Genomic DNA, 113,318 nt, shown 5'->3' with positions numbered 1-113,318 from the left:
TGGCGCACACCATCAAGGGGTACGGCCTCGGCCCGGCGTTCGAGGGCCGCAACGCCACGCACCAGATGAAGAAGCTCACGCTCGACGACCTGAAGCTGTTCCGTGATTCGCAGCGCATCCCGATCAGCGACGAGGAGCTCGAGCGCGACCCGAAGCTGCCGCCGTACTACCACCCGGGTGCGGCTTCGCCCGAGATCGAGTACATGATCGGCCGCCGCAAGGCACTCGGCGGGTTCCTGCCCGAGCGCAGGCCGAAGACCGCCAAGGCACTGGTGCTGCCCGGCGACAAGGTGTACGAGGGCGTCCGCAAGGGATCGGGCAAGCAGGAGGTCGCCACCACGATGGCGTTCGTCCGGCTGGTCCGCGAGCTGGCGAAGGACTCGGAAATCGGCAAGCGGATCGTGCCGATCATCCCGGACGAAGCCCGTACGTTCGGCCTCGACTCGATGTTCCCCACCGCCAAGATCTACAACCCGCACGGCCAGACGTACACCTCGGTCGACGCGAGCCTGATGCTGGCGTACAAGGAATCCGAGAAGGGCCAGCTGCTGCACGAGGGCATCAACGAGGCGGGGTCCACCGCGTCGTTCACGTCCGTCGGCACGTCGTACGCGACGCACGGCGAGCCGATGATCCCGATCTACATCTTCTATTCGATGTTCGGATTCCAGCGCACCGGCGACGGCCTGTACGCGGCGGCGGACCAGATGGCCCGCGGTTTCGTGCTCGGCGCCACCGCCGGGCGCACGACGCTCACCGGTGAGGGCCTGCAGCACGCAGACGGGCATTCGCTGCTGCTGGCGGCCACGAACCCGGCCGTGGTGGCGTACGACCCGGCGTACTCGTTCGAGATCGCGCACATCGTGCGGGACGGCCTGCGTCGCATGTACGGCGAAACCGGCCCGGACGGCAACGGCGAGAACGTCTTCTACTACGTGACGATCTACAACGAGCCGTACCAGCAACCGGCCGAGCCGGCGAACCTCGACGTGGACGGCCTGCTCAAGGGCCTCTACCGGTACGCCGACGCGCCCGCGGGCGACGGTCCGGAGGTGCAGATCCTGGTGTCCGGCGTCACAATGCCGGACGCGCTCAAGGCACAGCGGCTGCTGGCCGAGGAATGGGGAGTGCGGGCCGCGGTGTGGTCGGCGACGTCGTGGGGCGAACTGCGCCGCGAGGCCGTCGAGATCGACCACGAAAACCTGCTGCACCCGGATGCGACGCCGCGGATTCCGTATGTCACGCAACGACTTGCGGACGTTTCCGGGCCGGTCGTGGCGGTGTCGGACTGGATGCGCGCGGTGCCGGACATGATCCGCCCATGGGTACCCACCGACATGCTCACGCTCGGCACCGACGGATTCGGTTTCTCCGACACCCGCCCGGCCGCACGTCGCAAGTTCCTGGTGGACGCCGAGTCGATCACCGTCGGCGCGTTGTCGGCGCTGGCCAAGCGCGGCGAGGTCGACCAGTCGAAGGCGGGCGAGGCAGCACGCCGGTACAGGATCGACGATGTGACGGCTGCGGGGCCGCAGACGTCCGACTCGGGTAACGCCTGACCGTTTCGGTTCGTTCCGGTTTGGGTTCGGTTCGTTCCGGTTTGGGTTCGTTCCGATTCGGTTCGCCTCGTTTCGGTTCGGTTCGTCTCGGTTCGGTTCGTCTCGGTTCGGTTCGTCTCGGTTCGGTTCGTCTCGGTTCGGTTCGTCTCGGTTCGTCTCGGTTCAGTTCGGTTCGGTTCGTGAGTGGCTGCGCCGGGTTTTCGCCCGGGCAGCCACTCCCCGGTCTCGCGGAGACGCGCCGCCCGAGCCGTGCGTCAGCGCTGCCTACCGCGCCCGGCAGGCGTACTGACGCGCGGAATTCCACCCGAACGTGTTGCTCGGAGTGTCCGATGTGGACTCCAGTCGGGACATCCTCGGGTACGGTCGGCGCTGCCGTTCGCCTTTGCGCCCACCGGTTTCACACGGATGATGCACGTGCGACGCAATCACGATGCGGGTCAGGATTCGATGGATCGCACACGGAAGTGTGAGTGGACACGGGAATCCTGCCCGGGGCGACACCATGGCGGCCCTGGCCCGTGGCGCGCGCAGTACGGCTTCTGTCCGACGTCCCCTGTCGCACGAGCCGCCTTGCAACACAGGGCTTCCATCCGACGGCCACCGCCCCCTGTCACACCAGCCACCGAGCGGCGCTGAGCTCCCATCCGGCGGCCACTACCCCTTGCCACGCCAGCCACCAAGCGGCACTGAGCTCCCATCCGGCGGCCACTACCCCTTGCCACGCCAGCCACCAAGCGGCACTGAGCTCCCATCCGGCGGCCACTGCTGCTTTGGCGCATCTTTCGGCAAGCAGGGCGGCGGTTTCCGTTTGCCAGTCAGCTATTCGCCGCAACTCCATTACTGGACCTGACGATAATCGGCTGTGTACATGGCCTTCTCATGGCCACCCCGCTTCTCGTCGCCACTCCGATTCACAAACCGCGACAGCGACCGACCGCAGCGCCGACCCCTGCCGCAGCACCCTCCTTCTCCGAGCCATTTCCCACTACAGCAACGTTTTTGGCTTCACAACCCCGTTCTGCCCACAGCAGAACCGCTCTGCTCAGAGCAGATCGACCTGTCTTCACGCCGCGAACCGCGCTACAGTCGAAGACACGCCCGCTAAGCCTGCCCCGTTTCGAATCGAACAATTTTCCCGTCGCGCACTGTGAACGTCCATCGAGTCCGCATCGCACCCCACGTCGAGTTGGAGTAGTTCGCCACGATCGTGCGGCCGCCGTCCCCGGCTGTCTCGACCTCCAGGTGTCCCTGGCTGGAGAAGATCTCCCGCTCGGTCCAGTCGTCGAGGTCGCGGTCGGTGCCGTCGTCGGACATGCTCGCGTCCGGCGTCAACGCAGCCCGGAACGCGGTACGGTCCCCTGCGTTGAGCGCGTCCACGAACGCGCGCACCGCCGGGTCGGTGATCTGGTCGGTCATAGGCTCATCACAGCATCGGTGTGCGGGTCGCGCATCCCAGCATCGGTGTGCGGGTCGCGCATCCCAGCATCGGTGTGGGAGTCGCGCATCTCAGGACCGGTGTGGGAGTCGCGCATCTCAGGACCGGTGCACGGATCTCGTGGCTTCCACCGGCGTGCGGCGAGTCTCGCCGGTGTCCCGACGATGGCGTGCAGCATGCTTCGCCGATGCCCCGGCGACGGCGACGGCGGGCAGCAAGTCTCGCCAGTACCCCGGCGACGGCGCGCGGCGAGTCCCGCCATTACCTAGCAGCGGTGTGCGGTGGATCCAGCGAGTCCGCCGCGGAGCCAGGCAGCGCGCGTGGGGCTGGGCGCTAACCCGGCACGGCGAGCCATCGCCGAGCGGACGTATCCCGTGACGGCCATCACGTCTCCTCTCTCGGGAGCACCACGAGGGGAAGAACGATGTCCATCACGTTGAACCGCCGCGCGCTGGCGATGCTGCGCGCGATCGCCGCGGGGCGGGCTGAGCTCACGCGGAGTTGTGAACCGGACCTGAGGGTCGACGGCCTGCCGTGCTGTGATCAGTCCGCCGCGCACGAGTTGGTGCGTGCCGGGCTGATCCGTGCGGCGGCACCGCGCGGCGCCATCGGGCAGTGGGCTCGAGCCGAGCTGACCCCCGACGGTCACCTCGCCCTCGGCGTGTGAAATCTGCTTGCGGCGCATGCCATTTGCGAAGAGCCCGGCTCAACCGGTAACGGCTGTGACCCTATCCTCGGCAGCCGCCGCGCGGGCGGAGCGGTTCCAGGTGACCCAGCCGTGGATCACCAGTGCCGCGAAGACGACGTAGATCGCGGCCGAAAAATACAGTCCGGAACTGATCTGCAGCGGCACGCCGATCGCGTCGACCATCAGCCACACGCCCCAGAACTCCACCAGCCCGACCCCTTGCGCCGCGAACGCGACGAGCGTGCCGATGAAGATCGCAGCGTCCGGCCAGGGCGCCCACGATGCATCGAGGGCTTGGAGCACCAGCGCCATCGCGACCGTGCCGACCGCGAACGCCCCCAGCATCACCGCCCTCTCGGTCCACCGGCCCTTGCGCACGACGACGCCGTACACCGGGTCAGTCCGGCGGCTCCAGGCCCACCAGCCGTAAAGCGAGATGAGGAGGATGGCGATCTGCCGCCCGGCCAAGCCACCGAGGTGGGCGGACACGTAGACGGAGAAGAGCAACACGGTGGCGCCGACCTGCACGGGCCACGTCCAGAGCGTCCGCCGCTGCGCAAGGAACACGACAGCCAACGCGAACACCTGCCCGGCCAGCTCCGCGATCGAGATCCACTGGCCGAACACCGTCACGCCGTGGTGCAGGAGAAACTCCACGTCGGCACCCCTTCCGATCTACGCCTCCCAACATGCAACAGGACGCCGCAATTCCCCGGCCACTGTGAGACGCGAGACAGTCCCGAACGGTGGACCCCCGGGCACGAAACAGCGGAGGTCGGTTGACACCGAGCCTCCGCTGAAGGGACGCGCTCACTCACCCGGACACGCTTGCCTGATCACCGTCCCCACACCACACGCGCCCGGTATCCCCGAACGCGCGATCCGTATTCCGATCCCCGGCCGCGAGCGCCCGACTGCCCAGAGAGGCCGTGCCCAATCTCCCGGCCGCCGACCGGCAGCGAACGCGAGACCACCACCGGCAGACCATCCTCCGATTTCCCGGCCGTCAACCTGCCAGGAGCGCCCCAGCCCGCCGCCCCGCGGCGCGCACCCGAACGCCCCGGGGCATCAACCCGAACCGCGAGCGCACCAACCCGCCGATCCGCCACCCACCCACCGAACTCCAGCCGCCCCGGGCCACCACCCGCGAGCACGCCAGAATGCCGGTTACCGCCCCGCCTGTTGGCCAGTGGGGGCGGTAACCGGCAATCCGCTGCGGGTCAGCGGTCCACGCGGCCGAAGCCTGCCGGTGGGGTCGGAGTTTCGCCGGGGCGTCCCGTGTCCGCCGGCATCTGGCGGGTTTGCTCGGTCTGCGGGAGGTTTCCGGACTGGGCCTGCGGGTACGCCTGCGTCTGCGTGCCTGCCTGGGGGTGCTGGCCGCTTACCTGGCGCTGCGAGCCGTCACCGGAGTTCGCGCCCCCGGTGCCGACCTGCCCCTGCAGGTTCGCCAGCCACCCGCCCCAGCGTTCCTGAGCCGGTTTGATCAGGCCGCCGCCGAAGCCGACCACGATGACGCCTCCGATGGTCGCCAGTACCGCGACCAGTACCGGGCCGGTGACCGACGTTGCGATGTTCACCTGGCCCAGCGCCGCGATGATGCCGAACGCCATGATCAGCCAGTACGCGATCGTGCCCAGCAGGCGACCCGCCGAGCGGCCCGTCATCGCCGATGTGACGACGTCCCGCACCACCTTCGCGATCGCTGCGGCCACCACGATCAGCACCAGCGCCACCACGATCCTCGGCAGGAACGCGATGATGTCGTTCAGCAGCTGGCTCACCGGGTTCGCCGGACCGAACACCCCGAACGCCAGCTGCAGCGCAATCAGCAGAATGAAGTAGTAGACGAGTTTCACGAGCACGGTGGTGGCGTCGAGATTCGCGCCCTTCACCATTCCGGTCAGCCCGGTCTTCTCCACCATCCGTGCGAAACCGAGCTTTCCGAGAACGAGACCGAGCCCTTTGGACACGGCTTTCGCGATCAGCCAGCCGATCAAGAGGATGATCAGAAAACCCACGAGTTTCGGGACGAACGTGGCCACAAGATTCCAGGCCTGTCCGAGTCCGTCCTTGAGTTGTTCACCCACGCTGGCTCCCTTCGCCGCGGTTCGACGTGGATTCCGGCAGCGTCCTGTCGCACCGGGTCGCAGGACAGGTACCCAGCGCACACGAGTGCCGTGCACCACGATCGAGTGAGACGACTGGCGCGGGAAGATCAACCACGGCCATACTTGACCTACCGGTGGGGACCGGGGAGACGAGGCCGCTCGGCGCAGCGAAAACCGCAAGCGCCGAGCGGCCTCGAACATTTTCCGGCGATTGTTCCGGCGTCTGGCCGCAGGGCATTTGTGAATGGTGGTCGCGTTTTCCTATCCGGGTGTCGGCGTTCATCTCGTGGTCATGTTTGCGCGTATTGGGTGGCGCGCCGGATTCGTGGCTCCGGATGGGGCGTTGCGCTGGGGTTTTCCGGCTGAACCGGTGGGCGTGCCGGGTATTCGAGACGGCGATTCCGCGCCGGGTTCGGACGATGAGCGGGGAATGGCGCGGGCCGAGTTGCGGGGAAGGTGCCGGGAGTTGCCGGGCGATGACCGGGGATTCGTGAGGGGGCCGCGGTTTCGTGAGGGTGCCGGAGCGGCGGTCGCGAGGGTGGGCGGGAATCGGGAAATGCGGCGGTGAGGTTGGGGACCGTCCGGGCTGGGGTGGGGTTCACGTAACTCACCCGATACCGCTAACCCACGTGGGTGAGTGGGTCGGCTGGCTGAGCCTGGGGTGCGGCGGATGCGCCCACCGAGAGTAGAGGCCGGGAGGAACGCGAGCCGAAGCGTTCTGGGGGGCGTCGGCGGCACGCCAGGCTGGGGTGCGCGATCGGGCACCCCTGGTGCGGGCCGGTGCGGGTTGGATTGCCGGGGTCGGGTTGACGCAACTGGGGCAGGACATACGGCAATCAGGCAAAGGCTGGCGCGCCCATGGCCGGGCACGCGCAACATAAGCGGCGCGGGCAGGGCGGCGCAGACCGCGCAGCGCGCCGCCGCGGTGTGGCCCGATGAGGGCGGCGCCGCGGCGGCGGGATCAACTGCGTCGGGTGGGCAGGGGTGGCAAACGGAACCCCTGCACCGCCCGTCGGCCACCCCGAGACCTCAAGAAGCCCAAGACCTCACGGCATCATGACCTCAAGGACCCCAAGCCTCCAGACCCCATGGCATCAAGACTCAAGAAACCCAAGACCCCAAGCCTCAAGACCTCACGGCATCAAGACCCCGAGACCTCAAGACCTCACGGCATCAAGACCTCATGGCCTCATGGCCTCATGGCCTCATGGCCTCATGGCCTCATGGCCTCATGGCCTCACGGCCTCACGGCCTCACGGCCTCACGGCCTCACGGCCTCACGGCCCCAAACGCCAGACAGCCAGCTCAAGCAGCGCTCAACGCATCCCGAAGCTTCACCTTCGCCCCGGTGCGCATCACGGCATTCCGGTAGATCCTTGCCGCCAGCCAGATCAACGCCGGGATCAGTGCGACCACCAAGCCGACCGACAGGATCGCCTCCCAGATCGGTACTCCGCCCATTGCCAGGCGCATCGGCATCAGCGTGGGGGCGAACATCGGGATCACCGACAGCACCTCGGCAAACGAGTTGCCCGGGTCGGTCGGCAGGACCGAAATCCCTACCACATAACCGAGAATCACCAGCATCAGCGCGGGCATGGTCGCGCCGCCGACGTCCTCCTGGCGGGACACCAACGCGCCCAGTGCGGCGAACACGATCGAGTACATGAAGAACCCCAGCAGGTACCACACCACCAGCCACACGACCGTGCCGACCGCCGCTGACACCGAGATCGTCAGTACCCCGAAGCCCAGGCCCGAGGCCAGCCCGACCGCGCCGATCAGGACCATCTGGATCAACCCGACCGTTCCGATGCCGAGGACCTTTCCGGCCATCAGCTGCCACGGTTTGATCGTCGACAGCAGAAGCTCGACGACCCTCGACGTCTTCTCCTCGACCACGCCTTGCGCCACGCTCTGGCCGTTGATCATCAGCGACAGATAGATCAAAATCCCCGCGACGATGCCCAGTACCAGCTGCTGGCCGTTGTAGTCGTACGGCTTCTCGAGCGGCGGCAGCTCGTCGATCGACGACTGGGCGATCGTCTGGTGCACCTTCGCCGGATCGCCGCCCAGTGAGGTGATCTGCTGGTCCAGCGCGAGCTGGCTTTCGAGCACGGTGAGCGCGTTCTTCAGCTTCGGGTCCAGCGTCTTCTTGACCTGGACGTGGACCCGCTGGGCGTCTTGCACCAGGAGCGCGTCGATCGAGCCGTCCTGGAGTTTTGCTTGTCCCGCTTGCTGATCCGGGACCTGCTGGGTCGCGACGTTCTGGCCGATCGACTTCGCCGTCACCGACAGCGGCTCGGCCAGCTGGGCGGCGGACGGGACATAACCGACCGTCGAGTCTGCGCCGCCTCCGCCGCCGCCGATCACCTTGAACACCAGCGTCAACGCGACCACGAGCAGCAGCATCACCAGCGTCGTGATCCGGTACGCCTTGGACTTGACCCGGATGCTGATCTCCCGCGACGCCACCAGGCCGACCGCGGACAACGGGCTCATCCGGACATCGTTCCCGCTCACGCCGCCTCCTGGTGGTCACTCACGACAGAACGGAACAACTCGGTCAGCGAAGGCAGTTTCCGGGCGAACTCGCGGACCGGGCCGGTCGCCAGTGCCGCGCGTAGTACCGCCTGGTCGTCAGAACCGTCAGCGAGTTCCAGCTCGGTCACCGTCCCCTTGCGGCCGAGAACCGTGACGCCGGGCAGCCCCGAAGCCCAGCCTTCCGGGGCGTCCGGTGCGTCCACGAGCAACCGCGTGACCGCGCCGGAACGCAGCTCTGCCACCGTTCCCGACGCTTCCATCCGTCCACTCCGGACGATCCCGATCCGGTCGCACAGGCGCTCCACCAGATCCAGCTGATGACTGGAGAACACCACCGGCACGCCCTCGGCCGCCTTTTCCTTGAGGACGTCGCTCATCACGTCGACGGCCACCGGGTCCAGCCCGGAGAACGGCTCGTCCAGCACCAGGATCCGCGGCTCGTGCACGAGGGCGGCGGCCAGCTGCACACGCTGCTGGTTGCCGAGACTGAGCTTCTGCACCTCGTCGTCGCGCCGTGACGCCACGCCGAGCCGCTCGGTCCACCGGTCGCTCGACGCCTTCGCCTCGGCGGCCGGCATGCCGTGCAGCCGCGCGAGGTACGTGAGCTGTTCGCCAACCTTCATCTTCGGGTAAAGGCCGCGCTCCTCGGGCATGTACCCGATGTGCCTGCGCGTTTCGTGCGTGATCGGCTCGCCGGCGTAGCGCACCTGGCCCGCGTCGGCGCTCAGGACGCCGAGCGCGATCCGCATGGTGGTGGTCTTCCCCGCGCCGTTGCTGCCGACGAAACCGAACAGCTCGCCGGGCCGTACGTCGAACGTCATCTGCTCCAGCGCCACCACGGTGCCGTAGCGTTTGGAGACCCCGTCGATCTCCAGACCGGGCTCTGCCATCGCCCGTCCCCCTTCTGGCTCCTGCGAGGGGTGATCCCCTGCCACCCCAGACCCCGGATCCTAGGCACTCCGGGGCCCCGGCGCCCACCTCCGGAGGTTGCCGGTCGTCCGCCGAAAGTTGCAGGCGGGCACTGGACGTAGGATCGGTTCCGACATGGCCGACACGACCGGGGGACGCCGGGTGCCCAAGCACCACGGGCTGTCCGCGAAAACCCTGCGCAGCCTGGAGCACGCCTCCGGGCGGCTCGCGAGCGCGAGCGTCGCGGCGATGGAACAGCGCCTCGTGTGGTTCGCGCGGCTGCCTGCCGACCAGCGCGCCAGCGTCCTGCTCATCACCCAGACGGGGGCCAGCGGGTTCGTCGCGTGGCTGCGCGACTCGAAAGAGGCACTGAAGCTCACCACCGAAGCATTCCGCGATGCACCGACCGAACTGTCGCGCTGGATCAGCCTGCGCCAGGCGGTCGCGATGGTGCGGCTCGCGATCGAGGTCTTCGAGGAGCAGCTACCCGAATTCTCCGCCACCGAAGCCGAACGTGCCGCCTTGATCGAGGGAATCCTGCGCTACGGCAGGGAAATCGCCTTCGCCACGGCCAATTCCTACGCTGCCGCAGCGGAAGCCCGCGGCGCGTGGGACGCCCGGCTCGAAGCACTCGTGGTGGACGGGATCGTCCGTGGCGACACCGAGGAGTCCGTGCTGTCGCGCGCGGCCGCGCTCGGCTGGGACCCGGCTGCCGCAGCGACCGTCGTGGTCGGAAACCCACCATCGGATGACCCTCCGACGGTGGTTTTCGACGTCCGCGCCCGAGCCGCACGGGTCGGCCGTCCGGTGCTGCTGTCGGTACAGGGTTCGCGGCTCGTGATCGTGATCGGCGGCGACACCGACGGCGGGCCGAAGGAACGCGAAATCCTCACCAGGATGTCGTCGGTGTTCGCCGACGGACCCGTCGTCGCAGGGCCGACCGTGCCCACGCTCGCCGAGGCCCACCACAGCGCGGCCGAGGCCTTGTCGGGGCTGCGGGCCGTCGTCGGCTGGCCGGGTGCGCCGCGGCCGGTCCGGTCGGACGACCTGCTCCCCGAACGCGCGCTGTCCGGCGACCCGGGTGCGGAACGGCAGCTCGTCGACCAGATCGCGCGGCCGCTGGAGGAGGCCGGCGTGGCACTGCAGCGGACCGTCGAGACCTATCTGGACACCGGCGGGGTGCTGGAACGCTGTGCGCAGGCGTTGTTCGTGCACCCCAACACCGTCCGCTACCGGCTGCGCAAGGCGTCCGAGCTCACCGGGCGCAACCCGACCGACGCGCGCGACGCCCTCGTGCTGCGGGTCGCGCTCACCGTCGGCAGGCTCGCCCGCGCCCGCGGCCTCTGGTGAAACGCACCCCAATGTGGCATTGGGTGCGTCAGATGCAGCGAATGTGGCATTGGGTGCGTCGCATGCACCCAATGCCACATTGGGGCGATGCCCGGGGTCGCGGCGGGTGACGGACTTCACGGCAAGCGCTGGTTGAATCCCACAAGGCGGATGGGTTAAGGGCCGGGTTCTTCCGCGGGTCTTTGGAGGTTTCCTCCAATAACGCCGCATGGACTTGGTGACCGCCCGCATCTCAGCACCGGGCCCGTCCCGTGGTCTCATAGACACTGTGACAGTTGCAGTCCTCTCGCCCGGCCAGGGTTCCCAGGCCCCCGGCATGCTCACCCCGTGGCTCGAGCTCGACGGCGCCCGCGCGCGCGTCGAGGAGTGGTCCGCCCGCGCCGGGCTCGACCTGCTCCGGCTCGGCACGGAGGCCGAAGCCGAGGAGATCCAGGACACCGCCGTCGCACAGCCGCTCATCGTCGCGCTGTCCCTGCTGTCCTTCGAGCACCTGCCGGTGCCCGCCGACGCGCCGGTCGCCGGGCACTCCGTGGGCGAGCTGGCCGCGGCCGCGATCGCCGGGGTGCTCTCCCCCGCCGACGCCGTGGCGCTGGCCGCCGTCCGCGGTGCCGAGATGGCCAAGGCGTGCGCGCTCGAGCCGACGTCGATGGCCGCCGTGATGCTCGGTGACCCCGACGAGGTCACCGCCTGGCTCGAAAGCCGCGGCCTCGCCGCCGCGAACCGCAACGGCGCCGGGCAGATCGTCGCCTCCGGCTCCGCCGCCGCGATCGAGCAGATCGTCGCCGAACCCCTGGCGGGCACGAAGATCCGTGCGCTCAAGGTGGCCGGCGCCTTCCACACGCACTACATGGCACCCGCGGAAGACGCACTGCGGGAGCACGCCGCCGGCCTCACCCCGGCCGACCCGGTGCGCCCGCTGCTGTCCAATGCCGACGGTCAGGTCGTCACCGGCGGCGCGGAGTACCTGCGGCGGCTCGTCGCCCAGGTCACCCGCCCGGTCCGCTGGGACCTCACCATGGACGGGCTCGCCGCCCTCGGCGTGGACGCCACTGTCGAACTCGCGCCCGCGGGCACCCTGACCGGACTGGTCAAGCGGCAGCTCAAGGGCGTCGTCACCACTACCACCGCGCTCAAGTCGCCTGCCGAGCTGGCGGCGCTGCGCGAGGAGGACGCCCAGTGACCGCCGCCCGCCCCAGCCTGCGCCAGACCACCGGCGCGGCCGCCACCCGCATCCTCGGCTTCGGCAGCCACCAGCCGGACAAGGTCGTCACGAACGACGACCTGTCCCAGGTCATGGACACCAACGACCAGTGGATCCGCGACCGCGTCGGCATCGTCGAGCGCCGGTTCGGCGAGAAGGACGAGCTGCTGGTCGACTTCGCGGTCGCGGCAGGCACCGCGGCGCTGGCCGACGCGGGCGTGGCACCGGCCGACGTCGACACCCTGATCCTGCCCAACTGCACGATGCCGTCGCAGATCCCGAACGCGGCGGCCCAGGTCGCCGCGCGGATCGGCATCCCGAGCCCCGGCGCCTTCGACCTCAACGCCGCGTGCGCCGGATTCTGCTACGGCCTCGGCGTCGCCTCCGACCTGATCCGCGCGGGCTCGGCGAAGCAGGTCCTCGTGATCGGCGCCGAGAAGCTCACCGACGCGATCGACCACACCGACCGCGCGAACGCGATCATCTTCGCCGACGGTGCGGGCGCGGCAGTGGTCGGCGCGGCGGACGAGCCGGGCATCGGGCCGGTGGTGTGGGGCAGCGCGGGCGACCTCGTCGACCTGATCTACATGCGCGACCACAAATACATCTATCAGGAGGGCCAGTCGGTTTTCCGCTGGGCGACCACGCAGATCGCACCGATCGCGTTGCGGGCGCTCGAAGCGGCCGGGCTGCAGCCGTCCGATGTGGACGTCCTGGTGCCGCACCAGGCGAACCTCCGGATCGTCGAATCGATCGCCAGGAAACTGCGTGCCAGCGGGGCACGTGAGGACCTGGTGGTCGCCGACGACATCAAGTACTCGGGCAACACCTCGTCGGCCTCGATACCGATGGCGCTGGACCACATGCGCAAGTCCGGCACCGCGAAAAGCGGAGACGTGGTGCTGGCGGTCGGTTTCGGAGCCGGTCTTTCCTATGCCGCGCAGGCGTTCGTCCTGCCCTGAGTGAATACTTCTCCCGCGGGCACCGGGCCCGCGAGGGGAACCCGACAGAAGAACCGAGAAGGGAACAACACCGATGGCTGACAACGCTGAGATCCTCGCCGGCCTCGCCGAGATCGTCGAAGAGGTGGCCGGGGTGGCTCAGGACGACGTCACCGCCGAGAAGTCGTTCGTGGACGACCTCGACATCGACTCGCTGTCGATGGTCGAGATCGCCGTGCAGGCCGAGGACAAGTTCGGCGTCAAGATCCCGGACGACGAGCTGGCCAACCTGAAGACCGTGGGCGACGCGGTGAACTACGTGTCCGCCAACTCGAAGTAAGCCCGCTTCGAACCCGGACCGGGGCAGGCCCCCGGTCCGGAGCGACCTTGGGGAGACTCCCATGAGCAACATCGACGTCGTGATCACCGGCATGGGGGCGACCACGCCGCTGGGCGGTGACGTCGCGTCCACCTGGGACGGTCTGCTGTCCGGCCGCAGCGGCATCCGCACCATCGCCGCGGACTGGCCCGCGGAGCTGGGGCTGCCGGTGCGGATCGCGGCGCAGCTCGCCGTCGAGCCCACCGACATCCTGCCGCGGGTGCAGGCCCGGCGGCTCGACCGGTGCGAGCAGGTGGCGCTGATCGCCGCCCGCCAGGCATGGGCCGACGCCGGGTTCACCGAGCCGACCGACGAGCATTCCGACGTCGAGCCGGAACGTCTCGGCGTCTCCATCGGCACCGGGATCGGCGGTCCGGTCACGCTGCTGAGCCAGAACGACCTGTTGCACCAGCAGGGTCTTCGCAAGGTGTCGCCGCTGACCGTCCCGATGCTGATGCCGAACGGTCCCGCCGCGCACGTGGGCATCGACCTCAAGGCACGGGCCGGGGTGCATTCGCCTGCTTCGGCGTGCGCGTCCGGCGCCGAGGGCATCGCGAACGGGTTCGAGATGATCCGGTCCGGACGGGCCGACGTGGTGGTCGCGGGTGGCGCCGAGGCGTGCATCCACCCGATCACCGTCGCCGGGTTCGCCCAGGCCCGTACGGTGTCCACGCGCAACGACGACCCGGCCGCCGCGTCCCGTCCGTTCGACGTGAACCGCGACGGCTTCGTGCTCGGGGAGGGCTCCGGCGTCGTCGTGCTGGAGCGGGCGGACCGGGCGAAGGCCCGCGGCGCGCGGATCTACGCGACGCTGTCCGGGTACGGCATCACGTCCGACGCGTACCACATCACCGGCAACCACCCCGAGGGCATCGGGCAGATCGCGGCGATGCGGGCCGCGATGACGATGGCGGGGTTGTCGCCGTCGGACATCGGGCACGTGAACGCGCACGCGACGTCCACTGTGGTCGGTGACATCGGCGAGGCGGCCGCAATCCGGTCGGCGATCGGGGAACACCCGGTGGTCACCGCGCCGAAGGGCGCACTGGGGCACCTCGTGGGCGGGGCAGGCGCGGTGGAAGGCATCGCGACGATCCTGGCGATCTACGAAGGGGTCGTGCCCGCCACGCGGAACCTCACCGACCAGGACCCGAAGGTGCAGCTCGACGTGGTGTCCGGGGAGAACCGCAAGGTCGAGCTCGCCGCGGCGATCAGCAACTCGTTCGGCTTCGGCGGCCACAACACCGCGCTGCTGTTCACGCCGGCGGTCTGATCCGCTTCAAGTCCGTGAAGGGAACCATGACGGAATCTGATTCCGTGATGGTTCCCTTCACGGCTTTCAGCACTTGGCGCGCAGTGCGGACGCACCGTCGGTGACGTCGATCCGGTACTGGCCCTGTTCGAACTTCAGCGGCAGCATCAGGTTCCAGCGGATGCACGGCTGCTTGAAGTCCGGCGGGGCCTCGTCCAGGGACTGGGTGCTGATGAACCGCACGAGCACCCGCAGCGTGCTCTGGGCGCCGGGCTCGATGCGGTACACCGTGATGGTGCCGTCCTTGGTGGACTGGAAGTCGTGGCGCCAGCGGCTTTCCGGCATCTTGCTGCGCCGCTCTTCGCTGACCGTCGTCGTCCAGGCGCGGTAGTCCTTGCTGTTCACCGCGTCGAAGTAGCTCTGCAGCACCTCACGGACGGTGTTGCCGTCGGGGTGGCCCGCGGCGTCCGCCGTGACCTCGACGCGGCCCGGGCCGGGCAGTTCACGAGGTACGCCGTCGTTCGTGGTGGACGGCGCCACGGTGCCGCCTCCGGGGTCCGGCTGGTCGGGGCGGCGGTAGAGCTCCCGCGCGAGCAGACCCCCGGCGACGGTGACGGACAGCACCACCACGAGCACGGGGATCAGCCACCGCTGGCGAGACGGCGGGGCCGGTTGAACGCTCACCCGGGTGAGGGTACCGGCCCGGCTCAGCCGACCTGGTGCAGCCAGGTGACCGGGGCGCCGTCGCCCGCGTGCCGGTACGGCTCGAGTGCCTCGTCCCACGCGGCCGCGAGCAGCTCGTCGAGCTTGTGCGCGAGCGTCTCCCCCCCGCGGGTCATGCTCACGAGCGCGCGCAGCTGGTCCTCGCCCACCACGATGTCGCCGTTCGCGCTGGTGCGGCCATGCCACAGGCCGAGGCCGGGGGCATAACAGAACCGCTCGCCGTCGACGCCCGCGCTGGGTTCCTCGGTGATCTCGAAGCGCACCATCGGCCACGCCTTGAGCGCCGAGGCCAGCTTTCCGCCGGTTCCCGCGGGCGCGCTCCAGCCGCATTCGGCGCGGAGCTGGCCCGGACTGGCCGGCTGGGCCGTCCACTTCAGCTCGACACGGGCACCGAGGGTGCCCGAAATAGCCCACTCGACGTGCGGACACACCGCAGACGGCGACGAGTGGACGTACACCACACCTCGGGTGCTGCCACGGGTGCTCACTGCTGACCTCCGCTTGTTCGACGAGGGACGTCTTCCCCTACGACCTCTCCGAACCTGCGCAGGCTGCCCGGCCTCCACGGCAGTCCCGACCTGTGTAGCACATTCTGCACCCCAACCGTGCTGTTTGGCCACATGAACACCACAAGTCGCACCGGAACGCCCGTTGTGGTGAGGCACGCCGACGCGCAGGCACGGAGCACGGTCACGGCGGTCCGGCACGCTAGCGTGGGGCACCGGAAACGGTGAGGATTGAGGAGATTTCGGTGCGACTGGTCCGCCTCGGGCAGCAGCCCTCGCGCGTCGCGGAGGACGTGCGGGCCGCGCTCGCCTCCCTCGGCCGGGGGAGCACCGTGATCGGCGGCGTCGCGCTGGTCGGCGCCCGCCCCACCGGCGACCGCCCGGTGGAAGCAGTGGTCGTGCTGCCGACGGGCGTGCTGATCGTGATCGGCGTCGACCTGCCCGACCCGGCCCTGCACCTGGAAGCGCCCCTGAGCGGCCCGTGGAAGGCCGACGGGTGGCCGCTCGTCCACGGCGACGAGGCAGTCAACCCGGCGACCGAGGCACTCGACCTGTCCCAGGAATGCGAACGCCGCGTGGCGGAACTGGGCGGCGGCCCGGTGGGGACGATCGTGGCGGTAGGGCCGTACGTCGAGACGGTGGACCAGCCACCGGGAGACCTTGCCGGTCCGGTCCGGGTCCTGCACCCGACCCCGACCACGATGCTCGCGGCCACGGTCTCCCTGGCGACCGCGCGGCACCCCCGGTCGGTGGACCAGGCCCGGGCCCTCATCGCGGCGCTGGCTCCGGAGGCACCGGCGCTGTCGGAGGAGGTGCTGCGGGGAGAGGGGTTCGTCCGGTTCGCGGATGACACGCCTGTTCCCGGCGGGGCGGGCTTCGGGGGTTCCGCCGCCTCGACCGGCGCTGCCAACGGCCGCACGACCGGCCAAGCCGCTGAGACCACCACTTCGCCGCCGCCCGCCGCACCTTCGGGTACTCGCAGCACGGGCACTGTCGTCACTCCTGCCGCCCCTCCGGGCGCTCCTGTTCCCCTGCCCGGGTCCGCGGACACCGCGCAATCGCAAGCCGCTACTCCCGCCTCCGCTGCTACTCCCCTGCCCGCGTCCGCGGACACCGCGCAATCGCAAGCCGCTACTCCCGAAACCAGCACCCCGGCCTCCCCCGGCACCGCGCCTTCCCCCCGGTCCCCGGAGGAGGTCTTTTCCCCACCTCCCTCACCACCCAAGCCGCAGATCATCTCGGTGCGCCCTCCCCGCCCGGAGGTCCCCACCTCCGACGACGCCCTTTCCGAAGCCCCCACCGAGTCCACCGAGTTCCCTGCGGATTCCCCCACCGAGAAGATGCCCTCCCCCGCCCGGCCGCCGGCAGCTACCGGGCCCGAACAGCCACGCCCCCCGGCAGCCGCGCCGACCCAGCCACGTCCGCAGACCGTGGCCGTCGCAGTCCCACCCCCCGCAGAACCCGGCAAACCCCCGTCCCGGACGGTCAAATGGGTCCCGCTCGGGGCAATCGTCCTGCTGGTCGTCCTGGTGGTAGCGGCAATCGTCGTGGCGACCAGCGGCAGCGGGAACAGCGACACCGCAACACCACCGCCCGCCAGCACCCCATCGGCCGCACCGGTCACCAGCGCGACCTCCACCGCACCCCCAGCCCCCAGCCTCACCTTCGAACCCCGGGCGAGCAGCGCCGATCAGCGATGCGCCTCGCATGCATTCGGGGACGTCCAGGCGAGCCTCCAGCAGACCAGCTGCTCCGGAGTCCGCCGCGCGAGCTACACCGCGCTCGTCGACGGGCGGGCCGCTGCGGTGACCGTCGCGGTCGTCGAGTTTCCCGACGCGGCACAGGCAGGTCACCTCAAGGAAATCGCGGACACCCCAGGCGGCGGCGGGATCCTCGACGTCGCCACCGAGACCGGCAAGTGGCCCGCCGCCGCGCCCAAGTTCGACGGCGCCGCGTACGCCAGCAAAGCCGACGGCAACGGGGTGCGGCTCGTGCAGGCGGTGTGGCAGTCCGGACCGTCCACTCCGGACGATCCCGGCCTTGCCCGCGCGGCCAAGGGTGCTCTCGATCTCGAACTGCCCGCCTGATTCCAGGTCAGTTCGGCCAGCCGTTCTCCAGGATGTCGAACGCGGCATCGAGGACCCCGTACGGATCCTCGGCGCCGTCGGCCAGCACGGCGGCTTCGAGGGCGAAATGCGCGATCGCGGCACACTTCGGGTCGTTCTCCGGCGCGCCGGCCGCGGAAGCGATCGCACGGCTCAGCGTGTGTTCGTGGCCCATCCACATCTTGTGCCAGTAGTCGTGCAGCGCCGGGGTGCCGCGGACCAGCGTCCGGAACTCGGCGATCTCCGTCCCGGACCGGAACTTCGCCTGCTCCCGTGCGTACTCGCGCAGCGCGGCCAGCACCGAGGTGCCCGCCGGACGGTCGCGGACGGCGGCGACGAGCGCTTCCTCCACGTCCGGCTCGCGGTCGAAGACGAGCGCTTCCTTGGTGGGAAAGTGCTTCATCAGGGTGGTGGTGGAGACGTCGGCCGCGTCTGCGATTTCGCGTACGGTCACCTGGTCGTAGCCGCGGTCGAGGAACATGCGCAGGGCGGCGTCGGCCAGGGCCTGGCGGGTGGCCGCTTTCTTGCGTTCCCGCCGGCCCGGCACTGGGGCACCGGTCATGGTCCCGACGCTAACACCCGAAGGTGGTACGACCAACCAAGTGGCACCGTCCCACCGAACGCCGTCAGAGGCCGTACTCCTCCAGCAGCCGCAGCCACACCTCGCTGATCGTCGGGAACGCCGGGACCGCGTGCCACAGCCGGTCGAGCGGCACCTCGCCGACCACCGCGATCGTGGCCGAATGCAGCAGTTCCGCGACGTCCTGGCCGACGAACGTCACCCCGAGCACCACCCCGCGCTCGGTGTCGACGACCATCCGCGCCTTGCCGGTGTACCCGTCGGCGTGCAGTGACGAACCGGCGACCGCGATGTCGATGTCCACCACGCGGTCCGCGGATCCGGCGCGTGCCTCGGTGAGCCCGACCGACGTCACCTCCGGATCGGTGAACACCACCTGCGGTACGGCGTGATGGTCGGCGGTGGCGCTGTAGTGGCTCCACGGCCCGGTCGGGATCTCCTCGCCGCGGGCCCGGGCGGCGACCGCGTCCCCGGCGACGCGCGCACCGTATTTCCCCTGGTGGGTCAGCAAAGCACGACCGGTGACGTCACCCGCCGCGTACAGCCAGCCACCCTCGACGGCAGGCGCCCGGCCGCTTTCGTCCACCTCGAGCGGACGGTCGGTGGGCAGGCCGAGCACGTCGAGCCCGACGTCGCCGGTCGCCGGGGCGCGCCCGGTGGCCACCAGCAGCTCGTCGACCACGACCTCCTCGCCACCGGCCAGCTTCAGCGCGGTCCCACCGTCCACAACGGACACTTCACGCAGCCCGGACGAGACGTGCGCCCGCACCCCTGCCTCGCGCAGCCCGTCGAGCACCAGGTCGCCGACGAAGCCCGGCAGCTTGGGCAGCGGGCGCTCGCCGCTGATCACGAAGTCCACCTGTGCCCCGAGCCGCGCCCACGCCTGCGCCATCTCGACGCCGACCACCCCGCCGCCGAGCACGCCGAGCCGCCCCGGCACCTCGGACGCCGACGTCGCCTCCCGCGACCCCCACGGCCGGATCGTGTCCAGCCCGGGAATCGGCGGCGTCCGCGGCACGCTGCCGGTGCACACGATCACCGCGTGGGCCGCGGTGAACACGCGGCCGTCGTCAAGCGTGACCTCGCGCTCACCGGTGATCCGGCCATGACCACGCACGGGTTCGATCCCCGCACCGCGCGCCCATTCGACCTGGCCGGTGTCGTCGCCCCGGCCGGTGAACCAGTCGCGGCGGGCGAGCACTTCGGCCGCGTCGAGCTTGTCGCCGATCGGCACGCCGGGCATCCGCTGGGCCGCGGCGAGCAGGTTTCCGGGGCGTAGCAAGGCCTTGCTCGGGATGCACGCCCAATAGGAACATTCCCCGCCGAACAGTTCGTGTTCGACCAGCGCCACCTTCAGGCCACCCTGGGCCGCCCGCTGGGCCGCCACCTCGCCGACGGGTCCCGCCCCGATCACCACGACGTCGAAAGTCAGTCCTGCCATGGACACAGCGCACACCACCGCGCAGCTTCGCGCAAGCCAGCCGCTATTGTCGTAGGCGAGCTGCGAAGACCTCGGCGGCACCGGGATTTCCCGGGTCGTCGCCGTGCCGGTTGCACGCACGACCACGATCGAGCACGGGAGGCTCCATGACCAGGAACACCGCTGCCCCCGTCCTGGACGACCTGACCGGCGGCCGCGCGGCGGAAACCGTCGCGTTCGCCCTGGACGGCGTCCAGTACGACATCGACCTCACCAGCCGGAGCGCCACCGCACTCCGGCGCTTGCTCGAACGGTACGCGTCGGCGGGCCGCCGGGTGGGCGGGCGGAAACAGCGCCCCCGCCTCATCGCCGGGGCCGCAGGGAAATCCGTTGCGGCCAAGGGCGGCGGAGCGGCGAAGAGCGGGAAATCCGCTGCCGGTAAGGCAACGGGGAAGAAGACTGCTGGCACCGGCCGGGTGGCGAAGGTGGCCGGATCGGCGCGCGGGGGCAAGTCGGCGGGCACGAGCGCGGCGGTGAAGACCTCGGTGGCGGGCTCGGTGCCGGGTTCGGCGGCGAAGAGTTCGGCGGGAAAGAGCGCTACGGCCGGGCGCTCGGCGTCGAAGAGCGGGTCCAAAGGCTCGGCAGCCAAGAGCTCCGCGGCCAAGGACTCCGCAGACAAGGGCTCGGCAGCCAAGAGCGGGCCGGTCAAGAGCACCGCGGCCAAGAGCCGGGCGACCAAGGCGGCAGCTAAAACGGCGTCGGCGAAGACCGCGACGGCCAAGGTCGCCGGAACAACCCGCGCGGCGAAGTCGACGGTGAAGTCTGCCCGTAAGGGCACCGCGACCACCGCCACCGCCGCAATCGCAGACCGGGCGACCGGCAAGACCGCCCCGGCCAAGCCAGCGGCAGCCAAGACCCCCGCGACAGCAGCGAAAACCACTCCGGCGGCCACCGGCAAACCCGCGCCCACCAAAGCCAACCCGGCAGCCAATGGCAAACCCGCGCCCACCAAAACCAGCCCGGCAGCCACCGGCAAAGCCGCTCCGGCAACGACTGCCAATACCGGCCCAGCGGCCACCGGCAAAGGCGCTCCGGCCCAGTCCGCGGCCTCGTCGCCGACCGGTACCGCTGCGGCACCGGCGAAACCGCGCCGCGCGGCGGCCAGCAATGTGCCGCAGGTGCTGTTCTCGTCCTCGGAAAACTGAGTCCGGCGCGAGTTCGGCAGCCGGGGCCGACGCCGGGCCTGGCTGCTGAACTCGGCGGCGGAGTAACCGAGCCGGGAACCGGCGCGGGCACCTCAGTCCCGGATCCAGCCGGGTAACTGAGCCTGGAATCCGGCGCTCGCCAGGGGAACCGTCAATCCCGCTGTCGGCCTTCCGCGTGCCACTCCGGGTAGTCGTACCGGCTCCGCAGCAATGTCCGCTGGCGGGCCAGTTCGCCCGGGGTCGGGGGGCGGGGCGTCAGCGGGCCGAGCAGCGTCGCCGCCGCCGTGCGGACCGTGTTCTCCACCTCGTCCGGCGCCGGATGGACCCCGTGGTCGGCCAGGGACGCGACCTTGCTTCGGTGCGAGTCCAGCGGTTTCGGGTCCGGCGGCGGGCCGGTGAGGTAGGCGCCGACGCGGGCGGCGTCGGTGTCTACCAGCAGGGTCGAATGCGCCAGCAGGACATCCTTGGTGCGAAACACCGCGAAGCCACACAGTTTCGCGTCGCCCACGAAGATTCCGCGGTCGCCAATGCGGGCGGGTAGGCCGAGTTTCTCCACCGCCGCGGACATCACCTGGCCGAGCAGCTCGAGCGGACGGTCTGCGCGTCCTGGGACGACGAGGGTCACGTTGAGGTTGCCCGGGTCGTGGAACACCGTGCCGCCGCCGCTGGCTCGTCGCAGCACCGGGACGCCGTCGCGCGCGCATTCCGCGGCCCGTACCTCGCGCGCGATCTTCTGGCCCCGGCCGACCACCACGCACACCGGATTCCGCCACAGCCACACCAGCGGCTCCTGCGGTCCCTCGCGCAGCAGGGCCTCGTCGAAGGCGAGGTTCGCGGCCGGATCGGTGAATTCCGCGCGCACGTCCGAGCCAGTCATCACCGTCGAGTTCCTCCACGCTCCGGAAAGTCCACCCAGGATCGTAGAACAAGCTCACGAACCGAGGAGATCCCAGCGGTTGCCTGCGATGTCCCGGAACACGACTACCTGCCCGTACGGCTCGGTCCGCGGCTCGCCGAGGAACTCGACCCCGGCGGCCCGCATCCGCTCGTAGCTCGCCGCGAAATCGTCGACCCGCAGGAAGAACCCGACGCGACCCGCGTGCTGGTCGCCGACCGCGCCGGCCTGCCGGTCGCCGTCGGCGCGCGCGAGGAGGAGGCCGGTCTCCCCGCCCGGTGGGCGGACGACCACCCAGCGTTTGGGACGGCCGTCGTTGGTCCGCGAGGGCGAGTCCTCAGCGAGCTCGAACCCCAGTGCCTCGGTGAAGAAGGCGATGGCCTCGTCGTAGTCGTCGACGATGATCGCCGTCAGCTGCAGAAACGCCATGCCCCCTACGCTACGGGCGCCAGTGCGGCACGCCGAGCAGGATCATCCGCAGCCGTTTCTCCGCGGCGGCCAGCGTGCGCTTGTCGGCGGCGGTGTCGCCGGGCCGGGTGTCGAGCAGTTCGGCGACCGTACCGAGCATCGCGGTGACGATGAGGTCGGCGAGCAGGTGCAGGTCCTCGGTGGGCCAGGTGCGCAACGGGTCGAAGCGGGCCAGGTCGAGGGCCAGGTCGCTGGAGAACATCCGCAGCTCTACCGCGATCGCGCGCGACACTGTGCCGGGACCGGCGTAGCGCTCGCGCGTGACGAACCGGAAGTGGTCCTCGTGCGCGCGGACGTGCCGATGCAGCGTGTGCACCGAAGCCCGGATCATGCCGCCGTACCCGTTCTGCTCGGTACGCGCGCCGCGGAGCATGCCGCGCAACGTACGCGTGGTCTCCTCGACCAGCGCCACGCCCAGCTCCTCCATCGAGGAGAAATGCCGGTAAAACGCCGTCGGCACGATTCCGGCGCCCTTGGCGACTTCACGCAGCGACAGGCTCGCGAAACTACGGTCGGCGAGCAGGTCCAGCGCCGCGTCGAGCAACGCCTGACGCGTGCGCTGCTTGCGTTCCTGCCGGCTCACCGGACCGGCCGGCTCCTCGGCTGCGGACACGTCGAGCAGCGTACTGGCGCTCGTCGCATGGCCCACGTCACATCACCTCGCTCCCGCGTTGACAGCCACCCCTGGCTTACCCCCACACTAGTCAGTGTACGACTGTGCACTCAAACTTCTGGAGGGGTGATGACCGCATTGCTGCCGCGCCGCGTGCGCGGGCTCGTCTCGCTCGCCGAGGCGCTGCTCACCCCGCACGGCGCGGACCGGTACCTCGAACTCGTCGACCCGATGCTGGTGCGGCGGGAAATCCGCGGCCGCGTCACCGCGATGCGGCACCAGACGCCGGGCACCGTCACGTTCACCGTGCAGCCGAGTCGCGCCTGGACGGGATTCCGCGCCGGGCAATACGTGCGGCTGCAGGTGGAAATCGACGGTGTGCGCCGGACCCGCTGCTACTCGCCGTGCGCGGCACAAAGCAGCGCCGACCTGGAGTTCACCGTGAGGGCCGACGGGCTCGTGTCCCGGCATCTTCAGGACGTCACGGCGGGCACGGTGGTCGGGCTTTCCCCGGCCGACGGTGAATTCACCCTGCCGTCGCCGCGCCCGGACCGGATCGTCCTGGTGAGCGGCGGCAGCGGGATCACGCCCGTGCTCGCGATGGTCCGCACGCTCGTGGCCGAACGACATCCGGGCGAGATCGTGTTCCTGCACTACTCGAACACTCCCGCGGACACGCTGTACCGCACCGAACTCGCCGACCTGGCAGCCCGGCATCCCGGGCTCCGGGTGGTCCGCGCACACACCCGTTCCCGCGATGGCGATCTGCACGGCCGGTTCTCCCGCGAGCATCTCGAGCAGGCCGCGCCGTGGTTCCGCGAGGCCGAAACGTTCCTGTGCGGCCCGCCACCACTCATGGCCGCCGCGCGGGAACTGTTCGGCCATGAAGGGTTGAGTGCACACCTGCACACCGAAGAATTCACCGCGCCGCCGTTGCCGTCCGACACCGCGGCGGCCGAGGGCCGGGTGCGGTTCGCCCGCAGCGGCCGGGAGTGCGCCAACACCGGCAAGCCGCTGCTGGAACAGGCCGAGGACGCGGGACTGTCTCCCGAACACGGCTGCCGGATGGGGATCTGCTTCTCCTGCACGCAGGTCAAGACCGCCGGCCGCGTCCGCAACGCGCGCACCGGCGAGATCTCCGGCGAGGAGAACGAGGAGATCCAGCTCTGCATCAGCGTCCCTGCCGGGGACGTGGAAATCGACGTCTGACCTTCGGAGGAAACGATCATGACCGGTCTTCAGGACCGCCTGACCCCCGCGCAGGTCGAGGAATTCGGCCGCGAGCTCGACGCGCTGCGCCAGCGGATCGTCGACGACCTCGGCGAGGACGACCTCGCGTATGTCCGCACGATCATCAAGACCCAGCGTGCACTGGAGGTGACCGGCCGCGGCCTGCTGTTCGCCGGGTTCCTGCCGCCCGCGTGGCTGGCCGGTGTCGCGGCGCTGTCGGCCGCGAAAATCCTCGACAACATGGAGATCGGCCACAACGTGATGCACGGCCAGTACGACTGGACCCGCATCCCGGAGCTCAGCTCGCAGCGGTTCGAATGGGACACCGTGGCGCCCGCGGAGAACTGGCGGCATTCGCACAACTACATCCACCACACGTACACCAACATCGTCGACAAGGATCGCGACGTCGGCTACGGAATCCTGCGGATGGACGAGGCGCAGAAGTGGCATCCGTACTACCTCGGCAATCCGGTGTACGCGACGCTCCTCGCGCTGCTGTTCCAATGGGGCGTGATGCTGCACGACCTGGAGATCGACCGGGTGGTGAAGGGTGAGCGGACGTGGGCGGAGAACGTGCCGGTGCTGCGCCGGATCGTGCGGAAGGCGGCGCGTCAGGTCGGTAAGGACTACGTGCTGTTTCCGCTGCTCACCGGGCCGCTCGCGCCGTTGACGCTGCTGGGCAACGCGAGCGCGAACCTGGTCCGCAACCTGTGGGCGTTCGCGATCATCTTCTGCGGACATTTCCCGGCGGACGTCGAGAGTTTCACCGAGGAAGAAACCGCGGACGAGTCGCGCGGGCAGTGGTACCTGCGCCAGATCCTCGGCTCGGCGAACATCACCGGCGGACCGCTGTTCCACGTTCTTTCCGGGAACCTGTCGCACCAGATCGAGCACCATCTGTTCCCGGACCTGCCGGCGCGCCGCTACCCGCAGATCGCGGCGGAGGTGCGGGAAATCTGCGAGCGGTACGGGCTGCCGTACCACACCGGGCCGCTGCACCGGCAGCTGTTGTCGGTGGCGAGGAAGATCGTCCGGCTGGCGCTTCCGAGGCCCGCTACGGTGGAGGCGGAACGGCAACTGCGAGCGGCTTGAGGGAATCCCATGGTCGGCCCATTCGAAAGTGGCAAGGACACCGTGCAGGAGCTGACGGAGTCCGCGGCTGCTCATATCGGCAATATCGCTACGATTATCACTGGCGCGGTTCGTGATATCGCTCGTGAGACCGGGGAGTGGTTCACGGATGTGATCGAAATGCGTGAGGCGGCTCGGCGGGCTCGGGAGGATTCCCCGGACGCTGACGTGTAGCGCTGGGAAGGTGCCCTGGCTCGGAGCGTTGCGGGGGCACCCCGAAGCTGGATTGTGACGACGGTCTGAGGGGGCTTGTCAAGGCGGGAAAGATGCCTTGACAAGCCCCCTCAGACCGTGTTTTGGCTTCGGATCGGGGTGCAGGGCGGGGGCTGGGTGCCCGGTGCCGGTGGGTGCGTCGGCTGCGGTGGGGTGGTGGGGGAAGTCCGTGAAGGGAACCATCACGGAATCTGATTCCCTCATGGTTCCCTTCACGGACTTGGGGGGTTTCCCCCGGGGTGGGCGGGGGGGCTGCCCGGTGGCCGCGGCTGCGGTGGCGCGGCAGACTCGTGGGGGTGAGATTGAGTCCGGCTGGTGGCGCCTTTCCGCGGCGGCTCTGGCCTCCGTCCACTCGCCAAGGGGTCGGTGAGGGGGCCTGGATCCTGGTTACCGGGGTTCTCGCGCCGGTGGTCGTGCTGCTGCTCATTGCCGGGACGGTTGCCGGGCTGGTGCTTGCGCCGGTGCTCGTCGGGTTTCCGGTCCTGATCGGGGTGTTGCGCGGCGCTCGCGCGGTCGGCGGGATGCATCGGCGGCTGGCCGGGGTGCTGCTCGGGTTGCAGATACCGCGGCCGGAACCCGTCACGGTCAAGGGTGGGCTCGGGAGCTGGTTCGTGGCGCGGCTCGGTGATCGCGCGGCTTGGCGGTCGGTTGCGTATCTGCTGGTGCGGCTGCCGGTCGGGCTGCTCGGGCTGGTGACGTGCGGCGCGCTTGCGGTCTACGGTGCTGCCGCCGTCACTTATCCCGTCACCTGGATCATCCAGCCTGCTCGTGAGCTACCGATGTTCGCCATCCAGAGTGAGACCTGGCTGGGTACGGTCGTGTGGTGCGCGACCGGTGCCGTCGTGCTCGTTGCGCTGCCTGGGTTCGTGCATGCGTTCGCCGGGGTGGATCGGCTGTTGCTGCGCGCGCTGGTCGTCGATCCGGGATTGCGCGAGCGCGTGCGGTACCTCGAAGAAACCCGGGCGACCGCGCTCGACGACGCTGCCGAACGGCTTCGCCGCATCGAGCGCGACCTGCACGACGGTGCGCAGGCCCAGCTTGTCGCGATGGCGATGAAACTCGGCCTGGCGAAAGAAGAACTCGGCACCGAGACCGTCGACCTCGACCAGGTTCGCCTGCTCGTCGACGCTGCGCACGGCAATGCCAAACAGGCGCTCCTCGAACTCCGCGACCTCGCCCGCGGCATCCACCCGGCCGCGCTCGGCAACGGGCTCGGCCTCGCACTGTCCACATTGGCCAGTTCCACCCGGGCGGACGTCGACGTGCAGCTGAGCCGCCGTCCGCCCCCGGCGCTGGAGACGATCCTGTACTTCGCCGCCGCCGAACTCATGACCAACGCGTCCAAACACGGCACCGGGCAATGCGAGGTCCGCATCGACGACCACCACAACAAGCTCCGGCTCACCGTCGCCGACCGCGGCCCGGGTGGCGCCGTGCTCGTTCCCGGCGGCGGGCTCGCCGGGATCGTGGAACGGCTGCGTCCGGTGGACGGCGAGCTGATCGTGTCGAGTCCGGCCGGTGGTCCTACAGTCGTCACGGCTGTGCTGCCGCTGCCGGATTGAGGGGGAACCGTGCGGATCGTGATCGCGGAGGACACCGCCATTCTGCGCCATGGCCTGGCCGAACTGCTGAACCTGCGCGGACACGAGGTGGTCGCGGCAGTGAAGAACGCGGGCGATCTTCGCACTGCAGTGCGGGAACACCGGCCTGAAGTGTCCATTGTGGACATCCGGATGCCGCCGACGCACACCGACGAAGGCCTGCGTGCGGCCATCGACCTGCGGGCCGAGCTGCCCGGCTGCGCGATTCTCGTGTTCTCCCAATACATCGAGACCACCTTCGCGAAACAGCTGCTCGCCGGCGAAGCAGGCGCCGTCGGGTACCTGCTGAAGGACCGCGTCGCCGAGGTGTCGGACTTCCTCACCGCGCTGGAACGCGTCGCCGCCGGCGAGACGGTGCTCGACCCGGAGGTCGTCCGGCAGCTGTTCGCGACGACCGGGCAGGCCGGTCCGCTCGCTGAGCTGACGCCACGGGAACGCGAGGTGCTCGACCTGATGGCGCAAGGCCGGTCGAACTCCGCGATCGCGGCCGAGACGTACCTGTCCGCAGGCTCCGTGGAGAAGTACGTGACGAGCATCTTCGGCAAGCTCGGCCTGCCGCCGTCGGAGGGGCACAACCGGCGCGTGCTCGCCGTCCTCCGGTACCTCGATTCGTGACACCTACGCTGACCCCATGTACTCCACCGAGATCGAGGTGCACACCGGCAGCACGGCGGTCGTCCACGACCTCACCCACGAGGCCGAGGCGTTCCTGCGGGCTGCCGATGCCACCGACGGCCTCCTGCACGTGTGGGTCCCGCATGCCACGGCCGGGCTCGCGATCCTCGAAACCGGCGCCGGCAGCGACGACGACCTCCTCGCCGTGCTCGACGACCTGCTCCCCCGCGACGACCGCTGGCGCCATCGGCACGGCAGCCACGGGCACGGCCGCGACCACGTCCTTCCTGCGCTGGTGCCGCCGTATGCGACCGTCCCGGTGCTCGGCGGGGTGCTGCTGCTCGGCACCTGGCAGTCGGTTTGCCTGGTGGACACCAACGTCGACAACCCGGTCCGCAAAGTCCGGTTCAGCTACCTCACCGGCTGATCCCGCCGTAGCATCGCGGACGTGACGGCCACACGCACGCACCGGCTGGTGCTCTGGGACATCGACCACACGCTCGTCGACTACACCGGGATCGGCAGCAGCTGGTACGCCGCCGCGCTCGCCTCGGCCACCGGCACGCAGCTGCACACCCACCCGGACTTCGGCGGGCGCACCGAGCGCGCAATCACCACCGATGTCCTTGCGCTGCACGGAATCAAGCCCGACGAAGAGACGATCCAGCGGCTGTGGCAGGAGCTGATCGCGCTCGCCGAACGCGCCGGGACCAGGCTGCGGGACGAGGGCCGGGCCCTCGACGGAGCCGCGGCCGCACTCGCCGACTTCGCCGGGCACGACGGTGTCGTCCAGACCCTCGTCACCGGAAACCTGCCGGAGATCTCGCTGCACAAGCTCGCCGCGTTCGGTCTCGAAGAGCACCTTGACCTGGAGATCGGCGGCTACGGATCGCTGTCGGCGCATCGGCCCGATCTCGTCCCGCACGCCGTCGACGCCGCTGCCGCGAAACACGGCACGTCGTTCCCTGCCGAGGCGGTGGTGGTCATCGGCGATACCCCGAACGACGTGGAGGCCGCGCTGGACCACGGGGCCGTCGCGGTGGCCGTCGCCACGGGCCGGTACTCTGCCGGACAGCTCGCCGACGCGGGCGCGCACACGGTGCTGCCGGATCTGGCCGACTTGGCCGCGGTCCGCACGGCGGTACTGGGCGGGTAGCCAGGTTCACCCGTTCGGGTCCCGGGCTCGTCGGCACGACGTTTGCGCAGGTCAGCGCTTCGACATCAGCCTTGAGACCAGGGTCGGGTCCGTCTGGGGTAGCAGTCCCTTAGGGGTGAAGTCGGTCCGTCGGCCGATGTCCTCCTGAGATTTCCCCGCCAGACTCTCAGCATGACGATTGCAACGCCGGCGAAGACCGCCGACGGTGCAGGCACGGGGGGAAACGGGCGGGCGGCCGGCTGGTCGCTCGGGCGGTTCGCCGTGCTGTGGCACCGGCTACCGTTCACGACCACTGTCTTCCTCGCGATCATGGTCGTGGGGGTCGCGACCGGTTCGCTCTGGCACGCCGCCGAACACCAGGCCACGTTCCACCAGTTCGCCTACGGGCTCCCGTCGATGGAGAACGGCCGCTGGTGGACGCTGCTCACCGGCCCGTTCTACGCGTTGCGGCCGTGGTTCTACCTGCCGATGGCGGGCGGTTTCGCGCTGCTGGCCGGGTTCGCCGAATGGCAGCTCGGCACCCGTCGCGCGATGGTGGTGACGATCGGCGGGCAGCTGGTGCCGACGATCGTCGCGACCCAGTTCCTCCAGCTGTGCCGGAATTCCGGCTGGGCATGGGCGGACCGCATTGCCGGGACGCTCGACGTCGGTTTCTCCGGCGGCGCACTCGCCGCAATCGCTGTCGCCAGCGCGACACTGCGTACACCGTGGCGGCTGCGCGTACGCGCGCTCCTGGTGGTGTACGCGGGTGTCGCCATCGTGTACGTCGGCACGCTCGCCGATCTCGTGCACTTCTTCGCTCTCGCGCTCGCATTGCCGCTGGGTCGCTGGCTCGCCGGACCTGCGGCGCGGAACGCGAACCGGCCGTCGCTGCGCGAATGGCGGCTGCTCGGATGTGCCGGGCTGGTGCTGCTCGTGGTCGCCGAAATGGTGATGTCGCTGATCCCGGGTGATGGGCCGTTCGGCTCGTCCAAGGAGATTTCCCTGTCCGGCGTCGAACTCATCCCGCTTTGCGTGGTGGCGGTGCCGTTGCTCAACGGATTGCGCCGTGGGTCCCGCTTCGCGTGGCGGTGCGCGATCGCGCTGTGCGTGTTCGCGGCGTCGCAGATGGCCATCCTGGCCGGGCTTTTCGCGATCACGCGGCTGTTCCACGCGGACTACGACCTCAGCGGGCCGCCGCTGTTCATCGTGGACAATCTCTTGTGGATGGTCGAGCTGGTGCTGCTGATCTGCGCCCGCCGCGCGTTCCGCGTACCGTCGCGACGCCGTCGCCGCAAGCTTTTCCGCGGTGGCCCTGACCCGGCGTTCGCCCGGCTTCTCCTTGGCCGCAACGGCGGCAGCACGATCTCGTGGATGACGACCTGGCCGCACAACACCTACTTCATCGCGTCCGACGGCGCGTCGTACCTCGCGTACCAGCGGCACGCCGGGGTGGCGGTCGCGCTCGGCGATCCGGTGGCGCCGGACGGGTCCGGGGCCCGCACGCTGCGGGAGTTCGCGACGATGTGCGAGAACAACGGGCTCGTGCCGTGCGTGTTCTCGGCGACGTCGGCGACCACCCGGCAGACCGGGGAGATGGGCTGGCAGCAGGTCCAGGTCGCCGAGGACACGTTGGTGGACCTGGAAAATCTCGAGTTCCGCGGCAAGGCGTGGCAGGACGTGCGGACCGCGCTGAACCGGGCGAAGAAGGACGGCATCGAGTTCCGCCTGGTACGGCTCGCCGAGCAGCCGCAGGCGATCCGCGAGCAGGTGCGAGCGCTGTCGCAGGAATGGATCGGCGACAAGGGCCTGCCGGAGATGGGCTTCACGCTCGGCGGCGTGGACCAGGCGATGGACCCGGCGACGCGGGTCGGGCTCGCCGTCGACGCCGACGGCACGGTGCACGGCGTCACGTCCTGGCTGCCGGTGCACACCGGCGCGGGCGAGGTCGGCGGATGGACGCTCGACGTGATGCGCCGTAGTGCACACGGATTCCGTCCGGTGATGGAGTTCCTGATCGCGTCGGCGTGCCTCGCGTTCCGCGAGGAGGGTGCGAAGTTCGTGTCCCTTTCCGGGGCGCCGCTGGTGCGCAGCAGCAACAGCGGGCCGCGGCAGATGGTCGACCGGATGCTGGACGCGCTGGGGTCGATGATGGAGCCGTACTACGGATTCCGTTCCCTGCACGCGTTCAAGGCGAAGTTCCAGCCGCGGCACGAACCGCTGTACCTCACTTACCGCGACGAGGCCGACCTGCCGCGGATCGGCATCGCGCTCGGGCGCGCGTACCTGCCCAATGCCGGGTTGAAGGACTTCGCGAAGCTCGCGTTGCGCCGTCAGCGCGTGGTGGGCGGCGGCGTGGAGGTGGAACGGTCGGCGGCCGGGACCCCGCGGTAGCTGTGCAGGATCCGCACCAGGTCGTCGCGGTTGTCTTGAGCGGAGTAAACAGTGAGCACGACCGCGTTCGTGCCGGACGCCAGTGCGATTGCGCCGACCAGCGCTTTCGGCGGCCGGCACGGATCGCTCCCGGTCGGCGTCACCTCGGCGACCATGAGCTTGGCCGGCGCGCGTTTGCCGTCCAGCTGGACCTCGGCGTCCTCGACCGGACCGGGTGTCACCTGTGCGGGCCGCGCGTTCTTGCCGGTGTACGCGGCGAGACCGACGTCCGCGACGGCCTTCCGCGCGGCTTGGGTTGCGTCGCCGGTCTTCTCGGACATGACTCCGGCGCCGCCGATGGCTGCGCTGCGGTCGTCGGGGCAGCTGCCCTTGCCGAGGAATGCGCTGGTGGCAAGGGTGACGCCGGGTTCCCAGCCGTGCACCACGGTGGGCGCCGGACGCCACGACGGCGGCACGTCGTAGGCGTACGACCCGTCTCGGCTCGCCACGGACTGCCAGCCGTCGACCACCGCGGGCACGACCACCCGCGGCTCGGGCTGGTAGGTACGCGGGGTGCTGGGTTTCGGGGTGTCGTCGGGCTTGCTCGGTTCCGGGGTGGACCGCGCATAGGCGATGGCCAGCGCGATGACCGCGGCGAGCGGAAGCATGATCAAGGCACGGCGGCGGTTCGGGCGTTTCCGGTTCGGGCGCTGGCGGAGCTGCTGCGGGGTGAGGTGCTGCCGCATCGGGTCCGGTTGCTTCGCGCCGTCAGCGGGTTCGTAGCCGCCGAACCCGCTGAGCGCCGCGTTGTCCTGATACCCGCTGTCGTCCTTGCGTTTCCGCCCGAACACCAGGTCAGCCGCGGACGAGCTTCACGAGGTGCCCGACCACCGAGTCCACGGCGATTTCCTCGCGGTCGCCGGTGCGCCGGTCCTTGACCTCGACGAGCCCGTTGGCGAGCCCGCGGCCGACCACGAGGATCGTGGGAACGCCGACCAGCTCGGCGTCGGCGAACTTGACACCCGGAGTGGCCTTGCGGTCGTCGAGGAGGACCTCGACCCCGGCCGCGTCGAGTTCGGCGGCGAGCTTTTCGGCCCCGGCGCGGACGGTGTCGTCCTTGCCCGCGATGACCACGTGCACGTCGTACGGCGACACCTCACGCGGCCAGACCAGGCCCTGCTCGTCGAAGTTCTGCTCGGCGAGCACGGCGACCAGCCGCGAGACGCCGACACCGTAGGAGCCCATCGTGATGCGGACCGGCTTGGAGTCGGGGCCGAGCGCGTCGACCTCGAACGCGTCGGCGTACTTGCGGCCGAGCTGGAAGATGTGCCCGATCTCGATGCCGCGAGCGGCGACGAGGGTGCCCTGGCCGTCCGGCGACGCGTCGCCCTCGCGGACCTCGGCGGCCTCGATGGTGCCGTCGGGGGTGAAATCGCGGCCGGCGACGAGGTCGACCACGTGGTGGTCACGCTCGTCGGCACCGGTGACCCAGGCCGTACCCTCGACCACGCGCGGGTCGACGAGGTAGCGGACCCCGTTCTCCTGCAAGGCTTTCGGGCCGATGTACCCCTTGACGAGGAACGGGTTCTTCGCGAAGTCGCCCTCGTCGAGCAGCTCGACCTCGGCGGGTTCGAGCGACGCTTCGAGCCGCTTGAAGTCCACCTCGCGATCGCCCGGGACGCCGATGCCGAGCAGCTGCCATTCCTTCGCGCCCGGCTGACGCGTCTTGACGAGGACGTTCTTGAGTGTGTCCGCGGCGGTGAACTCGCGGCCGAGCCCGGCGGCGTTGAGGAACGCGACGAGGGTCTCGATGGTCGGCGTGTCCGGGGTGTGGTGCGCCTGCGCGGCGGGCAGGCCGTCGAGCGGACGCGCGGGCGGCACGGGCGTGACCACGGCCTCGACGTTCGCCGCATACCCCGATCCGGTGCTGCGCACGAAGGTGTCCTCACCGGTTTCCGCGACGGCGAGGAACTCCTCCGACGCGGACCCGCCCATCGCCCCGGACGTGGCGGCGACGATCACGTACTCGAGGCCGAGCCGGTCGAAGAGCTTGATGTAGGCGTCGCGGTGGGCTTGGTAGGAGGTCGCCAGGCCTTCGTCGTCGAGGTCGAAGGAGTAGGAGTCCTTCATCACGAACTCGCGGCCGCGCAGGATGCCCGCGCGGGGGCGCGCCTCGTCGCGGTACTTGGTCTGGATTTGGTACAGGATGACCGGGAAGTCCTTGTACGAGCTGTATTCGCCCTTCACGGTGAGGGCGAAGAGCTCCTCGTGCGTGGGACCGAGGAGGTAGTCGGCGCCCTTGCGGTCCTTGAGGCGGAAGAGGGTGTCGCCGTACTCGGTCCAGCGGTTGGTGACCTCGTACGGTTCGCGGGGCAGCAGCGCGGGGAACTGGATCTCCTGCGCGCCGATCGCGTTCATCTCCTCGCGCACGATCTGCTCGACCCGCCGCAGCACCCGCAGCCCGAGCGGCAGCCACGAGTAACCACCCGGCGCGACCCGGCGGACGTAGCCGGCGCGTACCAGCAGCCGATGGCTGGGTACCTCGGCGTCCGCCGGATCCTCACGCAGCGTGCGGAGAAACAACGACGACATCCTGGTGATCACTGCGGACTCCCTGCCCTGCCCTAGACGTTGGGCACAGCGTAGTCAACCCCTTGGCCGCGATGCATGCGGGTTATCGCGGCCCTGGGGACTGCGCGCGTCACCCGTTCTGCGCCGCGCGGAGAATGCGGTTGCAGTCCCTTACGGCCGGTTTTTGTCAGGGGTGGGGATTAGCGTGCGGGTATGGAGATGAACATGATCACCGTGGACTGCACCGACCCGCGCAGCCTGGCAGAGTTCTGGACGGCCGCACTGGGCGTGGAGATAGCCGCCGACTACGGCGCATTCGTCATGCTGACGCGCCCACTCACCGGCGGTCCGGTATTGGGATTCCAGCAGGTCCCGGAACCCCGCGCGGGAAAGAACCGCGTCCACGTGGACTTCGGAGCCGCAGACCGCGAAGCGGAAGTCCGGCGGCTGGTCGGGCTGGGCGCAACGGAACGAGACAGACAATCCCAGCCGGGCATCGAGTGGACGGTACTGGAGGACCCCGAGGGAAACGTGTTCTGCGTGTCCAACCAGGGGGCCCATTGATGGTGGGGTGATGGGGTGAAGCCTTCGGCCGGGCTGAGACGGGACGAAGCCGGGGGCGGGACGGCTGGGCTGGGCCGAGGTGGGACGGCTGGGCTGGGACGACTGGCCTGGGCCGGGTTTGGGCGGCTGACCTGGCCGGATTTGGACGGCTGACCCGGGCCGGGGCGGGACGGCTGTTCTGGGACGACTGGCCTGGGCCGGGTTTGGGCGGCTAGCCCGGGACGGGACGGCTGACCTGGCCGGATTTGGACGGCTGACCCGAGCCGGGGCGGGCAGGACGGCTGGCCCGGCTGGGCGACACGGGCCTGGCTGAGCCAGGCTGGCCGGTCCGACTCGGCCAGGCCGAGTCCGGCAGGCCCGGGTGGGTACCGGCTGAGCTGAGCTCGGCCAGCTCAACCTGCCCAACCCAAGACCAGCCAGCCCAGCCCGGCCGCGTCAACCCGGCCGAGCCCAACGCGACCAGCCCAGCCCGATCAACTCAACCCGGCCCAGCACGATCAACCCGGCCCAACCCAACCCGGCCTGGTCAACCCAGCCGAGCCCAACCGACCCGGCCCAACGCGGCCCGATGAACCCAACCCAGCCCGGCCTGGTCAACCCGGCCCGAGCCCAAAGCGACCAGCCCAGCCCAGCCCGATCAACCCGACCAGCCCGACCAGCCCAACCCGGCCAGCCCGGCCTGGTCGGCCTGGTCGACGCAACCCAACCCCAACCCACCCGTCAACCGCAGATCACACCCCCACTCCCAGTGCGGCCAGCAGTACCGACACAAACGTCACCGGCGCGAGAAAGGCGTGCACAAAGGGTTTCGGGCGGTGGAGTTGCGCCAGCCCCGCCCGGCCGATGTCTCGCAGCGGGCCTGCCGTACCGCTGCGCTGCCGGTACAGCCGCATGGTGAGGGTGTCGCCCAAACCGTTGATCACGAACAGGAGCCCGAACGCCACCCACGCCAGCGCGACCGGCCGGTCGCTCGCCAGGTAGACGATCCACAGCACCAACCCGGCCACCGCGCTCGTCAGGTGCACGTACAGCAACGGCGGCGGCGGCTGGCTGCCGGACCGCAGCCAGCCCACGAGCATCGTCAAGCCCAGGGCCGCTCCGGCGATCCAGGCGGCCAAAGCCAGAAGAGGAGTCACATCCATCAAGGTACTACAAGCATAGTGTCAAGTCACTACAAGTATAGTGGCGGCATGACCAATCGCGAGCGGGCGCTCGACGCGGCGGTCGAGCTGCTCGGCACCGGTGGGGCGCGGGCGCTCACCCACACGCGCGTCGACGCGCACGCGGGCCTTCCGAAGGGCTCCACGTCCAACTACTTCCGTACCCGTGCTGCGCTCTTGGAGGGCGTCGTGCGGCATATGGTCGAGGCGGAATCGCCCATGGCGGCCGAAGCGGTCGTCGCGCCGGATTCGGCGGAGGAATTCGTCGACGAGCTTGTTCGGACCTTCGATTTCCTCACCGGTCCCAACCGCACCATGACCACCGCGCGCATGGTGCTGCTCGTCGAAGCCAGCCACGATCCGGCGTTGCGGGCTGCCCTCGCGCAGGGGCGCGCGACGTTCGAGCGGCTCGTCATTCCCGCGCTCGTCCGGCTCGGTGCGGCCGATCCGAAAACCGCCGCCGACGCGATCGCGGCCTGTTTCGAAGGCCTTTACCTGCACTGCATCGGACGGCACGCAGAGCCGGACGCGCGCGCTGTGTTCGAACTCGTCGTCCGCAGCGTGCTCACTCAGCCGAGCGACAACACATAGCCGTGCCACTCAGCCGAGTGGCAACACATAACCGTGTACACGCTCCGCCACCGCGTACCCGCACCGCTCATAAACCGCCAGCGCACGATGGGTGTTGTCCACGTCCACCGACAGCGCCGAGCGCTCGAAACCGGCCGCCCGCCCGGCCGCAAGCGTGTGACCCAGCAGCGCCGACGCCAACCCGCGGCCGCGAGCCTCCGCGCGAGTGCCGACGTAGTTCACGTACAGCTCCCGCACCCCCGTGGCCAGCGCGTCGGCCGCGTAGAACGAGCTCAGCACGAACGCCACCACCCGGTCGCGCTCCGGCGGCAGCAAGAGAAACGACAGGTCCGGCCGGAAATCCTTGCTGCTGCCGAACCGGTGCTGCCAGACCTCCGGCGACACCCACGTGCTGCCCCAGTGTCCGGCGAAGGCTGCGTTGCGGGCGTCCAGCGTCCAAGAATCGAAGCGCGGTTCGTACGGCATCAGCACCAAATCGCCGGGTAACGGCGGCGCCGGTGGCAGGGCAGCGAGGTCCGCGCGCATCTCGACGAACGTCCGCTCGTGCTTGAACCCGGCACGGTCCAAAAGCGCCGCGTACCAACGCTCGTTCTCGTGTGCGCCGGCATGCAGCTCCCCCGGAACACCCGGGAAATGCCGCTCGTGAACACGATGCGCCGTGCGCACGAACCACTCCGCCAGATGGTCGGCGACCTCACCACCGCGAAACTCCGGATCGGTCGCCGACTCCACCCGCGGCTGATGCACGACGTCGGCCGCATCCCGCGGGACGACCACCGCACAACTCACCAGCCGCTCCCCCGCCCAGCCGCCGATGCTCGCCGAAAGCAGGTCGACGAGTGGCGCGGACATCTCCTGCCGCAGGTCGTTTTCGTCGTGGTTCTCGCCGGTCCGGTCGACCGCCTCGGCCGCCGCGTACAGCCGGGCGAGCGCGCCCGCGTCGCCGAGCGAGAGCGGGCGCCAGGTGAGGTCCATACCGGCCAGCGTAGGGAGCAGCAGACGCCCGCCGCACCCGGATTTCGCGGCGGCTACGCTCCGGGGGTGCTGGTGCTTCTCCCCCCTTCCGAGACCAAGGCCGACGGCGGCAAAGGCGCTCCCCTCGACCTGGACGCGCTCTCGTATCCCGCGCTGAACCCGGTGCGCGCCAAGCTGGCCGACGCCCTCGCCGAGCTGGCCCGAGACGTCCCGGCGAGCCTCGCCGCGCTGGGCATCTCGCCACGGCAGAGCGACGAGGTCACCCGCAACGCCCAGCTCTGGACCTCCCCCACGATGCCCGCGCTCCGCCGGTACACGGGCGTGCTCTACGACGCGCTGGACGTCAAGAGCTTCACCCGCGCCGGTCTGGCCAAGGCACAGCAACGGCTGGCGGTGACGTCCGCCCTGTTCGGCGTCGTCGCGGCAACCGACCCGATCCCGGCGTACCGCCTGTCCGGCGGCAACACGGTCCCCGCGCTGGGCACCGTGCGCGGGCTGTGGAAGCCAGTGCTGGAACCGGTTCTACGCGACGTCGAAGGCTTGATCGTGGACCTTCGCTCCGGCACGTACGCCGCCTTCGCGAAACTCCGCGCAGACGCAGTGACAGTCCGCGTCGTCACCGAAGACGCGAACGGCAACCGCACCACGGTCAGCCACTTCAACAAGGCCTACAAGGGCCGCCTGGCCGCTGTACTGGCGACCGCCCGCACCGAACCGTCCACTGTGGACCAGCTGGTCCGGGTGATCACCAAAGCAGGCCTGACCGTGGAACGCACCGGCGACCACACCCTGGAACTACTGACCACGTGACGAGAACCTCCCGCACCAACGGCCGCCGTCCGTGAAGGGAACCTTCACGGAATCAGATTCCCTCATGGTTCCCTTCACGGACCTACACATTCCGTGATGGTTCCCTTCACGGACCTACGCAGGCCGCGGCATCAAGCGAACCTCCCCGGCGCGCACGGCCCCAGCTCATCGCCGGGCACATCCTCCCCCAGAACCAGCCCGGCGATCAGCTTCCCCGCATACGGTCCCAACGTCAGCCCCGCCGGGCCGAACCCGGTAGCCAGGAACAACCCCGGCGCGACCTGTCCCAAGAGCGGCAGCGAATCCGGCGTCACCGGCCGAAATCCGACCCGGGTCTCGATCAGGCCGGCATCCGCCAGCCCCGGTGCCACCGCCAGCGCCTGCTCCAGCACCTCAGCCTGTCCGCGCGCCGTGACCCGATGGTCGAACCCCACCCCGGCCTCCCGGGTAGCCCCGGCCACCACCCGCCCGCCGGGAAACGCCAGCAGGTAGTGACTCGTCCGCGGCAGCACCACCGGCCACCCCGCAGTTTCCGTACCCGGCAACGAAAAGTGGCTGATCTGCCCCCGCAGCGGCTCGACCGGCACCGGCACCCCCAGCGCGGAAGCCACCTCCGCCGACCACGCCCCGGCAGCGAGCACCACCGCGTCGCCGTCCAGCGCCGGCTCCCCCGCCCGCACCCGCAACCCGGGCTCCAGCGACGCCTCGGCCGTCACGAACTCGACCCCCTGATCGATCGCCGCGGAGATCAGCGCCCGGCGCAGCACCTGACCGTCGACCCGGGCCGAACCGGACACGTGCACCGCGGCCAGATCCGGGGCCAGCGGCGGGAAAACCTCGCGCGCCTGCGCAGGGTCGAGGCGCTGCACGACGCCCGCGTCCCCGGTCCGCGCGACCACCCGGTCGTACGCCTCGGTCAGCTCCGCCTCCACCGCGGACACCACCAGAGCGCCCACGACCTCGTACGACGACTCGTGGCCCGCCTCGGCCAGTTCTGCCGTCAGCTCCGGGTAATACCTTCCGGCGGCAGCCGCGAGCGGATACATCGCGTCGTCCCATGCCGACGTCGACGGGCTGACGATCCCGGCGCCCGCGTCGGTGGCCGAACCCGGCCGATCCGCGTCCACCACCACGACTTCCGCTCCCCGCCGCGCCAGGTGGTACGCCGTCGAAGCACCGCCCATTCCGCTGCCGATCACGATCACGCGCATGTCTTCACCCTGCCCGCCCGAACCAGGAACGTCGAACCTGTGATCCACATCACTGACTGACCAAATGACCAAAATGGTCAGTATGGTCGAAGGCATGAGGGAGAACAGCAAGGGCAGAGTGCTCGTCGTCGGAATGGGAATCAGCGGAACCGCCACGGCAGCGCGGCTGCACCGGGCAGGCTGGACACCGGTGATCGTCGAGCGGGCGGCGGCCCGCCGTTCGGGTGGTTACTTCGTCCTCTTGCTCGGCGTCGGCAAGAAGGCCGCGCAACGGATGGGTTTCCTCGGCGCAATGCACAACCGGGCGCCGGTGAAGCCGCACCTCGATCTCGACCGGAAGGGCCGCGCGAGGACGGCGAGCGGGTTCACCGACCTGCCCGGCGCGCCGTGGATCATGCTGCGCGGCGACGCGGAGAAGGCCGTGTTCTCCGCGCTGCCCGAAGACGTGGAGATCCGGTACTCGACGGTGCCGACCAGGATCGACCAGGACGCCGACGGCGTCGACGTGACCCTGCACGACACGGCGAACGGGACTTCGACGACCGAGCGGTTCGACCTGGTCGTGGGTGCGGACGGCCTGCGCTCCACGGTGCGCTCGCTGGTCTTCGGGCCGCCCGAGGACTACCTGCAGCGGCTGAACTACATGATCGCCGCCTTCGAGTACCCCGGCACCCCGGAAGGCCTGCCCCCCAACCAGTCCGCCGGACTGCTCGAACCCGGCCGCTCGATGTGGGTCTTCGCCTTCTCCGACCATGACCCGACGATCCTGCTGACCTACCGGACCGACGACGTGGACGCCGAGTTCACCCAGTCCCCTTCCGAGCGCATCCGGGCCGCGTTCGGACCCCAGCCTCTCGGCGGCACGCTCGACGCCGTCATTTCCGCCGCGGACTCGGCCGACGGCCTGCTGTTCGATTCGGTCGAGCAGGTGCACCTGGACCACTGGCACCGCGGGCGGGTCGTGCTGGTCGGGGATTCCGCGTGGTGCATCACGTTGTACGGCGGCATGGGCGTCTCCGCCGGGTTCGCGGGCGCCGACCTGCTCGGCGCCATGCTCGAGGAGCACCCCGGCGACCTCGAAACCGCGCTGAGCCGGTGGGAGAAGGAGCTGCGGCCGTATATCGAGCAGTACCAGGAAGGCGCGTTGCGGCAGCGCCCCGTCTTCGTGATGGAGACCCGGCTGCAGCTCATGGTGCGGCGCGCGATCCCGACGCTGACCAGGTTCAAGCTCGGCGCCCGCCTGGTGGCGCGCATGATGGGGACAGACCGCATGGCCGAGTTCCACGATGCCGATATCGTCGGCAGGGTACTCGGCCGACCCGCGCCGCCGGAGGAGAGAATCGTTGCCCGGACCGCTTGAACACAGTTCGCCCAAAGCCGCGCGCATTCTCGCGGCCGCGGGTGAGCTGCTGGTCACCCGCGGCAGCACGGGGGTGACCATCGCCGAGGTGGCGCGCAGGGCCCACATCGGCAAGGGCACCGTCTACCTGTACTGGAAGACCAAAGAAGACCTGCTGCTCGAGCTGCTCTGCCGGGATTTCCTCGACCTGGCCGACACGCTCATCGCGGAGATCACCGCCGACCCGGACCTGGCCCGGCCTTCCCGGCTGTACCCGCGTTTGCTGCGCAACACGGCCGAGCGGCCCTTCGTGTACGCCATGCAGAGCGGCAGCAGCGACCTCCTCGGCGTCCTGGCCGACGATCCCCGTTCCGCCCGCCTGCTCGGCAACCTGGGACCGGACGCGCTCACGCACGGCGTCCTGCCGATCTGGCGGCGCCACCACCTTGCCCGGACGGACTGGGAACCGGCCGATCAGGCATTCGTGCTGCGCGCGCTGGGCATGGGCTTCCTGTCGATCACGGAAGGCCGCAAAGACGCCTCGGTCGACCGGCTGTGCGGTGCCGCGGTGACCGCCTTGCTCGGTCCCGAAGAAGCGACCGCGAGCCAGGTCGAGGCCGCTGCGGCCGAAGGCGTCCAGGAGTTGGCCGAGGCCCGTTCGGCCGCGCTGGCAGTCATCAGCGACCCGGCTCCGGCGGTTCGCTGACCGCAGCGCGAACAAATCGGTTGCGCCGGGATCAGGGTGAACGGCAAGGTGGTCGGCAACCGGCCGGAGGGCCGGCGGTTGCCGAAGCGAGGAGGTGCGTCGTGGAGTTTGCCCGGGCGCTGTCCTGCCCACTTCCGCCCGCCCGCCTCGGCTAGAGCGCTTCCGCTCGCCCGGTGGGCACCTTGATCGAGGAGAACCCACCAGTGCGCGAGCACGATTTCGACGAATTTTCCGACGCTTCCGACCACGCCGAACCCCAGCCGCCGCGCCGCCGCCGTCCGCGGTACGACGACGAGCCCGCCCCTGCGCGCCGGGGACGGCTCACCGAGGCCGAGCGCGTCCGCGTCGCCCGGCTGCGCGACGACGCCTACACCGAAACCGAACTGCCCGACGGCGCCGACCGCTGGACCACCTGGGACGACGCCGACCACGGCCCGCATCCGCGGCCGGACTGGGTGATCACCGGGCTCGGCGCGGTCGACACCGACCTCGGCGTGCTCAAGACCGGCAAGGAGGCCGACGTACACCTGCTGCGCCGCAACGATCCCGGCACCGACGGCGTACTGCTGGCGGCGAAACGGTACCGGTCCGACGAGCACAAGCTGTTCCACCGCGACGCGGGTTACCTCGAGGGCAGGCGGATGCGCCGCTCCCGCGAGATGCGCGCGATGGCCGGGCGCACCGCGTTCGGCCGCAACCTGATCGCCGAACAGTGGGCGGTGGCGGAGTTCGCCGCGCTCTGTCGCTTGTGGACGATCGGGGCGCCGGTGCCGTACCCGGTGCAGCGGCACGGCACCGAACTGCTGCTGGAGTTCCTCGGCGACGCCGACGGCACCGCCGCGCCCCGGCTGGCGCAGCTGCGTCCCGCCCCGGACGAGCTGGCCGAACTGTGGGAACAAGCCGTGGCAGCGCTGGAACTGCTGGCCACGCAAGGGCTCGCGCACGGCGACCTGTCCGCGTACAACCTGCTGGTGCACGACGGGCATCTGATGGTGATCGACCTGCCGCAGGTCGTCGACCTGGTCGCAAACCCGCGCGGGACCGAGTTCCTGGCGCGGGACGTCGCGAATCTCGCCGGCTGGTTCCGCAGCCGCGGGCTGCCCGAACAACCCGTCGATGACCTGGTGAAGGACCTGGCCGCGGCGGCCGGGCTCGGCTGAAAACCCCGGCGGCGTCGCGAGTGTGCCGCATGCCACACCTGCGACGCCGCCCACAACCGTGCACCTGGGTGCGAAGGAGGAGAGGTCACTCCGGTACAGTGTTCGAAGACCGCATCGGCGGCGTGGATGAGTTGGTGTCCGTCGCCTCCACAGCCCGCAGCAGGGCTCGCGGCCATCCGAAGCAATTTCCGTCGGTGCGCCACGCCACGGCTTGGTACACCGGGTCCGTCCCTGTGAACGCCCACCGCACACCATCTTGCCCTGCCTGCGCGCGGGCAGCCCGGGCCTCCCTTGCGACGTGCCACGTCCGAGAGGCATTTGTGACAGTCACGTTCAACTCCGGCCACTCCGCCCGCTCCCGCGCGGGCCGCCCCGAGCGCAAGCCGCGGCACCGGCCGGCCGGTGGAGAAATGCTCCACGACGACGCGGTGGAAACCCCCGCCGTCAAGACCTTCGCCCAGCTGGGCCTGCCCGAGCCACTGCTGCGGGCGCTCGCCGAGGCGGGCATCGACGCGCCGTTCCCGATCCAGTCCGCCACCATCCCGGACGCGCTGGCCGGCCGGGACGTGCTGGGCCGCGCCCAGACCGGGTCGGGCAAGACCCTCGCCTTCGGCCTCGCCATGCTGGCCCGGCTCGACGGCGGCAAGGCCCGCCCGAAGCGCCCCCGCGCGCTCGTGCTGGTGCCCACCCGCGAGCTGGCCATGCAGGTGGCCGATTCGCTGACCCCGCTGGCCAAGGCGCTCGGCCTGTGGTGCCGCACCGCGGTCGGCGGCATGTCGTTCGCCCGCCAGGCGGACGCGCTCGCCCGCGGCGTCGACCTGCTGATCGCCACCCCCGGCCGCCTGTCGGACCACGTCCGCCAGGGCACCGCCTCGCTCGGCGACTGCAACTTCATCGCGCTCGACGAGGCCGACCAGATGGCCGACATGGGCTTCATGCCGCAGGTGCGCGAGATCATGGACCTCACCCCGCCGGGCGGGCAGCGGCTGCTGTTCTCGGCGACGCTCGACGGTGACGTCGACAAGCTGGTCCGGCAGTACCTGGCCGACCCGGTCACGCACTCGGTCGCGCCGTCCACCGCGAGCGTCACCACGATGGACCACCACTTGTTCCAGGTCTCGCACTCGGACAAGCAGGAGGTCGTCACCCGGATCGGCGCCCGCGAGGGCCGCACGATCATGTTCGTGCGCACCAAGCACCACGTCGACCGGCTCACCGAGCGGCTGCGCGAGCGCGGCGTGCACGCGGCTGCCCTGCACGGCGGCAAGACGCAGGGGCAGCGCAACCGCGTACTGGCCGACTTCAAGGAGGGCTACTCGGCCGTCCTGGTCGCCACGGACGTCGCCGCGCGCGGCATCCACGTCGACGACATCTCGCTGGTACTGCACGTCGACCCGGCCGCCGACCACAAGGACTACCTGCACCGCGCGGGCCGCACCGCCCGCGCCGGCGCATCGGGCACGGTCGTGACGCTGGTGACGCACGACCAGCGCCGCACGGTCCGCCGGATGACCGACCGGGCCGGCGTCCGCGCCGAGACCACGATGGTCCGCCCGGACGACACCGAGCTGTCCCGCATCACCGGCGCCCGCGAACCGAGCGGCGAGCCGGTCGTGGAACGCCGCCGGGAAGCTCCGCGGCGCTCGGGTGGACGCGGTTTCGGTGGTTCGGGTGGTTCTGGCTCGGGTGGCTTTGGCGGCGACCGCCGGGACCGCGGTTACCGCGGCTCGCGTGAGGGCGGCTACTCGCGTGACGGCGGTTCGCGCGAGGGCGGTTACCGCTCCCGGGACGGCGGCGGCTACCGCGGTTCCCGCGACAACGGCTCCCGCGACGGCGGTTACTCGCGTGATGGCGGTTCCCGCGACGGCGGCTACTCCCGCGACAGCGGTCCCCGCGAGGGCGGTTACTCGCGGGACGGTGGCGCCCGTGACGGCGGCTACTCCCGCGACAGCGGCTCCCGCGAGGGCGGCTACTCCCGTGACGGCGGCTACCGAGGCTCCCGCGACGGAGGCGGCTACGGCCGCGGACGCCAGCAGCAGCGCTTCGGCGGCTCCGGCCGCCCGCAACGCCCAAGCCGCGGCCCCCGCCGAGGCCACGACGCCTGATCCCGGCGCCTGCTCCACCGCGTGATCCAAGAACAACGGCCCCGCTCCGGCGGGGCCGTTGTCGTTTTCCCCGGACCACCAACGCCCGGGCTTCCCCGCATGCGGCCAGCTGCACTGGCCAGTGGCCCGATCAAACCTCGTGAGCGCCGCCCAGCGCACCCGGCCCTCCCAGGCCAACCAGCCACCCCGGCCAAGCCTCATCAGGCCCCCAAACCCGCCACCCACCCCAAGCCTCATCTCCGCCCAACCCGGCATCCCCGAGGGCAGTGTTTCCGTTGCCCCCGCAGGTTTCCCGCGTGTCGTCCGGTGGGGGTCACGCGGTGGGCGGCGCCTCGGATGCGACACTGCCTCAGTGACTGCGACCCCGCCGCTGCTGCCGGAAAACGTCTTCGACTGGCTGGACGCCGAGGGTGGCCGTCGGGCGGAAGCCGGGCTCGGTCGGCGGTTGCGGCCCCGGCCTGCGCAGCACACCGGGCTCGACCTGGCCAGTGACGACTACCTCGGCCTCGCCCGCGACAAGCGCGTCGCCGGGGCGGCGGCAGCGGCGGCGTTGCGCTGGGGGGCGGGCGCGACCGGGTCGCGGCTCGGGACCGGGTCCACAGAACTGCATTCCGAGCTCGAGCACGAGCTCGCGCGCTTCTGCGGCGCCCAGGCGGCGCTGGTGTTCTCCTCCGGGTTCGCGGCGAACCTCGGCGCGGTCACGGCGTTGTCCGGCGCGGAATCGGCCATCGTGACCGACAAGCATGTCCACCCATCGCTCGTGGAAGGCTGCCGGTTGTCCCGGGCGGACATCGCGGCGGTGGCGCATGCGACGCCCTCGGCGATCAAGCATGCGCTCGCCACCCGGCGCAAGCCGCGGGCGCTCGTGGTCACCGATTCGGTGTTCTCCGTGGACGGGGATCTCGCGCCGCTGGATGAGCTCGCCGAGATTTGCCGTGGGCACAGTGCCGCGTTGGTTGTCGATGACGCGCACGGGTTCGGCGTCCTCGGTGAAGGTGGACGGGGTGCGGTGCACGCTGCCGGGTTGTCGTCCGAGCCGGACGTGGTGACCACGTTGGCGCTTTCCACTGCGCTCGGCGCGCAGGGTGGCGCCGTCGTCGGGCCGCGTCGCGTGATCCGGCATCTCGTGGACACCGCGCGCAGCTTCCTCTTCGACACTGCCCTCGCGCCCGCCAGTGCCGCCGCTGCGCTGGCCGCGTTGCAGGTGCTCAAGGCCGAACCGGACCTGCCGGCGAAGGTCGTCGAGAACGCCGGAAACCTTGCTATGCAACTGAAAAACGCCGGTTTACCCGTCAGTCTCCCGGAGGCCGCAGTGCTTTCCGTACCGGCGCCGTCCGCGGAAGCTGCCGTCGCGTGGGTCGAAGCCTGTGCGGAGCAAGGAATTCACGTCGGCTGCTTCCGTCCGCCTGCCGTGCCCGACGGCGTTTCGCGGCTGCGGCTCACCGTCCGCGCCGATTTGTCCGAAGCGGACCTCGACCGCGCGGTCAAGGTGATCACTGCGACGGCGCCGCCCGGCGCATCGTGATGTGCGGGATGCCGTCCTCGAGGAACTCGTCGCCCTCGGCGACGAAACCGAAGCGCGCGTAGAGCTTCTGCGCGTACGTCTGCGCGTCCAGCACGAACTCCGCGGACGACCCGTCCAGCGCTTCCGCCATGAGCTCGGCCGCCAGCCCGCGCCCGCGCGCGGACGCCGCCGTGACCACCCGCCCGATTCGCTCGCCACCGCCGGGTTCGACGAGTACCCGCAGGTACGCCAGGATTTCCTCGCCCTCGGTGAGCCAGAGGTGCCGCGTACCGGGCAACAGGTCACGGCCGTCGAGCTCGGAGTACGGGCAGTCTTGCTCCACCACGAACACGTCGACGCGCAGCCGGAGAATCGCGTACAGCTCAGCCGGGGTGAGGTCGGGTCCGCTTGCGCGGTGCAGAGTCGTCACCCGGCCTTGCTTAACACAGGTCAGCCGAGCAGCCGCGCCTGGGACTGCGCTGCGATGGCGTCCGAGAACTCCGACACCCGCGTGTACACCCCGGGCTTACCGGCTTTCGCGCAGCCGTCGCCGAACGACACGATGCCGATCAGCGTGTCGCCCACCACGAGCGGGCCGCCGGAATCGCCCTGACAGGCGTCGATGCCACCGTCGGGGTAGCCCGCGCACACCATGCTCGACGGGTCGTACGTGTCGTACGCCGACTTGCAGGTGGAGTCACTGACCAGCGGGACCTGGGCGCTGCGCAGCACGTCGGAGCGCTGGCCGCCCTCGGAGAGGCGTCCCCAGCCGAGCACGGTCGCCTGCGTGCCCTCGGCGTACACCGACCGGTCGCTGCTGCCGGCCGGCTTCGCCGCGCGGTACGGCAGCTGCCCGCGGACGCTGAGCACCGCGACGTCGTTGCCCTTCGTGGGATCGGTGTACCCCGGCGCGACCCAGACCCGCGACACCGACAGCACCACACCGTCGCTGCTGCGCTTGTCCTGGCGCCCGGCGACGACGCGGATCGACGACTGCGACACGGCTTTCGCACAGTGCGCGGCCGTGGCCACCGCCGACTCGCTCACGATCACCGCGCCGCAGAACTGCGCGCCGCTCTGGTCGGTGAGGTACACCGCGTACGGATGCTCGGCCAGCGACGACTCGTTGCCGCCGACGATGCGCGGCTCGGCATGCGAGGAGCCGCTGGCGGGCGGGGCAGGTTCGGCGGCCCACGCCGAACCGACCGGCACCGCCACCGCAGCGGCGAGCAGCGCCCCCGCGGCAAGCAGGAGCGGACGGCGGAACTTCGCGGGCATGGGCTTCCCTTTCACTGGTACAGCTGTGCTCTGCATGACTCTGAACGACTCTGGACGGCGCTGAACGCACCCGGACGACTCCGGCGCGTGAACACCCGGCCGCGATTACCCTAAACGGAGCAGGCCCGAAACGGTGTCACTGGAACGGGTGGACTCGCTGTGTACCGAGCGCATTTGTTTAGCTGGTCCCATGCGACGGAGAACGGCCGCGACGGCCGGTGCGCTGACCGCCTTCTTGCTGGCTGGGTGCACCACAGCGGCTCCGCCCCCGGCGCCGCAGGCCCCGTTGACGGCGCCACCGGCGCCCGCCGGCCCGACATCTCCGGCAACTCGGACAGCGACGACCGCACCCGCCGTCACCTGGCAGGTGGGTGCCCGCCCGCTCCCGCTCCGCCCGGACGGCTTCGGCGAGGTCCTTCCGACTCCACCCGAATTGGTGAACCGCTCGCTCCCGACCCGGGACCTGCTTCCGCCACCGAGCGGCACGACGTACGCCGCGAAGATCGCCGAAGTGCCCGCCGACGTGCTCCAGCGCAGTACCTGGCAATCCGCCTGCCCGGTCGCCGCGAAAGACCTCCGCTACGTCACGCTGTCGTTCTGGGGCTTCGACCGACGACCGCACACCGGTGAGCTGCTGGTCCGCCAGGATGCCGCGGACGCAGTGGTCAAGGCGTTCGGCGAGCTGTACGCGCAGCAGTTCCCGATCGAGGAGATGCGCATCACGGCGCCGTCCGAACTCGACGCACCGCCGACTGGTGACGGCAATGACACGAGCGCTTTCGTGTGCCGTCCGGTCCGCGGGCAGAAGAACTGGTCAGCGCACGCGTACGGGCTGGCGGTGGACGTCAACCCGTTCTGCAATCCGTACACGAAGGGGGATCTCGTGCTGCCGGAGCTGGCGACGTCCTACGTCGACCGCGCCGACGTCCGGCCGGGCATGATCACCGCTGGTGGGCCGGTCGTCCGCGCCTTCACGAACGTCGGCTGGCAGTGGGGCGGGAACTGGACGTCCCCGGTCGACCGGATGCATTTCACGGCCAACGGAACCTGATCAGGGAACACCCGGGCGGGCGAATCGGGTTGACTAGGCTGGCAGGAGAAAATCTTCGGGAAGGACCGCCGTGCCGCACTACGACCTGGTGATCATCGGGACCGGATCGGGCAACTCGATCCTCGGGCCGGAGTTCGCGGACCTCCGCACGGCCCTCGTCGAGAAGGGCGTGTTCGGCGGCACCTGCCTCAACGTCGGCTGCATCCCGACCAAGATGTTCGTCCACGCGGCCGACGTCGCGGCGACGCCGTCGGCGAGCTCGCGGTTCGGAGTGGACGAGGAGCTCAAGGCGGTGCGCTGGCGCGACATCCGCGACCGCATCTTCGGCCGCATCGACCCGATTGCCGACGGCGGCGCGGAGTACCGGAAATTGCACGAGGACAACCGGAACGTCGACGTCTACCAGGGCGAAGGCCGGTTCACCGGCGTGAAGGAACTGCGCGTCAGCTTCGCGGACGGGCGGCCGGACGAGGTGCTCACCGCCGACCGGTTCGTGCTGGCCGCGGGCGGGCGCCCGGTGATCCCGGACGTGCCGGGGCTCGCCGAAACCGGCTACTACACGTCCGACACGATCATGCGGCTCGACGACCTGCCGCAGCGGATCGTCGTGCTCGGCGGCGGGTACATCGCGGCGGAATTCGCGCACGTGTTCGCGTCGTTCGGCGTGGCAGTGACGGTGGTGAACCGCTCGGGTGCGTTGCTGCGCCAGGAAGACGAGGACATCAGCGCCCGGTACACCGAGCTGGCCACGCAACGGTTCGACGTCCGGCTGGAGCGCAAAACCCTGCGTGCCCGGCGGACGGACACCGGGGTCGCGCTGGATCTCGAAGGCCCGCACGGCGCCGAGACCGTCGAGGCCGACCTGATCCTGGTCGCGACCGGCCGCACACCGAACTCCGACCTCCTCGACGTGGCCGCCACCGGCGTCACCACCACCGAGACCGGACACGTCATCGTGGACGACTACCAGGAGACTGCGGTCGACGGCATTTACGCGCTGGGAGATTTGTCGTCCCCGCTGGAGCTCAAGCACGTCGCGAACCACGAAGCCCGGGTGGTACAGCACAATCTGGCGCATCCGGACGACCGGATCAAGGCCGACCACCGGTTCGTGCCGCACGCGGTGTTCACGTCGCCGCAGGTGGCGGCGGTGGGGCTGACCGAGCGGCAGGCCGTCGCGCGTGGACTGTCCTATGTGGTCTCGAAGCAGGATTACGCGGGTATCGCGTACGGCTGGGCGATGGAGGACACGACGGGTTTCGCGAAGCTGCTGGCCGACCCGTCCACGGGACAGCTGCTGGGCGCGCACATCATCGGCCCGCAGGCGTCCACGGTGATCCAGCCGCTGATCCAGGCGATGAGCTTCGGCCTCGACGCCCGGCAGATGGCGCGCGGGCAGTACTGGATCCACCCGGCAATGCCGGAGCTGATCGAGAACGCGCTGCTGAACCTGCCGCTGGATTGACGATCACACGAAACGGCGCCGCCCGGCCAGGCCGCCGAAGATCATCTGCGCCACCATCACCACGAGAAGCACGATCAACGACACCGACCAGCTCCCGGTGGCGTCATGCAGCAAACCGAACGCAAACGGACCGACCGCAGCAAGCAGGTAACCGAAACCCTGCGCCATTCCCGACAACCGCGCCGTCTCCGCACCCGTCCGGGCCCGCAACGCGATCACCGTGAGCGCCAAGGAAAACACGCTCATCCCGATGCCGAGCAGGATGCTCCACAGCAGGGGCGAGAACCCCGGCGCGATGATCAGCCCGAGCATTGCGGCGACGCCGAATACGCCCAACCCGACGATCCACGGGCTCTGGCTGCCCTGCCGGGCGGCGATCGGCGGGATCACCAGGCTGATCGGTACCGCGATCACGGAGATCAGGCCGAGCAGGAGACCGGCGTCGGCCTTGCTGACGCCTGCGTCGATGAACACCTGGGGCAGCCAGCCCATCACCACGTACGCGATGAACGACTGCAGGCCGAAGAAAAGCGTGACGATCCAGGCGAGCGGGCTGCGTAGCAACGACCTTCCGGCAGTGGTACCCGCGGCCGGGCGCGGCGGGCGTCCGGTGCCCCGCGAAGCAAGCAGCCACACCACCAGCGCGCCCGCGGCCAGCACGGCCCATGACCCCAGCGAGGCGCGCCAGCCGCCCAGCGCTGATTCCAGCGGCGGGCTCAGCGCGGAACCCGCCGCACCGCCGCCCTGCAGCGCGGCGGTGTAAATCCCGGTCATGAGACCGACACGGGCCGGGAACGAATCCTTGATCACCACCGGGATGAGCACGTTGACCAGCGCAATCCCGGCGGTCGCGACGAGGGTGCCGCCCAGTACGACGAACTGGCCGTCGAGCACTCGCAGCACGAGCCCGGCGGTGAGCACCACCAGGGCGAACGCGATTGCGCGGCCGATGCCGAACCGCCGGGACAGCATCGGCGCGGCGAGACCGGCACCCGCGAAACACAGCCCGGGCAAGGTGGTGAGCACGCTCGCCCACAGCGCGGACGCACCGAGGCCCTCGCGCATTTCCGCGAGCAGGGGCCCGATGCTCGTGATCGCCGGGCGCAGGTTCATTGCCGTGAGCACCACCGCGACCGCCAGCAGCGCGCCACCGGCGACTACCCCGGGCCGACGACGGGCCGGTACCTCCTCTTCGAGGCTGCCTTCGAGTTCCAGCTCGAGCCGCTCGGCGTAGGTTGCAGCGGAAGGACGCGCGGCGGCGGAGTCTCGGAAGTCGGCGGGCACGTAAGCTACTATGGCATACATAGGATGATTGGATGAAGGGATTACCCTGTGCCCTTGGCCACCACCCGCCGCGCCGGGCTTGTCGACCAGGTCATCGACCAGCTGCGCGAAGCGGTCAGTGCCGGAGAGTGGCCGATCGGGCACCGCATTCCCACCGAACCGGCGCTTGCCGCGCAGCTGGGCGTCGGGCGCAATACGGTGCGCGAAGCGGTACGCGCGCTCGCGCACACCGGGATCTTGGAAGTACGGCAGGGCGACGGCACGTACGTACGCGCGACGAGTGAAGTGTCCGGCGCGATCCGCCGGTTGTGCGGCACGGAGTTGCGCGAGGTACTGCAGGTGCGTCGCACGCTGGAAGTGGAGGGCGCCCGGCTGGCCGCCACCGCGCGTACCGACGAGGACGTGGCCGAGCTACGCGGCCTGCTCGAACAACGGGACCTCGACTGGGACGAGGGCCGCCGCGACGATTTTGCCCGTGACGACGCCGAATTCCACCTCGCGGTGGTCCGTTGTGGACACAACGGGCTGCTGTTCGAGCTCTACCGCGGCCTGATGGAAGCGATTACCGCGAGCGTGGCGTCCACTTCGGACAATCCGGAGCACGCGGAGATGATCATGCACCGGGATCTGGTGGACGCGATCGAGGCCCGCGACGCCACCCGCGCGGCCGCCGAAGCCGCCGGTTTCCTCGACGAGCTGCTCGCCCGGGTGGACCGGAACTAGGGCAGGGTCAGGATTTCCGCGCCGTCGGCCGTCACCACCAGCGTGTGCTCGAACTGGGCCGTCCACTTCTTGTCCTTCGTGGTGACCGTCCAGTCATCGGACCACACGTCGTAGTCGATGGTGCCCAGCGTGATCATCGGTTCGATGGTGAAGGTCATGCCTTCCTCGATCACCGTGTGCACCGACGGCTCTTCGTAGTGCAGCACGGTGGGCGCGGTGTGGAAGGCCGGGCCGACGCCATGGCCGGTGAAATCGCGGACCACGCCGTAGTCGAACCGCTTCGCGTACGCCTCGATCACGCGGCCGATCACGTTCAGCTGCCGCCCCGGGCGGACCGCCTTGATCGCGCGCGCAGTCGCCTCGCGGGTGCGCTCGACGAGCAGCCGGGCTTCCTCCGACACGTCACCGGCGAGGAACGTCGCGTTCGTGTCGCCGTGCACGCTGCCGAGGTACGCCGTGACGTCAATGTTGCAGATGTCACCGTCCTCGATCACCGTCGAGTCCGGGATGCCGTGGCAGATCACCTCGTTCAGCGAGGTGCAGCACGACTTCGGGAAACCGCGGTACCCGAGCGTGGACGGGTACGCGTGGTGGTCTAGCAGGAACTCGTGCACCACCTTGTCGATGTCGTCGGTGGTCGCGCCGGGTTTGACCGCTTTGCCGCCCTCCTCGAGCGCCTGTGCGGCGATCTTGGACGCGACCCGCATCGCCTCGACGACCTCCGGGGTCCGCACGCCGTTGCCGGTGTCCCGCTTCGGTGCCGGCCGGTCGACGTACTCGGGGCGGGCGATGTCGGCGGGGACTTCCCGGCGCGGCGTCTGGACGCCGGGCTTCAACGGGGCGCGATCGGACATGTCCCCCAGCCTACGACCTCGCGGGCGTGGCTCAGAACAGCACCGTGGCGTACTGCCCGACCTGCTCGAACCCGATCCGCCGGTACGCGGCGAGCGCGGGCGCGTTGAAGGCGTTGACGTACAGGCTCGCGGTGCGGCCCAGGCCGTGTACCAGGCGATTCACCACTGCCGCCGTACCCGCGGTGCCGAGCCCGCCGCCACGCCGGTCCGGGTGCACCCACACGCCCTGGATCTGGCCGACGCGCGCGGACATCGCCCCGATCTCGGCCTTGAACACGACCTCGCCGTCCTCGAAGCGGGCGAAGGCGCGGCCGGTGGAAATCAGCTCGCTCACGCGGGCGCGGTAGCTGGCGCCACCGTCGCCTACCCGCGGGTCGACACCCACTTCCTCGATGAACATCGCGACCGCCGCGGGCAGATACCGGTCGAGCTCGTGCGGGCGGACGGTGCGCACGCGCGGGTCGGGGGCCACCAGCGGGTCGCCCTCCAGCGCCATCAGCGGCTGGTCACCGCGCACCTCGCGGGCGGGTCCCCATTCGGCGGACAGCTCGTCCCACAGCCCCAGGACCTGCGGCGCGGGGCCGACGAGCGAGGAGCAGGTGCGCTGCCTGCGCAGGGCACGGTCGGCGAACGAGCGGAGCGCCGAGGCGTTGCCACGCAACGGGATCAGGTTCGGCCCGGCAAAGCAGAGCCCGGACAGCCGCCCGGACCGCCCCGGCCGCGCGTCGGCGGCCCAGAGCTCACCACCGAGCCGCCACGGGTCGAGACCGGCCGCCTCGACCCTGGCGCTGACCATGCAGCTGCCCACCGGGTCGGCGGCGAGTGCAGCGCGCACCGCCGGATAGTCCCGATCGTCGAGCAGCCGTGCACCTGCAAGCCGCAACACAGGGTCCAGAGTGCCAGATGAACCGGATGAACGGAACGCGAGCCGGCCGACACGCTGAGATGAACGCACCGCACACCCGAACGGCGGCACCTGCCGGGGCGGGTCGAACGGGTCAGCGAGCCGGGCGGATCAGGTGCATCCGGAGAAGCCCGGCGCGGCACCCGCGCTCAGGACCGGGCGCGCCGACCGGCCACCGAGGTGCCGAAGTCCTTGTCGGCCTGGATGTCGATCGCCGCCACCAAGGCCTCGTCGTTCAGCATGGCCAGGGCGGCCGTCGAATCGCCCAGTACCTTTTTGAAGCGTGCGACGAGCTCGTCCTCCACCGAGCGCAGGGTCCGGCGGCCGGTGTCGGTGATGGAGAACAGCACCCCGCGGCCGTCGGCGGCGAGGCTCACGCGTTCGATCAGCCCGGATTTGACCATCCCGTTGGTGAGGGCCGAGATCGCCGGGCGGCTCACCGCCGCGTACTGCGCCAGCTCGTACGCCCGCTGGTCGCCGCGGTCGGCGCTGTGCAGGGCGCGGTACTGGGCCAGGGTGAGCCCGCCCTCCTCGCAGACCTGCCCGGCGACCCGGGCCAGCCGGATGATCGTGCGGACCGCCCCCAGCAGTTCACCGTCTGCTCGCCTGGTCACAGCTTTCTCCTCACCGCATGCGACCCGGAGCCTACTAGGCCCGGCGCAGCAACACCGCCACCACCAGAGCACTCGTGAACACGATCACCGCGCCCCAGGCGCTGGCCGTCACCGAGGTCCGCGCCGCGGCGAGGGTGCCCAGCACCGCAGGTCCGAGCGCCGCCCCGACCTGCTGGCTGGTACGCACCAATGCCGATGCCGGTGCGGTGTGCGTCCGGTCGTCGACGGTCGCGGCCGTACCCACGCTGGAGGGCATGAGCAGCCCGCCGCCGACCCCCAGCAGCACCAGGACCGGCAGCACCAGCCCGGGATAGGTGCTGCCCGCCCCGAGCCGGGTGAACACCACGAACCCGGCGCCGATCAGCACGAGCCCCGCCGGGATGACCACCCGCGGCCCGATCCGGCCGAGCGACCGGGGTACCACCTGGGTCGCGGCGAGGATGTTCACCGCGACGAACGGCAGGAACGCGAGCCCGGTCTGCCACGCCGGCCAGCCGTTGACGAGCTGCAGCTGGTAGGTCAGGAAGAGGAACATGCCGAACATCGCGAACTGCGAGCTGACCACGGCCAGGTTGGCGCCGACCCGGGCCGGGCTGGCCAGAATTCCCAGTGGCAGCAACGGTTGCCGGACTCGCGTCTGCCAGAACGCGAACACCGCAAGCAGCACGGCCGACGCGGCGAGCGGGCCGATGGTGGTCGCCGCTCCCCAGCCGTCCCGGCCCGCCTCGGCCAGCGCGTAGACGAGCGAGGCGAGCCCGCTCGACGCGAGCACCACCCCTGGCACATCGAGCCGTACCCCGCGATCGGGCTTGACCGGCGCGACGCACCGGGGTGTCAGAACCGCGACCGTGAGCGCAATCGGCACGCTCACGAAGAGACACCACCGCCATCCCAGCCCGGACGTCAGCACGCCGCCGAGCACCTGCCCGGCGGCGACGCCTGCCATGAGGGTCGAGCTGAACACCGCGAGTGCCTTCGCCCGCTCGGCCCGTTCGGTGAATGTGGTGGTGACAAGGGACAACGCGGCCGGGGCGAGCAATGCGGCGAAGAGACCCTGCGCGACCCGGCCCGCGATGAGCATCCCCGGCGCCACCGCCGAACCGGACACCATCGACGACACGGCAAACCCGAGTACCCCGATCACCAGCGCGCGGCGCCTGCCGATGACGTCGCCGGCCCGGCCCCCGGCGAGCAGGAACGCCCCCAAGGTGAGCGAGTAAGCGACCAGCACCCACCTGGTCGCGCTTGCGGACAGGCCGATGTCCCGCTGGGCCGAGGGCAGGGCGATCACCATCATCATGCCGTCGAGGGCGGTGATCAGCTGGGCGGCCGACAGCACCGCGAGCGCCCGGCCGCGCCGCGGGGCAAGTGCTTCGTCCATCGGCTACTGCGCCACCAGCGCCTGTACCGCGTCGTCGAGGACGGACAGGTGGGTGGCCACGTCGGCCCGCGACGTCTGCGGGCACATCAGGGCCATGTTGTGGAACGGCGTCAGGAACACGCCCCGGTTGAGCAGGAACAGATGCAGGTAATCCTCCAGGTCCGGATCGGCCGCGCGCTCGGATTCCGTGCCGTTGCGTGGTTCCGGCGCGGTGAACCGGTACTCGGCGCGGGCGCCCAGCTGCGTGACTGTCCATTCCAGACGGTAGTTCTCGATGATCCGCCGTACCCCGGCGGTGTACTGGCCGGCGAGGTCGATCATGTGCCCGTACGCGTTGTCGGTGAGCACTTCGGTGAGCGTGGCCCGGGCCGCCGCAAGGGAAAGCGCGTTACCGGCGAGGGTACCGCCGACGCCACCGGTGTCGACCAGGTCAAGGCCGGGGGTGCCGAGCACGCTGTCGGAGAAGGACTTCGACAGCCCGTACGCGCCGATTGGGATCCCGCCGCCGATTGCCTTGCCGATCGTGACGATGTCCGGTTCAAGACCCCAGGCCGCCGTACAGCCACCCGGTCCCGCGGACACGGTGTGCGTCTCGTCGTTGATCAGCAGGGTGCCCGCTTTGCGCGTCAGCTCCCGGACCCCGGCCAGGTAACCGGGCTCCGGCAGGACGATGCCCATGTTGGTCAACGCCGGTTCCATCAGCACCGCGGCGACGTCGCCGTGCGCCAGTTCCCGTTGCAGCCCTTCGAGATCGTTGAACTCCACCACCCGGCTGGTCTGGGTCACGTCGACCGGCGGACCTACGTTGCCCCGCCGCGACTGCGGGCCGTCCGGGCCGGTGACGATGAACGATTCGTCGACGCTGCCGTGGTAGCTGTAGGAGTTCACCAGCACCCGCGGACGGCCGGTGACCGCCCTGGCCAGCCGCAGCACCCAGCGGTTCGCGTCGGTCGCCGACAGGGAGAAGCTCCAGTGGCTCACCCCGAACCGGCGGGACAGCTCCGCGGCGACGATCTCGGCGTCTTCGGTCGGCAACATCGCTGTGGCACCACCGGATTCGGCGTACCGGCGCACCACCGCCGCGACCGTCGGACCCGGCGAGTGCCCAGCCATCGACCCGGTGTCGCCGAGGCAGAAGTCGATCAGGTCGTGCCCGTCGACGTCGACCACGTGCGCCCCGGACGCCCGGTCCAGATACAGCGGGAAGTCCGCGGCGGTCTTGGCCATCCACGTCATCGGCACCCCGGTGAGCAGGTGCCGGGCCTTGCCGGACAACGCCCTCGACCGCGGGTTGCAGCCGACGTACCGGTCCTGCTCGGTCTTCAGCAGCCGGGCGAGCCCGGCTCGGTCGATTTCGGTCATGCGTTCGTGCCTTTCCCGCGCAACCGCCGGGTCGCTTCCTCGTCCACGGCTGCGCTGTCGTCGAGTACCACCCGGTAGATCCGCTCGGCCCGGTCCCGGCTGATCCAGCCCTCCCGGACGTCTCGGGCGACCAGTCCGGGTTCTCTGGTCTCCGGCGGGCCGTACCCGCCTCCGCCACTGGTCAGCGCCACCAGCCGCTCCCCCGCGGTGATCCGCACCGGGCCGCAGATGTCGGCCGCCGCGACGGTGCCGTCCGCCGCCCGGACGTACTGCGCCGACGGAGCGCCGCCGAGACCACCGCGGGCACCGGCGGTCGGGTTGATCGAGCCGTCGTTGGCGTAGATCGCTTCCAGTTCGCCGTCGGCCGGGCCGTACTCCACCGACAATCCTGGTGCACCCCGGCGATACCCCGCGCCTTCGGTGTCCGGAGCAAGGCCGCGGCGGTGGATCACGATGGGTTGCTTCAGCTCGTCGATCTCGACGCTGTCCAGCAGGAGCGTGCCGCCGCTGCCGAGGTCGCTCATGGTGAGCCAGCCGTCGGTGACCGGACCGCCCGCGCCGCCGTTGGTCCCGGTGAAGATCTGGTTGACGAACGGTTCCGCGCCACCGCGACTGTCCATTCCGGACACCACGGCTTCGGACGGCGACATCCCCGCGCCGACCTCGGCCAAGCCCATCCCGTCCCCGATTCCGGCCAGCGCCCGCTGTACCAGGTTGCCGACGCGGTTGGCGAGGTTCGTGGTCGCGACCGAACAGCTCACCGGATGCCGGGGAATACCGACCACGCAGTTCTCCCGCAGGTGCACCCGGACCCGCCGGAAGCTGCCCTGGTTGTGCGGGACGGTGTGGTCGATGCTGTTGAACACGCCGACCAGCGCGGCCGTCCGGGACGCCGCCTCGCTCAGGTTAAGGCCCGACGGGACGCAGTCCGGGTTGTCCCGCAGGTCGACGTCGATCACGCCGTCCGCGGGCCGCACGGTGACCTTCGCCTTCAGCGGAACCCCTTGCGGCACACCGGGAAACGGGTCGTGACAGGTGGTCGTGGTGGTCTCCCCCGCCGGGAGCCCGGCGATCGCCGCGGTCATCCGGGCCTCGCTGTAGTCGAGCCAGTCGCGGGCGAAACTGTCGAGGATGTCCCAGCCGACCTCGCCGGCGAGATCCTGCAGCGCCCGTTCCCCGATCCGCGCGCTGCCGAGGATCGCGAGGTAGTCGCCTCGCCACTGGTGCGGTACCCGGATGCGCATTTCGCACATCCGCAGGACATCCGCGCAGTCCTCGTAGTCCTGCTGTACCCGGACCACCGGGAAGATCAGCGCGCCTTCCGCGTAGACGTCCTTGGCCTGCGCCAGATACGTCGTCGGGAGCGAGTTGCCGCAGTCCGCCTGGTGGGCTTTGGCCAGCACGGTGAACCGGTGCACCCCGTCCGCGTCGACGATCGGGACGAGGATCGAATGGTCGGCCGCGTGCGTGTTCCCGTGGTACGGCGAGTTGTGCAGGAAGGCGTCGCCCGCGCGGAGATCGGGGTGGAACTGCGCCATCGACCGGGCCTGCAGGTCCGGGCCGCCCATCACGTGGATCGGCGGGCTTTGACCGGTCATCAGCACACTGCCGTCGGCAGCGAGCACGCAGCAGGAGAAGTCTCGGGCGGTGTTCAGCACGCCGGACCGGCCGGAGCGGGCAAGGGTGTTGGACATCCGCCGGACGATCGCCTGGAAGCGGTGGCTGAGCACGGCGAGGTGCGCGCCGTCAGACATGACTGGCCTCCGGGTCGATGATCAGGGAGCCGGAGTCGCTGAGCGTCCCCGTGCTGCGGTCCGGTACGACGACGGTGGTGAACGGCGATTCCACGAGCAGCGGACCCGCCACCACCTCGCCGGGGGTGATCGAGCCCAGCGGCCGGACCGGGACGTCGGCCATGCCCTCGCCGTGGACGTACGCGTGCCGAGATGACGCCGTTCCGCCGGGCACACGAGTGGTGAGCGACCCGGCCGATTCGCGGAGCGCGACCCGGACGCGCGCACCCCAGGTGATCACCTCGACCGGGGAGTCCGGGTCGGTGATGCCCAGGATCTGCTGGTGGACCTCATGGAAGTCGGCCGCGAAGTCCGCTACCTCCGACCGCGCCGAGAACGCCTCGACCCGCAACGGCACCTCGAGCTCCCAGATCTGCTGCGGGTAGCGTGCCTCGGCGAACAGCGTGACAGTTGCCGCCCCATCCGCCCGCTCCGCGAATCCCTGGCAGCGGGCCGAAAGCTCCTTCAGCGCGGCATTCACGCGGTCGGCGTCGAAGGCGCGGGTCGTGGTCGGCACGGTCGCGGTGTACACAGCGGTGAGGTCGGACATGAGCGACCCGGCCGCCGCGAGCGCTGCACCCGCCGCCGGGATCACCAGCCGGGCGCAACCCAGCCGCCGCGCTACCGCGACCGCGTTCAACCCGGCCGCGCCACCTCCGCCCACGAGCACCGCACCGGACGGGTCGATACCTTGCTGGAGCGTGATTTCCTCGATCGCGCGGACCATCTGCTCGGTGGTCAGCTCCAGGATCGCCGCCGCGGCGCCGACCGGGTCCAGCCCGAGCGGTTCGCCGACGTCCTTGGTCACCGCGGTCGCGGCGGCCTCGCGGTCCAGCTGCATGGCACCGCCGGAGAACTTCTCCGCGTCGAGGTACCCGAGCACCAGCGCCGCGTCGGTCACCGTCGCGCGGGTGCCGCCGCGGCCGTAACAGGCCGGACCGGGAACCGCGCCCGCGCTGCCCGGTCCGATGTGGAGCAACCCGCCGGAGTCGACCCAGGCGAGGCTGCCGCCGCCCGCGCCGACGCTCTTGACGTCGATGGACGGCAACCCGGTCAGGTGCCCGGTGATCTCGCCGCCGACCCACGCCGCCCGAGCCGACGGGATTTCCCCGCGCCGCACCAAGGTCACGTCGTAGGTCGTGCCTCCGGCGTCCGCGACGATCACGGTCTCGGCGGCGAGGTCGGCCGTGGCGTATGCGCGTCCGGCCACCGGGGCCATCGACGGGCCCGAGTTGATCGTCAGGATCGGCTTTTCGGCCGCGTCCCGCACGTCCACGACCCCGCCCATCGACGTCACCATCAGCACGCGACCGGTCAGCCCTGCCTCGGTCAGCCGCGACGTGAGACTGCCGACGTAATCGGTCATGAGCGGTTTGATCGACGCGTCGATCGCCGCCCCGGACGCCCGCCGGTACTCGCGCAACGACGGGTTGATCACGTGCGACAACGTGACCGGGACCCCGGGCAGCCGCCGCGCCAGCACCTCGCCGGCCTGGATCTCGTGCACCGGGTTGACCGTCGCCCACAGCAGGCACACCGCGACCGCCTCGACCTCGGCATCGAGCAGCCGGGAGCAGGTGCGCTCCAGCTCGGCGAGGTCCAGTGGCTGCAGTACGGCGCCGGTCGACGTCAGCCGTTCGGCCACCTCGAAGGTGAGCGAGCGGGGCACGTACGGCTCCGGGAACGGGATGGTGAAGTCGAACGGGTCGGGACGGCCGCCTTCCCGCAGCAGCAGGATGTCCGGATGTCCTTGTGTGGTAAGCAAAGCCGTGCGGGCGACGTCGCCGGTGAGCACGGCGTTGAGCCCGCGTGTGGTGGCGTGCACGAAGGACTCGACACCGCCGAGGAACTCCGCGAGCGGGACGCCGTCCGCAGCGAGTTCCAACGCGTTCATGATGCCCTGGACGGGATCGCCGGGTACGGTCGGCGACTTCACCAGCCGTAGCTCCCCGTCGCGTTCGACGACCAGATCGGTGAACGTGCCCCCGATGTCCACCGAGACCCGGGTGTGGTCAGAACCCATAGCTGGACACCTTTTCCAGGCTCGCCGGGTCCAGTTCCGCTTCGAGCGGGGTGGCCAGCGCAACCGTGTCCCGCAGGTCGGCCAGGAACGGTTCGACCTGCCCGTCGTTGTGCGGCATCGGCACCACGACGATCCCGACCGGCGACGGCACCGCACGGGCCGCGAACATCCAGCCCTGCGCCCGTAACGCATCCGCGACCGGACGCAGGTCCATCGTCTCGGAGTGGATCAGCACCATGTTGATCCGGGAGCCGGGGTACACGCTCAGGCCGTCGATCTGCCGGACGCCGTCGGCGAGCCTGTCCCGCAACCCCATCGACGCGCGGGACACCGCCGTGTACCCGGCTTCGCCCAGCAGCTTGACCATCGCCCACGCACCCGCGATCGGCCCGGCGCCGCGGGTACCGGACATCGTGCCGTTGGGCGGGCAGATCTCCTTGGCCGAGCGGAGCAACGACTCGTCGCGGAATACCAGCGTGCCCGCGGGCGGTGGGGCCATGCCGTTCTTGTGCAGGTCCGCGCTGATCGAGCACACGGCCGGGACCCGGAAGTCCCAGGGCGGGATGGCCGGGTCGTACCCGGAACGCTCCAGGAAGGGCAGAATGTATCCACCGAACGCGGCGTCGACGTGCAGGTAAAGGTTGTAGCGCTGGGCAATTTCGCCGATCTCGGCGATCGGGTCGACACTGCCGTACGCCCAGGTGCCTGCGGTCGCGATGATGGCGATGGTGTCCGGGCGGATGGCCGCCTCGATCGCCGCCGGGTCGACCTGGTCCAGCCGTCCCGGCGGGGCGGGGACCGGGATGGCGTCCAGGTCGAACATCTTGCACAGCTTGTACAGCGAGTAGTGCCCGTTGTCGGGGAACACCACGCTGCCGCCTTTGCGGCCGCTGCGCTGTTTGGCGGTGAGGATGGCGCACATATTGGACTCGGACCCGCCCGCGGTGATGAACCCGGCCGGTGCGCTCGCGCCGAACAACCCGCCGAGCCAGCCGACGATCCCGGTTTCCATCTCCCGCGCGCCACCGCCGGTGATCCAGGTTTCGCCGTGGATGAACCGCAGGTACGCGGTGACCGACTGCTCGCGGACGGCGTCGCCCCACGGCAGGTCCGAAGTGGACACCAGATGCGGGCCTTCGTCGAACAGGTTCCGTGGCATCTCGGCGAACCGCGAGACCTTCTCCAGCCGGTCCAGCTCGTGCGTGAATTCGTCGATGCCCACCCCGCTGGGGAACATGGCGGTACTCCTCGCTCTCTTCACTGGGCGATGAACCCGCCGTCGATGGGCAGGCTCGCCCCGTACACGTAGGACGAAGCCGCCGAAGCCAGGTACACGACCGCCGGGCTGATGTCGGCGACGACCCCGATCCGGCCGGCCGGTGTCGTGGCGTTGATTTCCTGCTCCAGGTCGGCGGTGATGATTTCCGCGTTGATGGGCGTGTGCACGTTGCCGGGCGCCACCGCGTTGACCCGGATCCCGTCCGGCGCCAGCTCGACCGCAAGCGCTTTCACCAGCAGTTCGATCGCGCCCTTGGATGCGCAGTACGCCGAGTCGTCCGGGGAACCGACATGCCCGGACATCGACGACACGAAGATGATCGACCCACCGCGGCGCAGGTGCGGCCGGGCTTCGCGGGTCAGCTGGAACGGCGCCCGGACGTTGGTCATCCACTGGTCGTCGAAGATCTGGTCGGTGGTCTCGGCGAGCGACGCCTGGTGGTAGATCCCGGCCGAGTGGACCAGCACGTCGATCCGGCCGAACCGGTCGACGGCCGCGTCCACGACAGCCCGCGCGGCACCGTCGTCACGAAGGTCGGCTACGACCTCCGCCACCTTGGCCCCGGGGATCGCGGCGGCGGTGCGGGACAACCGCCGCTTCGAACGGCCGACCAGCACCACCGCACTCCCCGCCGCGCCCAGCGCCTGCGCGATCCCCGCACCGATCCCGGAACTGGCCCCCGTCACCACCGCAACCCGGCCGGACAGGTCGAACAGATCAGACATGACCATCCCTCAGCTCGATTCCCACGCCCGCACCGGCGCAGAGTTCTCCGGCAGCAGATCCTCCGCCGCCGCGGCAATGTCAGCCTTCAGAAACCGGCCGCCGTACAGGAACAAGGCCCCGGCGATGAAGGCCGAGAACCCGACAGCGACCGTCAGGGCGAGCCGTGGCCCGAACGAATCCGAGATCACCCCGGCGCCCACCGCGCCGAAGAAGCCGCCCATCAGGAACGTGAACACGGTCAGCAGCGCGAAAGCCTGCGCCCGCAAGCGAAACGGCGTCACCGACGACACCAGCGGGTTGATCGACACCAGCGCGACCCCAACACACATCGACGCGGGTACGTAGCACGCCAGCAGCAGCCCGATCGGCGGGAACCAGATGCCGCCGCAGATGAGCACGCCGAAGGCCAGGATCGCTCCACCGGCAATGTGCACCGTCCGTTCCGGCCGGACCCGGTAAGCCCGGTCGAACAGGTACCCCGCGAAGAACATCGTCGCGATCACCGGGATCTGGATCAGCGAGAAGGTCGCTCCCCGCTGCACGGCGCCAATCCCGTACTCGTACGCCAGCAGCAAGGACATCTGCACCGGGATCGTGTACAGCGCAAGCCCGAGCACGCCGATTCCCATGCACATGAACAGAAAAGTCTTGACCTTGATCACTTGCCGGAACGCGGAAAGGATCCGGACCGGCTGCTCGACGGTGCAAGCCGCACCGAGCTCTTTGCGGTCGGCCTCACCGCGGCCGGGTTCGCGGAGGAACAGCGCCGCGCAGATCGCGAGCACCGCGTACGGTACCGCGAGCCCGATGTACGACCACCGCCACGCGCCCGCCGACTGCCCGGCGATCCCCGCGATCGAGCCGGCCAGCACCGGGCCCACGGCCTGGCCCAACGGGGTCGCGATGGCCTGCAGCGAGTAGATCCGGCCGCGGCCACCCACCGGGTACGCGTCGGCGATCAGCGACCCGAACACGGGGTTCGAGTACGCCGCGGCCAGCCCGGTGAACAGGTAGGCGATGAACAGCTGCCACGTGTGCTGGGACAGCCCGGCACCGAGCAACGCCAGCGCCCCGGCCGAAGCCGAGGCCACCACGAGGTACCTGCGCCGGACCCGGTCGGCCAGCCACGCCATCGGCACGCCACCGAGGGTCAGCGCGACCCCGGCGAACCCGGCCAGCGCGACCAGGGTGGCGTCGGAGATCCCGAACGCGGTCCGGATGTCCGGGGCGAGCGTGGTGGTCGCCTCACGGCTGAGCTGTTCCATCATCACGAGCGGTACGGCCAGCAGGCAGATCCCCCATCCGCCCTGGCGCAGGGTTTCCTTCAGCGGCAGGGTACTTATCGCCGGATCGTCATCGGTGGTCATCGCGGATCACAACCGCCCGTCCAGCCAGTCGAAGGTGAACTCGGCGGCCGTGGCGGTGCCGCCGTTCTGGCAGTGCAGCTGGGCGGTCGACTCGTCGTCGAACACCAGCAGGTCTTTCGGGCACGTCAACGCGTCGTACAGCTTTTCGGCCTGTCCGGCGGAAAACCGCTCCTCGACGCCGTCCTGGACGAGCGTTTCGCACTCGATCTTCCCGGCGATTTCGGTGAGGTCACAAGCGTCGAGCTCGCGGAAGAGGTCGTACGGAGTACTCACCCCGTGCTTCCACATCGAGTCGCGCACGAACCACTCGGCCACCGGCGCCTCGGCAGTGAACTTCGCGACCGCCGCATTGAACGCCTCCGGTCCCGCTTCCTGCGCCTCGCTGACCGCAGGAGGCATGTTGTCCTTGATCGACTCGCCCCACTTGAGCACGCCGGGGTTGGCGATACACACCTTGAGCCGCTTCTCGAACGCGGCGGCGCGCGGCGCGAGGTAACCGCCGAAACTGAGTCCCATCAACCCGATCCGCTCCGGATGGACGCCGTCGAGGGCGAGCGCGGTGTCCACGATCGGCGTGACGACCTTCTCCCAGTCGTACCGGAACGGGAGCCCGTTCACCCGCAGCGCCATGCCCTGGCCGGGGCACTGCACCGACAGGCAGTGGTAACCGCGCCGGATCGCGCCGTCGTACAGCCAGCGCGTGTCCTCGGGCCACGCGTCCCGGCCCTGGTGGAAGATCAGCAGCGGTGCGGGTCCGGTGGCCACCGGGCTCCGGTACAGGTAGGACGGCAGAAAGCTGTCCTCGTAAGGGATCTTGACGTACTCGCCCGGGTAGTCGGACAGCGCGAGGTAACGGTCGTAGCAGTGGTACGCGTTGAGCGAGTTCTCCCGGGTCCGCGGGTCGTCGGCGCTGCTGAAGTGCATCAGCGACGCTCGCCAGTACGTCGAGGCGCGCAGGTACGCGTCGGCCGCGGAGACCGGCCGGGCCTTGCGCTCGGCGGTTTCGGCGCGGTGCTGCAGGAGCTCGGCCCGGCCGGTCCAGGCCCGTACCCAGCTCTCCTCGTCGTCGGCCGTGATCCGCATGGCCGCGTCGAGGCATTCGCCGAGATCGGACATCCCGAAGAACATCTGGCTGATCTGGTGCTTGATCTGGTCGTCCATCACCTCGCTGCCGTTCAGCCGGGCGGATGTCCACTGTGGACCGGGAATCAGCGGGTTGGTCATCGGATGCCTCGCTTTCGGTGGGGACGCGGGACAGCTCTCCCGCGGCGGCGGGGAATTCTCGTGCTCAGGAAAGCGGAATCCGGCCTGCCCACGGGCGGGCGGCCTCCAGCTGGGACGCCAGCCGGTAGAGCAGGCCCTCGTTGCCGTACGGGCCGATGAAGTGCACGCCGACCGGAAGACCGGCAGTGTTCCAGTACAGCGGGACGGACATGGCGGGCTGGCCGGTGATGTTGGCAAGCATCGTGAACGGGAGAAACGCCCCGGCAGCCCGCATTCCGCGGCCCGGATCGTCCGCAGTGGACGTGAACGTACCCAGCGGTGGCGCGGGTGCCGCCGTCGTCGGCGTGAGCCAAACGTCGTACGGGGCTTGGAAAGCGGCCAGATCGTCGCACAGCACCTGCAGTTCGGCAAGCGCGTCCTGATAGGCCGCCAGCGAGACACCGCCGCCGCGGCCCTGCTCGATTGCCGCCCAGGTACCGATCTCGAAGTCTTCGGGGGTGGCTTTCCGGCCGGTGACGCGCTCCAGATGGGCGATGTCCCAGGCCAGGCCGCCCGAGGACACCGTCATGAAGGCCTTCGCGAGCGCAGGCCCGTCGAGCACTGGCGTGGTTTCTTCCACCTCGTGGCCAAGGGATTCACACAGCCGCGCGGCGTCCTCGACCGCGGCCACGCAGTCCGGGTGCAGCGGCGGCCCGGCCGGGGCGATGGTGCTGAACGCGATCCGCAACTTCCCCGGATCGGCGCCGATCTCTTCCAGGTAAGGACGTTCCGGCCGCGGCGCGATGAACGGGTCGCCGGGCAACGGTCCCGCGGTCGCGTCGAGCAGAGCAGCGCAGTCGCGCACGCTGACGGTGATCGCGTGCTCGCTCAGCACCGCGATCCGGAACGACACCCCGGCCCGGCGCCGGGCCGACGAAATCCGCAGCCGGGTCGGCTTCATCCCGAACACCCCGCACAGCGCGGCCGGAACGCGGATCGACCCGCCGCTGTCGCTGGCATTCGCCATCGGAACCATCCGCGTCGCGACCGCGGCCGCGGCCCCGCCGCTCGACCCGCCCGCCGAACGCGTGAGGTCCCACGGATTGCGGGTGGGGCCGTGCAGCTCGGGCTCGGTGGTGGGCAGCAGGCCGAACTCGGGCAGGTTGGTCTTGCCGCACACGACCAGCCCGGCGGCCTGGTACCGGCGGGTGAGCTCGCCGTCGGCGGCAGGCACGTAACCGGCGAGAAACCGGCTGCCCGACGTCATCGGGACGCCTGCGTAGCCCACGCCGCCGCCGTTCTTGAGCAGGAACGGCACTCCGGTGAACGGACCTTCGGGCAGCGGCCCCTCAGCGGTCTTCCGTGCCTCGTCGTACATCGTCGTCACAACCGCATTCACCGCGGGGTTGGCCTCTTCGATCCGCGCGACCGCATCGTCGAGCAGCTCGGCCGGGCTGACCTGTCCGGTGCGCACCAGTTCGGCCTGGCCCAGTCCGTCGAGTCCGGCGAAATCGCTCATCCAGGTCTCCTCGCGGGGTAGTTAAGTCCTTTAATCACATTGGCGAGGATAGCGGAACTTTCCGAACACACAAGGAGCTACGGCCATCCGGATTGGTCCGGTTACTGGCGGCTCATCGCACCACCACGGTCTGGATCGATCAGTCGATCCGCCAGCTCAAGGTGTGCGGAACGCCCGCCGGTACGCGCCCGGGGTCGTCCCGACCTGTGCGTGAAACCGCCGCCGCAGGTTGACCGCCGACGCGAGACCCACCCGCGCCGCAACGGCGTCCACCGGCAGTTCCGTCTCCTCCAGCAGCCGCCGTGCCTCGGCGACCCGGCGGGACAGCAGCCACGCACCCGGGCTCGTCCCGAGCTGCTCCGCGAAGCGGCGGGCCAGCGTCCGCGGCGAAACCCGAAGGTACGCAGCAAGATCGTCCACCGACAACGACGTGCCCAGCCGCGCCGAGGCCCATTCGAGGAGACCGTCCAACGCGTCGGACGGCACCGTCGGCGGCGCGTACTGCACCTGCCCGCCCTCGCGATGCGTCGGCATCACCATGTGCCGTGCGACCAACGCGGCATGCGCGGCGCCGTGATCACGCCGGACCAAATGCAGGCACAGGTCGATCCCCGCGCCCGCCCCGGCACTGGTGGCGACGTCGCCGTGGTCCACGTACAGCACGTCCGGCTCCACGCGGATGTCCGGGAATTCCCGCTGCAACTGCTCGGCGCGCGCCCAGTGGGTGGTCGCGGATCGGCCGGACAGCAATCCCGTGCGGGCCAAGGCGAAAACACCCGAGCAGATCGTGACCAGCCGGGCGCCGCGCTCGTGCGCCGCAAGCAACGCCCGTCGCACCTTCGGCGAGAGCGGGGTTTCGACCGGCAACCAGCCGGGGATCAGCACGGTGTCGGCATTGTCGAGCGCCGACAAACCACTGGGCACGTGCATTGCGTACCCGGCCGTGGTCGGCACCGGCCCAGGATGCTCGGTGCACACGTCGAACTCGTAGTGCTGCGGCACGCCGTCCCTCGGCGTGCCGAAGACCTCCGCGCCGCAGCCGAGCTCGAACGTCGACTGCACCGGGCGCACGAGAGCCACCACGCGATGCATGGCAAGAATATACCCCATGACGTCTTTCCGGACACTGTCCCGGCCGCGTCCCGGGCGCCAAGCTGGGGTCATGCATCCCGAGATCCTCGCCCAGCAGGGCTACACGTCGGTCGCCGTCGGAGACGCTCCGGTGAAGGAGCTGTTCCCCGGTATCCGCCTCCGTCCACTGTGGACCGGAGAGAACGGCGCTTCGGCCAACGTCGTCGAGTTCGACCCGGGCAGCTCGTGGCCGCGCAAGGACGTCCACGAACCCGGCCCGGAGGAGGTCTACGTGGTCGCGGGCACGTTCAACGACGGCGCGCGCGACTACCCGGCCGGGACGTTCCTGCACGCCCCGGCCGGGTCGTGGCACGTTCCCGCCACCGAGACCGGCTGCACGCTGTTCGTCTTCTACCCGGAGGGCTAGGCGCCGCGGTAACTGCCGATCGTCCAGGCGTTTCCCTCCGGGTCGCGAACGCTGAAGGTGTGCGAGCCGTAGTCGGTGTCGTGCAATTCGAGGCTGATCTCGGCACCGGCTTCGCGCACCCGTGCGTAAATCTCGTCGACGTGGTCGGAAACCACGTAGGCGGCGCCGGTGCCGGGTTTCATCTCATCGTGTACGCCGTCTGCCGGGCCGCCGCAGCTGCCCAGCATGATGCCGCCGCCTTCGGGCCAGCGGAGTTCGGCGTGCGCGACGTCGCGTTCCGGCGCGCCGGGCACCACCAGCGTCTCTTCGAAGCCGAGAATCTCGGTGAGGAAACGGATTGCGCCGCGTGCGTCGGTGTAGCGGAAGGCTGGCCAGACTGTCGGTTGGGGTGTCATGTTGCCGATTCTGGTTCGGCTCCCGCTGGGTTGTCTTGGAGAAACGGGAGCTCTTCGGTAATCCAGGTCCGGGGCGAGCAACCGGCCATTGCGCGCCATTCGTTGGAGAAATGCGCTTGGTCGTAGTAACCGGCGGAGTATGCGACGGTGGCCAGGTCGCGGGTTCCGCTGCGGAGGAGGGTTGCTGCTCGTTCGAAGCGGAGGATCCGGGCGGCTTGTTTCGGTGCCAGGCCCAGTTCGGTTCGGAAGCGTTCGCCCAGGTGTCGCCTGCTCCAGCCGACCTCGCTGGCCAGGTCGGATACTCGTAGCCGGCCGCCGCTGGTGCGTAGCTGGTGCCATGCCCGGTCCAGCTCTGGTGGGGGTTGGGTGGGTTCGACGGCTCGTGCGGCCAGTGTGTCGTCGATGATCGCGAATCTGGTGCGCCAGTCCGGGGCTTCGGCGAGCCGGTAGGGCAGGTTGGCCAGGTCGGGGCCGAAGTCGGCGAGGTCGGTTACCCGGCCGGTGAGTTCGGCTGCGGTGACGCCGAGCAGGGTCCGGACGCCCAGTGGGTCGAGTTCCAGCTGGATGCCGCGTTGGGTGCGGTCCTGGGTGATGAGGGCGGGTGCGGTGTGCAGGCCGCCGACGACGCTCTGCAGGGGACCTTCGCCGGGTAACCCGGTGTAGTGGATCGGTTCCGCGAGGCTGATGACCAGCGTGACGTGTCGTGAGGGTAGGCCGCGGTGTACTTCCAGGGTGACGTTTTCCTGTGCGTAGCCGATGTAGCGCGTGACGAGTCCCCGCAGCACCGGGTGCGGCGGGCGGGCTGCCCAGCTGTGACTCACGTGACCAGGCTAGCGCCGGGGGATTCTGCTACCACGAAAGCAGCGTCCCCACTGTGAGGAGAGCCGGATGACGATTCAGGAGCAGGCGCAGCAGTTGGAGTTGCTGGCCGATCAGGTGCCTACCGGGATTGCTCTCGCGACCAAGGGTGAGCTGGAGGAGTTGCAGGAGCGGGTGGTCGGGCTGCTGGGGGAGACTGCGACGGCTACGGCTATTCAGGGGGCGGTGCAGTTGGCGGTTCGGCAGATTGATGAGGTGGCGGCTTCGCTGGAGAATGTGCGGGTGCAGATTCTCGACGCTGCTCGGCATCATCTTGGGGGGTGAATGTTGCGGTGGGGGCACCCCGAAGCCGGAATTGTGACAACGGTCGGGAGGGGCTTGTCAAGGCGGGAAAGATGCCTTGACAAGCCCCTCCCGACCGTGTTTTGGCTTCGTATCGGGGTGCAGGGCCGGGTCTCGTGGGGTGCGTCGGCTGCGGTTGGTTGTAGTCAGCCGACCGTTACGTTCGGGGTGCCTTCGCCGATTGATTCGCCTGATTCTTCTGCGATGCGCATGGCTTCTTCGATCAGGGTTTCCACGATTGCGTGTTCTGGCACTGTTTTGATTACTTCGCCCTTGACGAAGATTTGGCCCTTGCCGTTACCCGACGCTACGCCCAGGTCGGCTTCCCGTGCTTCGCCGGGGCCGTTCACTACGCAGCCCATCACCGCGACCCGCAGGGGTACCTCCATGCCTTCCAGGCCTGCTGTTACCTGGTCGGCCAGGGTGTACACGTCCACCTGTGCGCGGCCGCACGACGGGCACGACACGATCTCCAGTTTGCGTGGCCTCAGGTTCAGCGACTGCAGGATCTGCGCGCCGACCTTGACCTCTTCCACCGGCGGGGCGGACAGCGACACCCGGATCGTGTCGCCGATGCCCTGGCGCAGCAGGGCGCCGAACGCCACTGCCGACTTGATCGTGCCCTGGAAGGCCGGTCCGGCCTCCGTGACGCCCAGGTGCAGGGGGTAATCACACTGTTCGGCGAGGATTTCGTACGCGCGCACCATCACGACCGGGTCGTTGTGCTTCACCGAGATCTTGATGTCGTGGAAGTCGTGCTCGGCGAAGAGCGACGCCTCCCACATCGCCGATTCGGCGAGGGCTTCCGGGGTGGCCTTGCCGTACTTCTCGAGCAGCCGCTTGTCCAGCGACCCGGCGTTCACGCCGATCCGGATCGGGGTGCCGTGGTCCTTCGCGGCCTGGGCGATTTCCTTGACCTGGTCGTCGAACTTGCGGATGTTGCCCGGGTTCACCCGGACCGCGGCACAGCCTGCCTCGATGGCGGCGAACACGTACTTGGGCTGGAAGTGGATGTCGGCGATGACCGGGATGCCCGACTTCTTCGCGATTGCCGGGAGTGCCTCGGCGTCGTCGGCCGATGGGCAGGCCACGCGCACGATGTCGCAGCCTGCCGCGGTGAGCTCGGCGATCTGCTGGAGCGTGGCGTTGACGTCGGACGTGAGCGTGGTGGTCATCGACTGCACGGAGATCGGGTGGTCGCTCCCGACCCCGACCGAGCCCACCATCAGCTGGCGGGTCTTGCGGCGCTCGGCGAGTACGGGCGGGGGCAGAGCGGGCATACCTAGCGCGACGGTCACGCATCCAGCGTACCCACCCCACCCGCACCCGGTTCAACGAAGTCAGCCGACGTGGTGAGCAGTGTTACCCCCGGTCGGGCGCCTGCGGGGCAGTGCGTGCCCCGGCCGGTGCGCGCCGTTACTGCAGCCGGATCGGGTTGACGATGTCCGCGGTCACCGTGAGCAGCGTGATACCGCCGCCGATCACGACGAGCACCATCGTGACCGCGGAGAGTTTCGCGTAGTCGACCGGGCCGCCCGCGGGTTTGCCGCGCAGGCCGCGCAGCCAGTCGCGGATCCGCTCGTACCAGACGATCGCGATGTGGCCGCCGTCCAGCGGCAGCAGGTTGAACACGCCGATGAAGAAGTTGAGGCTGGCCAGCAGCAGGAGGAAGACCTGCCACAGCCCGGCCTCCACCGCCTCGCCGCCGAGCCGGCTCGCGCCGACCACGCTGACCGGGGTGTCCGGGTCGCGTTCGGCGCCGAAGATCGAGTTCACGACCGCCGGGATGCGCTTCGGGAAGGCCATCAGCCCGTCCCACGTACGGGCGAACATGTCGCCGGTGAACGACACCGCACCGCCGAACGCGCCCAGCACGCTGTAGTGGATGCTCTTGGAGACGCCGATGCCCACCGCACCCACCGTCGTCGTGCCGCCGTTCGGGGCGGGCCGGGTGACCTTCGGGATGTCGACGACGAACGTGCGCTCGGTGCCGTCGCGGTCCACGACGATCGGGACCGGCCCGGACAGCGCCCGGACCTGGTCCACCATGGCGTTCCAGGTCGGCGTGGGCTTGCCAGCCACCGACAGCACCTTGTCGCCGGGGAGCAGCCCGGCCTTCTTGGCCGGCGCCGGGTCACCCGGTTTGCACACCGGGTTGTTGGCCTGGTCGATCGTGGTCGCGTTCTGCACGCAGTCGGAGATCTCGGCGGCGATCGGCTTCTGGTCGACGTTCGGCAGCCCCATCGTGGCCGCCATCAGGAACAGCACGATGAAGCCGAGCAGGAAGTGCGTGATCGACCCGGCCGACATCACGACCGTGCGCTTCCACGCCTTGAACCGCCACATCGCCCGCGGCGCTTCTTCCTTGGTGACCTCGTCGAGCGCGGTCATGCCCGCGATGTCGCAGAAGCCGCCGAGCGGGATCGCCTTGAGGCCGTACTCGGTTTCCCCGCGCCGGAACGAGAAGACGGTGGGCCCGAACCCGACGAAGTACCGGCGGACCCTCATCCCGAACATCCGGGCGGTGACCATGTGGCCTGCCTCGTGCAATGCGACCGAAACACAGATCGCGAGCGCGAAGAGCACCACACCGATCACATAGGCAAGCACGGGCCCAGCACCTCACCCCTCAGCCGCGTCCCGCGGGGCGGGGGCAGCAGGTTCGTCGTCTTTCACGGCTTCCGCTTCGGCGGCGAGGCCACTCGACAGTTACCTGTTCAAGTATCCGCCACCGGCGTGAAACCAGTGTTGCATCGGTACCCCCGGCCGCGCGCACCGACCGGCGGGCGCTCAGCCCAGAAGGGTGGCCGCGCGGCCTCGGGCCCAGCGCTCGGCCGCGAGCACGTCGGCGACGTCACGGGGTTCGCGGCGCCACTCGTCCGCGTCCGACAAGACCTGCGCAATCGTGTCCACAATCGAGAGGAACCCCGCGGTGCCGGCCAGGAATGCGGCGACCGCCTCCTCGTTGGCCGCGTTGTAGACCGCAGGCAGGCATCCACCCGCGGTACCGGCCTCGCGGGCCAGCTCGACCGCCGGGAACGCCTCGCCGTCGAGCGGTTCGAACGTCCAGCTCGCCGCCGTGTCCCAGGTGCACGCCGCCGCCGCGCCAGGGACCCGCTCCGGCCAGTGCAGGGCCAGCGCGATCGGCAGCCGCATGTCCGGCGGGCTGGCCTGGGCGATCGTGGAGCCGTCGGTGTAGGTGACCATCGAGTGCACGATCGACTGCGGGTGCACCGTGACGTCGATCCGCGCCGGTTCGATGCCGAAGAGCAGCGCCGCCTCGATCAGCTCCAGGCCCTTGTTCACGAGCGTCGCCGAGTTGATCGTGATCAGCGGGCCCATCGACCAGGTGGGATGCGCCATCGCCTGCTCGACGGTGACGTCGGCGAGGTCGGCGCGCTTACGGCCGCGGAACGGCCCGCCGGACGCCGTGAGCACGAGCCGCGCGACCTCGTTGTCCTGACCTGCCCGCAAGGCCTGCGCGATGGCCGAATGCTCCGAATCCACCGGCACGATCTGCCCCGGCTTCGCCGCGGCGAGCACGAGCGGCCCACCGGCAATGAGGGACTCCTTGTTGGCCAGGGCGAGCGTGGCGCCGGTGGCAAGCGCGCGCAGCGTCGGGTCGAGGCCCTGGGAACCGGGCAGGGCGTTGAGCACGACGTCGACCTGCACGCTGTCGATCAGCTGCGCCACCGCGTCGGCACCGGCGAGGATGCGGGGCAGCCGGAACTCACCCTTCGAGTACCCGCGGCGCTGCGCCTCGGCGTACAGCGCGAGCTGCAGGTCTTCGACCACCGTGGGCTTCGTCACGGCGACCGCGGCCACGCCGTGCGCGAGCGCCTGCGCGGCCAAGGCGGCCGGGTCGGACCCACCGGCGGCGATCCCGGCGACGGTGAACAAATGCGGGTTACGTGCAGCGACGTCGAGCGCCTGAGCCCCGACGGACCCGGTCGAACCCAGCACGAGGATGCTTCGCGAGGTAGTCATCGGCAGTCATTATCGCGCGGGTCAGGTCCGCGTGGCGCCCGGCGGTGTGGGATCATCCGGGGGTACGACGTCAGTGGTCCGAAGGAGAAGGTCGTGGCAGGCAAGGCGGTCGAAAAGCGCCCCGAGGTCGACCCGCGCGACGAGCCGTCCGCGGAGTGGGGCTGGCACGGCTCGTTCCCGAAGGCCACCCGGATCGCCGGCTGGGTGTCCGCGATCATCCTGCTCGTGATGATCAAGGGCAACCACGAGAACAACACCGAAAACGTGTGGCTCGTCGGCTTGGCCGCCTTCATCGTCCTGCTGCTGGTACTCGACCTGCGCAAGCGCCGCACCGCCTGGCGCAAGTGATTTCCCGGTAGCCCTTCCGGCCGGAGACTTCCGGACCTGGTTTTCCCGCCGTGGGTTCGCTACGTTGCGGGCTCATGAAGCCACGCTGGGTCGCACTGGCGGCCGCCGTTGCCGCCGGCCTGTCCCTGTTCGCCACCCCGGCCTCCGCTGCGGTCAAACCACCCGTGGTGAGCTGCACGTTCACCCCGACGCCGGACAACCCGGCCGCCCGCCCGGTGCTGCGCCCGCTGCCGTTCGCGTTCACCCGCGGCACACTGGACGTGACCATCCACTACAACTACGGCCCGGTCACCGTCCGGCTCGACCGCGCCGGCGCCGCCCCCTGCGCAGTGGCGAACATGACCAGCCTGGTCCTGCAACACTTCTACGACCACTCCCAATGCTGGCGCCTGACGAACTCCGCCCGCCTGGGCGTCCTGCAATGCGGTGACCTCTACGAGGTGGAAAAAGGCGGCCCGGGCTACGGTTTCCCGGACGAGGTATCCGGCACGGAAACGTACGACCGCGGCACCGGCGCAATGGGCAACCAGGGCCCAGGCACGAACGGAAGCGAATTCTTCATCGTGCACTCGTTCGCCCACATCCCGGCGAAGTATTCGGTGCTGGGCAAAGTAGTACGCGGCATGGAAGTACTGGACCGAATGGTCGCCGACGGCATCATCCCCACCGACCCGAACGGCCACCCAAGCCGCACGCGCGAACCCAACGAAACCCGGGCAGCCAGCCCCCGCCCTGCACCCCGATCCGAAGCTCCAACACGTGCGGAGGGTGCTTGTCAAGACATCTTTCCCGCCTTGACAAGCACCCTCCGCACGTGTTTCGGCTTCGGGGTGCCCTCCAAGTCACCTATCGCGACGCGGAGACACCAGCTCCCCAGGACCACCCCCGGCTTCGCCGGCCACCGCCGCCAATTCCTCCCCCACCGACTCCACCGGCTTCCCGTCCTTGGCAAGCAACGAAGCCACCGCCCCAATCAAGCACACCACGATCGCAAACCCGAACGCCACCGCAAGACCATCCTGAAACGGACCAGAAATCAAATTCGGGAAAAAGCTCCGCCCAGTCAGGAAACTGGCCTGATCCGGCGGCAACCCGGCCAACTGCCCCCCGAGCAACTGCTGAATCGGGTTGTACCCCAAAAACGCCGCAAACAGCACCGCCACCGCAGGCAAATGCGCGACCTGATCCGCCGCAGCCGCCGGAACCCCGTGCGCCGTAAGCCCCTGCGACATCGCCATCGGCAAATGATCCGACAGTCCGGCGATAATCAGACTGAAGAAGAACCCGATCGACAACACCATCGCCGCGTTCTGGAACGTCGTCATCATCCCCGCGCCGGACCCCCGCGAATCCGCAGGCAGGCTGTTCATCACCTCGGCCCGGTTGGGCGACGAGAACATCCCCATCCCGATCCCGTTGAGCAGCAGAATCCCGGCAAACGCCCAATAACTGAAATTGACGGGCAACAGCATCAGCAACAGGAACGTCAGCGCAGTGAGCACCAAACCGCCGGACGCGAGCGCCCGGCTCCCGATCCGGTCCGACAGCACCCCGGACGTCGGCGCGGACACCAGGAACCCGATCGTGAGCGGCAGCATGTAGATCCCGGCCCACAGCGGCGTCTGCTCGAACGTGTACCCGTGCTGTGGCAGCCAGATCCCCTGCAGCCAGATGATCAGCACGAACTGCAGCCCGCCGCGGCCGAGCGACGCCGTGAGGTTGGCCAGGTTGCCCCAGCTGAACGAGCGGATCTTGAAGAGCGACAACCGGAACAGCGGGTTGTCCACCTTCATTTCGATCACCACGAACAGAGCCAGCACCGCGACCCCGCCGATCAGGCAGCTCAGCACCATCGGGCTGCCCCATCCGGTCTGCGACGTGCCGTACGGCTGGATGCCGTACGTGATCCCCACCAGCACCGCGATGAGCCCGACGGCGAAGGTGATGTTGCCCCACCAGTCCATTTTCGCGTGCTTGCGGACCCCGGTGTCGTGCAGCTTGAGGTACGCCCACCCGGTGCCGATCACGCCGAACGGCACCGACACGAGGAAGATCAGGTTCCAGTCGACCGGCGCCAGCACGCCGCCCACCACGAGGCCGAGGAACGAGCCCGCGATCGCCGCGACGCCGTTCATGCCGAGCGCGAGCCCGCGCTGGTTGGCCGGGAAGGCGTCGGTGAGGATCGCCGACGAGTTCGCCATCAGGAACGCCCCGCCGACGCCCTGCACGATCCGCCAGCCGATGAGCCACAGCGCGGCCGCGTCGCCGTCGAACCAGGTGATCGCGAGCATGATCGAGGACACGGTGAAAACGGCGAAGCCGAGGTTGTACATCCGGGCCCGGCCGTACATGTCCCCCAGCCTGCCGAACGCCACCACCAGCACCGCGGTGACCACGAGGAAGCCCATGATCATCCACAGCAGGTAGCCGGTGTTCGACGGCTCGAGCGGGTTGATGCCGATGCCCTTGAAGATGTCGGGCAGCGCGATCAGCACGATCGACGAGTTGATCGTGGCGATCAGCATGCCCAATGTCGTGTTGGACAGCGCGATCCACTTGTACCGCGGACCGAGCTCCGCGATCGAATACGTCCTGCGCTCCGCCGCTGTCCGCACTGTCGGAAACCCCTCTCCAGCCGCTCCCTTAGCTAGGCTAAGCAAGTTGCTTGTGCCCGGCAACCATCAATCGGAAACGCTTGGGAGAGAAGGGTCACAACCGATACATTGTCCTTTGTGGACTATTTACTTTCACCCGGCCGAGTTACCCGCCGACGACCTTTCCGGGGTTGAGGATCCCGTGCGGGTCCAACGCATTCTTGACCGCGTGATGCAGGTCTAGGACGGCCGGGCCGAGCTCCCGGGCGAGCCCTCGCTGCTTCAGCAACCCCACGCCGTGCTCGCCGGTCACCGTGCCGCCGAGGTCGAGCGCGTCAGCGACGATGTCGTCGAACGCGGCTTGCGCGCGACGCTGCGCATTGTCGTCCCCGGCTGGGGTGATGAGCAGCGGGTGCAGATTTCCGTCCCCGATGTGCGCAATGTTCGCAATCTGCGTGTTGTGCCGCTGCGCGGCGAGATCGATCCGCGCCAGCATTTCCGGCACCAGATGGGTCGGTACGCAGACGTCCTCGGTGAGCACCGGGCCGAGCCGCTCGAGCGCCGGGTACGCCAGCCGCCGGGCGGCGAAGAGCGCGTCGGCCTCGGCTTCGTCGGTGGACTGCGCGGCCCAGGTCGCGCCCGCCTTTTCGAAGCACTCCAGCATCACCGCGGTCTCGTGCCCGCCGGGAACGTCGCTGCGGCCGAGCAGCACGACGTTCGCGTCGGCGGACAGGCCCATGTTCTTCCACGCGTCGACGGCGGCCAGGCAATGCCGGTCCACCAGCTCCAGCGCGGACGGCACCACCCCGGCCGCCCGGATCGCCGCGGCGGCTTCCCCGGCGGCGACCGTGGAATCGAAGTACCCGGCGACCGTCGCCTCCGGCGGACGTTGCGCCCGCAGCCGCACGGTGACTTCGGTGATCACCCCGAGCGTGCCCTCGGACCCGACCATCAGCCCGGCGAGGTCGTACCCGGCAACGCCCTTCGCCGTGCGACGGCCGAGCCGCACCAGCTCGCCGGTACCGGTGACGACCTGCAGGCCGAGCACGTAATCCCGGGTCACGCCGTATTTCACGCAGCAGACGCCACCCGCGTTGGTGGCGACGTTGCCGCCGATCGTCGACCACGGTGAGCTCGCCGGGTCGGGCGGGTACCAGAGTCCGTGCTCGGCGCAGGCGGCGCGCAGATCGTCGTTGACCACCCCTGGCTCGACCACGGCCAGCCGTTCCACCGGGTCGATTTCCTTGACCGCGGTCATCCGGTCGGTCACCAGCACGACGCAGCCGGCCAGCGCGTTGGCGCCGCCGGAAAGCCCGGTGCCCGCACCACGCGGGACCAGCGGCGTGCCGTGCTTGATGCATTGCCGCACGGTCGCCTGTACCTCGTCGGCAGTGCGCGGCCGGACCAGCGCCGCCGGTTCGCCGTACGGCGCCCACTCGGCTTCGTCGTGCGCGAAGCTGCGCAGCACGTCGGGGTCCTGCACGATCCGGTCGTCCGGCAGCACGGTGTGCAGGTCGTCGATCAGCATGGGCGCTCCGTTCCGAATTCCTTCCCACAGGTTAGGTCGAAATCCGCGGTTCCCGTTCGACGTATCGGTGAGAGCAACTCCTGAGGAGGCAGCCATGGGCACCACCGTCACCCACCGCGGGATCGCGATGCTGCGTGCCGTCGCCGCCGGGCGCGGACGGCTGACCGGCAGCTGTGAGCCGGACCTGTTCGTGGACGGCCTGCCGTGCTGCGACCAGTTCACCGCGCACGCCCTCGCGCACGCCGGGCTGCTGCGAGCGGTGTGTCCCGGACCGGCCGGGCAGCCGGTGCCCGCCGAGCTGACCCCCGCCGGGGAAGCGCTGCTCGCCGCTGCGTGATCCGGTTACGCTGGGCTGCCGGGAACGAGGAAAAGGCGGTTCGGATGGCACCCGCGACGGACACCGCCCAGCGCAGGCGACGCGTCACGCTGGCGCTGAAGGAGTCGCTTCGCGAGCTGCGCAACCAGCTGTCGCTGCTGAACCACCAGGTCGGCGGGCGGTTGAAGCTGAAGGACGTGGACCTGGACTGCCTCGAGCTGATCGCGTCCGCCGGCCCGCTGACGCCGAGTGCGCTCGCCCGGCGCGCGGGCCTGCATCCGGCGACGGTCACCGGGATTCTCGACCGGCTGGAACGCGGCGGATGGGTGGCGCGCGAACGGGATCCCGAGGCGGCCGACCGCCGGGCGGTCACCGTGCGCGCGGTGCGCGGGCGGACCGGCGAGGTGTTCCGCGTGTACTCCGGGATGAACTCCGCGATGGACGATCTGTGCGCCGGGTACACCGAGGAGGAACTGGTGCTGATCGCCGGGTTCCTGCGCCGTACCACGGAAGCCGGCCGTGCCGCGACGGCCGAGCTGACCGGGGAATGACAGTGCAGCCAAAAGTGGGACCCCGCCGTTTCGCCCGAGCGCGAAACGACGAGGCCCCGGTACCGGAACGGCTCAGGCGTTCAGCGAGCCGTACACGATGATGTTGTCGAGATAGCTCTTCTTCTCCGGGTCATACGTGCCACCGCAGGTGATCAGGCGGATCTGCGGGTCGGACGTGTTGCCGTACACGGCTTCGGTGGGGAACGTCTTCTTCGCGATCTGGTCCACCTTGGTCACCGTGAACGTGGCCTTCGACCCGTCCTTGCGCCCGATCACGACCTGGTCGCCCGTCTTCACCTCGTGCAGCCGCCAGAAAATGCCCTTCTGGTGGTTGCCGTCGATGTGGCCGAGGATGACCGCGGGGCCGATCTGGCCCGGCAGCGGGCCGAACTTGTACCAGCCCGCCTGCAGCGGCTGGTCGACCGGCGGCACCTGGACGGTCTTGTCGTCGTTGAGGCCGAGCGGGACGAGCGACGAATGCGCGGCGATGCTGGATACGTCGATCGACACCGGGTCCGCCACCTGCTGCGCCGCGGCCGAAGTGGCCGGGGCCGCGGGCGGCGTGTCCGCCGACCCGCAGCCCAGCAGCGCGAAGTTGGCGACGAGCGCCAGCAGAAGCGCGAACAGCCCGAAGCGGGAACGGGTCACCGGGCAGCCAGTGAGCCGTCACCCGTCTCCGGCGCACCCACCGGCACGACGGTGACCTGGCCGGGGCCCTTGGCAGGCGGCGTGGTCGGCTTGCCCGGCTCGCTGGGCTTCGTCGAGGTGGGCGGCGTGGTGGTGGGGCCGCCGGCGACCTTGGCGCAGGTGGACGAGGCGAGCACGATGTCGCCGTTGCCGAGCGCGCCGGTGGCCTTGCCGCCGAGGAGCTTGATGTGCAGCGCGTTGACGGTGAGGCTGCCGTCGGCGTGCTTGACCTGCTCGTTGATGATCACCTGGACCACGCCGTCGACCCCGATCTTCTGGTTCGGCTTGGTGGTGACCGGGATGTCGCCGATCTTGCCGAGGTCGAGGCCGGCCAGCTCGGACGACGCGGTGATGCCGTCCGCCGTGGACTTGCACTCGGAGCTGATCACGCGGGCCTTCGGCGTGCTGCCGGTGAGCGGCGCGAGCACCGGGATCGCGGCGTCGACGATCGAGGCCTTCGAGGTGACCGGGCCGGACGAGCCGTCCTGCTTGGCCGAGCTGCTGATCACCTTCGCGGTGACGAGGCCCTTCAGCGGCACGTCGACGACCTGCGCGGACGTCGGGCCCCCGGTGTTGGACGGGGCGATCTTGCCGGTCTCGACGGTGATTCCCTTGTCCCCCAGCACACCCGGCAGCAGGGAGACCGCGGCCGACGCGCCGTACGCCGAACCGGCGGGCGATTCGGCGGCGACCGCCGAGGGGGCGGCGGTGGTGGCCAGCAAGGCCAGCGCGGGAACGGCGACCGCGACGGTCCGACCGCGCAGCAGGGCAGAACGCATGAATTGTCCTTTCGAACATCAAGAATGGAACGCCCGTGGATCCCCGAATCCACGCGTGACCCGACGCAACTGTCGATCACCGGCGAGCCGCGACATTATCAAGACCCCAGGCAAACGCAAAGCAAGATCGACCGCAGAGCCGTCGCCCGGCCCGGTCCCGTGACTGCAATTGCCGCAATTTCACCACTAAAGAGTGATGTAACGCGAGACTTCCCGGCCTGATTTCTCACGCTCCGCAACCGGATTCGGCCCCCACATGGCGGATTGCTGCTCCATCCACCCGTAGGGGTGATCCTGCGAAAGGCGCGTGTCGGACACGCGGTGTCATGTGACCACTACTGCCGTCCGGTGCCGGAATTCCGGCACCGGGAATTCGCGCCGCACCGCGGAACGGGCGCGGCGGAAATTGCCCGGAGGGTTCCGCAAAAACTGTACGGCGCCGTATTCAAGTCCGGTGACCAGCGACAATGCGGGCTTTGGTCCGAAAAGGACATTCAAGCCGGGGGCAGCCATGGGAAACTGCCGAGCGGCAATCACCACCGTGCTCACCGGCAAACCGCCCCACCGGCCGCGTCTCAGCTCGGCTGGGTGTGATGCCAGGGACGTTGTTCGGGGTTGAGTTGATGTCGGCCTGTCGTCGAGACAGGCGAAGGCCTCTGGTTGTGATGTGGAGCTGTCGAGGAACCGCTTCACGAACCGGAGGCCTTCGTGTCCCACGCTGATGCCTTGCTGACCCCGCGCGCTCGTCTGCGTCTGGCCCGGCTTGTCGTCGACGACGGTTGGGCGTACTCGATGGCGGCGAAGATGTTCATGGTCTCGTCTCGCGCGGCCGCTCAGCGGGCCAACCGATACCGATCCGAGGGGCCGGTCGGGATGGCCGATCGCTCGTCGCGGCCGCATCGCAGCCTGGCGAGGACACCCGAGCACGTCGCGCGTCAGATCGTGCGGCTGCGGTAGTGCAAGCGGCTCGGGCCGGTACAGATCGCCGGCCAGCCCGGCGTCGCGGCCCCGACAGTGCACGCAGTGCTGACCCGCTGCCGGATCAATCGCCTCTCGCACCTCGACCGGGTGAGCGGGGGACCGATCCGCCGCTACGAGCCCTCGCCTGGTTCGCCGACCACGGCGTCACCCTAGAGCGGGTGCTCCCCGACAACGGGTCGGCATATCGATCGCAGACCAACGGCAAGATCGAACGCTTCCACCGCACCCTGAGCGACGGCTGGCCTACGCCCGGCACTACCACTCAGAAACCGACCGCCGCCAAACCCTGCCCGGCTGGCTCCACTTCGACAATCACCACCAAGCCCACAGCGCCACCAGAGGCCGACCACCCGCCACCCGGCTGACCAACCTGCCTGGACGTCACAGCTAGTCGGCCGGACCGCGAAGCGTCAGCACCACCCGCAGGACATGCTCCACCGCCGATTCGAACACCGCGCCCCGCAGTTCGCCCCGGGTGGCCAGGTTCCGGGCGGCGAGGTCGACCATGTGGTCCGGCCCGACGCGGCGGACCAGCAGTGCGGCGACGTCCTCCAGGTCGAGGCCCGGGTGGTCGAGCCTCGTGAGGGCGAACTCGATGAGGAGCTCTTCGTCGGTCACCGCACCAGACTAAGCCCGGTGGTGCCCGTACGGATGCGCCTCGACCAGCGTCACCTGCACCGTCGCGCCGCTCGGGACCCGGTACTCCCGCTGCTCCCCCGGCTTCGCGCCGTGCAGGGCCTGGCCGAGCGGGGAATCCGGCGAGCACACCTCCAGGCTGCCTTCGGCGCGGGAGCCGAGCAGGAAAGTCTCGGTCCCGCCGTCGGCGTAGCGGACGGTGAGGACCATGCCGGGCTCGGCGATCCCGTCGTCCGGCGGGTCCTCGCCGACCACGGCGTTCTGCAGCAGGTCCTGCAGCTCGTGGATCCGGGCCTGGCGGTGCCGGGTGCGGACGAGCCGGTCGTTCTCGGACTCGCCGTCGTCGCCGGGTTCCTGCTGCAGTGCGGTTAGTTCCGCGGCGAGGCGCGTGTGCGCGTCGGGCGTGAGCCAGGGACGCGAAGGAGTCGTAGTCATCGGATTTACCTTTCGAAGAGGGCCGTGGGGGCCGGGAGGCGGCCCGGCCCCCACGGACCTATCAAGGAGCCCCGCGGCGGTCAGCGGGACTCGGGCTCGCTCTGGTGCGCGGCGAACCAGCCTGCCGCCTTCACCAGGATGTCCCTTTCGGTGCGCAGCAAGGCGTTCTCGGCCCGCAGCCAGATCAGTTCGGCGTGCTCGTCTCCGGTCAGCGGGGGCAGGCCGGCGGGTTCGGCGGACACGGCACGCTCACCGCAGGGGGTCGAACGGCCGGAGGGTCTCCGGCTGCTTGCCGGTGACGATCTGCTCGGCGAGCAGCCGTCCGGTGACCGGGCCGTGGGTGAGTCCCCACATGCCGTGCCCGCCCGCGACGTACAACCCCGGCGCGGCGGTCGCCCCGATCACCGGCCGCCCGTCCGCGCTCACCGGCCGCGAGCCGACCCAGGTGTCCGTGCGCTCGTCCCAGCGGAGTCCCTTGAGCAGCGGCCGCGCCGAGGCGATGATCGCGTTGACGCGCGCCGGGTACAGCGGGTCGTCCGGCCTGCGGAACTCCATCGTCCCGGCCACCCGCAGCCCGCCCTGGTACGGCGTGCACGCGACCCGGATGTCAGGCAGGTACATCGGTCCCGGCACCGGCTGGTCGGTCGGCACGGTGAAGGAGTACCCACGCCCGGCTCGCACCGGCACGCGCACGCCCCACTTCCGCGCCAGCCCGCCCAGCCACGCGCCGGTGGCGACCACGACGGCGTTGGCATTGACCGTCCGGCCGTTCGCCGACTGCACGGTGTATGCCCGCTCGTGCCGTCGGATCGCGGTGACCTCGAAGCGGTGCCGGATCGTGCCACCGCGGCTGACGACCGCGCGGGCCAGCGACTCGACAAACCGGCCGGGGTCGACATAACGCTGCCCGTCGAGCCGGATGCCCGCCCCGATCCGGTCGGTGACCTGCGGGAAGTGCTCGCGCAGCTCGGATCCGGTGAGCTGGGTCCAGGTCACCTTCTGCCCGGCGTCGCCGAGCCGGTCGAGCTCCGCGATGAGCGTCGAAGACTGTTCGGCCGTTTCGAACATCGCCGTGATGGGTGCGTCGACGGTCGGCGCTTCCACGCCGCCCGAGGTCAGGAGGTCGAACGCTTCGAGGCACTCGTCGTTGAAGGGGAGGTTCGCGCGCACCGCCCGCGTCCAGGACCGGTTCGTGCAGTTGGCGGCGAACCGGGTGAGGAACGTCCAGAGCCGCACGTCCGAGCTGGGCGGGATGTGCAGTGGCGCCTGCCGGTCGAGCAGGGAGCGCAGGCCGTACCGGAGTACCGCGGGTTCGTTGAGCGGGATCGCGAGGCCGGGCGAGAGCCAGCCGGCGTTGCCCCAGGACGACCCCGCCGCGATGCCCTCGCGGTCGACGACGGTCACCCGGATGCCGTGCTCCTGCAGGAACCAGGCGGTGGACAGCCCGACGATGCCGGCACCGACCACGATCACCGAACGCGGTCCGCCGTCCGTGCGGTCGAGATCGTCCATCTGTCTTCCTCCGCCTTGCCGTGCCCGGGTGCTGTCACGGCCAGGATGACCCCGATCCGGCGGCCAGTCTTTGTCGAGATCGGCCAATCGGGACCCGCGGCTTTGTCCGGATCGGTCAAGACGGCGGGTCGGCGACGGCCAGTTCGATGATCATCGCCAGCCGTTTCGCCGGGAGATCGAGCCGCAGCGGGGTGACCTCGGCCATCTTCCGCAGCCGGTAGCGGATGGTGTTCGGATGCACGCCGAGCCGTTCCGCGGCCTCGGTGAGGTCGCCTTGGGTCTCCAGCCACGCGCGCAGAGTCGCGACGTAGCTGGTGGCGTGCGCCGCGTCGTGCCTGGCCAGGTCGGCGATCGGGCCCCTCGCGGGCGCCCGGCCGGCGGCTGCGGCAGCACGGAGACGGAGGATCAGGATGTCGTCCCAGGATTCGTCGTACGCGACCGTGGCGTCTCCGCCCGCGTCGTGCAGGGCAAGGCATTCGTCGGATTCCCGCCTGCTCGCAGGCAGTTCCGCGGTCGAGGCGGCGGCGCCGATCCCGGCCGCGACGGTCACCTGCGCAGGCAGCACCTCGCGGATGCCGTCGATCCACGCCCGCGCGGTCGCGACGTCCTCGCCGGGCAGGACGGTGTACACGGTATTGCTGAACAACGTGCTCCGCCCCGGCCGCGACCAGCCGAACCCGGTGGTCGCGCGCTCGAACGCGAGCAGCAACGCGGCGTGCCGTTCCTCGGCGATGTGCGCCTGCAGCGCGACCACGCGGAACCGGCCCGGCGGCAGCCCGAGCCTGCTGAGCACGGACGCCGCGTCCGGGGTCCCCTCCAGCAGCCGGATCACCAGGTCCGATTCGACCTGCCGTTCGAGGTCGGCGCTCGCGCGCGAACGCAGCAGGTGCAGGCCGACCGTGCGGGAACTGTCGTGCAGCGCGGTCGCCCGGACATCCGACAGCGGCTGCTCGCATTCCACCCAGATCGACCCGAGCGTCTCGCGCCCGGCCCGGACCGCGACGACCATCCGCCCGGTCAGCCCGTGTTCCGGGTCCGCCTCGACGAACAGCGGTTCGTCGGACTCGGCCAGGTGCGCGAACACACCACGGCGTTCGAACAGGTCACGTACCTGGTCCGGCACGCGGCGGCCGAGGATAGTCTCCAGTCGGACGCGGTCGGCGCCCTGCTGACGGCTGGAATACGCGAGCACGCGGGACAGCTGGTCCTCGATGGTGACCGCGCTGCCGAGTGCGTCGGCGAGACTGTCGGCCAGTGCGAACAGATCGGTCGGGCCACGGCCGGATTCGGTCTCGCGCCCTTCGAGGACGAGGCCGTAGACCACGCCGGCCAGCTGCCCCCAGCCGACCTCGGGGTCCACGAGCAGCACGGCGACCCGGCCTTCCTCGGCCCGCGCGATCGCGTCCGGCCCGGGTGGCACGGAACCGCGCACGAGCACCACGGACGCCCGTGCCGCGGCTGCCCGTTCGACGGCTTCGAGCACCGTTTCGACGCCCACCGCGAGGTAGACGTCACCGCGGCGGCCCCGCGGGTCGGCGGGGTCGTCCATCACCACGTCGCGCAACGCCGCCTCGCGCGGCACAGGGCAGCAGCACAACCGCGCGCCGTACCCACCGAGGACGTTGACGAGCCGATCCAGCGTGACCATGCCCTGTTCATACCTGATACGAGGGCGCCGTGCCCTAACTGCGGGCGAGGATCGCCTCCGCCCGCAGGAGCACCGGACGGTCCACCATCTGTCCGTTGTAGACGTTCACCGAGCCGTCGGCGGCCATCGCGAGGACGCCCCGTGCCCAATCGATGTCCTCTGCGGACGGACGGAACGCTTCGCGGACCGGGCCGACCTGGCGGGGATGCACGCACAGCTTTGCGGTGAAGCCGAGTTCTATCGCGTGCGCAAGGTCTTTCTGCAGCATGGCTTCGTCGGCCAAAGTGGTGGTCACGCCGTCGATCGGGGCGGCGCATCCGGCGGCCGCGGCGGCGAGGACGACGGCGGACCGTGCGTACCTGAGCGCGTCGTGCGATTGGTGGTCCACACCCAGTTGCGCAGCCAGGTCGACGCTGCCGAAAGCCGGTCGTACCACGGAATCCGCCGCGCAGACCTCTATTGCCTTGGCGATTCCGAGCGCCGTTTCGAGCAGGGGAATCACCGGCAGAGCGAGGTCGACCTGCTCGGCGTTTTCCGCTTTCGGCACCATCACTGCCTGAGCGCGACCGGTGACCATGGCGAGATCCTCTTGGTACCAAGGAGTTCCCGTGCCGTTGATCCGGACGACCGCCTTGTTCCCCTCGTCGAGCCAGGCGCGGACGTGTTCCCGGGCGTCCACTTTGGCCGCCGGGCCGACCGCGTCTTCGAGGTCGAGCACCACGACGTCGGCACCGCTCGCCGCGGCCTTGGCAAACCGTTCCGGACGGTTTCCCGGAACGAAAAGAAGACTCCGCGCGGTTTCGATCACTTCGCACTCCGCAGGGTTCCGGCGGCGGTCTGGCGGCCGAACTTGTCCCGTACCGCCGTGATTCCGCCGTCCGCGCTGACAATCATGCCCTGATGGTCGAACAACGGCGCGGTGAGGCGGTATTCGAAGACCTGATCTCCCCCACGGCCACCTGCGGCTTCGGCCATCACAATCGCCTGCAGCGGACCATGGGTGAGCAGCCCGGGATAGCCCTCGACGTCGCGCGCGTAATCGCGGTCGTAATGGATCCGGTGGGCGTTGTAGGTGAGTGCGGAAAAGCGGAACAACAACGTCGGCGTGACGTCGATGGTCCATTCTCCTTGCCCGGCCGGGATTTCCTCGCCGGGTTCGGGCAACACGGTCGTACCAGGTTCGCGGTAGACGAGGTCCTGCCGTTCCTCCACCACGACCTTGCCGCCCTGCAGCACCTGATGTCCGACGGTGACGAACGTCAACGGCCCGCTGCGGCCCTCCTTGTCCACAGTGGACAAAACCTCGGTCTGCCGGGTCGCAGGTTCGCCGTACCGCAACACGCCGCTGGTACGCACTTCTCCCCCGGCCCACATCCGGCGGCGTCCAGCCGGGGCGGCGCTGCTGAGCGGATGCCCGTCCGGACCCAGCTCGCTTTGCGCGGGCCGATCCAGCAGGTAACACCAATGCCACAGCAAGGGCAGGCCGTCCTCCGGAAACGGAACGTCCAAAAGGGACGCCAGCGCTTCGGCCGGTCCGGGCAGCAGAAGCTCAGCGTGTTCGATGGTCACGCAATCCCCCGCTTCACCAGCTGCCGAGCGATCACGTTGCGCTGAATCTCGTTGGTGCCCTCGCCGACGATCATCAGCGGCGCGTCGCGGAAGTACCGCTCCACGTCGAACTCCGTCGAATACCCATAGCCACCGTGGATGCGCACCGCATTCAGCGCGACCTCCATCGCCGTCTCCGACGCGAACAGCTTCGCCATGCCCGCTTCCAGGTCGGCGCGTTCGCCGGAGTCGTAGCGCCGGGCGGCATGGTGGACGAGCTGACGAGCCGCTTCGAGTTTTGTCGCCATGTCGGCGAGGAGATTGCCGACCGACTGGTGCTGCCAGATCGGTTTGCCGAAGCTTTCCCGTTCCTGCGAGTACCGCAGCGCGTCCTCGAACGCCGCCCGCCCGACGCCGAGCGCCCGGCAGGCGACCTGGATCCGGCCGATCTCCAGGCCACGCATCATCTGCGCAAAGCCTTCGCCCTCGCGGCCGCCGAGCAGCGCCGAGGCCGGGACCCGGACGTCGTCGAAGGACAGCTCGCAGCTCTCCACGCCCTTGTACCCGAGCTTGGGCAGGTCTCGCGACACCGCGAACCCCGGAAGGTCGTGGCGTTTGTCCACCAGCAGCACGCTGACGCCCCGATGCGCGGGTTCGGCGGCCGGATCCGTCTTGCACAGCAAGGCGATCAGCTGTGAACGGCGGGCGTTGGTGATCCAGGTCTTCGAGCCGTTGATCACGTATTCGGCGTCTCCGGCGCGGCGTGCGGTGGTGCGCATGGCCTGCAGGTCGGAGCCGCCGCCGGGTTCGGTGAGCGCCATCGTGGCGCGGATCTCGCCGGTCGCCATTTTCGGCAGGTACTCGTTCTGCTGCTCCTCAGTGCCGTACGCGACCAGGAGTTTCGACACCACGGTGTGCCCGCCCATGGCGCCGGCGAGGCTCATCCAGCCGCGCGCGAGCTCCTCGGTGACGGACGCGTAGCACCGCGCCGACACGAACGCCTCACCCCACGGCTCCGGGATGGCCAGCCCGAAGATGCCCATCTCCTTCATCTGGCCGATGAGCTTTTCCGGGTACGTATTCGTGTGGTCGAGGTCCCGCGCGACCGGCCGGACCTCCCGGTCGACGAACTCGCCGACCAGGTCCACGATCGCTGCTTCCTCTTCGCTGAGCCCGTCATGCCTGGTTGTCACCCGGCTATCATCACTCCTGATGACGGTCGCTGGGAAATACCGATTCGTGATGCCGACATGCGAGGGCGGGATGGATCTCAAACAACTGAAGGCCCTGGTCCTGGTCGCCGACGTGGGCAGCGTGACGAAGGCGGCCGAGCTGCTGCACGTCGTCCAGCCCGCGGTGACGCGTTACATCCGGGCGCTGGAAAAGGAATTCGGCACCCCATTGTTCGAACGGACCCGGCTCGGCATGCGCCCGACCGAGGCAGGCGCCGCCCTCGCCGAACGCGCCCGCCGCGCACTCACGGAGCTGGACCGGGCCCGTGCCGAGCTGACGCCGTCACCCGGCACGGTGACCGGAATCGTCACCGTCGGGCTGCTGGCGAGCACCGCGGAGACGCTCGCCGAGCCCTTGGTGACGGCCGTGCTGCGCGAGCATCCCGGCGTCGAGCTGCGGGTTTTGACGGCGTACTCGGGTCATCTGCAGCAGTGGCTGGACGCCGGTGACGTCGATCTGAGCCTGCTGTACGACCTCACGAGCACGCCCTCGCTCAACGTGACCCCGCTCGTGGACGAGCACCTGTGGGTGGCCGCCGGACCGGCCGAGGGATTGCGCGCCGACCAGCCGGTGCCGCTGGCGGACGTCGTCACGCATCCGCTCGTGATGCCGCAACCGGGGCATGGGCTGTATTCGCTGATCACGAACGCCGCCCACGAGGCCGGGGCGGCCATCGACGTGGCGGTGCACACGAATTCGATGGCCCTGCAGAAGCAGTTCACGCTGGCCGGGCACGGCTGGACGATCCTGCCGTCGGTGGGGATCGCCGAGGATCTGGAGAACGGCGTCCTGACCGCAGCGCCGGTGACGGAGCCGGAAATCCGCCGGACCGTGGTACTCGGGATGCCGCGGACGGTCCGGGTCGCCCCCGCGGTGCAGGTGGTGGCGAACACGCTGGTCCGCGAGGTCCGCGCCGCCGTCGACGGTGGCCGATGGCCTTCCGGGCAGCTGCGCTGAACCCGTATCGTGCAGGTCATGGCGACGCGCCGGGCGCAGGTCGAGGATGTGCACGAGCTGGCGCTGGGGATGCCCCACGTCACGGTGGAGCGCGGCTCGCGCGGTAACGCGGTGTACCAGGTGGGCCGCAAATCGTTCGTCTTCTTCCGCACTCCGCGCCCCGACGCGTTCGATCCCGAGACCGGCGAGCGGTACCCCGATGTCATCGTGTTCTGGGTACCGTCCGAATCGGACAAACTGGCACTGATCCAGGATCCCGGGACGCCGTTCTTCACCACCCCGCATTTCGACGGCCACCCGTCGGTCCTGGTCCGCGCGAGCCGCCTGGGCGAGCTCACGCTGCGGGAGCTGACCGAGGTGGTCGAGGACGCCTGGCTCACGCAGGCCTCCGCCCGGCGGCGGGACGCGTGGCTGGCTTCGCGGAAGTAATCAGGAATCGAGAAGCGGCGGGCCGGGCCGCCGACCTAACGTTTTCCGCATGACTTCCTTCGACTTCATCACCCTGGACGTTCCCGACCCGGCCGCCGCCGAGCGCTTCTACGCCGAAGCCTTCGACCTTGGCCCCCGCCTCCGCTTCCGCCAGGCCGACGCCCCGAGCACCGGTTTCCGCGGATTCACCATTTCCCTCACCGTTTCGCAGCCGGCAAACGCCGTTGCCTACCTCGACGCGGCTTTGCAGGCCGGTGCCACTTCCCTCAAACCGGCCACCAAATCGTTCTGGGGCTTCGGCGGGGTGGTGCAGGCCCCGGACGGCGCGATTTGGAAGGTCGCTTGTTCCTCGAAGAAGAACACCACTCCGGCGGCACGGGAATTCGAGCAGATGGTACTGCTGCTGGGAGTCGCGGACGTGGCGGCGAGCAAGCAGTTCTACGTCGACCACGGCTTGACGGTGGGCAAGAGTTTCGGGCGCAAGTACGTGGAATTCGAGACGAGCCCGCTCAAATTGGCCCTGTACGGCCGCCGCGCATTGGCGAAGGACGCCGGGGTGGACGTTTCCGGCGATGGCTCGCACCGCGTCGCTGTGGGCAGCGACACCGGTCCCTTCACTGATCCGGACGGTTTCCCTTGGGAGACTTCGGTAATGGCGGGTTGAGCTACCCGGCGTCCGGCTCGGGCAACCCACGCGGGGCGCGCCAGGGTTCGACGGCCCCGTGGTCCAGGGGGATTGCCCGCCCGATGAGCTTCGCCAGCTCAGGCACCCACACTCTATAGAGATCAGCAGACTCGCACACCGCCGTAAAGCCGGCAAGATACCGTCGTCACCGGAATCAAGGACCGCCGGAGCACTCAGCACAGTTGCGCCTGGCCGCCATTAGTCTATAGACTCTGGCGGACCGGACCGGCTGTGCAGCCGATCCGCAGGAAGCATGCGGAGGGCCGAATGACCACAACTCCCAGATACCGGCTGGCGGCCGCCTCGGCCGGGGGCGAAAGCCTGGTCGTGCTCGCCATCGGGGAACGGCTCGTGGCACTGCGCGACCTCGTCGACGGGCCGGTGCCGCCGCTGCCCGACGTGATCGCCGGCTGGGACGTCTGGAGTCCACGCGTTGCGGCGGCCGCCGGGCGGGCCGGGGCGGCGCCCACCGTGGAACCGGACGCATGGCTGCTCCCGGTGAACCCGGACAAGCTCGTCTGCATCGGGACGAACTATTACGACCACCTCAAGGAAATGGGCACCCCCGTCGGGCCCAAACTGCCGTACGCCTTTCTCAAACCGGCGTCGACCGGGCTGGTCGCGTCCGGCACCACGGTGCAGCTTCCCGCGCGCAGCAAAATGGTGGACTGGGAAGCCGAACTGGCCGTGGTGATCGGCCGCACCCCGGCCGAGGACGACGAGGACATCCTCGACAGCGTGGCCGGGTACACCGTCCTCAACGATCTTTCCGCCCGCGACTGGATCAAGAGCAAACCCGAGGTCGGCATCGACTGGGTGATGCAGAAGGCCTACGACGGCTTCTCCCCGGTCGGGCCGTTCTTCGTGCCGCGGGAATTCGTCGCCGACCCTCAGGCTCTCGCGATCCGGTGCTGGGTCAACGGGGAGATCAAACAGGATTCCAGCACCGCACAGATGATTTTCGGCGTCGAGGCGATCCTCCGGCACCTAGCCGGGATCATGACGCTCCGGCCCGGCGACGTCATCGCCACCGGAACCCCGGCCGGCGTCGGCTTCGGCGCGCGCCCCCAGCAGTTCCTCCGGCACGGAGATACCGTCGCCGTGGAGATCGAAGGGATCGGACGCCTCGAAACGCGCATGTCCGGCCCGCTCGAAGGAGTGACCGAATGACCAGCCCGATCAGCCGCCTCTCGCACGTCGCCCTGCGCACCCCGGACGTACAGCGCCTGCGCGACTACTACACGACCGTGATCGGCCTTTCCGCCTACGACGACGCGGACGGCACCGTCTACCTCGCGAGCGGCGGCCTCGGTCCGGCACTCGAACTGCAGCCTGCCGCCAAAGCCGGCGTCGACCACATTGCGTTCGACCTCACCGAAACGCGCGAGGAAGAACTGCTCACGCGGCTTTCCGGGCAAAGCGTCGAGGTCGTCACGAAAACGGACGCGGAACCCGGAATCCTGCGGGTGCACGACATCGCGGACAACGAAGGCAACCGCGTGCAGCTGTGCGTCATCGACAGTTCCCGCCCGGCCGCCGAATTGTCGCCGGTGGGGATTGTGCCGCAGAAGATCGGGCACGTCGCCACGCGTACGCGCAACGCGGAGTCCGTTGTGGACTTCTACCAGCGCGCGCTGGACTTCCGCTGGTCGGACTGGCTGGGCGATTTCTTCGCCTTCATGCGCTGCAATGCCGACCACCACACGGTCAACTTCGTCAATGCCTCGAATCCCGGTCAGATGCACCATTTCGCGTTCGAAGTGAAGGACGCGAGTGCCGTGGTCGCCGCGTGTGATGCGTTGGCAATGAAGGGTATTCCGCTGATCTGGGGCCCGGGGCGGCACGGAATCGGCCACAATCTTTTCACCTACCACGCCGATCCGGACGGCAACGTCGTCGAGATCTTCACCGACCTCGATCGCCTCGTTTCCGAAGACCTCGGCTATTTCGAACCGCGGCCGTGGCACACCGACCGCCCGCAGTACCCGAAGCGCTGGTCGCCCGAGGACGGCGGCCCGAACATGTGGGGCTACGCCGGTCCGGAAGGGTTCCTGTCATGAGCGGGCTCACCCGTACCTCCCTTTCGCACGTGGCCTTGCGCACGCCGGACGTCGAAGCGATGGCCGCGCATTACGGGCGGCACATGGGATTGGTGCGACATGACGAGTCCACAACGGACCACGTCTACCTCGGTTTCGGCGAGGGACACCATTCCCTCGAACTGATCAAGGGGACCGCCGGTCTCGCCCACGTCGCCTTCGAGGTCGGCGACGAGGGTGGACCCGAGCGCGTCGGCGAGCGGCTGCGCGACCGCGGGGTCGAGGTGCGGGAGGTCGGCGACCAGCTCGAGGTCACCGACCCGGACGGCAACGTTTTACGGTGGCACGGCGCGATTTCCCGGACCGGTGAATTCACCCGAGGCTCGGGCCGCCGTCCGCTGCGGGTGCAGCACGCGACGTTCTCCACGCACGACATGGAACCGATGGTCGAGTTCTACCTCGGGCTCGGATTCCGGATCAGCGACCGGATGGGCGAGGTGTTCACCTGGCTTCGCTCGACCGTCGAACACCATTCCGTCGCCATTGTGCAGGGCGCCACCCCGAACGGTCTGGACCACTATTCGTGGGACCTCGCCGAATGGGAGGACTTCAAGACCTGGGCCGACCGGCTCACCGACAACGGAGTGCCGATCCAATGGGGACCCGGCCGGCACGGCCCCGGCGGCAACCTGTTCCTGTTCTACGACGACCCGGACGGCAACCACATCGAGCTGTCCGCCGAAATGGAGCGGTACTTCGACGAGCGGGCCGAGTACCAGCCGCGCGTCTGGGAAGCCGCGCCGACGACCGTCAACCTCTGGGGTGGACAGGTCCCGAGCTGGAGGACTGCCTGACATGCGCTTTGCTTCTGCCCTCATCGACGGCGAGTGCGCCGCGGTCGCGCTCACCGGCGACCTCGCCGTACCCCTCGACGCAATCGCGGAACTCGGGTCCGCGACGCCGTCGGAGATCCTCGCGAACCCGCCGCTGGTGCGCGAACGCGCCGTCCCGGCCGCCGGGCTGACCCTGCGCCCGCTCGTCCCGCACCCCGGCAAGATCATCTGTGTCGGCCTCAACTACCGCGGTCACGTCACGGAAAGCAAACGCGAGCTCCCGACGTACCCGGTGCTGTTCGTGAAGTTCCCGGAATCACTGGTGGCACACGGGGAAGACATCGAGCTGCCGCCGGAATCGTCCCAAGTGGACTACGAAGGCGAGCTGGCGGTCGTGATCGGCCGCTCCGGCAGGCGCATCGCCGAAGCCGACGCGTGGTCACACGTCGCCGGGTACACGGTCGCGAACGACGTCACGATGCGCGACTACCAGTACAAGACCCACCAATGGCTGCAAGGGAAATCGTGGGAACGGTCGACGCCGCTCGGCCCGTATCTCGTGACGCCGGACGAGGTCGACCTCACCAAGGGCGCGCAGCTGCGGTTGTCGGTGAACGGCCGGGAACTGCAGTCCGGCAACGTGTCGCAGATGATCTTCGACATTCCCAAGCTGATCTCGGTGGTGTCGGAATTCGTGACGCTGGCAGTCGGCGACGTCATTCTCACCGGAACTCCGGACGGCGTGGGTTTCCGCCGCGACCCACAGGTATTCCTGACCGACGGTGACGTGGTCCGGGTCGAGATCGACGGCGTGGGCAGCCTGGAAAACAAGGTGGCCACGGAAAAGGCCTGAAAAAGGGGACCCTCCGCCGGGGAAGGCGGAGGGTCCCCTTTTGTGTCCTCAGTCCGACGCCCGCTGCACCATCCGCAGCGCCTCACGCACCGCCACCGGGTCCTCCTCCGGAGCCACCTTGGCCAGCATCGTGAGCGCCGACCGCGCAAGATGCCGGGCCAGCAGACCAGCCGCCTGCTCCGGCTCCCGCGCCTCACAAGCCCGCACGATCGCCTCGTGCTCCTCATTGCCGATTTCCCACGTACGAGCAGGCGAACCGAACAAGCTGGACCGGCGGTACCGCTCGGTATGGCTGGCGATCGAATCGATCACCCGCGCCATGTGCTCGTCGGCACCGCTGGTCAACCGGCGGTGGAACTCGGCGTGGAGGGGTTCCCACGTGGTGAGGTCCTGTTCCTCACTCGCCTTGCGCATGCGCCGCAGATCCTCGTGCAGGGCTTCGAGATCGGCGGCCCGCAGCGCCGGGACGGTGAGCCGGATCGCGAGTGCTTCCATCACGATCCGGCTGCCGTACATCGAATCGATGTCGCGCGGTTCCAGCGGCGCGACGCGCGAACGGCGGTTGTGCTCCGCGATCAGCAGGCCTTCCGCCTGCAGCTGGCGCATCGCCTCGCGCAGTGGCGTGGTGCTGACCGCCAGCTCTTTCGCCAGCTGGACCTGCGACAACACGGTGCCCGGCCGGATCTCGCCGTTGAGCAGCATGCCCCGCAACCGGGCGTAGACGTCTTCGGTGTTGCTGACGGACCGCGTGGTCAGCATGTCGTCGGCCGGGTGATCGGACACCGGGAAACTCTATCGACCCCGGTTCCCCGGGGCAACGTGGCCGGTTTCCCGGCGCGGCACGAGGCCGGGCCGCGAAACCGGCGCGGCGGGATCACGCTGCGGCGGTCGGGTCGACACCGGTGCGCACGTACTCGCGCGCGGCCTCGAGGGTGGCCTCCGCGGCGATCACGTAGCCGCGCAGGAATTCCTCCTGGTACTCCTTCTCCTTCTGGCTGCCGTGCGTTTCGCCGGCGATGCCGAGGGTGAAGCTGAAGTCCAGCGCGAGCGTGTCGTCGATCGTGGTGAGGGTGTTGACGATCTCGCCGTACACCGGGCCGTTCAGCCGCAGGAATCGCACCGTCTTCTCGTCCTCGAGGAAGATCCGCTCGTACAGCCGGTCGCGGCCCTGGGAGTCCTCGTGCAGGATCTCGCGGAGGAAGCCGTCGCCGAACCGCTCGATGACGCGGCATTCCTTGATGGGCTTCACGAACAGATGGGCGAACTCGGCCTTCCAGACCAGCGCCTGCCACACGTGCGCGGTGGTGAGGGTGACGTCCGCGCCCTCTGGGTTGGCGGGAACGCGGGGGGTTGCTGCCTCGATCACGGTGTCTCCTTTTACTTGTCCCCGGCGAAAAGCGGGGCTGGGTCGACGTAGACGCGCTGTGCGGCGATCCGGCCGTCGCGGCGCTCGATCGCGGTGAGGACGGGGAGCGCGACGACGGTGCCGTCGTGCTTGCGGTATTCGACGATCGCCTCGAGCGTCGAGTGGTCACCGTCCTCGATGACCTTGACGAACGTGTGGTGCATGCTCGCGACGACGCCCTGGAGGTGCTCCGCGGCCTGCTGGAACGCCTCCCGGCCGACCAGCGCCGGCCGGTTGCCCATGGTGAAGCTGTGGTCTTCGGTGAGCAGCTCGTCGGCGAGTGCGGGGTCGAACGCGTCGATGCGGGCGTAGAGGTCCACCCACCACGGCGCGGGGGCGGAACCGGCGGGGGTTGTCATGTCCAGGCACTCCTTCGGGACCGGATCACGGGGAGACTCTATAGAGTAAAGCGGGGATTCACTGCTCGTTACCTCGTCAGGCTCTGCTACAGTAGCTCAAGTCCATAGAGATTTTCAAGAAGCCGGAGGGCCGATGAAGGCCATCATCTTCGACCGCCACGGGGACAGTGACGTGCTCGGCTACCGCGACGTGGAGCGTCCGTCGCCGGGTGCGGGCGAGGTGCTGGTCGCGGTGCGGGCAGTGTCGGTGAACCACGGGCCGGACGTCGAAACGCGGCAGCGCGGGTTCTCGATGGGCGCGGTCGAGATGCCGCACATCGGCGGCGTCGACCCGGCGGGCGAGATCGCCGAGGTGGGGCCGGGCGTCACCGGCTGGCGACCGGGCGACCGGGTGGCCGTATACCCGGTGATCGCGTGCGGCGTCTGCGAATTCTGCCGAGACGGGTTCCCGGAGAACTACTGCAGCAACTCGCGGCTGTACGGCGTGCAGACGCAGGGCGGGCGCGCGCAGTTCGCGGTCGCTCCGGCGAGCCAGCTGGTCCCGCTGCCCGACAACGTCAGTTATGAGGCCGCCGCCGCGCTCGGAGTCGCGTACACCACCACGTGGCACGGGATGAACCAGCGCGCCCGGCTCACCGCGAACGACACGCTGCTGGTGATGGGCGCAGGCGGCGGGTGCGGAGTGGCGGCCGTACAGCTCGGGAAGCTGGTCGGCGCGCGGGTACTCGCGGTGACCGGCTCGGAATGGAAACAGCAGCGCGTCCGCGAACTCGGCGCGGACGAGGTGTTCAGCTACCGCGATCCGGACTGGGCGGGGAAAGTCCGTGCCGCGACCGGCGGGCGAGGCGTCACTGCCGCGTTCGACAACGCCGGAAGCGAGACGCTGCCTTCGAGCGTCGATTGCCTCGCGCGCGCCGGACGGCTGTTCTGTTCCGGCGGGACCACCGGATTCGAGGTCATGCTCGACGTGCGGCAGCTGTACCGGAACCTCATTTCCCTCTATTTCTACGTGCAGGGCAGCAAAGCGGACATGGCCGAGCTCGTCGGGTTCGTCGCGGACGGCAAGCTCGACCCGGTGGTCGACAGCCGGTACCCGCTGCGCGCCGCCGCCGAGGCAGACGACAAGCTCAGCTCACAAGACCACTTCGGCCGGATCGTGCTCACCGTGGAAGGGTCGGAATGACCGCGCACCGCGTAGTGGTGATCACCGGCGCCGCCGGTGGCGTGGGTCGCGAGCTGGTACAGCGCTTTCTGGCCAATGGCGATCACGTGATCGCCACCGACCTCACCGAAAACGGCCTTGCCACACTCGGTTCCGGCGACACGCTTTCCACCATCGCCGCCGATCTGTCCACTGAGGACGGTGTGACCGCGGTGGCGGACTTCGCCCGCTCGTCCGCCGGCCGCGTCGACGTGCTGGTGAACTGCGCGGGCTGGTTCCCGATCCTGCCGTTCGAGGAACTGTCCATTGCGGACTGGCGGCGGGTGGTGGACGTCAACCTCACCGGCTACTTCCTGGTCACCAAGGCGATCCTGCCGTTGATGAAGGACCTCGGCACCGGCCGGATCATCAACTTCGGCTCGGGTTCGGTGTTCGCGGGCGTCCCGGACCAAACCCATTACGTGGCCGCCAAAGCGGGGATCGCGGGCTTCACTCGGTCACTCGCGCGCTCAGTCGGGAAGTACGGGATCACCGTCAACCTGGTCACCCCGGGCATCACCGTCACGGACGCCGTACGGACCAGCTTCCCGCCGGAAGTCCTGGCCGGAGCCCGGCAACGCCGGGCAATCCAGCGCGACGAGGTCGCGGCCGACCTGGTGGGCCCGGTGTTCTTCCTGGCCTCCGACGATGCCGCTTTCATCACCGGCCAGACCCTCAATGTCGACGGGGGAACCCACCTGCTCTAGCCGGTCCACTTTCCGTGCCGGTGGGCGGCTTCCAGGATCTCCAGGTACGGTTCCACCGCCAGCCCCTGCGCGGCCGTCCAGTCGTCGTTGTAGTACGTGTTCTCGTAACGGTCCCCCCGGTCGCACAGCAGGGTCACGACGCTGCCCTCGGTGCCGGTTTCGCGCATTTCGCAGAGGATCCGGTAGGCGCCGTACAGGTTGGTTCCGGTGGACGCGCCCGCGCTCAGCCCCGTGGTCGTGCGCAGGAACCGGGCGGCGGCGATCGAGGCTGCGTCGGGGACGTGGATCATCCGGTCCACCACCGCCGGGACGAAGCTGGGCTCCACCCGCTGCCGTCCGATGCCTTCGATCCGGGACGGCGTCGCCGTGCGAAGCCCGGGGTCCCGGTGCTCCCAGCCGGGGAAGAACGCCGAGTGGTCCGGGTCGACGACGCAAAGCCGGGTCGGATGTCCGCGGTACCGCAGGAACCGGCCGATCGTCGCGCTCGTGCCGCCGGTTCCCGCGCCGGCCACGATCCACGACGGCACCGGAAACGGTTCCCTTGCCAGCTGGCCGAAAATCGACTCGGCGATGTTGTTGTTCCCGCGCCAGTCGGTCGCGCGTTCGGCGTAGGTGAACTGGTCGAGGAAATGCCCGCCCGATTCCTCCGCCAGCCGGACGGACTCCGCGCGGATCGCGGCCGGGTCCTCGACGAGGTGACAGGTTCCGCCTTCCCGTTCGATCAACGCCACTTTCGCCGGACTCGTCGACGCCGGCATCACGGCGAAGAAGGGCAACCCCAGCAGCCGCGCGAAATAGGCTTCCGAAACTGCGGTGGACCCGCTCGACGCTTCGACGATCGCGGTGCCGCGGGTGATCCATCCGTTGCACAGGGCGTACAGGAACAACGAACGCGCAAGCCGGTGTTTCAGGCTCCCGGTGGGGTGCGTCGATTCGTCCTTCAGATACAGGTGGATATTCCATTCCCGGGGAAGGGGCACGGTCAGCAAATGCGTGTCCGCAGACCGCGTGGCGTCGGCCTCGACCCGGCGGATCGCCCAGGCGGACCACTCCCGCGCGGCGCGATCCGATCGGTTCAGATCGGCCGTCATTCCGTCGTCCGCACGCTGACGGCGAATTCCGGATGGTTCTCGATGGTGTTGTGGACCTTGCATCGGCTTCCGGCCCGGACGAGTGCATCGATCTGGTTAGGGGTCAGCGTGCCCGGCAGCACGTACGTGATGTTCAGCGTGCCAAGGCGAATCGGCCGGGTCGCGGTCTCCCCCGATACCTCGACGCTCGCCCCGGTCGCGTCGATGTTGTTCTTCTGGGCGTAATCCATCATCGTCGCGAGCATGCACGATCCGAGCCCGGCGAGGAACAGTTCCGTCGCTTGCCAGGATCGGTCCACCGCATTCCATTCGATGGAGAACTGAGCGCGGCCGTTGTCCGCCGCGAAGGACAGATCCTCCTGGTGCCGGATCGTCACCGGGTAGTCAGACATGCGACATTCCTTTCCCTGCCAGGTCTTCCACCGGCACGTAGTCGTGGTCGTACCCGAAATACGCCGGGCCGACCAGCTCCAGCCCCTCCGCCGACCGCCACCGCGGATGGCACGGCAGGCCTGCCACCGTCACCCGGAACCCGTACCGCAGGCTTTCGGTGGTGACCGGTTCCCCGGTGTCGGAGTCCAGGACGCAGATGAGGTCCGGTACGGAAGCCACGACGTCGCCATCGCGCGTGGCGACGAGATGCTCGTTCTGGAAGCACAACGTCATCGTGTGGCCACTGTCCTCATTGATCCCGGCGAGCTGCGCTTCCCCGCGGGCGAATCCGTCCTGGGTACGCCGTTCGACGTCGGTCACCTTGCCCCGGAACAGCATCCGTCCGTCCATTTCGGACACAATGGCCCCGGCCGGGTCCCGGTGGTCCTGCCGGGCCGTGGTCACCACCTGGCCGAGCCGCCGGGCGAGACTCACCGTACCGGGTACGAGCGCGGTTTTCGCCTCCCGGCCGGTCATCGGGTACAGCGCAATGCATGCGCCACACCCCATGTCCACAGTGGCCGATCGGGCGAGCCGTTCGGCCCACGCGTTGTCGACGGTGTTCAGCACCACCGTGTTGCCCTTGTCGTCGACCATGGCCATCGGGGTGGTCGAAATACCGTCCAAAGTGGCGAGAACCATCTGCAGCTCCGGGAAAGCGCGGCCCATCCCGTCGCCGTCGACCAGCGGCAGCCCGGTCTCCGCGGCACACAGCAATGGCATCATCGAATTCAGCCCGCCTGCTTCCAGACAGGCGATGTGCGTGACGGTCGCGCCGTACGAAGCCGCCACCGCTGCCACCGCCGCCGCGAACTCCCCACCGGCAGGTGGTTTCTCGACGATCACCGTCGGCGCACCCATGATCGCGACCGGCAGGAGCACCGCGTCGTCCGGGAGATCGCCGAGCCGGACCAGCTCGACCGGGCCGGTCTGTTCGATGACGCGTTCCGCCAGCAGGCTCCCGAGGTACGGGTCCCCTCCCCCGCCGGCACCGAGAATCGCGGCCCCGCGGGCGATGTCGGCAATCGCGTCGACGTCGATGTGGCTCACTTCCGCTCCTCCAGGATCAGATCGCCGATGGCCTTCACGCGAATGCGGATGGCGTCGCCGGGCAGGTAGGCCATGGGCAGTTCGTCGACCTCGACGATGCGGACGCTTTCCGGGGCGGCCCCGGCCAGCACGGCCTTTTCCGCGGCTTCGCCTTTCGCCTCGTCCAGAATGGTGTCGCGGCTGCGTCCGGTGCCGGAGAACACCCGGTCGACCTCGCCGCCGACCTGGGCGATGGCCGCCCCGATCGCGTTGGCGACGGCGAACTCCCGCGGCCGGACCACCTTGTCGAACCCGGGCAGATGGTCGGGCAGCAGGATGCTGCCGCCGCCGACGAGCACCATCGGCACCGCCTCGGCGGACGTGCGCATGGTGTCGGCGAGCACCGCGACCCGCGACGCGATCAGGTCGAGCGCCGCCCGCACCTGCTTCTTCGGCAGGTCCGCGACCAGTGCCGGGTCGCCGATCTCCGACAGCCCGCCCGCGACCGCGAGGTCCGTCGCGGTGAGCGTCGAGCCGCCGAAAACCCGTGCGCGCGTGTGCAGTTCGTGCCCGGTGCTTTCCGGCCCGACCTCATGGCCGCGCCGTCCCAGCGGACGATGCTGCCGCCGCCGATCCCGACCGACACCACGTCGGGCATGCGGAAATTCGTGCGGACCCCGGCGATGTCGACCGCGGTGGTGGCCGGGCGCGGGAAACCGTGCACGACCGCGCCGACGTCGGCCGTCGTCCCGCCGACGTCCACGACAATGCAATCGGCCAGCCCGGACAGCAAGGCCGCCCCGCGCATCGAGTTCGTCGGCCCGGCCGCGAAGGTCGCCACCGGGTACCGGCGCACGTAATCGACGTCCATCAAGGTGCCGTCGTTCTGCGACAGGTAAAGCGGCGCATCGATGCCGACCCGCGCGAGTGCTTCGGAAAACGCGCGAGTGGTGCTTTCCGCGACCGGCAGCAGCGATGCATTGATGACCGTCGCATTCTCGCGTTCGAGAAGCCCGACGCGGCCGATCTCGTGCGAGAGGGAGATCCGCAGCCCGGGTACCTCGGCCTGCAGGATCTCGGCGGCAGCGAGCTCGCAGTCCTGGTTGACCGGCGAGAAAATCGAACTGATCGCGGCCGACGTGATCCCGCGCGCGGCAATCGTCCCGGCAACCTGCCGCAGTTCGCCGCGGTCGAGTGCGGAGATCTCCCGGCCGTCGAATTCGTGTCCGCCGTGGCAAAGGAACACGTGGTCACCCACCGCGGACCGCAGCCGCGCGGGCCACTTGGTGAGCGGCGGTACCCCGGCCGAAGCCGGGAGGCCGAGGCGGATCGCCGCGGTCGGGGCCAGCCCCTTGGCCTGCACGACCGCGTTGGTGAAATGCGTCGTGCCGATGGCCACGGCGGCGACGGCGCCGAGGTCGAAGGGGTGGGCCTCGCCGAGCGCCGCGATCGCGTCGACGATTCCGCTCGTCACGTCGCTGGTGGTCGGGCGCTTGACCGAGGCCACGGCCTCGCCGCGGTCCATGAGGACTGCGTCGGTGTTCGTTCCGCCGACGTCGATACCGAGGTGCATACGGGTTTCCTAATCCTGGACGGGAACGGCGGGCACGGCGGCGGTCCCGGCGCGGCGCCGCGCGAGCGTGCCGAGCCCGAGGTAGACGGCCGTTGCGACGACAAGGGAGTTGATCGTGGGAATGCCGAAGGTTTCGAACTGCCCGGCGAGCCCGCCCGCCGCCCACGCCACGAGCCCGGCCGGGACCCAGTTCGGTGCCGCGGCGGGCAAGGCACCGTGGGCTCGTGACTCGTCGAGCGTCCGCCGCCAGGTCTTCACCACGAAGTATTCGGCAATCATGATTCCGGCAACGGGTGGTAGCAGCACCCCGATGAAGGTCAGGAATTCGGTGAAATAGTTCAGGATTCCGACGGCCGACAGCACCGATCCGACGACGCCGACGAAAATCGTGACCACGGCGCGGTTGAGCTTGCGCCCGAACAGCACGTCGACCACGTTCACCAGCCCCAGCGAGGACGAGTACAGGTTCCAGTCGTTGATCTTGAGAATCGACGCGATCAGCACGATGGTGCCGATCAGGCCGCTCGTGGTCGTGATCATCATGACGATGTCCGAGGACCGCGCGGCGTGCGCGAGCAGCACCCCGATCACCCCGACCACGTACTCCCCCAGCGTCACGCCGAGCACGGTCTGCTTCACGACGTCGCCGACGCTTCGGTTGTACCGCGTCATGTCCGGGGTCATGACCGCGCCGACGATGAACCCGCCCGCCACCAGCGTTGCCCCGGCCGCGAGCGACAAGGCCGGCCCGGCAGGCGGCGACGAAAGCAGCGCGGAAATCGAATGCTGCGACAATTCCCGGGTCACGGCCCAGATCGCCAGCGCGAGGAACGCGGGCACGGTGATATACGCCGTCCACGTCATGCTGCCGAAGCCGTAGATCACGATCACGGTCACGGCGATACCGCCGAACAGCGACCACGCCCACGTCGGCAGCCCGCCCAGCAGCGCATGCAGGCCGGTGCCGAACACCGCGTTCTGGACGCCGAACCAGCCGATCAGGCTCACCGCGATCAGGAGCCCGATCAGCGCCGATCCCTTGGTGCCGAAGCCGGTCCAGCGGGCGAGGACCGAAGTGGACAGTCCTTCCCGCATCCCGGCGATCCCGACGAAAATGGTGACGACCTCCAGCAGCACCGCCCACACGGTGATGGCGAGAATGGCGTTCCAGAACGTCATGCCGAAGCCGAGCGTGGCCCCCAGCAGGAACTGCGCCAGCGCGGACAGCTGGCCGAACCGCTGGATCGCCACCGACCACCAGGGGTACCGGGCATCGATCGGGACCCGTTCGAGGGCGTAGTCGTCACTTCCGACGACTGTATTTTCCGTGCCATCAGCCATCTCAAGGACCTTTCGGAGTGGGGACCACAGACCCCGGCTGACCAGGTGCCTTGACGGTAGTGACGGGCATCGCAGCAGCTCAATGGTCATACTGCCGGACATCGCGGGGGTTATAGTGCAGAACGCACAGCACCCAGATTCGAGGTCGACGGCATGCGGCTCACGTCCGGCTCGGTGGCGGCCCTGTCCGCCGGCTGCACCCTGCTCGGGTCCGGCGGCGGCGGAGCGACCGACGTCGCCGAAACGCTGCTGGCGGAAGCGCTGTCCACCAGCGGTTCCGTCGAGGTCGGCACCGCGGACCGGCTCCCGGACGACGCACTGGTGGTGAGCATCGGCGCGGTCGGCTCCCCCACCGCGATGATGGAGCGGATCCCGAGTGCCGACGAGTTCGTCCGCGCCGCGCGGGCGACCGAACAGCGGCTCGGGCGCACCATTGCGGCCGTCCAGTCGCTCGAAATCGGCGGCGTGAACGGGCTGCTCGGCGCGTGTTCGGCGGCGTGGCTGGGCCTGCCGCTGCTCGACGCCGACGCAATGGGCCGCGCGTACCCACGGCTGAACCTCACCGTGCTCGCCGGAGAGGTTCCGATCGGGCCACTCGCGCTGTCCGCATCGAGGGGCGAGGTGGTCGTGCTCGACGCTCCCGACGACAGTTCGGCGGAAGCGCTCGTGCGGGCGATGCTTCCCGGGCTCGGCAGCTGGGCCGCGGTGTGCCTGTACCCGGCGACCGCCGCCGAGTACGGACGGGTGTCGGTGCAGTCGTCGGTCTCGCGCGCCCTCCGCTACGGCCGTACCTGGCAGCGGCTGCGCGCCGAAGGACCCGAGCTGCTGCACGGGATTTCGGCGCGGCAGCTGTATGAAGGGACCGTGGTCGAGGTGCTCCGGGAACGGGCCGAAATCGGCGGCGTCGCCACCATCCGGCACGTGGACACCGGTGTCATGCGGCTCGATTTCGCCAACGAGTACGTACTCGCGTTCGACGACGGCCTGCCGGTGTGCGCGGCTCCGGACCTCATCGTGGTGGTGGATGCGCGGACGTGGAAACCGATCAGCGTCGAGAATCTCTCGGTACCCCAACGAGTCCGCGTGCTGGCGTTGCCCGCGCCGCCCGAGCTGCGCCGCGGCGGACCGGCGGCGGAACGCCGGTTCGGGCTGCCCGCCTACGACCGCGACCCGGTCCCGGCCGAAGGGGTACCGCGATGAACCCGGTCACGTTCGACGACCTGCAAGCACTCGACCTTTTCGAACACGCCACCGTATTCGGCACGCGACCAGGGCAGTACCGCATCACGGCAGTCGACGTCGTCGAGCCGCCCGACGTCCTCACCGCGACGCTGACGGCCGGGTCAGCCGTCGTCCTGCCCCTGGCCACCGGACCTGCCCGGCACCGGCAGCACCTCCTCGACATTCTGCTGCGCCGCGGCGATCAGGCGCGGGTCGGCGCCATCGTCGTCATCGGGTTCACCGGCGAGGTACCGGCAGCAACCCGGATACTGGCCGACAGATTCGCCATTCCGGTGTTGCTGGCTCCGGATGGGTTGTCCGCGCTGGAAGTTTCGGTCCGGCTTCGGTCCACTGTGCTCGCTCCGGAACTGGCGATGAGCACGACGCTGCTCACGTTGTCCCGGCAGCTGACCGGGGAAACGCGATCCCTACACGACGTGACCCAGCTGGTTTCCAAGGCACTCAACGCAACCGTCGGGGTCAGCACCGCGCAAGGGGCCTTCATCGCCGGTGTCGCCGCGGAAACGCCGACGGCGCGGCTGGTCGGCGCATCGGTGCCGGAAGCCTTCCCGGTGGACAGTCGCAGCGTTGCCGTCGTGCCGGTGAGGGGACTGGCCGGGTACCCGCGGTGTGGGCGGTCGCCGAGCGTACCGGCGGCGGTCCATTGTGGAGGGAGACCGCCCTGCACGCGTTGACGTTGGCCCGCGGGGAAATGACGGCGTGGCTGGCGCGCCGTCAGCTGTCCGCCGAACGCGACGCGCGGGTGCGGACCACGTTGCTCACCGAAATCCTGGAACATGGCAACGCCATCTCGGAGTCGATCGAAGAACAGGCCGTTTCCGCCGGATGGCAGCTGTTCGGCTGGCACATCGGGGTGCACCTCACCTTCGCCGAACCGGCGCCACGGTCCACTTTGGCCGTTGAAACGCTGCTCGCCGACCTCGCGAAGCCGCCGCTGACGCTGGGTACCGTCGTGGAGCGCGCCGACGGCTGGTCGGCCTGGACGACCAGCCGCGACGAACCGGGTCCCGACCACGCCCGCACCCTCGCCCGCGTCCTCGAAACCCGGTTGCGGCACCTGAATTCCCGGCAGCCCGGCCTGACCTGCGCCGCTGGGGTCGGGGCACCCCAGCGTGACGTCGCAGGCATCGCGACCACGCTTTCCCAAGCGCGGCAAGCAGCTTCGATCGCCGCCGCCGAAGGCGCGCCAGTCGCCGTACGTGCCCTGCAAGACCTCGGCGCGTCACGGCTGCTGCTCGGCTGGTACACCTCGGGCGCCTTCCACGACTACGCCCGCCAGCTGCTCGAACCCTTGCTCGACGAGCCGGAAACGGAACTGCTCAAAACACTTGAGGCGTACCTGGATCGGGCCTGTTCGGCCATGCACACCGCGCGGGCGCTCGGCGTCCACCGCAACACCGTCAGCCTGCGGATCTCGAAGATCGAAACCCTGCTCGGCGCCACGCTGTCGAGATCGGACACCCGGCTGACGTTGCAGCTTGCGCTGCGGGTCCTCCGCGCCGGAGTTCCTCAAGACTCCGGGCAGTAGCCGGAGCAGAGCAGCACCAGCCGGGAAAAGCGGCCGTCCTCGCCCTCGTCGGCGTAGACCTGCTGTTCGACGGTGAACCGGCCGGTGCCGAGCCGAGCGGCGCGCATGCGCACACGCCAGCGCAGGTGCACCCGCGGGCCGATCCGGCCGGCGTCGGTTTCGGCGAGTTCGAACTCGTCGGTGTCGCCGAACCAGCGGGTGAAGGTCGCGGTGATTTCGTCCGTGCCGTGGAATTCGCGCAGTCCGGGCGGGAGCAGCGCGGTCAGCTTCACGTCGGGGTCCATTGTGGACGCGAGCCGGGCGAAGTCCTGAGTGGCCAGTGCGTCGAAGAAGGTGCCTGCCGTCGAGCGGCGGGTGAGTTGAGTCGTCATGCGTCTGTTCTACGGCGGCGGCCGCGGCCGGGGCATCGGGTAACTGCCCGATGTTTCAGCCCCCGGCGAGACCGCGGCGCAGGGCGACGAGCGCAGCTTGTGTCCGGGTCGTCACGCCGAGTTTGGTGTAGATGTGCTCGAGATGCGTCGAAACGGTCTTGCGGGACAAGGTAAGCGCCGCGGCAATTTCCGGATTGGACAGTCCGCGGGCCAGGTGCAGCAGGACTTCCGTCTCGCGTGCGGTCAATCCGTCCGGCGTGCGGCGCACCCGCCGTCCGGACGACGCCAGCACGGCGGCCACGGCGTCCGGGTCGAGACGCCCGGCCTTGGCTTCGGCGGGGAGTACCCCGGCGGCCGCGTCGGCGGGCAACGGCGCGCGATGCGGACGCGGTTCCCCCAGCGCGTGGAAGACGTCCGCGGCGGCCAGCACCCGGGACGTCATCGGGAGCGCGTCGCCGGAAAGGCCGTGCGGGTAGCCGGATCCGTCGAGCCGTTCGTGGTGCTGCGCGGCGCAGCGCGCGACCGCGTTCAGACCGGGCATTCCCGCCAGCATCCGCTCGGTCAGGTACGGATGCGTGCGGGCACGTTCGGCCTGGCTCAGCGACCACGGCGCAGTGGCGTTCCAGATCGCGCTCGGCACGCCGATCATCCCGATGTCGTGTACCCAGCCGGCCCGGCGGACCAGGTGGACGTCCTCCGCGAGCAGGCCGAGCCGGGTGGCCGCGGCGGCCGCGAGTGCCGCGACGCCGCGCGAATGTCCCAGCCGGGGCGGGGATTTGAGGTCGGCGAAATCGGCGAAAGCCTGCAATGCGCGGTCGAGGGCGGCGTCGGACAGGCAGGCGCCGAGCCGGGGATCGAGCGCGATCACCTCGTCCCAGGCCTGGATGCGGTCGAGCCCCGCCAGTACGTCGGCGTGGTTGCGGACGAAACAGTCGACCAGCGCCGGGTCGAACTGGGTACCGCGGCGTTCCCGGGCCACCGTCACCGCACCGTCGGTACCCGCCGTGTGGTGGAACGCCTCGACGTTGTCGGCCAGCTGGACCAGCCGGATCGCCGGGTCGAGGGCCGCTCCGCCCGCGGCCCCGGGAATCCCGCGGCCGTCCCAGCGTTCGAACGACTGCAGCAGCGGACGGCAGACGTCCTCGCCGAGGTCGAGCCGCCCGGCCAGCTCGCTGGCGCTCTGGCAGTGCGCCTGCATGACCTGCTGCACCGACCGGCCCGCGGTGGCGAGGAACCGGGTCACCATCCCGGCGCGGCGCACCCGTGAACTGCCCCGGCCGAGGTGGCGCAGGACGAACATCGCCATGGTGACCCCGGCGAGGTCACCGTCGTGGCTGTCGGCGTACAGGTCGGTCTCGTCGCCGAACAACGCGGCCAGCTCGCTGGTGTCCGCCGCACAGCCGACCCAGGTGAGCAGCGACGTGTAGTAGGCGGCCGCGCGCACTCCGTCGTCCGCCCCGGACTCCTCGGCCAGCCGCAGCGCGATCACCGTCTGCCGCAGCACGCGTTCCATCGGGCGGCCCATGCCGAGGTCTGCCACCAGCGACAGCGTGGCGACCAGTTCGGACAACCGCACCGGCGCGGTTTCGTTCACCCCTGCATGGTCGCCCCTGCCGCGGCGATTGTCAGCCTCAGAAAATGGCTTCGAGATCTTGTTCGGCAATCTCGGCCGGAGCGAGACCTTGCTGTTCCATCACGCCAGCACGCATCACGCCGATCGAATCGGCCACCGCGAGCGCCTGATGGACGTTCTGCTCCACCAGCACGATGATCCGGTCGTCCCGCCGCAGCGACGCCACCGTGGTGAGCACCGTGTCCGCCAGCTTCGGCGACAAGCCCACCGACGGTTCGTCCAGCAGCAGGACCTGCGGGTTCGCCAGAAATGCCCGGGCGATCGCGACCTGTTGCTGCTGCCCGCCGGACAGCGACCCGGCCCGTGCGTCCCAGAGCTCGCCGAGCACGGGGAAGAGCTCGCGGGCCTCGTCGAGCCGGGTTTGTTCGGTTTCGGCGGTACCGCGGCCGAGGCGGCGGGTATTCCACAACCCGAGTTTGATGTTGTCGGCCACGGTCAGGTCGGCGAAAACACCCCGGCCCTGCGGAACGAGCACGACTCCGGCGCGGGCGACGTCCACCGGTGAGCGGCGGGCGATTCCGGTGCCGTCGAGGGAAATGCTGCCGCTCGTGGGACGCAGCAGTCCGGTGATGGCCCGGAGCAAGGTCGATTTACCCGCGCCGTTGTGGCCGAGGACCAGGCTGATCTCCCCGGCCGGGAAAGTGGCGTTGAGGGTGTCCACGACCGTGCGGTGCCCGAGGCGGACGGTCAACGATTCGATGGTCAGCATCGCTACCCCTGGTCCCGGCGGCCGAAATAGAGCGCCCGCACGACGTCGTCGGAAAACACGTCGTCGGCGGTGCCGGTGGCGAGTTCCCTGCCCCGGTCGAGGAATACGACGACGTCGGCCAGATCTTTCACGAGCTGGAGATTGTGCTCGATCAGGAGAATGATCAAGCCGCGGTTCTTGGCCTCGGTGACCACCTCGCAGAACAGGTCGTATTCGCGTGGCGCAAGCCCGGCGGCCTGTTCGTCGAGCAGCCACGCGCGGCCGTTCATGGCCAGCATCCGGGCGATCGACACCGCCTTCTGCTGGCCGTAACTGAGATTGGCGGCGAGATCACGGCGGGCCGCGGACAACCCGAGCCGGTCGAGGATTTCGGTGGCCTTGGCTCTGGTCGGCCGGGAACGGGTGAGCACTGTCCGTTCCGCCGCGAATACCGTCTGTTCCTGTACGGAAACCCCGCCGAAAAGCCGAAGCTCCTGAAATGAGCGGACGATCCCCAGTTTCGCGCGCCGCCGGGCCGACCGTCCGAGCAATTCGGTGCCGTCGAGGAGAATACTTCCGCTCTGCGGCGTGACCAATCCCGAAATGACGTTGAACAGGGTCGTCTTCCCGGCTCCGTTGGGCCCGATGAGCGCGGTGACCTCGCCCGGTTCGGCGGTAAGTGATACATCGTCCAGCGCGACCAGACCACCGAATGCCGCGCGGACCCCGTTGACCTGCAGGCTCATACCGCCGCCTTTCGCCACGCCCGGATGGCCGGGAAATACCCCCGCAGAAGCACCACGCCGATGATCAACGCGCCGTACACGAGCTGCTGCAATGGACCGACCGCTGTCGACGGCAAATTCAGCAGGCTGATCAACGGAATGGCGGCGACGATGATCGCACTGCCGAGCACCGGTCCGGCCGACCAGCCGATCCCGCCGACGACCACGATCGCGACGAGTTCGATCGAAAGCGAATAGCCGAAGGTCGGGGAATTGACGAATCCGGTGTAGAAGGCGTACAGCACCCCGCCGACCGACGAGACCGCCGCGCCGAGCACGATTGCCGCGTATTTGCCGACGACCGGGCTGCGGCCCATGGTCTGCGTGGCGACCGGGTCTTCCCGGATCGCGAAGAACAGCCGCCCGACTGCGCCGCGGCGCAGTACCGCGGTCACCAGGACCACAATGATCGCGACGACCCACACCAGACCGGTTTGCAGGCCGCGCGTCGGCAATTCGGCGCCCAGCACCCGCGGGTACGGCACGCCGGAGATCCCGTCCGTCCCCTTCGTAAGCGAGTACCAGCTCGTGAAGACGGTGGAAATGATGATCTGCAGGGCCAGTGAAGCGACGATGAAGTACTCGTCGCTCACCCGCAGTCCGGTCGAGGCCAGCACAATCGCGGCGACCACGGAAATCCCGATCCCCACGAGTGCGCAGATCAGGAACGAACCGTTGACCGCGGGTCCGAGCAAAGCGGTGACATACGCGCCGATGCCGACGAAAACCGCTTGGGCGGCGGAAAAGACTCCGGCGTAGCCGAGCGTGATGTTCAATCCGGCCGCGGCAATGGCGAAGATTCCCGTGAGCGTTCCCACGGTGGTCAGGTAGTCGATCATCGGGCAGCTCCCGCGGCCCGGCGGATCCGCAGCGCGGACAGGCCCCGCGGGCTGATCAGGATCAGCAGCAGGAAAACCCCGAAGACCACGCCGTCCTGCCACGTTTCCGGCAGCTTCCACACTGCGACGCCCTGGATAACGCCGAACAGCAACGCCGCACCGGCCGCTCCCGCGATACTGCCTACGCCGCCGAGAATGACGGTCGAGAAAGCGATCAGCAATGGCGTGTCACCCACCGTTGGGTACGCGCCGAGAATGTACGCGGCGAAGATCCCGGCCGGTACGGCGAGCAGTCCGGCAATGGCGAACGCAACGCGTTCGGCGCGGCGGCGCGGCATTCCCCAGACGTCAGTCATCTCGCTGTTGCACGCCACCGACCGCATCAGTGATCCGGTCATCGACCTGGTGAGGAAAAGCCGCGTCACGGCGTAGCACACGATTGCGACGCCGAAGGCGAGCAGGTTGATCTTCAAGACGTGCAGGCCGCCGATGTCGAACGTCGAATTGAGCGACGTCTGCGGATGCGCGGCATTGGCGCCGAAGATCAGCGTCAGAACGGAACTCCCGGCAATCCACAACCCGAACGACGCCAGGAACAACGGGAAGAGACCGGACTGCCGCGCGCTGATCGGCCGGTACAGGAGCTCGTAACCGGCCATCGTGAAGCCGAGCGAAACGACGGCCGTACCGAGAATCGCGATCGGGACGTTCACCGATTCGAGCGCGGAATACGTCAGCGCGCACAGGCTGAGGTTGGCCCCGTGGGCGATGTGCAGGATTCCGGTGACGTTGAGAATGATCGACATGCCGATCGCGATCAGGACGTAAATTCCCCCGAGGAACAGCCCGCCCACGGCAAGCTGTGCTAATTCATGCATTTCGGACCCCGCTCCGTGGTTTCGGGAACTGTCAGCCTGCCGCGGGAACGGTGGCCACCGTGGTGAACGCGCCGTCCTTGACCTGGTTGATCGCAATGGGCGACTTGAGCGTGTGGTCGGGCAGCAGCTGCAAGGTGCCGCCGACGGCGTCGATCTTGCCCTGGGTGCCGAACTTCTCGTTGAGATTCTCGCCGGTGACGTCCTTGCCCTCGGCGACCAGCTTCTTCGCCGCGTCGGCCCACATCAGGACGCCGTTGCAGTAGTCGGCCATCCCCACGATCGCGCCCTGCCCGGGTTTCGCGCCGGTCAGCCGCAGAAACCCGGCGGTGGTGGGATCGGTGGCCGAGAAATCGATGCTCTGCAGCGTGAAAAGCGATCCTTCGGCCTCTTTCAGCTTGAGCACCGACGGCGTGGGAAACGGCGATGCGCCGACGATCTGCGCCGTCACCCCGGCGGCCCGCAACTGCTGGATCAGCGCGGCCTGCGGGTCGCCGGAATGTACGAGGAAAATGACGTCCGGATTACGGACTTTGATCTTGTCGACCTGCGCGGAAAACGATGCCGCCTGCACGGCGACCGGAAGCGTGTCGAGCGTACGGCCGTCACCTTGCCACGCTTTGCGCACGATCCCGACCGCATCCTTCCCGACGACGTCGTCCTGATAGATCAACGTCGCCTTTTTCAGCTCCGGCCGATGCGCCATGAGGTACGGAACGCTGGCGGACAGCTCGGAAGTCAAGAACGGCACGGTGTTCCAGACCCAGGCCTGATTGGCCAGCGACGGACTGAGCGAGCCACCGTTCAGCACCGGAATCCGGCTCCGCTGAGCCAGCGGCGCAAGCGCGGTGGTGATCGAACTGTAAGCACTGAACACCGTGGTCGCGTGATCGACAGTAGTGAGCTGAGTGAACGCGGCAATTCCCTTCGAAGTCTCCCCGACACCGGTGTCCACATATTTCACCGTGACGTTTTTGGGCAGGTCATGCCGTTCGTTGACCAATTTCACGCACCCGTCGATACCCTGCTGATAAGCGGTACCGAACGAGGCCGCCGCACCACTCAACGGCAACGCGGCCCCGAGCACGTAACCACCCCCGGAAGCCGACGCCCCACAAGCCGCGGCGCTCACCGCGAGGAGAGGAACAAGCACCAGGCTGACCCGCTTTTTCATGATCCACTACACCCTTCCCGGCCCGGTGCCGAACCAGGCAACCAACCTGAAGACGAGGACAACGGCGGCCGAAGCAGAAGCCGTGACAAAGTGAACGATCGCTTCGCATGAAGCTAAGGCGCCCGGCGGGTTGTGTCAACGACCGGATACCAAGTCGTAGCAAGCCGGGTGGCGGGGACCGCTTGAGGTGAAGCGCCGCCGCGACCCGGTCCGGTTCGCCGCCACCCGACCGATCGGCCAACACAATTCGAGTGACGAGCACAAGTCGTTCACCTCGCGACGGCGAACCCGCGCAATCCCGGCGACACCGACACGGGCCGCTCACCCCCGAGCGGCAACCCCGCGCAGTCCCGGCGACACCGACACGGGCCGCTCACCCCGAGCGGCAACCCCACGCGGCCCGAGCGATACCGACACGAACAATTCCCCACCGCCCGACCGGCAAACCCGCGATCCGCGACCACCCCGGCAACTCGACGCGGCAACACGCCCAATCCGGCAGCTCCCCCGGGCAGCACCTCCGCGCAGCTCGACGCGGCAACCTTCCCCAACCCAGCAGCACCCCCGGCCTCTCAACCCGGCACCCGCCCAGCCCAGCAGCACCGCGGCTCTCAACCCGGCAACCCCGCCCAACCCAGCAGCACCCCCGGCCTCTCAACCCGGCACCCGCCCAGCCCAGCAGCACCGCGGCTCTCAACCCGGCAACCC

Annotated in this window: 112 protein-coding genes and 2 pseudogenes (1 of these 114 running past the window's edge); 47 read left to right on the top strand and 67 right to left on the bottom strand. The window is 69.5% G+C overall.

Translation table 11 applies throughout. The annotated features are described in order from the left end of the window. Positions 1 to 1,559 carry the 3' portion of a pyruvate dehydrogenase (acetyl-transferring), homodimeric type gene (gene aceE, locus OO71_RS38205; protein WP_033294906.1) on the top strand. Its footprint begins 1,237 nt before the window's first position, so the window shows 1,559 of its 2,796 coding nt (coding positions 1,238–2,796); its start codon lies off the left edge, out of view; the stop codon is at positions 1,557 to 1,559. Between the two features lie 1,101 nt (positions 1,560 to 2,660). Here the strand turns inward: aceE and OO71_RS38200 are convergent. Beyond that, positions 2,661 to 2,975, bottom strand: coding sequence for a nuclear transport factor 2 family protein (locus OO71_RS38200; RefSeq protein WP_033294905.1), 315 nt, complete (start codon positions 2,973 to 2,975; stop codon positions 2,661 to 2,663). Between the two features lie 443 nt (positions 2,976 to 3,418). Here OO71_RS38200 and OO71_RS38195 point away from each other — a divergent pair, with 443 nt between their 5' ends. Next, the gene (locus OO71_RS38195; RefSeq protein ID WP_033294904.1) at positions 3,419 to 3,661 is read left to right on the top strand and encodes a hypothetical protein; all 243 of its coding nucleotides are present in this window, start codon (positions 3,419 to 3,421) and stop codon (positions 3,659 to 3,661) included. Positions 3,662 to 3,700: 39 nt separating this feature from the next. Here the strand turns inward: OO71_RS38195 and OO71_RS38190 are convergent, their stop codons facing one another. From OO71_RS38190 to OO71_RS38175, 4 genes are all read right to left on the bottom strand, one after another. Continuing rightward, positions 3,701 to 4,339 carry a nicotinamide mononucleotide transporter family protein gene (locus tag OO71_RS38190; protein WP_033294903.1) on the bottom strand — a complete coding sequence of 213 codons (639 nt, stop codon included), beginning with the start codon at positions 4,337 to 4,339 and terminating at the stop codon, positions 3,701 to 3,703. Positions 4,340 to 4,902: 563 nt separating this feature from the next. Further along, positions 4,903 to 5,769, bottom strand: coding sequence for a mechanosensitive ion channel family protein (locus OO71_RS38185; RefSeq protein ID WP_084145562.1), 867 nt, complete (start codon positions 5,767 to 5,769; stop codon positions 4,903 to 4,905). Between the two features lie 1,326 nt (positions 5,770 to 7,095). After that, positions 7,096 to 8,292 (bottom strand): ABC transporter permease, encoded by a 1,197-nt coding sequence (locus tag OO71_RS38180; RefSeq protein ID WP_033294927.1) that lies wholly within the window; start codon positions 8,290 to 8,292, stop codon positions 7,096 to 7,098. A gap of 17 nt (positions 8,293 to 8,309) precedes the next feature. Continuing rightward, positions 8,310 to 9,224: an ABC transporter ATP-binding protein gene (locus OO71_RS38175; protein WP_033294902.1), complete on the bottom strand. Its 915-nt coding sequence runs from the start codon at positions 9,222 to 9,224 to the stop codon at positions 8,310 to 8,312. A 154-nt stretch (positions 9,225 to 9,378) separates the two neighbouring features. On the opposite strand from OO71_RS38175, the gene OO71_RS38170 reads away from it, so the two are divergent. The 5 genes from OO71_RS38170 to OO71_RS38150 all read left to right on the top strand — a co-directional run bounded on the left by OO71_RS38170 (position 9,379) and on the right by OO71_RS38150 (position 14,387). After that, positions 9,379 to 10,593, top strand: a complete 1,215-nt coding sequence (locus OO71_RS38170; protein WP_033294901.1) for a PucR family transcriptional regulator — start codon at positions 9,379 to 9,381, stop codon at positions 10,591 to 10,593. A 268-nt stretch (positions 10,594 to 10,861) separates the two neighbouring features. Continuing rightward, the gene (locus tag OO71_RS38165; protein WP_281178517.1) at positions 10,862 to 11,773 is read left to right on the top strand and encodes an ACP S-malonyltransferase; all 912 of its coding nucleotides are present in this window, start codon (positions 10,862 to 10,864) and stop codon (positions 11,771 to 11,773) included. Then, the gene (locus OO71_RS38160) at positions 11,770 to 12,756 is read left to right on the top strand and encodes a beta-ketoacyl-ACP synthase 3 (protein WP_033294899.1); all 987 of its coding nucleotides are present in this window, start codon (positions 11,770 to 11,772) and stop codon (positions 12,754 to 12,756) included. Before OO71_RS38165 ends, OO71_RS38160 begins: the two co-directional genes overlap by 4 nt. Positions 12,757 to 12,829: 73 nt before the next feature. Further along, positions 12,830 to 13,075, top strand: a complete 246-nt coding sequence (locus OO71_RS38155) for an acyl carrier protein (RefSeq protein WP_004559006.1) — start codon at positions 12,830 to 12,832, stop codon at positions 13,073 to 13,075. Between the two features lie 61 nt (positions 13,076 to 13,136). Next, positions 13,137 to 14,387 (top strand): beta-ketoacyl-[acyl-carrier-protein] synthase family protein, encoded by a 1,251-nt coding sequence (locus tag OO71_RS38150; protein ID WP_033294898.1) that lies wholly within the window; start codon positions 13,137 to 13,139, stop codon positions 14,385 to 14,387. A gap of 66 nt (positions 14,388 to 14,453) precedes the next feature. Here OO71_RS38150 and OO71_RS38145 read toward each other — a convergent pair whose 3' ends face one another. Further along, complete coding sequence (locus OO71_RS38145; RefSeq protein ID WP_051792749.1) at positions 14,454 to 15,050, bottom strand: hypothetical protein; 597 nt, start codon at positions 15,048 to 15,050, stop codon at positions 14,454 to 14,456. Between the two features lie 23 nt (positions 15,051 to 15,073). Beyond that, complete coding sequence (locus OO71_RS38140; RefSeq protein ID WP_156096764.1) at positions 15,074 to 15,577, bottom strand: DUF3145 domain-containing protein; 504 nt, start codon at positions 15,575 to 15,577, stop codon at positions 15,074 to 15,076. Between the two features lie 263 nt (positions 15,578 to 15,840). On the opposite strand from OO71_RS38140, the gene OO71_RS38135 reads away from it, so the two are divergent. Beyond that, positions 15,841 to 17,682 (top strand): hypothetical protein, encoded by a 1,842-nt coding sequence (locus tag OO71_RS38135; protein WP_033294896.1) that lies wholly within the window; start codon positions 15,841 to 15,843, stop codon positions 17,680 to 17,682. A 7-nt stretch (positions 17,683 to 17,689) separates the two neighbouring features. On the opposite strand, the gene OO71_RS38130 is transcribed toward OO71_RS38135, so the two are convergent. Together OO71_RS38130 and OO71_RS38125 are read right to left on the bottom strand one after the other, a co-directional pair. Beyond that, positions 17,690 to 18,262: a TetR/AcrR family transcriptional regulator gene (locus tag OO71_RS38130; RefSeq protein WP_033294895.1), complete on the bottom strand. Its 573-nt coding sequence runs from the start codon at positions 18,260 to 18,262 to the stop codon at positions 17,690 to 17,692. Positions 18,263 to 18,326: 64 nt separating this feature from the next. Then, positions 18,327 to 19,721 carry a dihydrolipoyl dehydrogenase family protein gene (locus OO71_RS38125; protein WP_033294925.1) on the bottom strand — a complete coding sequence of 465 codons (1,395 nt, stop codon included), beginning with the start codon at positions 19,719 to 19,721 and terminating at the stop codon, positions 18,327 to 18,329. A 146-nt stretch (positions 19,722 to 19,867) separates the two neighbouring features. On the opposite strand from OO71_RS38125, the gene OO71_RS38120 reads away from it, so the two are divergent. Next, positions 19,868 to 20,905, top strand: coding sequence for an Lsr2 dimerization domain-containing protein (locus OO71_RS38120; RefSeq protein ID WP_051792747.1), 1,038 nt, complete (start codon positions 19,868 to 19,870; stop codon positions 20,903 to 20,905). Positions 20,906 to 21,056: 151 nt separating this feature from the next. Here OO71_RS38120 and OO71_RS38115 read toward each other — a convergent pair whose 3' ends face one another. From OO71_RS38115 to OO71_RS38105, 3 genes are read right to left on the bottom strand one after another with little or no spacing between them, the layout of a single operon-like run. Then, a complete protein-coding gene (locus OO71_RS38115) occupies positions 21,057 to 21,785 on the bottom strand; it encodes a lipoate--protein ligase family protein (protein ID WP_033294894.1) in 729 nt (242 codons plus the stop codon). A 51-nt stretch (positions 21,786 to 21,836) separates the two neighbouring features. Further along, positions 21,837 to 22,229 carry a VOC family protein gene (locus OO71_RS38110; RefSeq protein ID WP_033294893.1) on the bottom strand — a complete coding sequence of 131 codons (393 nt, stop codon included), beginning with the start codon at positions 22,227 to 22,229 and terminating at the stop codon, positions 21,837 to 21,839. 10 nt (positions 22,230 to 22,239) lie between these two features. Then, positions 22,240 to 22,917 (bottom strand): TetR family transcriptional regulator, encoded by a 678-nt coding sequence (locus tag OO71_RS38105; RefSeq protein ID WP_033294892.1) that lies wholly within the window; start codon positions 22,915 to 22,917, stop codon positions 22,240 to 22,242. A gap of 93 nt (positions 22,918 to 23,010) precedes the next feature. Between OO71_RS38105 and OO71_RS38100 the strand changes: the two genes are divergently transcribed. From OO71_RS38100 to OO71_RS38065, 8 genes are all read left to right on the top strand, one after another. Continuing rightward, positions 23,011 to 24,090: a ferredoxin reductase gene (locus OO71_RS38100; protein ID WP_033294891.1), complete on the top strand. Its 1,080-nt coding sequence runs from the start codon at positions 23,011 to 23,013 to the stop codon at positions 24,088 to 24,090. Between the two features lie 18 nt (positions 24,091 to 24,108). Then, the gene (locus OO71_RS38095; RefSeq protein ID WP_033294890.1) at positions 24,109 to 25,206 is read left to right on the top strand and encodes a fatty acid desaturase family protein; all 1,098 of its coding nucleotides are present in this window, start codon (positions 24,109 to 24,111) and stop codon (positions 25,204 to 25,206) included. A gap of 9 nt (positions 25,207 to 25,215) precedes the next feature. Continuing rightward, a complete protein-coding gene (locus OO71_RS52660) occupies positions 25,216 to 25,419 on the top strand; it encodes a hypothetical protein (RefSeq protein WP_033294889.1) in 204 nt (67 codons plus the stop codon). Between the two features lie 335 nt (positions 25,420 to 25,754). Continuing rightward, on the top strand, positions 25,755 to 27,020 hold the full coding sequence (locus tag OO71_RS38085; RefSeq protein WP_033294923.1) for a sensor histidine kinase: 1,266 nt from the start codon (positions 25,755 to 25,757) through the stop codon (positions 27,018 to 27,020). A 9-nt stretch (positions 27,021 to 27,029) separates the two neighbouring features. Beyond that, on the top strand, positions 27,030 to 27,674 hold the full coding sequence (locus tag OO71_RS38080) for a response regulator (RefSeq protein ID WP_033294888.1): 645 nt from the start codon (positions 27,030 to 27,032) through the stop codon (positions 27,672 to 27,674). 16 nt (positions 27,675 to 27,690) lie between these two features. Beyond that, positions 27,691 to 28,101: a YjbQ family protein gene (locus OO71_RS38075; RefSeq protein ID WP_033294887.1), complete on the top strand. Its 411-nt coding sequence runs from the start codon at positions 27,691 to 27,693 to the stop codon at positions 28,099 to 28,101. A gap of 21 nt (positions 28,102 to 28,122) precedes the next feature. Next, on the top strand, positions 28,123 to 28,830 hold the full coding sequence (locus OO71_RS38070; protein ID WP_033294886.1) for an HAD family hydrolase: 708 nt from the start codon (positions 28,123 to 28,125) through the stop codon (positions 28,828 to 28,830). A gap of 171 nt (positions 28,831 to 29,001) precedes the next feature. Further along, complete coding sequence (locus tag OO71_RS38065; protein WP_156096763.1) at positions 29,002 to 31,203, top strand: bifunctional lysylphosphatidylglycerol flippase/synthetase MprF; 2,202 nt, start codon at positions 29,002 to 29,004, stop codon at positions 31,201 to 31,203. Here the strand turns inward: OO71_RS38065 and OO71_RS38060 are convergent. Both OO71_RS38060 and OO71_RS38055 read right to left on the bottom strand, forming a co-directional pair. Beyond that, entirely contained in the window at positions 31,143 to 32,033 is an 891-nt protein-coding gene (locus OO71_RS38060; RefSeq protein ID WP_033294885.1) for a DUF8017 domain-containing protein, read from the bottom strand. The two genes, OO71_RS38065 and OO71_RS38060, sit on opposite strands and share 61 nt — an antisense overlap. Positions 32,034 to 32,037: 4 nt before the next feature. Next, positions 32,038 to 33,786: a proline--tRNA ligase gene (locus tag OO71_RS38055; protein WP_033294884.1), complete on the bottom strand. Its 1,749-nt coding sequence runs from the start codon at positions 33,784 to 33,786 to the stop codon at positions 32,038 to 32,040. A 180-nt stretch (positions 33,787 to 33,966) separates the two neighbouring features. Between OO71_RS38055 and OO71_RS38050 the strand changes: the two genes are divergently transcribed. Next, the gene (locus tag OO71_RS38050) at positions 33,967 to 34,317 is read left to right on the top strand and encodes a VOC family protein (RefSeq protein WP_033294883.1); all 351 of its coding nucleotides are present in this window, start codon (positions 33,967 to 33,969) and stop codon (positions 34,315 to 34,317) included. A 731-nt stretch (positions 34,318 to 35,048) separates the two neighbouring features. Here OO71_RS38050 and OO71_RS38045 read toward each other — a convergent pair. Continuing rightward, positions 35,049 to 35,453, bottom strand: coding sequence for a hypothetical protein (locus OO71_RS38045; protein WP_156096762.1), 405 nt, complete (start codon positions 35,451 to 35,453; stop codon positions 35,049 to 35,051). A 54-nt stretch (positions 35,454 to 35,507) separates the two neighbouring features. Here OO71_RS38045 and OO71_RS38040 point away from each other — a divergent pair, with 54 nt between their 5' ends. Next, positions 35,508 to 36,068 (top strand): TetR/AcrR family transcriptional regulator, encoded by a 561-nt coding sequence (locus tag OO71_RS38040; RefSeq protein WP_033294881.1) that lies wholly within the window; start codon positions 35,508 to 35,510, stop codon positions 36,066 to 36,068. A gap of 9 nt (positions 36,069 to 36,077) precedes the next feature. On the opposite strand, the gene OO71_RS38035 is transcribed toward OO71_RS38040, so the two are convergent. Further along, positions 36,078 to 37,043 carry a GNAT family N-acetyltransferase gene (locus OO71_RS38035; RefSeq protein WP_033294880.1) on the bottom strand — a complete coding sequence of 322 codons (966 nt, stop codon included), beginning with the start codon at positions 37,041 to 37,043 and terminating at the stop codon, positions 36,078 to 36,080. A gap of 66 nt (positions 37,044 to 37,109) precedes the next feature. On the opposite strand from OO71_RS38035, the gene yaaA reads away from it, so the two are divergent. Further along, complete coding sequence (yaaA, locus tag OO71_RS38030) at positions 37,110 to 37,853, top strand: peroxide stress protein YaaA (RefSeq protein ID WP_033294879.1); 744 nt, start codon at positions 37,110 to 37,112, stop codon at positions 37,851 to 37,853. Positions 37,854 to 37,984: 131 nt separating this feature from the next. Here the strand turns inward: yaaA and OO71_RS38025 are convergent, their stop codons facing one another. Continuing rightward, positions 37,985 to 39,064 carry an NAD(P)/FAD-dependent oxidoreductase gene (locus OO71_RS38025; RefSeq protein ID WP_033294878.1) on the bottom strand — a complete coding sequence of 360 codons (1,080 nt, stop codon included), beginning with the start codon at positions 39,062 to 39,064 and terminating at the stop codon, positions 37,985 to 37,987. A 94-nt stretch (positions 39,065 to 39,158) separates the two neighbouring features. Between OO71_RS38025 and OO71_RS38020 the strand changes: the two genes are divergently transcribed. The 5 genes from OO71_RS38020 (at position 39,159) to OO71_RS38000 (ending at position 45,899) form a co-directional block, all read left to right on the top strand. Next, positions 39,159 to 40,424 carry an FAD-dependent monooxygenase gene (locus tag OO71_RS38020; protein WP_245633910.1) on the top strand — a complete coding sequence of 422 codons (1,266 nt, stop codon included), beginning with the start codon at positions 39,159 to 39,161 and terminating at the stop codon, positions 40,422 to 40,424. After that, positions 40,408 to 41,109 (top strand): TetR/AcrR family transcriptional regulator, encoded by a 702-nt coding sequence (locus OO71_RS38015; RefSeq protein WP_033294877.1) that lies wholly within the window; start codon positions 40,408 to 40,410, stop codon positions 41,107 to 41,109. The genes OO71_RS38020 and OO71_RS38015 overlap by 17 nt, the downstream gene beginning before the upstream one ends. Positions 41,110 to 41,312: 203 nt before the next feature. Next, on the top strand, positions 41,313 to 42,269 hold the full coding sequence (locus OO71_RS38010; RefSeq protein ID WP_033294876.1) for a serine protein kinase RIO: 957 nt from the start codon (positions 41,313 to 41,315) through the stop codon (positions 42,267 to 42,269). 320 nt (positions 42,270 to 42,589) lie between these two features. Then, positions 42,590 to 44,374 carry a DEAD/DEAH box helicase gene (locus OO71_RS38005; protein WP_033294875.1) on the top strand — a complete coding sequence of 595 codons (1,785 nt, stop codon included), beginning with the start codon at positions 42,590 to 42,592 and terminating at the stop codon, positions 44,372 to 44,374. Positions 44,375 to 44,726: 352 nt separating this feature from the next. Next, positions 44,727 to 45,899, top strand: coding sequence for an 8-amino-7-oxononanoate synthase (locus OO71_RS38000; RefSeq protein ID WP_033294874.1), 1,173 nt, complete (start codon positions 44,727 to 44,729; stop codon positions 45,897 to 45,899). Here the strand turns inward: OO71_RS38000 and OO71_RS37995 are convergent. After that, a complete protein-coding gene (locus OO71_RS37995) occupies positions 45,868 to 46,308 on the bottom strand; it encodes a GNAT family N-acetyltransferase (protein WP_033294873.1) in 441 nt (146 codons plus the stop codon). The genes OO71_RS38000 and OO71_RS37995 overlap by 32 nt on opposite strands. A gap of 20 nt (positions 46,309 to 46,328) precedes the next feature. Next, positions 46,329 to 47,156 (bottom strand): S1 family serine peptidase, encoded by an 828-nt coding sequence (locus tag OO71_RS37990; RefSeq protein WP_033294872.1) that lies wholly within the window; start codon positions 47,154 to 47,156, stop codon positions 46,329 to 46,331. A 436-nt stretch (positions 47,157 to 47,592) separates the two neighbouring features. Between OO71_RS37990 and OO71_RS37985 the strand changes: the two genes are divergently transcribed. Both OO71_RS37985 and OO71_RS37980 read left to right on the top strand, forming a co-directional pair. Further along, positions 47,593 to 48,207 (top strand): M15 family metallopeptidase, encoded by a 615-nt coding sequence (locus OO71_RS37985; RefSeq protein WP_342669976.1) that lies wholly within the window; start codon positions 47,593 to 47,595, stop codon positions 48,205 to 48,207. Between the two features lie 70 nt (positions 48,208 to 48,277). Next, positions 48,278 to 49,672, top strand: coding sequence for a mycothione reductase (locus OO71_RS37980; protein ID WP_033294870.1), 1,395 nt, complete (start codon positions 48,278 to 48,280; stop codon positions 49,670 to 49,672). A gap of 3 nt (positions 49,673 to 49,675) precedes the next feature. Here OO71_RS37980 and OO71_RS37975 read toward each other — a convergent pair whose 3' ends face one another. Continuing rightward, a complete protein-coding gene (locus OO71_RS37975; RefSeq protein WP_033294920.1) occupies positions 49,676 to 50,887 on the bottom strand; it encodes a CynX/NimT family MFS transporter in 1,212 nt (403 codons plus the stop codon). Between the two features lie 117 nt (positions 50,888 to 51,004). Between OO71_RS37975 and OO71_RS37970 the strand changes: the two genes are divergently transcribed. Next, complete coding sequence (locus OO71_RS37970) at positions 51,005 to 51,679, top strand: FadR/GntR family transcriptional regulator (protein WP_033294869.1); 675 nt, start codon at positions 51,005 to 51,007, stop codon at positions 51,677 to 51,679. On the opposite strand, the gene map is transcribed toward OO71_RS37970, so the two are convergent. From map to OO71_RS37905, 13 genes are all read right to left on the bottom strand, one after another. After that, positions 51,676 to 52,533 (bottom strand): type I methionyl aminopeptidase, encoded by an 858-nt coding sequence (map, locus tag OO71_RS37965; RefSeq protein ID WP_033294868.1) that lies wholly within the window; start codon positions 52,531 to 52,533, stop codon positions 51,676 to 51,678. The two genes, OO71_RS37970 and map, sit on opposite strands and share 4 nt — an antisense overlap. A 31-nt stretch (positions 52,534 to 52,564) precedes the next feature. Further along, positions 52,565 to 53,419 (bottom strand): GNAT family N-acetyltransferase, encoded by an 855-nt coding sequence (locus OO71_RS37960; RefSeq protein WP_033294867.1) that lies wholly within the window; start codon positions 53,417 to 53,419, stop codon positions 52,565 to 52,567. A gap of 167 nt (positions 53,420 to 53,586) precedes the next feature. After that, a complete protein-coding gene (locus OO71_RS47955; RefSeq protein ID WP_051792735.1) occupies positions 53,587 to 54,051 on the bottom strand; it encodes a MarR family winged helix-turn-helix transcriptional regulator in 465 nt (154 codons plus the stop codon). Between the two features lie 34 nt (positions 54,052 to 54,085). After that, positions 54,086 to 55,432: an MFS transporter gene (locus tag OO71_RS37950; protein WP_033294866.1), complete on the bottom strand. Its 1,347-nt coding sequence runs from the start codon at positions 55,430 to 55,432 to the stop codon at positions 54,086 to 54,088. A gap of 3 nt (positions 55,433 to 55,435) precedes the next feature. Continuing rightward, positions 55,436 to 56,794, bottom strand: a complete 1,359-nt coding sequence (locus OO71_RS37945; RefSeq protein WP_084145557.1) for a transaminase — start codon at positions 56,792 to 56,794, stop codon at positions 55,436 to 55,438. Then, positions 56,791 to 58,548, bottom strand: a complete 1,758-nt coding sequence (locus OO71_RS37940) for a hydantoinase B/oxoprolinase family protein (protein ID WP_033294865.1) — start codon at positions 58,546 to 58,548, stop codon at positions 56,791 to 56,793. The genes OO71_RS37945 and OO71_RS37940 overlap by 4 nt, the downstream gene beginning before the upstream one ends. Next, positions 58,541 to 60,610: a hydantoinase/oxoprolinase family protein gene (locus OO71_RS37935; protein ID WP_033294864.1), complete on the bottom strand. Its 2,070-nt coding sequence runs from the start codon at positions 60,608 to 60,610 to the stop codon at positions 58,541 to 58,543. Before OO71_RS37935 ends, OO71_RS37940 begins: the two co-directional genes overlap by 8 nt. Next, positions 60,600 to 61,847, bottom strand: coding sequence for an aminotransferase class V-fold PLP-dependent enzyme (locus OO71_RS37930; RefSeq protein WP_033294863.1), 1,248 nt, complete (start codon positions 61,845 to 61,847; stop codon positions 60,600 to 60,602). Before OO71_RS37930 ends, OO71_RS37935 begins: the two co-directional genes overlap by 11 nt. 20 nt (positions 61,848 to 61,867) lie before the next feature. Next, a complete protein-coding gene (locus tag OO71_RS37925) occupies positions 61,868 to 62,614 on the bottom strand; it encodes an SDR family NAD(P)-dependent oxidoreductase (RefSeq protein WP_033294917.1) in 747 nt (248 codons plus the stop codon). Positions 62,615 to 62,623: 9 nt separating this feature from the next. After that, positions 62,624 to 63,982 (bottom strand): MFS transporter, encoded by a 1,359-nt coding sequence (locus OO71_RS37920; RefSeq protein ID WP_033294862.1) that lies wholly within the window; start codon positions 63,980 to 63,982, stop codon positions 62,624 to 62,626. A 6-nt stretch (positions 63,983 to 63,988) separates the two neighbouring features. Then, on the bottom strand, positions 63,989 to 65,206 hold the full coding sequence (locus OO71_RS37915) for an alpha/beta hydrolase family protein (RefSeq protein ID WP_033294861.1): 1,218 nt from the start codon (positions 65,204 to 65,206) through the stop codon (positions 63,989 to 63,991). 64 nt (positions 65,207 to 65,270) lie between these two features. Then, positions 65,271 to 66,704, bottom strand: coding sequence for an amidase (locus OO71_RS37910; RefSeq protein WP_033294860.1), 1,434 nt, complete (start codon positions 66,702 to 66,704; stop codon positions 65,271 to 65,273). A 156-nt stretch (positions 66,705 to 66,860) separates the two neighbouring features. Then, positions 66,861 to 67,796, bottom strand: coding sequence for a GlxA family transcriptional regulator (locus OO71_RS37905; protein ID WP_033294859.1), 936 nt, complete (start codon positions 67,794 to 67,796; stop codon positions 66,861 to 66,863). A 70-nt stretch (positions 67,797 to 67,866) separates the two neighbouring features. On the opposite strand from OO71_RS37905, the gene OO71_RS37900 reads away from it, so the two are divergent. Further along, on the top strand, positions 67,867 to 68,202 hold the full coding sequence (locus tag OO71_RS37900; protein ID WP_033294858.1) for a cupin domain-containing protein: 336 nt from the start codon (positions 67,867 to 67,869) through the stop codon (positions 68,200 to 68,202). On the opposite strand, the gene OO71_RS37895 is transcribed toward OO71_RS37900, so the two are convergent. Both OO71_RS37895 and OO71_RS37890 read right to left on the bottom strand, forming a co-directional pair. Then, positions 68,199 to 68,597, bottom strand: coding sequence for a VOC family protein (locus OO71_RS37895; protein WP_033294857.1), 399 nt, complete (start codon positions 68,595 to 68,597; stop codon positions 68,199 to 68,201). The two genes, OO71_RS37900 and OO71_RS37895, sit on opposite strands and share 4 nt — an antisense overlap. Further along, positions 68,594 to 69,418, bottom strand: coding sequence for a helix-turn-helix domain-containing protein (locus OO71_RS37890; RefSeq protein WP_033294856.1), 825 nt, complete (start codon positions 69,416 to 69,418; stop codon positions 68,594 to 68,596). Before OO71_RS37890 ends, OO71_RS37895 begins: the two co-directional genes overlap by 4 nt. A gap of 67 nt (positions 69,419 to 69,485) precedes the next feature. Between OO71_RS37890 and OO71_RS37885 the strand changes: the two genes are divergently transcribed. Beyond that, positions 69,486 to 69,740, top strand: a complete 255-nt coding sequence (locus OO71_RS37885; protein WP_033294855.1) for a hypothetical protein — start codon at positions 69,486 to 69,488, stop codon at positions 69,738 to 69,740. Between the two features lie 164 nt (positions 69,741 to 69,904). Here OO71_RS37885 and ispG read toward each other — a convergent pair whose 3' ends face one another. From ispG to dxr, 3 genes are all read right to left on the bottom strand, one after another. Continuing rightward, entirely contained in the window at positions 69,905 to 71,056 is a 1,152-nt protein-coding gene (gene ispG, locus OO71_RS37880) for a flavodoxin-dependent (E)-4-hydroxy-3-methylbut-2-enyl-diphosphate synthase (RefSeq protein ID WP_033294854.1), read from the bottom strand. Between the two features lie 118 nt (positions 71,057 to 71,174). After that, positions 71,175 to 72,368, bottom strand: a complete 1,194-nt coding sequence (locus OO71_RS37875; protein WP_033294853.1) for a M50 family metallopeptidase — start codon at positions 72,366 to 72,368, stop codon at positions 71,175 to 71,177. A 180-nt stretch (positions 72,369 to 72,548) separates the two neighbouring features. After that, positions 72,549 to 73,745, bottom strand: coding sequence for a 1-deoxy-D-xylulose-5-phosphate reductoisomerase (gene dxr / locus OO71_RS37870; protein WP_033294852.1), 1,197 nt, complete (start codon positions 73,743 to 73,745; stop codon positions 72,549 to 72,551). 93 nt (positions 73,746 to 73,838) lie between these two features. Here dxr and OO71_RS37865 point away from each other — a divergent pair, with 93 nt between their 5' ends. Both OO71_RS37865 and OO71_RS49605 read left to right on the top strand, forming a co-directional pair. Continuing rightward, positions 73,839 to 74,093, top strand: a complete 255-nt coding sequence (locus tag OO71_RS37865; RefSeq protein WP_033294851.1) for a DUF2631 domain-containing protein — start codon at positions 73,839 to 73,841, stop codon at positions 74,091 to 74,093. Between the two features lie 74 nt (positions 74,094 to 74,167). Then, a pseudogene (locus OO71_RS49605) lies at positions 74,168 to 74,773 on the top strand (peptidylprolyl isomerase); the annotation flags it as partial. 162 nt (positions 74,774 to 74,935) lie between these two features. Here OO71_RS49605 and OO71_RS37860 read toward each other — a convergent pair. Both OO71_RS37860 and OO71_RS37855 read right to left on the bottom strand, forming a co-directional pair. Then, positions 74,936 to 76,618, bottom strand: a complete 1,683-nt coding sequence (locus OO71_RS37860) for an MFS transporter (protein ID WP_245633912.1) — start codon at positions 76,616 to 76,618, stop codon at positions 74,936 to 74,938. Positions 76,619 to 76,853: 235 nt separating this feature from the next. Then, a complete protein-coding gene (locus OO71_RS37855) occupies positions 76,854 to 78,215 on the bottom strand; it encodes an FAD-binding oxidoreductase (RefSeq protein WP_033294849.1) in 1,362 nt (453 codons plus the stop codon). Positions 78,216 to 78,309: 94 nt separating this feature from the next. Between OO71_RS37855 and OO71_RS37850 the strand changes: the two genes are divergently transcribed. After that, positions 78,310 to 78,552, top strand: a complete 243-nt coding sequence (locus OO71_RS37850; RefSeq protein ID WP_033294848.1) for a hypothetical protein — start codon at positions 78,310 to 78,312, stop codon at positions 78,550 to 78,552. A gap of 44 nt (positions 78,553 to 78,596) precedes the next feature. Continuing rightward, a complete protein-coding gene (locus OO71_RS37845; protein WP_033294847.1) occupies positions 78,597 to 79,082 on the top strand; it encodes a MarR family transcriptional regulator in 486 nt (161 codons plus the stop codon). Positions 79,083 to 79,154: 72 nt separating this feature from the next. Here OO71_RS37845 and OO71_RS37840 read toward each other — a convergent pair whose 3' ends face one another. The 3 genes from OO71_RS37840 to OO71_RS50610 all read right to left on the bottom strand — a co-directional run bounded on the left by OO71_RS37840 (position 79,155) and on the right by OO71_RS50610 (position 81,097). Further along, complete coding sequence (locus OO71_RS37840; RefSeq protein WP_033294846.1) at positions 79,155 to 79,730, bottom strand: class F sortase; 576 nt, start codon at positions 79,728 to 79,730, stop codon at positions 79,155 to 79,157. Beyond that, positions 79,727 to 80,548 carry a choice-of-anchor P family protein gene (locus OO71_RS37835; protein WP_033294845.1) on the bottom strand — a complete coding sequence of 274 codons (822 nt, stop codon included), beginning with the start codon at positions 80,546 to 80,548 and terminating at the stop codon, positions 79,727 to 79,729. Before OO71_RS37835 ends, OO71_RS37840 begins: the two co-directional genes overlap by 4 nt. A gap of 324 nt (positions 80,549 to 80,872) precedes the next feature. Continuing rightward, positions 80,873 to 81,097, bottom strand: coding sequence for a hypothetical protein (locus OO71_RS50610; RefSeq protein ID WP_156096759.1), 225 nt, complete (start codon positions 81,095 to 81,097; stop codon positions 80,873 to 80,875). 159 nt (positions 81,098 to 81,256) lie between these two features. Between OO71_RS50610 and OO71_RS48330 the strand changes: the two are divergent. Continuing rightward, a pseudogene (locus OO71_RS48330) lies at positions 81,257 to 81,920 on the top strand (leucine zipper domain-containing protein). Here the strand turns inward: OO71_RS48330 and OO71_RS37825 are convergent. From OO71_RS37825 to OO71_RS37790, 8 genes are all read right to left on the bottom strand, one after another. Beyond that, complete coding sequence (locus OO71_RS37825; protein ID WP_033294844.1) at positions 81,917 to 82,147, bottom strand: hypothetical protein; 231 nt, start codon at positions 82,145 to 82,147, stop codon at positions 81,917 to 81,919. The pseudogene OO71_RS48330 and the gene OO71_RS37825 sit on opposite strands and share 4 nt — an antisense overlap. A 9-nt stretch (positions 82,148 to 82,156) precedes the next feature. After that, on the bottom strand, positions 82,157 to 82,600 hold the full coding sequence (locus OO71_RS37820; protein ID WP_033294843.1) for a GreA/GreB family elongation factor: 444 nt from the start codon (positions 82,598 to 82,600) through the stop codon (positions 82,157 to 82,159). An 80-nt stretch (positions 82,601 to 82,680) separates the two neighbouring features. Further along, positions 82,681 to 82,842 carry a hypothetical protein gene (locus tag OO71_RS51370; RefSeq protein WP_033294842.1) on the bottom strand — a complete coding sequence of 54 codons (162 nt, stop codon included), beginning with the start codon at positions 82,840 to 82,842 and terminating at the stop codon, positions 82,681 to 82,683. Between the two features lie 7 nt (positions 82,843 to 82,849). Next, positions 82,850 to 84,112, bottom strand: coding sequence for an NAD(P)/FAD-dependent oxidoreductase (locus OO71_RS37810; protein WP_033294841.1), 1,263 nt, complete (start codon positions 84,110 to 84,112; stop codon positions 82,850 to 82,852). Positions 84,113 to 84,227: 115 nt separating this feature from the next. Next, entirely contained in the window at positions 84,228 to 85,760 is a 1,533-nt protein-coding gene (locus OO71_RS37805) for a PucR family transcriptional regulator (RefSeq protein ID WP_033294840.1), read from the bottom strand. A gap of 34 nt (positions 85,761 to 85,794) precedes the next feature. Beyond that, positions 85,795 to 86,568, bottom strand: coding sequence for an HpcH/HpaI aldolase/citrate lyase family protein (locus OO71_RS37800; protein WP_033294839.1), 774 nt, complete (start codon positions 86,566 to 86,568; stop codon positions 85,795 to 85,797). Then, positions 86,565 to 87,329 carry an HTD2 family dehydratase gene (locus OO71_RS52655; protein WP_033294838.1) on the bottom strand — a complete coding sequence of 255 codons (765 nt, stop codon included), beginning with the start codon at positions 87,327 to 87,329 and terminating at the stop codon, positions 86,565 to 86,567. Before OO71_RS52655 ends, OO71_RS37800 begins: the two co-directional genes overlap by 4 nt. Continuing rightward, a complete protein-coding gene (locus OO71_RS37790) occupies positions 87,326 to 88,501 on the bottom strand; it encodes an acyl-CoA dehydrogenase family protein (protein WP_033294837.1) in 1,176 nt (391 codons plus the stop codon). Before OO71_RS37790 ends, OO71_RS52655 begins: the two co-directional genes overlap by 4 nt. A 19-nt stretch (positions 88,502 to 88,520) precedes the next feature. On the opposite strand from OO71_RS37790, the gene OO71_RS37785 reads away from it, so the two are divergent. From OO71_RS37785 to OO71_RS37755, 7 genes are all read left to right on the top strand, one after another. After that, the gene (locus OO71_RS37785; RefSeq protein WP_245633909.1) at positions 88,521 to 89,498 is read left to right on the top strand and encodes a LysR family transcriptional regulator; all 978 of its coding nucleotides are present in this window, start codon (positions 88,521 to 88,523) and stop codon (positions 89,496 to 89,498) included. A gap of 18 nt (positions 89,499 to 89,516) precedes the next feature. Further along, entirely contained in the window at positions 89,517 to 89,927 is a 411-nt protein-coding gene (locus tag OO71_RS37780; protein ID WP_033294915.1) for an MmcQ/YjbR family DNA-binding protein, read from the top strand. 49 nt (positions 89,928 to 89,976) lie between these two features. Then, complete coding sequence (locus OO71_RS37775) at positions 89,977 to 90,591, top strand: VOC family protein (protein ID WP_033294836.1); 615 nt, start codon at positions 89,977 to 89,979, stop codon at positions 90,589 to 90,591. A gap of 288 nt (positions 90,592 to 90,879) precedes the next feature. Beyond that, a complete protein-coding gene (locus OO71_RS37770; RefSeq protein ID WP_033294835.1) occupies positions 90,880 to 91,782 on the top strand; it encodes a fumarylacetoacetate hydrolase family protein in 903 nt (300 codons plus the stop codon). Beyond that, on the top strand, positions 91,779 to 92,672 hold the full coding sequence (locus tag OO71_RS37765; protein WP_033294834.1) for a VOC family protein: 894 nt from the start codon (positions 91,779 to 91,781) through the stop codon (positions 92,670 to 92,672). The genes OO71_RS37770 and OO71_RS37765 overlap by 4 nt, the downstream gene beginning before the upstream one ends. Then, positions 92,669 to 93,505 carry a VOC family protein gene (locus tag OO71_RS37760; RefSeq protein WP_033294833.1) on the top strand — a complete coding sequence of 279 codons (837 nt, stop codon included), beginning with the start codon at positions 92,669 to 92,671 and terminating at the stop codon, positions 93,503 to 93,505. Before OO71_RS37765 ends, OO71_RS37760 begins: the two co-directional genes overlap by 4 nt. Before the next feature lies 1 nt (position 93,506). After that, positions 93,507 to 94,337 (top strand): fumarylacetoacetate hydrolase family protein, encoded by an 831-nt coding sequence (locus tag OO71_RS37755; RefSeq protein WP_033294832.1) that lies wholly within the window; start codon positions 93,507 to 93,509, stop codon positions 94,335 to 94,337. A 48-nt stretch (positions 94,338 to 94,385) separates the two neighbouring features. Here OO71_RS37755 and OO71_RS37750 read toward each other — a convergent pair whose 3' ends face one another. From OO71_RS37750 to OO71_RS37740, 3 genes are all read right to left on the bottom strand, one after another. After that, on the bottom strand, positions 94,386 to 95,120 hold the full coding sequence (locus OO71_RS37750; protein ID WP_051792731.1) for a GntR family transcriptional regulator: 735 nt from the start codon (positions 95,118 to 95,120) through the stop codon (positions 94,386 to 94,388). A gap of 91 nt (positions 95,121 to 95,211) precedes the next feature. Next, positions 95,212 to 95,703, bottom strand: coding sequence for an SRPBCC family protein (locus OO71_RS37745; RefSeq protein ID WP_051792729.1), 492 nt, complete (start codon positions 95,701 to 95,703; stop codon positions 95,212 to 95,214). Between the two features lie 11 nt (positions 95,704 to 95,714). Beyond that, a complete protein-coding gene (locus tag OO71_RS37740) occupies positions 95,715 to 96,101 on the bottom strand; it encodes a nuclear transport factor 2 family protein (protein ID WP_033294831.1) in 387 nt (128 codons plus the stop codon). Positions 96,102 to 96,234: 133 nt separating this feature from the next. Here OO71_RS37740 and OO71_RS37735 point away from each other — a divergent pair, with 133 nt between their 5' ends. Beyond that, positions 96,235 to 97,284 carry an alcohol dehydrogenase catalytic domain-containing protein gene (locus OO71_RS37735; protein WP_033294830.1) on the top strand — a complete coding sequence of 350 codons (1,050 nt, stop codon included), beginning with the start codon at positions 96,235 to 96,237 and terminating at the stop codon, positions 97,282 to 97,284. Continuing rightward, entirely contained in the window at positions 97,281 to 98,009 is a 729-nt protein-coding gene (locus OO71_RS37730; protein WP_033294829.1) for an SDR family NAD(P)-dependent oxidoreductase, read from the top strand. Before OO71_RS37735 ends, OO71_RS37730 begins: the two co-directional genes overlap by 4 nt. Here the strand turns inward: OO71_RS37730 and OO71_RS37725 are convergent. Genes OO71_RS37725 through OO71_RS37705 form a run of 6 tightly spaced genes read right to left on the bottom strand, consistent with a single transcriptional unit; the run spans position 98,006 to position 103,475 of the window. Continuing rightward, on the bottom strand, positions 98,006 to 99,100 hold the full coding sequence (locus tag OO71_RS37725; RefSeq protein ID WP_033294828.1) for a PLP-dependent cysteine synthase family protein: 1,095 nt from the start codon (positions 99,098 to 99,100) through the stop codon (positions 98,006 to 98,008). The genes OO71_RS37730 and OO71_RS37725 overlap by 4 nt on opposite strands. Next, on the bottom strand, positions 99,097 to 99,492 hold the full coding sequence (locus OO71_RS37720; protein WP_033294827.1) for an OsmC family protein: 396 nt from the start codon (positions 99,490 to 99,492) through the stop codon (positions 99,097 to 99,099). The genes OO71_RS37725 and OO71_RS37720 overlap by 4 nt, the downstream gene beginning before the upstream one ends. Continuing rightward, entirely contained in the window at positions 99,485 to 100,582 is a 1,098-nt protein-coding gene (locus tag OO71_RS37715; protein WP_033294826.1) for an S-methyl thiohydantoin desulfurase family protein, read from the bottom strand. Before OO71_RS37715 ends, OO71_RS37720 begins: the two co-directional genes overlap by 8 nt. Further along, positions 100,579 to 101,004 (bottom strand): hypothetical protein, encoded by a 426-nt coding sequence (locus tag OO71_RS52650; protein WP_245633908.1) that lies wholly within the window; start codon positions 101,002 to 101,004, stop codon positions 100,579 to 100,581. Before OO71_RS52650 ends, OO71_RS37715 begins: the two co-directional genes overlap by 4 nt. After that, a complete protein-coding gene (locus tag OO71_RS46765; RefSeq protein ID WP_245633907.1) occupies positions 100,983 to 102,134 on the bottom strand; it encodes a hydantoinase/oxoprolinase family protein in 1,152 nt (383 codons plus the stop codon). The genes OO71_RS52650 and OO71_RS46765 overlap by 22 nt, the downstream gene beginning before the upstream one ends. 9 nt (positions 102,135 to 102,143) lie before the next feature. Further along, positions 102,144 to 103,475, bottom strand: coding sequence for a purine-cytosine permease family protein (locus OO71_RS37705; protein ID WP_033294825.1), 1,332 nt, complete (start codon positions 103,473 to 103,475; stop codon positions 102,144 to 102,146). A gap of 153 nt (positions 103,476 to 103,628) precedes the next feature. Between OO71_RS37705 and OO71_RS37700 the strand changes: the two genes are divergently transcribed. The 3 genes from OO71_RS37700 to OO71_RS51065 are packed head-to-tail and all read left to right on the top strand — an operon-like array spanning position 103,629 to position 106,245. Beyond that, positions 103,629 to 104,675, top strand: coding sequence for a DUF917 domain-containing protein (locus OO71_RS37700; protein ID WP_051792727.1), 1,047 nt, complete (start codon positions 103,629 to 103,631; stop codon positions 104,673 to 104,675). Then, positions 104,672 to 105,391 carry a hypothetical protein gene (locus OO71_RS51070; RefSeq protein ID WP_033294824.1) on the top strand — a complete coding sequence of 240 codons (720 nt, stop codon included), beginning with the start codon at positions 104,672 to 104,674 and terminating at the stop codon, positions 105,389 to 105,391. Before OO71_RS37700 ends, OO71_RS51070 begins: the two co-directional genes overlap by 4 nt. A 17-nt stretch (positions 105,392 to 105,408) precedes the next feature. Continuing rightward, positions 105,409 to 106,245, top strand: a complete 837-nt coding sequence (locus tag OO71_RS51065) for a PucR family transcriptional regulator (protein WP_162186164.1) — start codon at positions 105,409 to 105,411, stop codon at positions 106,243 to 106,245. Here the strand turns inward: OO71_RS51065 and OO71_RS37685 are convergent. From OO71_RS37685 to OO71_RS37655, 7 genes are read right to left on the bottom strand one after another with little or no spacing between them, the layout of a single operon-like run. Continuing rightward, entirely contained in the window at positions 106,227 to 106,616 is a 390-nt protein-coding gene (locus OO71_RS37685; protein ID WP_033294822.1) for a nuclear transport factor 2 family protein, read from the bottom strand. The genes OO71_RS51065 and OO71_RS37685 overlap by 19 nt on opposite strands. A gap of 55 nt (positions 106,617 to 106,671) precedes the next feature. Next, entirely contained in the window at positions 106,672 to 108,210 is a 1,539-nt protein-coding gene (locus OO71_RS37680) for an HD domain-containing phosphohydrolase (protein WP_033294821.1), read from the bottom strand. 37 nt (positions 108,211 to 108,247) lie between these two features. Further along, on the bottom strand, positions 108,248 to 108,958 hold the full coding sequence (locus tag OO71_RS37675) for an ABC transporter ATP-binding protein (protein WP_033294820.1): 711 nt from the start codon (positions 108,956 to 108,958) through the stop codon (positions 108,248 to 108,250). Positions 108,959 to 108,960: 2 nt separating this feature from the next. Then, complete coding sequence (locus tag OO71_RS37670; RefSeq protein ID WP_033294819.1) at positions 108,961 to 109,683, bottom strand: ABC transporter ATP-binding protein; 723 nt, start codon at positions 109,681 to 109,683, stop codon at positions 108,961 to 108,963. After that, positions 109,680 to 110,561, bottom strand: a complete 882-nt coding sequence (locus OO71_RS37665; RefSeq protein ID WP_033294818.1) for a branched-chain amino acid ABC transporter permease — start codon at positions 110,559 to 110,561, stop codon at positions 109,680 to 109,682. Before OO71_RS37665 ends, OO71_RS37670 begins: the two co-directional genes overlap by 4 nt. Continuing rightward, positions 110,558 to 111,439, bottom strand: coding sequence for a branched-chain amino acid ABC transporter permease (locus OO71_RS37660; RefSeq protein WP_084145553.1), 882 nt, complete (start codon positions 111,437 to 111,439; stop codon positions 110,558 to 110,560). The genes OO71_RS37665 and OO71_RS37660 overlap by 4 nt, the downstream gene beginning before the upstream one ends. Before the next feature lie 31 nt (positions 111,440 to 111,470). Then, positions 111,471 to 112,610, bottom strand: coding sequence for an ABC transporter substrate-binding protein (locus OO71_RS37655; RefSeq protein WP_033294816.1), 1,140 nt, complete (start codon positions 112,608 to 112,610; stop codon positions 111,471 to 111,473). Positions 112,611 to 113,318 lie beyond the last annotated feature (708 nt).

The sequence above is a fragment of the Amycolatopsis jejuensis genome, from assembly GCF_000717335.1.
In the GTDB taxonomy this organism is placed as follows: domain Bacteria; phylum Actinomycetota; class Actinomycetes; order Mycobacteriales; family Pseudonocardiaceae; genus Amycolatopsis; species Amycolatopsis jejuensis.
The sequence above is the reverse complement of the archived record's forward strand: the minus strand, read 5'-3'. Positions and strand labels throughout refer to the sequence as shown.

Excerpts from the sequence above, each read along its gene's own strand:
- OO71_RS38095 (WP_033294890.1), top strand. The coding sequence starts at position 24,109 with ATGACCGGTCTTCAGGACCGCCTGACCCCCGCGCAGGTCGAGGAATTC.
- OO71_RS38120 (WP_051792747.1), top strand. The coding sequence starts at position 19,868 with ATGACCAGGAACACCGCTGCCCCCGTCCTGGACGACCTGACCGGCGGC.
- OO71_RS38020 (WP_245633910.1), top strand. The coding sequence starts at position 39,159 with ATGAGGGAGAACAGCAAGGGCAGAGTGCTCGTCGTCGGAATGGGAATC.
- OO71_RS37725 (WP_033294828.1), bottom strand. The coding sequence starts at position 99,100 with ATGACGGCCGATCTGAACCGATCGGATCGCGCCGCGCGGGAGTGGTCC.
- OO71_RS37655 (WP_033294816.1), bottom strand. The coding sequence starts at position 112,610 with ATGAAAAAGCGGGTCAGCCTGGTGCTTGTTCCTCTCCTCGCGGTGAGC.
- OO71_RS37730 (WP_033294829.1), top strand. The coding sequence starts at position 97,281 with ATGACCGCGCACCGCGTAGTGGTGATCACCGGCGCCGCCGGTGGCGTG.
- OO71_RS38155 (WP_004559006.1), top strand. The coding sequence starts at position 12,830 with ATGGCTGACAACGCTGAGATCCTCGCCGGCCTCGCCGAGATCGTCGAA.
- OO71_RS38035 (WP_033294880.1), bottom strand. The coding sequence starts at position 37,043 with ATGGACCTCACCTGGCGCCCGCTCTCGCTCGGCGACGCGGGCGCGCTC.
- OO71_RS37885 (WP_033294855.1), top strand. The coding sequence starts at position 69,486 with ATGACGATTCAGGAGCAGGCGCAGCAGTTGGAGTTGCTGGCCGATCAG.
- OO71_RS37925 (WP_033294917.1), bottom strand. The coding sequence starts at position 62,614 with ATGTCTGATCTGTTCGACCTGTCCGGCCGGGTTGCGGTGGTGACGGGG.
- OO71_RS37700 (WP_051792727.1), top strand. The coding sequence starts at position 103,629 with ATGCGGCTCACGTCCGGCTCGGTGGCGGCCCTGTCCGCCGGCTGCACC.
- OO71_RS37755 (WP_033294832.1), top strand. The coding sequence starts at position 93,507 with ATGCGCTTTGCTTCTGCCCTCATCGACGGCGAGTGCGCCGCGGTCGCG.
- OO71_RS37705 (WP_033294825.1), bottom strand. The coding sequence starts at position 103,475 with ATGGCTGATGGCACGGAAAATACAGTCGTCGGAAGTGACGACTACGCC.
- OO71_RS37665 (WP_033294818.1), bottom strand. The coding sequence starts at position 110,561 with ATGATCGACTACCTGACCACCGTGGGAACGCTCACGGGAATCTTCGCC.
- OO71_RS37930 (WP_033294863.1), bottom strand. The coding sequence starts at position 61,847 with ATGTTCCCCAGCGGGGTGGGCATCGACGAATTCACGCACGAGCTGGAC.
- OO71_RS37735 (WP_033294830.1), top strand. The coding sequence starts at position 96,235 with ATGAAGGCCATCATCTTCGACCGCCACGGGGACAGTGACGTGCTCGGC.
- OO71_RS37920 (WP_033294862.1), bottom strand. The coding sequence starts at position 63,982 with ATGACCACCGATGACGATCCGGCGATAAGTACCCTGCCGCTGAAGGAA.
- OO71_RS37850 (WP_033294848.1), top strand. The coding sequence starts at position 78,310 with ATGGGCACCACCGTCACCCACCGCGGGATCGCGATGCTGCGTGCCGTC.
- OO71_RS37740 (WP_033294831.1), bottom strand. The coding sequence starts at position 96,101 with ATGACAACCCCCGCCGGTTCCGCCCCCGCGCCGTGGTGGGTGGACCTC.
- OO71_RS51070 (WP_033294824.1), top strand. The coding sequence starts at position 104,672 with ATGAACCCGGTCACGTTCGACGACCTGCAAGCACTCGACCTTTTCGAA.
- map (WP_033294868.1), bottom strand. The coding sequence starts at position 52,533 with ATGTCCGATCGCGCCCCGTTGAAGCCCGGCGTCCAGACGCCGCGCCGG.
- OO71_RS38150 (WP_033294898.1), top strand. The coding sequence starts at position 13,137 with ATGAGCAACATCGACGTCGTGATCACCGGCATGGGGGCGACCACGCCG.
- OO71_RS37685 (WP_033294822.1), bottom strand. The coding sequence starts at position 106,616 with ATGACGACTCAACTCACCCGCCGCTCGACGGCAGGCACCTTCTTCGAC.
- OO71_RS37940 (WP_033294865.1), bottom strand. The coding sequence starts at position 58,548 with ATGTCTGACGGCGCGCACCTCGCCGTGCTCAGCCACCGCTTCCAGGCG.
- OO71_RS37910 (WP_033294860.1), bottom strand. The coding sequence starts at position 66,704 with ATGAGCGATTTCGCCGGACTCGACGGACTGGGCCAGGCCGAACTGGTG.
- OO71_RS37950 (WP_033294866.1), bottom strand. The coding sequence starts at position 55,432 with ATGGACGAAGCACTTGCCCCGCGGCGCGGCCGGGCGCTCGCGGTGCTG.
- OO71_RS37775 (WP_033294836.1), top strand. The coding sequence starts at position 89,977 with ATGACTTCCTTCGACTTCATCACCCTGGACGTTCCCGACCCGGCCGCC.
- OO71_RS38075 (WP_033294887.1), top strand. The coding sequence starts at position 27,691 with ATGTACTCCACCGAGATCGAGGTGCACACCGGCAGCACGGCGGTCGTC.
- OO71_RS37670 (WP_033294819.1), bottom strand. The coding sequence starts at position 109,683 with ATGAGCCTGCAGGTCAACGGGGTCCGCGCGGCATTCGGTGGTCTGGTC.
- OO71_RS37660 (WP_084145553.1), bottom strand. The coding sequence starts at position 111,439 with ATGCATGAATTAGCACAGCTTGCCGTGGGCGGGCTGTTCCTCGGGGGA.
- OO71_RS37810 (WP_033294841.1), bottom strand. The coding sequence starts at position 84,112 with ATGGACGATCTCGACCGCACGGACGGCGGACCGCGTTCGGTGATCGTG.
- OO71_RS37935 (WP_033294864.1), bottom strand. The coding sequence starts at position 60,610 with ATGGGTTCTGACCACACCCGGGTCTCGGTGGACATCGGGGGCACGTTC.
- OO71_RS38125 (WP_033294925.1), bottom strand. The coding sequence starts at position 19,721 with ATGGCAGGACTGACTTTCGACGTCGTGGTGATCGGGGCGGGACCCGTC.
- OO71_RS38100 (WP_033294891.1), top strand. The coding sequence starts at position 23,011 with ATGACCGCATTGCTGCCGCGCCGCGTGCGCGGGCTCGTCTCGCTCGCC.
- OO71_RS38040 (WP_033294881.1), top strand. The coding sequence starts at position 35,508 with ATGACCAATCGCGAGCGGGCGCTCGACGCGGCGGTCGAGCTGCTCGGC.
- OO71_RS38050 (WP_033294883.1), top strand. The coding sequence starts at position 33,967 with ATGGAGATGAACATGATCACCGTGGACTGCACCGACCCGCGCAGCCTG.
- OO71_RS38130 (WP_033294895.1), bottom strand. The coding sequence starts at position 18,262 with ATGACCGGTGCCCCAGTGCCGGGCCGGCGGGAACGCAAGAAAGCGGCC.
- OO71_RS37770 (WP_033294835.1), top strand. The coding sequence starts at position 90,880 with ATGACCACAACTCCCAGATACCGGCTGGCGGCCGCCTCGGCCGGGGGC.
- OO71_RS37780 (WP_033294915.1), top strand. The coding sequence starts at position 89,517 with ATGGCGACGCGCCGGGCGCAGGTCGAGGATGTGCACGAGCTGGCGCTG.
- OO71_RS37895 (WP_033294857.1), bottom strand. The coding sequence starts at position 68,597 with ATGACACCCCAACCGACAGTCTGGCCAGCCTTCCGCTACACCGACGCA.
- OO71_RS37760 (WP_033294833.1), top strand. The coding sequence starts at position 92,669 with ATGAGCGGGCTCACCCGTACCTCCCTTTCGCACGTGGCCTTGCGCACG.
- OO71_RS37855 (WP_033294849.1), bottom strand. The coding sequence starts at position 78,215 with ATGCTGATCGACGACCTGCACACCGTGCTGCCGGACGACCGGATCGTG.
- OO71_RS38110 (WP_033294893.1), bottom strand. The coding sequence starts at position 22,229 with ATGGCGTTTCTGCAGCTGACGGCGATCATCGTCGACGACTACGACGAG.
- dxr (WP_033294852.1), bottom strand. The coding sequence starts at position 73,745 with ATGACTACCTCGCGAAGCATCCTCGTGCTGGGTTCGACCGGGTCCGTC.
- OO71_RS38200 (WP_033294905.1), bottom strand. The coding sequence starts at position 2,975 with ATGACCGACCAGATCACCGACCCGGCGGTGCGCGCGTTCGTGGACGCG.
- OO71_RS38195 (WP_033294904.1), top strand. The coding sequence starts at position 3,419 with ATGTCCATCACGTTGAACCGCCGCGCGCTGGCGATGCTGCGCGCGATC.
- OO71_RS37820 (WP_033294843.1), bottom strand. The coding sequence starts at position 82,600 with ATGACTACGACTCCTTCGCGTCCCTGGCTCACGCCCGACGCGCACACG.
- OO71_RS37675 (WP_033294820.1), bottom strand. The coding sequence starts at position 108,958 with ATGCTGACCATCGAATCGTTGACCGTCCGCCTCGGGCACCGCACGGTC.
- OO71_RS37905 (WP_033294859.1), bottom strand. The coding sequence starts at position 67,796 with ATGCATCGCGTGGTGGCTCTCGTGCGCCCGGTGCAGTCGACGTTCGAG.
- OO71_RS37835 (WP_033294845.1), bottom strand. The coding sequence starts at position 80,548 with ATGCGTTCTGCCCTGCTGCGCGGTCGGACCGTCGCGGTCGCCGTTCCC.
- OO71_RS46765 (WP_245633907.1), bottom strand. The coding sequence starts at position 102,134 with ATGCACCTCGGTATCGACGTCGGCGGAACGAACACCGACGCAGTCCTC.
- OO71_RS37845 (WP_033294847.1), top strand. The coding sequence starts at position 78,597 with ATGGCACCCGCGACGGACACCGCCCAGCGCAGGCGACGCGTCACGCTG.
- OO71_RS38180 (WP_033294927.1), bottom strand. The coding sequence starts at position 8,292 with ATGAGCCCGTTGTCCGCGGTCGGCCTGGTGGCGTCGCGGGAGATCAGC.
- OO71_RS38065 (WP_156096763.1), top strand. The coding sequence starts at position 29,002 with ATGACGATTGCAACGCCGGCGAAGACCGCCGACGGTGCAGGCACGGGG.
- OO71_RS52660 (WP_033294889.1), top strand. The coding sequence starts at position 25,216 with ATGGTCGGCCCATTCGAAAGTGGCAAGGACACCGTGCAGGAGCTGACG.
- OO71_RS37785 (WP_245633909.1), top strand. The coding sequence starts at position 88,521 with ATGACGGTCGCTGGGAAATACCGATTCGTGATGCCGACATGCGAGGGC.
- OO71_RS51065 (WP_162186164.1), top strand. The coding sequence starts at position 105,409 with ATGACGGCGTGGCTGGCGCGCCGTCAGCTGTCCGCCGAACGCGACGCG.
- OO71_RS37990 (WP_033294872.1), bottom strand. The coding sequence starts at position 47,156 with ATGCCCGCGAAGTTCCGCCGTCCGCTCCTGCTTGCCGCGGGGGCGCTG.
- OO71_RS37915 (WP_033294861.1), bottom strand. The coding sequence starts at position 65,206 with ATGACCAACCCGCTGATTCCCGGTCCACAGTGGACATCCGCCCGGCTG.
- OO71_RS38175 (WP_033294902.1), bottom strand. The coding sequence starts at position 9,224 with ATGGCAGAGCCCGGTCTGGAGATCGACGGGGTCTCCAAACGCTACGGC.
- OO71_RS37720 (WP_033294827.1), bottom strand. The coding sequence starts at position 99,492 with ATGTCTGACTACCCGGTGACGATCCGGCACCAGGAGGATCTGTCCTTC.
- OO71_RS38170 (WP_033294901.1), top strand. The coding sequence starts at position 9,379 with ATGGCCGACACGACCGGGGGACGCCGGGTGCCCAAGCACCACGGGCTG.
- OO71_RS37765 (WP_033294834.1), top strand. The coding sequence starts at position 91,779 with ATGACCAGCCCGATCAGCCGCCTCTCGCACGTCGCCCTGCGCACCCCG.
- OO71_RS37860 (WP_245633912.1), bottom strand. The coding sequence starts at position 76,618 with ATGCTGATCGCCACGATCAACTCGTCGATCGTGCTGATCGCGCTGCCC.
- OO71_RS37900 (WP_033294858.1), top strand. The coding sequence starts at position 67,867 with ATGCATCCCGAGATCCTCGCCCAGCAGGGCTACACGTCGGTCGCCGTC.
- OO71_RS37945 (WP_084145557.1), bottom strand. The coding sequence starts at position 56,794 with ATGACCGAAATCGACCGAGCCGGGCTCGCCCGGCTGCTGAAGACCGAG.
- OO71_RS37805 (WP_033294840.1), bottom strand. The coding sequence starts at position 85,760 with ATGGTCACGCTGGATCGGCTCGTCAACGTCCTCGGTGGGTACGGCGCG.
- OO71_RS38025 (WP_033294878.1), bottom strand. The coding sequence starts at position 39,064 with ATGCGCGTGATCGTGATCGGCAGCGGAATGGGCGGTGCTTCGACGGCG.